Here is a 115,343-nt window from a genome sequence, read left to right on the forward strand (position 1 = left end):
TAATTTTACTATTCTTAAAAGGTTTACAGGTATTTACGATGCGGTGAATCGTATCACAAGTGGTGATAAACAAGATAATGGTACCAGTATTAATAAAGCAGGATGGATTGACAATGATAAGATAATAAGCAGTGTAAAAAATGAGATTTATTGTAGTGCCTTTATGCTGTTTCTTAAATTAAAAACAAATCCAGGAAAGAAGTACTACTTTTTAGCGACCATTTATTGTAAATGTGCTAATAGTAATTATAATCCAGATAATTTTGTAGAAAACTTAACTGTAAATAAAGGAACTGAGGGTTGCTGTATAAAATGTGGGTATTCAAAACATAAATTATTAAAGATTATACCTTTAAACGAGAAACACTATGAACAGTCTCTTATAGACTTCATTAAAAAATAAAGGATAAATTCCTCCATATTGCTAGCGGATGAACACTACTACATCAACATTATTATATTTTATCTGCACTCAGCATACGACTCATGTAGAGTGTGTAGCTTGGCTTAAGTTGGCATAATAAAAAAGCAGTTGATATAGAAGAATCTATACCATCTGCTTTTTGGTTTATAAAGATATCATTTAGCGATGATTTTAGTTAAAATAAATATTGCTGATTTTCACAAAATATAAATGTCTAAATGTACAACTTTCTATTTGGCTTTATATTTTTAAATTGCATTCATATTGAGAGGATTTGAATTTGAAATGATAGATAATTTTTGGCGTGATTTACCACGACCATTTTTCGTACTTGCACCAATGGAAGATGTGACAGACGTTGTTTTCCGTCACGTAGTAAGTGAAGCTGGTCGCCCAGACGTATTCTTCACAGAGTTCACAAACTCGGATAGCTATTGTCATCCAGAAGGTATGAAAAGTGTACGTGGCCGTTTAATTTTTACAGAAGATGAACAACCAATCGTGGCGCATATTTGGGGAGATAATCCTGAATATTTCCGTCAAATGAGTATTGGTATGGCAGAGTTAGGATTTAAAGGCATCGATATTAATATGGGCTGCCCTGTACCGAACGTAGCATCAAGAGGAAAAGGTAGTGGCCTTATTCTACGTCCAGACGTTGCGGCAGAACTTATTCAAGCAGCAAAAGCGGGCGGACTACCTGTCAGTGTAAAAACGCGACTGGGCTTTAAAGAGTTAAGCGAATGGGAAGATTGGTTAACGCATATTTTCAAACAAGATATCGCAAACCTTTCTATTCACTTACGTACAAGGGAAGAAATGAGCCAAGTGGATGCGCATTGGGAACTAATTCCGGAAATTAAAAAATTACGTGACCGCATTGCACCAAATACGTTAATAACAATCAATGGAGACATCCTTGATCGTAAAATGGGGCTGGAACTTGCTAAAAAATACGGCATTGATGGCGTAATGATCGGACGAGGCATCTTCAAAAATCCATTTGCGTTTGAAAAAGAGCCAAGGGAACATAGCAGTAAAGAACATCTAGATCTTTTAAGACTACAACTTGATCTTCAAGATCAATATGCAGAAGTACTGCCACGCTCAATCACAGGGCTTCACCGCTTCTTCAAAATTTATGTAAAAGGCTTCCCTGGGGCTGCTGAATTGAGAAATCAATTGATGAGCACGAAGTCGACTGATGAAGTGCGTGGGTTGCTTGATAAGTTTGAGGATAGTGAGAGGGTTTAATTCTCCAAAATTTTGAGAAGAATGCCTTGTGTTGGGATATATATTTTGCACATTTGGAGTGTGTTTTTGTTGAAGAGATAGTTTTAAGAAGATGGCAATGGTTTTATTACACTATTGCCATACTTTGTTGTATGTCATAATCAAAACTAATTTGATTACACATCCTAATCAAGAGCAGACACAGTTTGATCCCACTACCCTGTTAATAACTTATCCTCTAGAGCGGGATAAGTTTACTAACAACACCGTTATGATTTAAAGTTACTTATATTGCTAGTTAAAAGTACTATAGTGACATTATTATAGTTTATCTATATTTAATACATATCGTTACGATATGGTTATTTAAAATATAAGGATCATAATCTGTTAGAATAGTAAATCATAGAAAGTTCATAAGCTACCTTTAGGTATAAGGTGGCTTTAATTAGAAATATAGTTGTAAAATATTTCATGATGAGAAAAATAATGGACGTTTTTTTAAAAATGTAAAATATCATTTCTACTTTAATTCTGTGGATATCCCTTTAGATTTCATAGAAAAGTATCTGCTTGAAAGTAAGAAATGATAGAAGGGGATAATGGTAGTGGGCATTAAAAAATTGTACTTAAACTTATCTTTAGCATGTGAGCCTATAAAATATTATCAACTATTTACAAACGAAAATTGCCGAGGAATATATAGTAATAGGGAGTAAATCTATTTAAGAAACATATCCCCTATTCAGGCGGGATTTTGTTAAAAGCAATATCTTTATTTAATATATAGATTGAAGGGATATAATGAAAACTACTACAGTAAATATATTTAAATCAAGTTCTTTTCTTGAAAATAAGTATCAAATACACTTTGTTGATTTTGAGGGGTATAGTTCGGAATTATTGAAATACATTGAGGAACATTTTGTAATGATTTGTGAGGGAGATAGTGATAGTGATATAGAGGTTGTTAAGCAAAGAGCAAGGGATTTTTTTGAAAGTAAATCTGAAAATACGGTAATGGGAGCAACCGCTGAATTTTTTATACATTTGTATTTAAAAAGTTTAGGATACAAACAAGAATGCACTTTTTTTAATCTTGAAGAAGGATCGATTAAAAAAGGATTTGATGGTTATTACTCAAAAGATGAAGTTGAATGGATTATGGAGAGTAAGTCCGGTTATAGAGATAGTAAAGGTAGTTCTCATTGGAGTAAAGTTAAAACAGCATACGATGATTTGACTGATAAATTTAGCGGAAATGTTTCTAATAATCCGTGGCAAAATGCATATAATCATGCACAACTCATTGATGTAGGTACAAGTAAGAGTATAAGAAAAAATATTAAATTATTGTCTGATAATTTCACTCAAAAGAAATTTACATCAATTGAAGATTTTAATATTATACCTGCATCCACCATTTTTCTAAGTGGTAAATGGGAAGATTACAATTTGAATGAAATAAAGAAGAAAATAGCTGGTGTTGTTTCGAATTTTAAATATAAAGACATAGTCATTATTTGTGTTACTAAAAAGTCCATCTCTCAATTTATTGAGTTTTTAAATCGCTAGTTAGGGGTATCTATTATGGAAAAAGTGGAAAAATCGACTTTAACGAGTATAAGTAAAATAAAAGAGTTTAATGAAGTGTTAAGGAAAATAACTATGAATGAACAACTTACGGAGGAAGAGAAAACATATATATTAAGTTGTGCGATATTATTTATGAAACATTACGAAGCAGATCAACGCTTCTCAAGTTACTTGGAATTTGCTTATTATATTATTTTGAAATACTCTGTGCAATATGAAGATTATATGCCATTATATGATTTTGCTGTGAATTTTGGTTTTTATCCCATTGCTAAAGATATAATTAATTTTAAATTATTAGGTGATCAGTTAAGTTTAAATGATAGTCTTATGGAAGTGAAAATTGATAGCTTTAGAAACCATAATTACATTGAAACTTACCAACAAAAAAAAGTTAGAACAAATTTATTAAAAGATAATTCTAATGAAGTAAGTTATATTGCCCCAACATCGTTTGGAAAAAGTTCGCTTATAATAGAACATATTTTACATAATGAATCGTATAATAAAATTGCTATCATTGTTCCGACAAAGTCTCTTTTGGTACAAACTTATCGAGAAGTAAGAAATTCTAAAATTGATAAAAGAATTTTAATTCATGATGAAATGTATCAAGGGGACGATAGTTTTATAGCAATTTTCACACAAGAAAGAGCGCTTAGATTATTGGATAAAAATAATGTCTATTTTGACATAATGTATATTGATGAAGCGCATAACTTATTTGGTAAAGATAATAGAAATATCTTATTATCAAGATTAATAAGAAAAAATCGGAATTTAAACCCGAGCCAAAAGACGGTGTATTTATCTCCGTTAATTTTTGATAGTAATAATTTAAGGTTAGATAAACAGCAAGATATTAGTGAACAAAGAATATCATATAATTTAAAAGAAGCTGAGCTTTACGAATATAGATTATCGGGAGATGCATATCAGTATAATAGATTTGTAAATGAATTTTATCCAAAGAATTTTAAGGGGGATTTCATTTCTTATATTAAATTAAATAAAGGGAATAAGAACTTTATATATATTAAATCTCCAAAAAAAATTGAAATGTTTGTAAAAGAATTTGCTAATAGGTTAAATCCAATTGTTGAAAAAGATATTAGAATTCAAGAGCTTATTAAAGAATTGGAGGATTTTGTTCATAAAGATTTTCATATGATAACATTACTTTCAAAGGGAGTAGTATATCTTCATGGTAAAATTCCAGATATAGTAAAAGAATACATCGAATATAAATTTAAGGAAATAAGCAATCTTCAATTTCTTGTAGCTAATAGTGTAATTTTAGAAGGAATAAATCTTCCTATTGATACATTGTTTATTTTAAATACACATAATCTGAGGGGCAAGGAACTTACTAACTTAATTGGAAGAGTGAATAGATTAAACAATGTATTTAATGGTTATTCTAACCAAATACATAAATTACTGCCTCCTATACATTTTGTTAATAGTGAAGTATATAATCGATTAAATAGCAAGATGGAGAGTAAAATAAGGAGTTTAAGGAGTAATTTATTTGAAGATAGGATTGAAAATCCGGTGTTAGAATCCTTTGATATTGATAAATTAAAAATTGATAAAAATAATAGAGAAAGGATAGAGGAAAAGTTTAATACAATTAAAGAAAATGAAGAATTAATATTTACAAATGAAGATGACGAGGAAAGTGTATTAAAAAGATACCTGGTTAATGTTGGCTTACAGAGTGTGTATGATATTAATAATAATGTATTTCTCGAGCAATTATTAGGAAAAATAAATTCAGTAAACAAAGAAGATCCAGTTTGGTTAGAATTAAATATAATAGATAAAATATATATGGTTTTTATCGAGGGTTTGGAAGATTTTATTATCGATTTTGAATTTGCCAGATTGTCTAATCCTCAAGCGAGAAATTATTATAAGATGTACTATTTGGTTAATAGAAAGAACACATTAAAAGAAAACATACATGCCACATTTAACTATTTTAAGCGGAGAATTAGAGAAGGAAATAGCCTATTCTATATGGGGAATTCATATGGAGAGGTAAGTAAACAAACTGAGTCATATCAAGAAAATGGTAAAGAGGTATATGTGGATTTACTACATAAAACTGATGCTGAAATAATTAATTTAGCGATTGTGAAATTGAAAATAGAAGAGGATTTTGTTAATTATCATTTGAATAAATTAGTGGTTTCTTTATATGATTTGTCTTTAATATCCCAAGAAGAGTATCATTTAACTGTTTATGGTACTAACGATGATAAAAAAATTAACTTAATTAAAACGGGATTATCGCTCAATTTAATTTCTAGACTTCATACGGATAATCAACTTAACAACATTAATCTGGATGTTAATAATAATTTGGTAACTAACTCTCAATTTGAAGTGTATAGGAATTCAATACAAGGTTTTTATAGATTTGAGTTAGACAAATTCTTGTAACCTATAGGTGATACTAATATCATATTTAATGTTGTATAACATGTTGAAGAAGTATAATATGTATACCTTATGAAATTTTAACAAAAGAAAGGTGGGTATCGAGTGAATCATGATAGCCCATCTTTTTATTTGTCATAAAAGATAATACATTAGATCTTTCATTGTTTCGAATATTCATCAATCGCCTCTAATAAGGTTCTTCTAATGATAATTGTTACTTAAAATCTCCCACATAATCTCGCTATGCTTCTTAATCCGTATATCTTGTATGTAATATTAAACGGTATAGCGCATATAATCGTATTTGCTATCTTCTTTTTGTAGGTTATTTATAATGACTTATATATTCTGCATACTTTATTTCTATGAAAGTTCAGATAGAGAAGAGGTTTGCTTTTATAAGTATATTTTTGAATCCATAAGCATAATGAGAATGGATCTCATAAATATTAATCCGAGTAAGACTACAAAACATACCTCTAAAATGTTAAAGTATTAATTTAGCAAGAATTAACTAGAAAATTATATTAAACATGATAATTTAAAGCACGTTATAGGATAAACTTTAACTGCTGAATAAATAATCAACATTTCAGGAGGAAACCCAATGGCAATGAGCAACAATGATATATTAAAAAGAGTACGATACGCTTTAGATATAAAAGATATAGATATGGTAGAAATCTTTAAACTAGGCGGGATGGAAGTAACGAAAGAAGACGTAGTTGATATGCTTACAAAAATAAAGAGAGCTCCTCAGCATGAAGCTGAAAATGATGAGGTAGCTGAAGATGAGTACGTAAAAACATGCGATATGATGATGTTAGAGGCATTTTTAAATGGATTTATTACTTTAAAAAGAGGAAAGCAAGATCCGAAACCAGGGCAGCCTGCACCTGTACAGAGCAAGGAGAGTGCCAATAACCTTCTTCTAAAGAAAATGAAAATCGCACTATCTTTAACGAGTGAGGATGTACTTGATATATTAGATAGCGTAGGCGTTACGGTAACAAAAGGAGAGTTAGGCGCTCTATTAAGAAAGAAAGGCCATAAAAATTACAAAGAGTGTGGCGATAGATACGCAAGGAATTTCATTAAGGGATTAGGTGTAAAGTATAGAGGGTAATAAGCTTGCTAAAGCAGTAAATGATATAATAGGTAGAGTAGGACGTTCGTATCCTACTCTTTTTTATTTGTAAAAATACTATGCTAGGTGATGAAATGGTACATACATATTTAGGTGAGACAATTAATTTTCATATAACTTATAAGAAGAAAAAGTCCGTGCGTCTTTTTGTGGATTCGTATGGAAATGTGGAAGTACAGGCTCCGAAAGGAACACCTGTTGAATACTTAGTCCAGTTGCTAGAGGAGAAGTGGGATTGGATTCAGACAACACGTAAGGAAATGGCGGAGCGAGCGCATGGACCACAGGAAAAGGATTATGATCAAGGAGAGGGCTTTTTGTATTTAGGGAATACGTATCCGATACAGATTTCCCAAGATGCAAGCATTGAGCAAGACAATGCGATTTTTGAAGGGGATAAGTTACATATTTATGTGAAAGAGCTTAAGGATGAGAAAATACAACAAGCTTTAAAACGATTTTATTATAAGCAGTGTAAAACTTTAGTAGAGAAGAGCATTAAAGTGCATCAAAGTAACTTTAAGACAAAACCACGTTCTATTCGTATTACAGATAGTAGTCGTACTTGGGGTACTTGCGATTCGAATTTACAACTAACATTCAATTGGAAGCTAGCAATGGCACCACAGCGAGTAATTGACTATGTAGTCGTTCATGAAATGTGTCATATGGTTCATTTAAATCATGATCGCTCTTTTTGGCGTCTTGTCGGGAAGATAATGCCTGATTATAAAGAAATGGAGAACTGGTTAGCTTTATCTAGTTGGAAGATGACGGTTTAGGAAGGGATATCGATTTTTGTCTGTAAATCGATATTTCTTGTCGAATCGTTGATATATTGTGAGTTTTGATAGATATATTTTAAAAATCGTTGATATATTGTAAGTTATGATAGATATATTCGAAAAATCGTTGATATAATTTCATTTACTACAGGATTGTTCAACAAATCGAAAAGAGGAGATGTCACAGCAGACATCTCCTTTTTTCGAGTATATAGATTATCGTACAAACTTCACAACAAAATCTCCATCCACTTTCTCCATCTCATACCCACGATACCCCTCCGAAAGCAAAGCCTGCTGTCCACTAGCATCACTCATTAGAATACTTTGAACATCCGTCCAATCGCTTTCTTTATCTCCGCGCAATTTCTTCACAAAAACATATCGCAGACTACCACCATACTTCTCCTTTAGCGCAGCAATCTCCATCCCTTGCGCAAATTTATCCTTCAAACTCGGGATGTTAAAAGGAGCAACGGTGCAGCATACATAATCATATTTGCTATCTTCTTTTTGTAATTCGTCCATGATGACGTTTGCTAATATTTTTTGCATCCCATTTCCTCGACAGTTCGGATGAACGTTTGAGATTTCTTGATAGATGACGCGGTGTAGTTCATTTTCTGGCAAACCAATATCAAGCCCTAAATGTTCATCATCGATAGGCGGGACGAGTAGAGCGCGAAATGCGATGAGTTCGTTTTCGATAAAAGCACCGATCATCATGCCGTTTCCTTCTAGAATGTATTGAAATTCTGCTTGTGAGAGTGGTTGTAAACGACTTTTATCTTCTAGTGCTTCAACTACAATGTTTTGTAGTGATAAAATTTGTTCGATGTGCTCTAGTGATAGTAATGTAACGTGAAATGATTCGTTATTTTGTTTTAATGTTCCTTCGTATAGAACCGTCATATGATAGTCCTCCTTTAGCGTACAACGTCTTGAAAGACGGTTAGTTCTTGTAGTGTATCTTCGTTTATTTCAATGCCGAGTCCTGGCTTTTCGTTTAAGCGAATGAATGGTACATCGTAATGTAAGTTTCCAATGTCTTTCGTGAATTTTAATGGTCCTGTTAACTCTACGCTCGTAATGATTTTTTTTGAGAAAGCGACATGGAATCCTGCTGAAGAGGCAACAGATGATTCGACCATTGATCCTACTTGGCATTCAATGCCTGCCATTTCTGCTTGATGAGCGAGCTTTACAGCTGGATATATGCCGCCGCATTTCATTAGTTTTATATTCACTTTATCAGCAGCTTCTAATTTAATAATTTGGCGCATTTCACGAGAACTTTTTAATCCTTCATCAATCATAAGCGGGAGGTCTGTTTTAGAACGAATATGAGCCATGGCATCAATATCGTCCGCGATAACAGGTTGTTCAATCCAGTCAATGTTTAAATGTCCTAATGAACGTAGTGCTGTTAATGTGTTTGCGCTATTTTTCCAGCCTTGGTTTACATCAACGCGAATAGCGATGTCATTTCCTACACGTTCTCGTACGGCTTCAATACGTTTTACATCTTCTTTTACATTTGTACCAACTTTCATTTTGAAAGATTGGTAACCTTTTTGAATCATAGAAGCAGCTTCTTCAGCCATGTTTTCTGGATTGGCAATACTTAAAACGTGAGTGACAGGGAATTCTTCATGGTAGCGCCCGCCAATTAATTGATATACAGGTTGATTTAGTTTTTTGCCCATTATATCAAAACAAGCAATATCAATTGCGGCTTTCGCTGTTGGAACACCGTAAATTGTATTGTCCATCATGTCGTGTATTTTTTCGATATTCATTGGATTTTGCCCAATTAGAGCAGGGGCTAGCGTATGTTTTAAAGTATGGAAAGTACTTTCCCACGATTCACCTGTGACGTGATCATCAGCAACGCCTTCACCGTAACCGATAATACCTGCATCTGTTTCCATTTTGACGATAATAGAGGGCATATCAGAATAAGAGCCATAACTAATAACAAACGGATTGCGAAGCGGTAAACGAATTGCGTAAAGATGAATAGCTGTAATTTTCATTGAATAGAAACCCCTTCCTGTTTACAATAGTTTTATACATTTGATATAGTTGACGTTAAATAGTCGTTAATTAATGATAAGGAGTTAGAGAAAATGATGATAAAAATTGCAGTTGTCGGTTCAAAGGAGTTTATGGAGAACATTTTTCCTATTGCTCAAAAATTAGAAGGAATAGAAATTGATCCATATATTTACCTTCATCCGGCGGAATCTTCTGAACTATTAAAGTGTTTAAAGCCTTGTGATGTCATCTTTTTCTCAGGTGCTTTACCTTATTATATGGCAAAAGAAATAAGAGAACAATTACGAATTCCAAGTACATACTTACAGCAAGACGAGACAACTGTCGCATCTTCAATTCTTTCTATCATGTATCATCAAAGTATTCAACCACATAACATTTCCATCGATTTAGTAGACCGCTCGTTTATTACAAATGTGTTCCATGATATTGGTATAAAAGAAAGTCCGCAAGTGTTGGATTATAAAAATATGCTGTGGAGTAAAGATGAGATAAATAGAGTTATCGATTTTCATGTAGCTAAATATCAATCTGGAGAAGCTCATTTAGCTTTAACTAGTATTCACGCTGTTTACGACGAGCTTCAAAAAATAGGTGTTCCTTCAGAGCGCATGATTGATCCAACACAATCCATTATACATGGGCTAAAAGATGCAAAAATAAAAGCTGAGTTAGCAAAAAGCTATTCAGCTACTGTTGGTGCTTGTATAATTTCTTCCTTAGAATTACGAGCGAGTTTGCTTGAAAAACTAGATGTCATTTCAAAAGAACTACGTGGTTCATTTAAACAAGTGGATGAAATGACATGCATTTTGTATACAACTCGTGGTGATATCGAATCAATTATTAAAACAAATGCGATAGATAACTTGTTTGCGAGCGTAGAAGGAACGATAGCTATTGGATTTGGTTATGGGAAAACCGTGAAAGAAGCGGAGCAAAATGCAAAAATTGCTCAAAGTTTTGCAAAGAACAATCCAATAGATCGTTGTTTTTATATACTAACAAGTGATAAAGATTTGTTTGGTCCGTTCCCGAAAGAACAGAGAGTACAAAGTTTGAAAAATGATAATCCGGAACTAATGAAAATAGCGAAGGAAACAAAGCTTAGTCCGGCCAACTTGTCAAAAATCATTCAATTTAGTCAATCGCACCCGTCATTGAAGTTTACAGCAGCTGACCTTTCTGAGTACTTACAAGTGACTCGAAGATCGACAGAAAGGTTGTTAAAGAAATTAGTTGATTACGGGTATGCTCATATTTGCGGCGAGGAAATGCCCTATCAACAAGGGCGACCTCGCGCACTATATGAACTGAATTTACCGCTATTTTTAAGCTTCTAGTTGAGCTTTTTGTTTCTTTAGTAGTTCTGCTTTTTCAATGTCTGATAGTTTTACAATTGTGAAGCCTGTTATACCATAAATGATTGAGATAATAGGTACGATGAAATTCAAAATAGCATAAGGAGCATATTCAAATGCACCTACGCCAAGTGTTGCGAGAATAAATACACCGCACGTATTCCAAGGAACGAAGACAGAAGTTAATGTTCCACCATCTTCTAATGCTCTGGATAAGTTTTTTGAATGTAGTCCTTTTTCCGTGTATGCATTTGCGTACATTCTTGAAGGGACAACAATTGAAATATATTGTTCAGAGCAAGTAAGGTTTGTTGCAAAACAAGATGCGATAGTAGAAGCGATAAGCCCTTTTGCTGATTTCGCTAACTTTAAAATTTGATTTACAATTGAGCGAAGAATACCTGTATGTTCTAATACTCCTCCGAAAGTCATAGCGACAATTGTCATAGAGACTGTATTCATCATCGAATCTAAGCCACCGCGGTTAAATAGTTCGTCTACTAGCTTGTTTCCAGTGTCTATAACAAATCCAGCTTGGAGTGCACCAACAGATGCTGAGACAGAACCACCTTGAATAAAGACTTGTGATAAGAATCCTAAAATAATACCGACGAGAATCGCTGGTATAGCAGGGACTTTTTTAGCGACCAATACCATAACGACTACGGGTATAATGAGTAGGAAAGGCGAGATAACAAAGTTTTGTTGCAATACTTGTAACGTTTGATCGATGCTCTTCGCATCAATATTGTTAGCGCCGAAGCTTCTTCCTAAGAGAGCGTAGACGATAAGAGTAATAATTAAACCTGGAACTGTAGTAAATAACATATGACGAATGTGTGCGAATAAATCTGTATTTGTTAATCCTGCGGCTAAGTTAGTTGTATCTGAAAGCGGTGACATTTTATCGCCAAAATAAGAGCCTGAAATAATGGCACCAGCAACCATTGGAGCTGGAATTCCCATACTTAGGCCAATTCCCATTCCAGCAACACCAATTGTGCCCATTGTAGACCAAGAGCTACCAATTGCTAATGCTACGATAGAACAAATGACGGTAATGGAAACTAAAAATAGTGATGGAGTTAAAAGTTTTAAACCGTAATAAATCATCGTTGCGACGATTCCACCGCCAATCCAAGCACCAATTGTTAAGCCAACAAGAATAATAATGACGATAGCGGGTAATGCAAGACGAATCCCTTTATACATTGCTTCTTCAAGATCATTCCATTTGTAACCGTAACGCCAAGCGACAATAGAAGCAACGGTTGTACCAATAATAAGTGGAACGTGAGGGGTTTGTTTTAATACAACAATTGTAACCATCATAACTGCAACGGTAATGATAATAGGGATAATCGCTATTCCAAAAGGTATTTCTTTTTTCATAAAGTTCCTCCTTGTTACGTATGTTTGTTTGTATTTTTAGAATTGTCGTAAAATAGACGTTTATTAGGTTATGATAACTAAAAGTTTATGTAAGCGTCAACATAAAAAACAGAAAATAAGGAATGTTCTAGTTGTTTGTTTAGTTTGTAATATAAGTGCAGAGTAAGCTTTTTAAGTATTTAAAAATAAATAATTGACTTTTTTCTTAAAATTCAATATGTTCATAAAAACATCTGTTTTTCATAAGTATAATTAACCCGAATCGTTTGTAATGTGGGAAGGAGACTGGAACGTTGAAAACATTAGAACTACAAGAGCGCTTAACGGAGATTTTTCAGCATTTACACGAAAACCCTGAAGTAAGTTGGAAAGAATATGAAACGACAGCGTATATTACTGACTTTTTAAAAGAAGAAGGAATTTCATATAGAACATTTGATGATTGTCCAGGTGTAATTGCTGAGATTGGAGGCGGGAATCCAGTTATTGCGATTCGTGCTGATATGGATGCACTTTGGCAAGAAGTAAATGGAGAATTTAAAGCGAACCATTCATGTGGCCATGATGCTCATATGACCATTGTAATGGGACTTATTTTACAATTGAAAAATATGAGATGGAAAAGTGGTACGGTTAGATTTATTTTTCAGCCAGCAGAAGAGAAGGGGAATGGTGCTTTGAAGATGGTGGAGAAAGGTGCTGTAGATGATGCTGATTTCTTATTTGGCGTCCATCTAAGACCAATTGAAGAACTATCTTTGAAACAAGCAGCCCCATCTATTCGTCATGGAGCAGCAGGATTTTTAGAGGGTATGATTCATGGGGAGGATGCACACGGGGCAAGACCACATCAAGGTGTGAATGCAATTGATGTCATTTCCATGATTAATATCGGTTTGAAAAATATCTGGCTGCCACCGCAAAGTTCTTATTCAGTAAAAATGACGAGATGCCAAGCTGGTGGTGATAATTTAAATATTATTCCGGGAAATGGTCATTTCAGTTTAGATGTAAGAGCAGAGAGTAATATACTATTAGAAGAATTAAAGAAAAAGATTGAGCATGTAATAGAATCAGCTGCATCGATGGGATCAAAAACTTCATACGAATGGATGGATCTTGCACCAGGAGCAGAGGTTTCCGAAGAAGCAGAGCGCTTTATGCGTAAAGGTATTCTCGAAGTGTATGGGGAAGAGAGATGCACAGGGCCTCTCTATACGACAGGAAGCGATGATTTCCATTACTATACAGTGAAAAGACCACATTTAAAAGCTGTCATGCTTGGACTAGGAGCAGACCTACAACCTGGATTACACCATCCGTATATGAAGTTTGATCATAGTTGTATTATGGATGGGGTAGAAATATTGAAACAAACTGTATTGAAAGTGTTAGAAGACAGGGGCTAGAGAGCTCCTGTTTTTTTGTCGTGAATTGTCGGCAAATCGATATATTTGAAAAACCGTTGATATATTTTGAGTTATGATAGATATATTGAGAAAATCGTTGATATATTTGAAGTTATGATAGATATATTGAGAAAATCGTTGATATATTTGAAGTTACGATAGATATATTAAGAAAATCGTTAATATAATTTCACGTACCTATTAATTTGATGAAAAATGAGCCTCCAGTACATGGTGTATAATAATAAGTACCATTTTTTAATAGGAGAAAACGAATGAACGAACAATATTACGATGCAGTTTTACATATAAAAACAGTCGGTGAGCAAAAAGGGTTTAACAAGTCTATGCATTATCATCGCTATGAACCGACACCGTATAGCGGGTTAGATGAGTTATTGAATCAATATGAAATACGAAGTAGCGACCGAATTGTAGACTTTGGGTGCGGAAAAGGGCGATTAAACTTTTATATGCATCATAAATGTGGTGCTTCAGCAGTTGGAATTGAAATGAATGAAGAGTTTTATAAAGAAGCGATGGATAATCGAGATCGTTATGCACGAAAGGCACGAAACAGTAAGGGGAAAATTCAATTCCAATGTTGTTTAGCGCAGGAATATGAGATTGATCCACATGATAATAGATTTTATTTCTTTAATCCGTTTTCTGTACAAGTGTTTATGAATGTAGTAAATAACATTTTACTTTCGGTAGAAGAAACGGGGAGAGAAGTGGATATTATTTTATATTATCCTTCTGAGGACTATATTTTTTTCTTAGAAAATCAGACTGCGTTTGAGCTGAAGAAAGAAGTTAGATTGTCAGGTGCTTATGAGAAGAATGGGAATGAGAGGTTTTTAGTTTATACATTAGGGTAATAAAAAAAACAGGTGCCAAGGCACCTGTTTTTTTATTAGTTACGGATTAAGTAATCAAATGCACCTAAAGCTGCGTTTGCACCTGAACCCATAGAGATGATGATTTGTTTGTACGGATTATTTGTACAGTCACCTGCAGCAAACACTCCTGGCACGTTTGTAGCGCCGTGCTTGTCTGTTACGATTTCACCGCGAGCGCGTTCAACTGTTTCGCCTAACCAGTCTGTGTTTGGCACAAGACCGATTTGTACGAATACACCTTGTAATTCAACGTGATGAACTTCTTCAGTTTCACGATCGATGTAAGAAATACCGTTTACTTTATCAGTACCAGTGATTTCTTTCGTTTGAACGTTTTTCAGAACAGTTACGTTTGGTAAGCTGTTAAGACGCTCTTGTAATACAGCATCAGCTTTTAATTCTGGCATGAATTCAAGAACAGTTACGTGCTTAACGATACCTGCTAAGTCGATAGCCGCTTCAATACCAGAGTTACCTCCGCCGATAACTGCTACGTCTTTTCCAGTGAATAATGGACCATCACAGTGTGGGCAGTATGCTACACCTTTATTTTTGAACTCAGCTTCACCTGGTACGCCAACATTACGCCAGCGAGCACCTGTAGAAACGATTACGCTCTTACTTTTCAGAATAGCGCCGTTTTCAAGTTCCACTTCAATAAGTTCTTTTTTCTCTAAACGTTTCGCACGTTGTAGATTCATTACATCGATGTCGTATTCTTTTACGTGCTCTTCAAGGCTTGCTACTAGCTTAGGACCTTCAGTGCGTTTTACGCTGATGAAGTTCTCAATGCCCATAGTATCCATTACTTGACCACCGAAGCGCTCAGCAACGATACCAGTGCGGATGCCTTTACGTGCTGCGTAAATTGCTGCACTTGCACCAGCAGGGCCGCCACCAACAACAAGAACATCGTATGGATCTTTATCAGAAAGCTCTGATGCATCTGGACCGTTACCCATTTTAGCTAAAATTTCTTCAAGTGTCATACGACCGCTTCCGAAAGATTCGCCGTTTAGGTAAACAGTTGGTACTGCCATGATATCTTTGCTTTCTACTTCCTCTTTGAATGCAGCGCCATCAATCATAGTATGTGTAATACTAGAGTTAAGAACGCTCATTACGTTAAGAGCTTGTACAACATCAGGACAGTTATGACAACTTAGGCTGATATAAGATTCAAAATGATATTCGCCTTGAATGTTTTTAATTTGATCGATTAATTTTTGTTCAATTTTTGGAGCGCGTCCACTTACTTGTAGTAAAGCTAGCACTAATGATGTAAATTCGTGTCCTAATGGAATACCAGCGAATACGACACCAGTGTCTTCACCAGGGCGGTTTACGCTAAAGCTTGGTGTTCTCTCTAATTCAACTTTTTCTACTGTAATCTTAGATGACATAGTAGCTAATTCGTCTACTAGAGCTAACATATCTTTAGATACGTTATCGTCTCCTGCGCTTACTTTAAGTAAAATATCGTTCTCCATTAACTGAAGGTATTGGGATAGTTGTGTTTTTATATCTGCATCTAGTATCATTTTGATCGAACTCCTTAGATTTTGCCTACAAGGTCAAGGCTTGGTTTAAGTGTTGCAGAACCCTCTTGCCATTTAGCTGGGCAAACTTCACCTGGGTTGTTACGTACGTATTGAGCAGCTTTAATTTTGTTAACAAGAATGCTTGCGTCACGGCCGATACCGTCAGCATTGATTTCCATAGATTGGATAACGCCGTCTGGATCGATGATGAATGTACCACGAGCAGCAAGACCTTCTTCTTCCATTAAAACGTTGAAGTTTGTAGTGATTGTGCGAGTTGGGTCACCAATCATGATGTACTCGATTTTGCCGATAGTTTCTGAGCTATCATGCCATGCTTTGTGAGTGAAGTGAGTGTCTGTAGATACAGAGTATACTTCAACGCCTAAGTCTTTTAGAGTTGCGTATTGGTTTTGTAAGTCTTCAAGTTCAGTTGGGCAAACGAATGTGAAGTCAGCTGGGTAGAAACAAACTACACTCCATTTTCCTTTTAAACTTTCGTCAGTAACTTGGATAAATTCTCCATTATGGTAAGCATTAGCTTTAAACGGTTTTACTTCTGTGCCGATTAATAACATGTTAAAATTCCTCCTAAATGTTGGTTTTGAGCATCAAAAAATAGTGTGCTCATAAAATATATTTTTTAATTAACTATAATAATTCTAATTCGATATTAATTATCATATAGAAGTGGTTATTTTGTCAAGAGAATAAACCAACTTTATACCAATTTAATTAATATTTATTCTCAATTAAGACTAACAGGGAATGGAAAGGTAATTTTAAGTCTATAAATTTTAGATGAGTAGTTGAAAGTTTAGTGTGTATGTTAGAGATAGTGTGTAAGTTTAATTTCTTGGGAAGGAAATATTTCTTAGAAGTTGTAGTTTTGAAAAGGAACTGCTTACTTCTATTTTACAAAGAATTTTGTGATAAATAAAATAAAATGAATCGGAAAATTTTTGAACAATTTTTGTCATCCCAAATATATAATTAGGAAGTATATTACGATGATAGTTAGAAATATTGACTCAAAGTGCTAACAAGATATAATAAAACCTAGATATACCTTTCAAAAAGAAGAATACATATTTATAGGATGAAAAAATTCAACCTATTATTTTTTATAGCTTTTAGAAAACGCTTACAATTGGTGTGGAGGGGAAACCATGTCTAAGTTCACAAAGTATTTTTTAATGGAAGCTAAAGATGTGATTGCATATGTGAAAGAGAAATTATCTAAGTTTGAAAATGCAAAGGGGTTACAGTGTAAAGAAATAGGTGATGGCAATTTAAATTATGTGTTCCGCGTTTGGGATGAAAAAGAGAACATGTCTGTCATCGTAAAGCAAGCTGGGGATACAGCTCGCATTTCAGATGAGTTTAAGTTGTCGACGAATCGTATTCGTATAGAATCAGATGTTTTGCAGTTAGAGGATGAGTTAGCACCTGGACTTGTTCCTAAGGTGTATTTATTTGATAGTGTGATGAATTGTTGCGTAATGGAAGATTTATCGGATCACACAATATTACGTACAGCACTTATAAATCATCAAATATTTCCGAGGCTTGCGGATGATTTAACTACTTTTATGGTAAATACACTTTTGTTAACATCGGATGTTGTAATGAATCATAAAGAGAAGAAGGAACTTGTGAAGAATTATATAAATCCTGAATTATGTGAGATTACAGAGGACCTCGTATATTCAGAACCATTTACCAATCATAATAAGCGTAATGAGTTATTTCCGTTAAATGAGGGATGGATTAGGGAACATATTTATAGTGATAAAGAGCTTCGTATGGAAGTAGCGAAACGTAAATTTTCTTTTATGACGAATGCACAGGCATTACTTCATGGTGATTTACATACTGGTTCTGTTTTTGTAAGAGATGATTCTACAAAGGTTATTGATCCTGAGTTTGCTTTTTATGGACCTATGGGATATGACGTTGGGAATGTAATGGCGAATTTAATGTTTGCTTGGGTGAATGCAGATGCAACGATGTCACCTGGAGCTGAGAAAGATACGTATATGGATTGGTTACAAACTACGATGGTAGAGGTAATTGATTTATTTAAGCAGAAGTTTTTAGGTGCTTGGGATATTCATGTGACCGAGATTATGGCGAAGGAAGAAGGCTTTAGGGAAGTCTATTTGCAATCTGTATTAGAGGATACAGCTGCAGTGACAGGTCTGGAATTAATTCGCCGTATTGTTGGATTAGCGAAAGTAAAAGATATTACTTGTATTGGGAATGAGGAAGCACGTGCTAGAGCGGAGCGAATTTGTCTTCAAGTAGCGAAGCGTTTTATTTTACGAGCGAATCAATATAGAACGGGCACAAGTTTTGTAGAAACGTTAAAAGAACAGTCAATGCACTACGCGAAGTAAGGGGAGAATATGATGGAAGAGCAATTAATACCAATTCAGTGGAAAGATGATGCTTTAGTTTTGTTAGATCAAACGTTATTACCGAATGAAATTGTCTATGAATCTTTTAAAACAGCTGAAAGTGTGTGGGATGCGATTCAAGTAATGAAAGTACGAGGTGCACCCGCGATTGGTGTTTCAGCTGCTTATGGAGTGTATTTAGGGATAAAGGAATTTGCTGAAAGTACGGAAGAAGGATTTATGGATGAAGTAAGAAAGGTATGTACATACTTGGCGACATCAAGACCGACTGCCGTAAATTTATTTTGGGCACTTGAAAGAATGGAAAGTGTAGCGACAGATAATATTCATTTATCAATCTCACAGCTGAAAAATAGATTACTAGAAGAGGCAAAAGAAATTCATAGAGAAGATGAAGAAATTAACCGTCAAATTGGAGAGCATGCATTAACATTATTCCATGATGAAATGGGAGTATTAACGCACTGTAATGCAGGTGCTTTAGCGACGACTAAGTATGGTACTGCGACGGCTCCAATGTATTTAGCGAAAGAAAAAGGATGGAATTTTAAAATTTATTCGGATGAAACGCGTCCTAGATTACAAGGTTCAACGTTAACAGCATTAGAACTGCAGCGAGCGGGTATTGACGTTACTGTTATTACGGATAATATGGCAGCTATGGTCATGTCACAAGGGAAGATTGATGCAGTAATCGTTGGATGCGACCGTGTGGCAGCAAATGGTGATGTAGCAAATAAAATTGGCACATTAGGCGTATCTATTTTAGCTAAGTACTACAACATTCCGTTTTATGTAGCAGCGCCAACACCTACAATTGATTTAAAGACATCGACAGGAAAAGAAATTCCGATTGAAGAAAGAGATACTTCTGAAGTGATTAATCGCTTTGGACAATATTCAGCTCCGAAAGAAAGTAAAGTATATAATCCAGCATTTGATGTTACTCCACATGAAAATGTAACAGCGATTATTACAGAAAAAGGGATTGTAAAGGCACCGTTTACGGAGAATTTAAAAAAGCTATTTCAATAAGTAGATAAATATAAAAGTCAGTCATCATAAGCTTCATACTTAGGGGGATGTATATGTTATTACAAAAAGAAAGAGAAGAAATTGTAGCGTATGGAAAGAAAATGATTTCTAGTGGTTTAACAAAGGGGACGGGCGGTAATATTAGTATCTTTAATCGTGAACAAGGTCTTGTTGCGATTAGCCCAAGTGGTTTAGAGTATTATGAAACAAAGCCTGAAGATGTAGTTATATTAAACCTAGATGGTGAAGTAGTAGAAGGAGAGAGAAAACCATCAAGTGAATTAGATATGCACCTTATTTATTATAGGAAGCGTGAAGATATAAATGCGCTTGTGCATACACACTCTCCTTACGCGAAGACGATTGCATCATTAGGATGGGAGCTTCCTGCTGTATCGTATTTAATTGCTTTCGCAGGACCGAATGTGCGCTGTGCACCGTATGAAACATTTGGTACGAAGCAATTAGCGGAGGCTGCTTTTGAAGGCATGATTGATCGCCGTGCTGTTTTACTTGCAAATCACGGTTTAATTGCTGGTGCAAATAATATAAAAATGGCGTTTACTATTGCAGAAGAGATTGAGTTTTGTGCTCAAATTTATTATCAAACAAAAAGCGTCGGAGAACCGAAGTTACTGCCAGAAGACGAGATGGAGAATTTGGCGAAGAAGTTTGAAGGGTATGGGCAACAGTAGAAATCTAACGGAAATGTTATTCAATGTGTATTAAAATGGCCGTGAAAGAATATATATTCTTCCATGGCCATTTTAGGATTTTAATTATTTAGATATATTTTTGAGTTGCGAATCTAATTTCCAAAAACCGATTCCTGAGAATAGTGCTGCTAATGAACCAATAATTGCAGCAATACCGATATCTCCGAACATCATTCCGCCCATTAAGATACCAAAAATTCCAATTAAGATAAGAATAATAGAAATAGCTTTCATTATACGATACTCCTTAAAACGTAAAAGTTATATGTGATAATATAACATTAATAGAGTTTATAATCAAAAATATTTTGTTCAGGAATTGTATTGAGGTAGGAAATATGAATGGTGAATAAAGGGTTAGGAGAAGGAAACGAAAGGAAAAAACATCCTCAAAATTGAGGATGTTTTTACGCTTTCTTAAGCAACAAATACATAAAGTAAGGAGCCCCAATTAAAGCAACGACAATACCTGCTGGAATGCCATTAGGATCAACGATATTTCGCCCGATTGTGTCTGCTAGTAGTAATAACCATCCGCCAATTAAAACGGCGATAGGCATGAATATTTGATGCCTTGGACCTACTAAAGATTTTGCGATGTGAGGAGCCATTAGTCCAATAAAGCTAATTCCTCCTGTTACGGAAACAGCAGCGGCAGCAAGTGCAACGGCTGCGATTAATAAGTATCTTCGTTCTTTTTCAATTTCAATTCCAACACCGATTGCGACCGGTTCGTTTAATGCTAGAATGTTTAATCGATTTGCTTTATAGAAGACAAATGGAATTAATACAATTAGCCATGGAAGCATTGCTAAAACAAATGTCCAATCATCTCCCCAAATGTTTCCGGCAATCCATTTTGAGATAAAGTCCACTTTCATACGATCAGCGGATGAAATAAGGACAATCATCGTTCCAGATAGTGCAAATGCAAAACCGATACCAGTTAATGTTAATCGCACCGGCTGAAGTCCAGTTGATTTACTATATGAAAATACGTAAATTAGAACAGCTGTCAGAAATGCCCCAATAAATCCAACGACAGGTAGTAAGTAAAGAAATGAACCTACGTCTATTGGAAAGTATAAAAAGAAAATAGCAACAGCAACACCAGCCCCAGAGTTAATACCAAGAATACCAGGTTCAGCTAAATCATTTCGGGTAATTCCTTGCAGAATAGCCCCTGATAAAGCGAGAGCCATACCAGCTAATAATGTAATGACAATTCTAGGTAGTCTTAAAGAGTATAAAACGAACTCCTCTTTAAAAGTCCCTTGCCCCATTAATGTTGGGAGTAGTCGATCATAAGATAAAGATGCTGAACCAAGTCCCATTCCAATTACAATGGTTGTGATGATTACTATAAGTAAAGCGAGTATAATGAGACGCTGTTTTCTTAAAATAGATTGCATCATGAGAATGTTTTTCCTCCTTTACGTACAATGAATAGGAAGAATGGTAATCCTACAATCGCGACAATTGCCGCAACTGGTGTTTCGTACGGAGCGTTAATAGTACGTCCGATTGTATCTGCAAGTAGCATAAAGGAAGCTCCAGCAATTGCTGACATCGGTATAACAAATCGGTAATCTGGACCGACAATTGGGCGTACCATGTGAGGTACCATTAAACCGATAAATGCCATATTTCCAACAAGCGCTACAGATGCACCTGCAAGTAAGATAATAATGATAAATAAAATAGTTTTAATAACAATAATTTTTTGACCTAGTCCAATAGCCACTTCCTCACTGAAACTAAGAACTGTCAATTTTTTTGCTAGTAAGATAGCGATAAAGATACTAATTGAAATGACTGGAATAATAATTTTTAATTGGCTCCAAGTTGTTCCAATTACGCCCCCAGCAGTCCAAAGTGATACATCTTGTGAAATTTTAAAGTAAATGCCAATTCCTTCTGAAATTGCGAGTAGAAATGCTGAAACTGCAGCGCCCGCTAATACAATTCGAAGAGGAGAAAGGCCACCTTTTTTCACCATACCAATTCCAAATACCATAATTGCGCCAATTGCAGCACCGATAAAGCAAGCTAACGTTAAGTAAAGATAGCTGATGGAAGGATTGAAAGCAAGTGTTAGTGCAAGCGCAGCATTTGCTCCACCAGATAGCCCTAATAATCCAGGGTCCGCAAGTGGATTTCGTGTTAATCCTTGCATAATTGCTCCAGAAACGGCTAATCCAGCTCCTACAAAAATAGCAGCAACTTCACGTGGTAAACGTATTTCTCGAATAATAGATATTTTGTCTCCTTTAGCGGAGGAAGTGAGTGCTAACCATACATCTTTTATCGAAGTATCTGCAGCACCTAATACCATTGCAACCATAAAAATAAGAAAGAATGCAATTAAGCTTAAAATTAGTTTGTATGTAAAAGCTATAGAACGTGGACTATCATGATCTTTTGTCATTCGTTTCACATCTTTTCTGTTCATAGAATAAAGGAAGAGGAATTCTTAAATTAAGAATTCCTCATGTTTGTATTATTTACCAAGAAAGCTCTTCTTGAAGAAGTCTAGTTGGAAATCTAATGTAAGTGGATCATTGAAATAGAATTCCATCATGTTTGCTTCATATACACGATTATTTTTTACTGCTGGGATGTTTTTATATGATTCTGTCTCTTGGAAGGAGTTATCAGTATCTTTGTTTTTACTTACGATTAAGTAATCACCAGCAAATTCAGGTAATACCTCAGTAGATAATGCGTAATAACCTTCTTTTAATGCTTTTTCTTTTACTTTTTCAGGCATTTTTAATTTCATTTCTTGGTACAGAATTTCTGTTCCGCGGCCCCAGTTCTCGCCGTATACATAAAGCTGTTTGTTGAAGTTTTCTACAACAGAAACTGTTGCATCTTCACCGATTTTTGCTTTAATTTCTTTACCAGCTTCTTGTGCACGTTTCTTGAAGTCATCAACCCAAGTTTTTGCTTCTTTTTCTTTGTTTAATAACTTACCAATTTCTAAATGCTGTGTTAAGTAATCAACTTTTCCGTAAGTGTATGTTACAGTAGGAGCGATTTTCTTTAACTTATCGACATTTTTAACATTTGATAAACCAATGATTAAATCTGGATTTAGTTCAGCGATTTTTTCAACATTTTCATCTGATACTTCAGCAACATCTTTAAGTTTGCTATCAAAACGTGGGTTTTGTTTAGACCATGAATCTACCCCAACAAGATTTACACCTAATGACATTACGTTACCAGCGAATGATGATAGTACAACAACGCGTTTTGGATTTGCAGGAACTTCTACTTTACCATTTTCAGATTGGTATGTAATTGTTTCTGATTTACTACCTTTTGCATCGTTCTTTTTGTCTGTAGAGCCATTGCTACAAGCACTCATAACAAGAACGAAAAGAACTGTTAGTGAAATAAATAACTTTTTCATCGTCTTTCTCCTTTAACATAGATGATATGTGTATACAATAATTTGTTTAACTGCAATCTTTTTGAAAGAGTAGTGGTAAAGCAAAATGATTTATTAAAAATCTTGAATATGAGATTTTATAATATAGTATTAACCATATTAATAAAAGAAGATGTAATCTCAAATTTGCTAATTATTAACAAAATGATAATGATTATCACTATTGATTCTTTAAATAATATAATTTTATATAGGTGTATTGTCAATAGTAATTTTGATTGTAAATTTTGCGGAAACAGGTTATATTTTATTGAGAATGATAATCAATGATTAATAGCTGAGGAGTGAGCACGAATGAATCGAGAAGAATTGTTTGATGTAACCGTGATAGGCGGAGGACCTGCAGGGCTTTATTCAGCTTTTTATAGTGGACTCAGAGAAATGAAAACAAAAATAATAGAATTTCAACCACATTTAGGTGGAAAAATACATGTGTATCCGGAAAAAATGATTTGGGATGTAGGAGGACTATTGCCAGTTACAGGTGATAAGTTAATTGAACAACTTGTACAGCAAGGGTTAACATTTAAGCCGGAAGTTGTATTAGATACAAAAGTAGAATCGATTATTCGTAATCAAGATGGTACTTTTACATTAAAAACAAGTAATGGCGAAGAACACTTTTCAAAAACAGTTATCGTCGCAACAGGAAGTGGTATATTGAAACCGCAAAAGTTATCTATTGAAGGTGCTGAGCGATTTGAAGTATCGAATTTAAATTATACAGTTAAATCTTTAAAGCGTTTCAAAGGTAAAACAGTTATTATTTCCGGTGGAGGCAATTCTGCTGTTGATTGGGCAAATGAATTGGAACCAATTGCGAAAAAAGTGTATGTAACCTATAGAAAAGAAGAATTATCTGGTCATGAAGCACAAGTAAAACAACTTATGAACAGCTCAGCGGAGTGTTTCTTTAATACATCGATTACAAAATTAATTGCTGGTGATAATCATGAAGCGATCGAATATGTAGAATTAACAAATCATGAAACAGGTGAGGTTTCTCACTTACCTATTGATGAAGTTATTATTAATCATGGATATGAACGCGATATTACATTATTAGAAAATAGTGAGTTAGACGTTGCAATTATAGATAATTATTATATTGCAGGTAATGCAAATAGTGAGTCTTCAGTAGATGGATTATATGCTGCTGGAGATATTTTAAAGCATGAAGGGAAACTACACTTAATTGCAGGTGCATTCCAAGATGCTGGAAATGCTGTGAATAAAGCAAAGCAATTTATCCAACCAGATGCAAGTGAGTACGGAATGGTTTCTTCTCATAATGAAGTATTTAAGAAGAGAAATCGCGAACTGATTAAGCAGATGATAAAATAATAAGGAACAAGTATACCCCCACATACTGCTCTATTCAAATGGATGAGAGATGTACGTGGGGGTTTTCCTGTTTACTATATTTTCAATCATTATAATGACACCGGTTTCATCAGTTCATATGATATGAACATTTTTATTGGTAAAGCATCTTAGAAAACAATTTAGCTATGTTTTGCTTACGCAGAACATGGCTAAATTACGCTGTCCCTTTAGCGCGTTCATTAGGAAATGGCATATTTAGTATAGAAGCAATATATTGTTTTCCATGTTTTCGAGCCAATGATTCTAATATTTGACGGACGCGTTTTGTAAGATGGCCTTGTTTTTTGATGGCTTCACAATATGCGTCATAGAAAGCATATTTAGCCCAAAGGAAATCATCTTGTTGGAATAAGAAATGATTTTTGTACCATTCACCAATTGTATGATAACAATTGTTTTCATGTATTGCTGTGCTTTGAGAAAGAAAACGATCAGATAAAGATACATTCAAATGAGAAATTGTGTTTTCTGTTTCAACTTGTAGTGTTTTTTCTAACATTGTAATGATGTGACGAGTAGCCATATGTTAACTCTCCTTTGTGTAAATGGGTAATACCATTCTATATTTAAAAAATTCTTACTATATAATACTATACAATATATGGAATGCATCTACCTGCTTTTTGAACTGCATTTACAAAATCTTTTTTATTTGTTTACAAAAATAAAGTAAAGTAAGATACAGTATAGATGAAAAAATAATAAAGGAATGAACGCATTGTATATAACAGTAGAAGAGACTGCGGAGTATTTGAATTTACCAAAATCGTATATTGAAGAGTTAATTCAGCAAAAGAAAATTCGTGCGCTATTCGATGGAGAGCAATATTTAGTAAATAAAGAACAATTCAATACACATTTAGAACAAATGGAGAAATATAAGCAATTAGTGGAAGAAATATTGAACGAACCAATTCCAGAAGATATGGATGTTAAAGACGAAGATTAAACTATGGAAAATCCCTTATGAAGATATGCAGAAATGTATATTCATAAGGGATTTTTTGTTTGAAGATATCAAAAACATAAGGAGTTCTTAGCCTTTCCTCAAATTTTGATAGGTAGTAGTCTACCATGTTAAAAGCATATTTTTTTCTAGCTAGGACAAACATAGAGAACGTAACCTGTACAGATACATATACTATCAGTGCAAAAGCTTATAAATTAATGGAAGGGGTTTTCTCGTGAGTTTATTTCATTGTGATTTTTTGAAAGACTTAATTGGATCTTTTGTGAGAGTAAACAGGGGTGGTCCAGAATCTCAAAAAGGAACAATAATATCAGTATGTCAGGACTACTTCGTATTGAAGAATGAAAAAGGTGAGCTTTATTACTATCAACTTAGCCATCTGAAAAGTATTACGAAAAATGCAAAAGACTGTGGATCAAGTGATTGCGATTGGGAAGATTGCGAATGTGCAGACGACTTTGAAGCACTACTTCTAAGCTTCAAATATTGCTGGGTGAAAATTAATCGCGGTGGTCCAGAGAAAGTGGAAGGAATTTTACAAGATGTTTCTTGTGACTTCGTTACATTAATTGTAAAAGAAGAAGTTATATTAATTGCAATAAAGCATATTAAAAGTGTTAACTATAATGCATTAGCATGCGGAGAGAGCGATGAGAGCGACGATAGTAAGGAAAGTAGCGATAATTCAGGTCGCGCTCGCGCACAAAGACAATCAAGTAGAGGAAGATAATAAGAAAGGGGGATACAAAATTGGAGAACGTATTATGCTGTGACCAAATTAAATGTTTAGTTGGTGAGAATGTAAAAGTAAATCTTCGCGGACCAGAAAGTCGAGTAGGGACACTGGTATCGTTAGGAAAAGACTATCTTACATTACAACTACCTCATGGTGAATTAGTATATTATCAGTTGAAACATGTGAAGAGTCTAGTGAAGAAAGTGAAAGAAAGTAAATGTGGCGATTGCTATAGTTCATGTTTCTGCTCTGATGAGGATACTTTTTTAGATATATTAAAAGACTTGAAGTATAAGTGGATAAAAATTAATCGTGGCGGTCCAGAGTGTGTGGAAGGTTTATTAAGTGAGGTACACCATGGCTGTATTACACTAGTAAACGGCGATGAAGTTATTTATGTAATTAAGTCTCATATTAAGAGTGTGAGTCAAGTAGTTAAATGTAAAAAGAATGAAGATGAATAATGTTTAATAAATAAGAGGGGCATTATGAGGGAAAGAGAAGAACAATTTCTTATTTCGATAGTATGAAAAGGAATTACTTACTATTAAAACAGAACTTTGCCCTGATTATTTTTTTAGAAATGGAAGACAGGTAAGAAGAAATTCATAGGAAGGAGGATATAGATGAATGAGTTAAACAAAAGTATTGGAGAAAATATATATGTTAAATTAATCGGTGAAAAAAGATTTAAGGGTGTATTAATTGATGTAGGAAATGATATCGTTGTTCTTTACAATGGACAAGATTACGTATATATATCTTTATATCATGTACAATACTATAAATTTTTAAGACCATATGACGAAGAAATATTAAAACCAGATGTTGATTCTGTAATTAAGAGGGAATCCCCTTCAATTTCTTTGAGAAAAGTATTAAGTACTTCTAAAGGGATTTTTACAGAAGTTTATGTAGCAGGAAATGCTCCAATACATGGTTATGTTACAAGTGTGATGAACGATTATATTGTTTTTTATAGTCCGGTTTATAAAACGGTATATATATCTTTAAAGCATTTAAAATGGTTAATTCCGTATAAAGAAAACCAAGTACCGTATGCCCTCAATAAAAATGAACTCCCCGTAAATCCGTTAAATATTACGTTAGCTAGAACGTTTGAAGAACAGCTTATTAAAATGACAGGGAAAATTATGGTGTTCGATTTAGGTGAGGAGTCCAATAAAATTGGAAAAATGGCGAAAATTGATGAAGGTCATATTGAAATATCAAAAGCACGTGATGCAAAAATGTATGTGAATATTCAACATGTAAAATCTGTCCATTGTCCGTAAGCTAGTTGAAAGGGCTGGCTTTTTCTTTTATATGCAGAAGAAAAGGTCGAGCCTATTTGTTTAGCTCGATTTGAATATGAGGGGAAAATGAATTGAATATAAATATACTATGGTGTGATTTTTTAAAAAAATTTTGCACTTATTTATAAAGAAATGTGTACGAGCTATCTTTTTATGTATTCAATTTATTTTTTGAGGAGGAGCTGCTCAACTAATTTATTAAAGGGGTTTTGTTTGTGGAGCAGTTTCCTAATTCGTTATCAATTACATTGCTTGGTAGTGCTGGTGGAGCAGCAAAAGCGGTTTTAGCAATTTTAAATCAAGCGATAGCAAATGAAAAAGATCCAATTTATGAAGTACTAAAGAATGCCAAATTTCATTTGGTGGATATAAAACAAAAAGATAGGACTTATTATGATGAGTTGTTTTCGAATTTGAAAAGTCAATTATATTTATATGAAATAAACCTTCAAAATGTAGTGGAATTTAAACAACATTTAAAAGAAAAAAGAACGAGTGTTGTGATTGATGTTTCAGGGGCAGATACAATTAGAGTATTAAGCTGCTGTAATGAACTAGGAATTTGTTATATTAACTCAGCCTTGGAAAATGAGGCAGTAGATCAGGACGATAGCTTAATCGGCTTTCAGCTTACGGAAAGATATACAAGGTTTGAGAAGGAGAAAGAGAAATTTACAAATACAAAAGCGATTATAGGTTCAGGTATGAATCCAGGTGTTGTTCAATGGATGGTTGTTGAGCTTATGAAGGAACGACCAAATGAAAGGCCAAGAGCATGTTATATTGTAGAACATGACACATCGTTTTTGAATGATACAGCACTTATAAAGCCACATACACTTTATGCTTCATGGGCAGTAGAGCGATTTTTAGATGAAGCAATCTGGAGTTATCCGATGTATATGAGTCATCATCGTCCTCTTTACTTTTATGAAGATGTATATGCTTCAGAGTATAAAGTAAAGTTAGGAGAAAAAGAATTCTATGGTTGTTTAATGCCACATGAGGAAGTATTAATTTTAGGGAAAAACTTTAATATGGAAGTTGGTTTTCTTTACCGAATTAATGAGTATACAACAAATATAATTAGACAGAACTTAGATCAAGTAGAAGATTTATGGAACTGGAATCGTAAAGTGTTTAATCCAGCGGAAGAAGAGGTTGCTGGAGAGGACTTGGTCGGTGTGTTACTCGTTTATGAAAATAGTGAGACATATATGTATAATGTGATGAATAGTAGCCAAGTTTTTCGTAAATATAAAACGAATGCAACGTATTTTCAGGTAGGGTGCGGGATTTATGCGGGCTTGTCCAGTTTACTTTTAGATCAATTTGAACAAGGTGCTTATTACGTCGAGGAGTTGTTATTAAATACAGAAAGTAAGTACGGTGAGTATTTAAATTTATATATGAAGGATTTTGTAATAGGGCATAATAATTTTACGGATGGATTGTTACATGACAGGGTAAGATGGATGTAAGTTGTTACCAAAAGGAAGGAGAAATCTCCTTCCTTTCATTATTATAAGGTTAAATATTGCCCTGAAAGCAATTTCATACTTATACTTTAAGGAGATAACAATGAAAGTTTTTTGTATCGATCAAGGGGAGTTTTTATATGAATAAATACAAGAGCTTGATTTATGAAGAAAGAAGAGCCTTAAAGGTATTTATATTATTATTTTATATTATATTCTTTTTATATGACGCTATATATTATTTTGTATATCCTGCTATGAATATTAGTGGAACAGCGGTAGGTTGGCCAGAAGGTAGTCTTGGGATAGGTGTGCCTATATTTGTAATAGCATTATTTCCTATTTCTATATATCTTCAAAAAAGAGGGTATGTATATTCTGTAAAATATTTATTTTTATTTGGGTACATGTTTATCAATCTTGTGAATAATTTAATGATTTATTTGCGAACGGATAGACCTTTTGAACATGGTAGTATGGTAGAAATGTTATTAATTTTATTTGCCCCAGTTTTCGTGAATAGAAAATACTTTTATTTAGTTTCCTTTAGTGTAATTGGAAAGTACGTATTTTTCACATTGCTATTACAAGATTTAAAAGTGGTAATTCCACTTGTTTTATGTATATTCTATTTCATTATTTCACATTCTTTATTAAAACGATTTCAATCTTATGTAAGAACAGTGGTTGAAATGATGAACAATATGAAAGAGACGGAAAATTTAGCTGTGATTGGGACTATGTCTACAACAATTGCCCATGAAATTCGAAATCCGCTAACAGCGTTAAAAGGGTTTACGCAAATGCAAAAAGAAAGAAATCCAACTGATACGATGAGCTACGACATTATGCTACAAGAAATTGAAAGGGTTAATGGATTTGTTAGTGAATTGATGTTGTTAGGAAAACCAAAGCCAACAAATTATGAAAGGTGTAATATACGAGACATCCTTCTATATGTTGTGCATCTAATGGAAAGTTATGCAACGCAATATAGAGTTAAATGTTATTTACAAGTAGATGGGAATTTACCGGCTATAAACGGTGATGATAAGCAATTAAAACAAGTGTTATTAAATATCATTAAAAATGGAATAGAATCAATGCCAGAGGGCGGAGAAATTCATATCCGTGCATATCAAAAAACGCAAGGACATTTGTGTATTTCTGTTGAAGACCAAGGATTTGGTATAGAGAATGAGAAATTAGAAAAAATTGGCAAGGCGTTTTACACAACAAAGGAGACTGGTACAGGACTTGGATTAATGATTACATATAAAATTATTAAGGAACATCAAGGGAGTATCACGATCCAAAGTAGTCTAGGAGTAGGAACGAAAGTAGAAATTTTTCTGCCGACCGTTTAATGTATTGGGAGAAAAGATTTTTCAGAAAAGTGTTCTTGTTGTGTAAATATAAACATTTTATAAAATGTTTCAAGAAGGGTTTTTTTTATAAAATACTTCGTTTATAATGGAGGAAAATATCGACATGAGATTGATTGCTCATGTAACGGTTCAGTAGTGTTATGAAAAGATAAGAAGGGGTGCACGCGCATCCTTTTTTCTATGCAGATATTATGAAAGAGGTGGTATGATGGAATTAACATTAAATTCGACTGTATGTTTACACACGATTCAATTTCGAAAAGAGCAAAAGAATTATATTGTAAAAGATACAATTACAGGAGAAAAATATGAAATGCCGCCACTTTGGATTGATGCATTGGCAATGATGCGTGACGGTTTTTTATTGGGAGAAATTGAGGAGAAATTAAAAGAAGAGTATCCATCCGAAGAAGTGAATATGTTAGCATTCACGAGGCAACTGTTAGAACTAGAACTTGTTGAAATGGTAGATGGAGAAGAGATAGCTTGCACAAAGAAGAAAGAGATAGATTGTTTAGCTTGGGTGCGTCCTCGTGTGGAACAATTCTTTCTTAATTTAAATAGAAAATATAGAAGCAAAGACCAGTAGTGGCCTTTGCTTTTTTTGTAGCGCCATTTAAAAAATAACAGCAAATGCTCTTGCGAAAGCACCGTCACTATTTTTAATTTTTAAAGGTGCTGCTGAGAAAAAGAAACGTTTTGCTTCGATAGCATCTAGATTTGTTAAGTTTTCAATTAAGTAAATATTATTCCCTAGTAATATGTGATGAATCGGTGATGTTTCTGTTGTGACTTCATCAGGAGAAATGAAATCTAAACCGATAGATTTTACTTTTAATTGAACTAATTCTTCAGCTAATTCTTCAGAAAGATAAAATGCTTCTTTCTCATAAGCTTCTGTATTCCATTTGGTGGATAGATTAGAATGAAAAATAACAATATCACCTTCTTTTATATCAGCATTATGCAATACTGCCTTAGGTAATTTTCGTTCTTGAATATGTGTTACATCTATAAGAACAGCTTCGCCTACAAATTGATCCAGCGGTAATCGATCGATGGTCGTTGCGCCTGAAATAAAATGCGCAGGGGCATCACAATGCGTGCCAACATGAACGACAGAATGAAAATCTGTAACTTGATAGCCTGATTCTTCAACACTTGTAACAGCTTCTAGTTGTATTTTAGGTGTTCCAGGAAATTGAGACATATTATTTTCAAATGTTTGCGATAGATCAATTACTTTCATTTTACATACCTCCAATATATGTTGTTCAAATAATAAAAAGCTCATCCTTCAGTATCAAGAAAGATGAGCTTTACATGCTAGTTGAGTTTTATCTTCCAAAATGCAATGCATTTTGCAGGAATTAGCACCTATTCAGTTTGTATAAACTGAGGTTGCTGGGCTTCAAAGGGCCGGTCCCTCTGCCTCTCTTGATAAAGAAGTATTCAGTTTTTAAAATCGGAATTTTCCGATAGTTAAATTGTAATTCATTTCCTTTTTTCGTGCAATACAAAATAGGTATTCACCCAAATAAAGCTGCTCGCATATTGTAGCTTATGTAAATAGAATGCTGCGAAGGAGTGAGTGCAGTGACAGGAAATGTATTAAATTATTATGCTGGTGGTAATACAGCTAGGGGATTTCACAATTTATACGAAGAGAATTTAAAAGGATTAGACAGATTATTTATCTTAAAGGGTGGCCCAGGAACGGGAAAATCTTCTTTAATAAAGGCAATAGGTCGTGAATGGATTGAAAAAGGATATGATATTGAATTTTTACATTGTTCTTCTGATAATAAATCGGTTGATGGTGTAATTATCCCAAAATTAAAAGTAGGAATTGTTGATGGGACATCGCCGCATGTTATTGAGCCAAAAATGCCAGGAGTTGTTGAAGAGTATATAAATTTAGGAATTGCTTGGGACTCAGATAAACTAAGAAAGCAGAAGTTAGAAATTGAAAGATTTGTTTCAGAAGCAAGCAAAGCTTTTCAGTCTGCTTACGCACGTTTTAAAGAGGCATTGGTTATACATGATGAGTGGGAGAAGATATATATTGATAATATAGATTTTAATAAAGCAAATGAACTAACCAATCAGCTAATCCAGAAATTATTTGCAGATAAAAGCGGGAGACAATCGCTTGTAAAACATCGTTTTTTAGGAGCTGCTACACCGAAAGGAGCAGTTGATTTTGTTCCTAATTTAACAGAAGGGTTACCACATCGTTATTTTATAAAAGGGCGCCCAGGCTCTGGAAAATCAACGATGCTCAAAAAGTTAGCTAAGGCAGCTGAAGAAAAAGGGTTTGAAGTTGAAGTATATCATTGCGGATTTGACCCGAATAGTCTTGATATGGTTATCGTAAGAGAATTAGGATTTGCAATTTTTGATAGCACCGCACCACATGAATATTTTCCAAGTCGCGAGGGTGATGAAATTATTGATATGTATGCCCTTATTGTTACGCCAGGGACGGATGAGAAATATGCGAAGGAAATTCGTGATGTCTCCATTCAATATAAAGCAAAAATGAATGAGGCGATGTCTTTCTTAGCGAAAGCAAAATCGGTTCGTGATAAATTAGAACGAATTTATATTGCTGCTATGGATTTTTCAATAGTAGATGCATATAAAGAGGAGATTCAAAAAGAGTTTGAACGAATTGCTACTACTGTAATCGAAAAGCAACAATAGACGTTTCATTAGGCTGTCAGTAATTTCTGACAGTTTTTTTGGTATGTAGTAAAATTAGTATTGTATTTGTCGAATTTCCAAGGAAATAATCAAAAAATGGAGGTGTTATGCAATGAGAGAGAAAATCGGGTTGGAGTTAGAAAGAATTGAAAAAGAGAATGATGTGAAAATTTTATTTGCGGTAGAATCAGGGAGTCGTGCTTGGGGTTTTCCATCGAAAGATAGCGATTATGATGTTAGGTTTGTTTATATACATCCGGTAGAATGGTATTTATCAATTCATGACAAACGAGATGTAATTGAATATCCAATTAGTGATGATTTAGATATAAGTGGTTGGGATATTAAAAAGGCGTTGCAACTATTCGCGAAGTCGAATCCTGCTTTACTTGAGTGGATTCGATCACCAATTTTTTATTCGAAAAACTCTAATTTTCCAGAACTACTTCAACAGATGAGTGAGAAGAATTTTGATCCAAAAGCAACGATATATCATTATTTACATATGGCGTCGAAAAATTATCGTGAATTTTTGCAAGGTGAGAATGTAAAGCTGAAAAAGTACTTTTATGTATTACGTCCCATTTTAGCTTGTAAGTGGCTAGAAGAGAAAACGACCTTACCTCCTGTAGAATTTGACCGATTGATTAAAGAATTATCATTAGAACGTAGCGTATTAGATGAAATTGAAAAGTTGTTAATAAAGAAAAAAGCAGGTACTGAATTAGATGTTGGATTGAAAATTAAGGTGCTAAATCAATTTTTAGAAGAACAAATTCATTACTATCAGCAATATGTAAAAGGAATTGAAAAGGGATCAGGAATCGATATTGAGAGTTTAAATACATTGTTTCGAGATATGTTGTTTGAAGCATATGAAAAAGAGCACAAGTAAGTTTGTGCCCTTTTTATTTTGTAGGAATGAAGAAAACAGATATAGCTGCGATAAGACCTGCAAAGGAGAATAAGTAAAAATTCCATGCTAAGTCATATTGCATTGTCATAATAATACCGACGAGAATTGGGCCAGCAATTGCACCAACTCGGCCAAGCCCCAGTCCCCAGCCTAAGGAGGTAGCTCGGATATGTGATGGGAAGTATTGTGTTACATATGCATTTAATATTTGAGTAATACCGACTGATCCAATACCAGCAAGGCCAATTAAAAGATAAATGATTGTAACAGATGGTTTGATTGTTAATAGTCCGATACATATGGCTGCCATAAGATAAGAGATGCTAATAACAATTTTTGCTCCTATACGATCAGCAATTGCTCCAGCGAATAATGCGCCGATAGCTGCGGTAATATTTAGCATAAGTAGAAATGACAGACTAGACCCAAGAGGATATCCTGCCTGGCGCATCATCTGTGGTAACCAAGTGTTTAAACCATATATTAAAAACATTCCCATTATATAAGTGATCCAAAAAAGTAGCGTTGCTTTTATGTATTCTTTTGAGAATAAAGTAAAAAATCCATTTTTCTTTCGTATAGTAGAGGGGTCTTGATGAGTTTTATCTTTTACATGAAATTCAATTTGAAAACGATTAAGAATTTGGTTTACTTCTTCTTGGCGATTACGTGATAATAAAAATTGAATGGACTCGGGTAAATAGCGAATAATGAAAGGAATGAGGAGTAGTGGAATCATTCCGATACCAAACATAATTCTCCATCCGAAATCTTCTAACATAAGCATGGACAAAATAGCACCTAACACGATACCTAAAGGATAGCCAGTAAACATAAGAGCATAAATAAAAGATTGCCTTTTTTTTGGTGAATATTCAACAGTAAGTGCTGAAGCTGTTGGGATAACACCGCCTAATCCGATTCCTCCTATAAATCGAGATAATCCAAATAACTCAGGAGAAGGAGCGATAGCCGCTAAACCCATTGTGATAGAAAAAAGTGCTAAACAGCATATAAGCGTCCATTTACGCCCAATTAGATCTGTAATCGTTCCAACTAGAATAGCCCCAATAAACATCCCAAATAAAGCATAGCTTGCAATTGTACCAGCATGCGCTGGTGATAGCGCCCAGCTTTTGTCTTCTAGGAGCTTTGGTAGAACGGCACCGTAAATACCTAAATCATATCCATCAGCTAAAATGGCTAGCCAACAAATAAAAACAACAAGTTTTGTAATAGAGCTTGGAAAGATAGTTTCTGTAGATTCTAGATGAGGTGGAGCTGAAGGTTGCATAATATTCACCCCTTTTAATTTGTAGATGAATATATTATTTTATTTAATGTTAATATTTTCCTCCTTGTGTCGAATTTTATCTGAAAAGGGTTTATAACAAATAAAGAAGTTCAACAGTAATTTTGTTGAACTTCTTTATTTGTTTACTCATTATCAACTCGTTTTAACGGTTGATCTGCTGGGCCTTCAAGAACGTCTCCCTCAATTGAAAAACGAGAACCATGGCAAGGGCAATCCCAAGTACAATCACCATTATTCCATTCAACTTCACAGCCGAGATGTGTACAAGTTGTATCGACGATATGTAATTTTCCTTCTTTGTCCTTATAAGCACCTGCTCGTTTACCGTTAACATGTACGACAGATCCTTCACCAACTTCGAGATCTTCTGGCTTACGTAATGCGGTTTCAATCTTTCCTGCAATTAAATGTTTCGCAACATCAATGTTTTGGGAGAGGAACGTTTTTATATCTGGATTTGCATGGAAGCGTGATGGTGCATACAGTTCTTTATAGGGACTGTGAACTTTTAGGATGGAGTCCTTCAGTAGGTGAGCGGCAGCAGTTCCAGTTGTCATTCCCCATTTGCGATATCCAGTTGCAACAAATATATTTGGATTTCTTTCGTTAATATGTCCGATATAAGGAAGCTTATCTAGAGTAATTAAATCTTGTGCTGACCATCTATAAGGAACTTCATCTATTCCAAAAGTGGCTTCAGCAAAAGAATAGAGTGCTTCATAATGAAGCATCGTATTTATTCCCTGACCTGTTTTATGACTCTCTCCGCCAATCAAAATTAATTTTTCTCCATTGTTTGTTATATAGCGTAAGGAGCGCTTTGGATCATCAATACTTAAATACATGCCACCTGGATACTCCGTTTTTGCTTTTATTGCAAGAGCGTAGGAGCGTTCTGCGTACATTCGCGTAAAGAAAAAGCTATTCGCATCATAAAAAGGAAAATGTGAACAAGAGACGACATATTCACAAGTGATATGATGGCCCTCTTTTGTAATTATTTGTGGATAATCGCCCTTTTCCACATCCATAGCTGTTGTTTGTTCGTAGACCTTTCCGCCCATCTCCACAAACTTTTCTAAAAGTGTTTTTAAATAAAGAAGGGGATGGAATTGTGCTTGATTTTTCATTACAAGCGCAGATTGTACTGGAATAGGAATCGATAGAGATTGAACATAGTCACAAGGTATATTTAATTTTTGATAAGCTTCATATTCTTTCGATAAATTTCTTAATCCGTTATCAGTAGTTGTATATAAATATGAATCTTCATTTGAGAAATTACAGTCGATTTTATATGTTTGAACAGTTTTATTTATGAATTGTAGAGCCTTATTATTTGATTCATAGTAAAGCCGGGCCTTTTCTACACCGAAATGATTTATTAATTCATCATAAATAAGATCATGTTGTGCTGTTACTTTCGCTGTTGTATGCCCAGTCGTTCCGTTTAAAATACGACCAGAATCAATTAAAACAACATCGATGCCTTCTTTTGCAAGTAAATAGGCAGTAGTAATACCTGTAATACCAGCACCGATAATAGCAACTTTCGTCTTTATATTTTCGGATAAACGAGGGAAAGTAGGAAATTGAGTAGATTCAATCCAATAAGATAGCGGCAGTTGTGGGAATGTATCACCTGTCATTGCGGAAACCTCCTGATTTTAGAACAATTTTCCTTTTAATATTTCCATATTATATGAAATTCATGTGTGTTGTTTTAGAGGAAGTCTATTTTTATTAAAAGAGGGTATAAATTATTTTAATATAATTAATTAGGTGGGGCATTATGAAGAAGTAGGATTTATATAAAACTAAATTCAAATGATTCTGTTTGTTGATTACATAGAGAGTTATTGAATGAGATAGAGTCTATGCCGTTTAAGAAAATGTCTATATATAGTGGGTAAATCCTTATGAAATCTATACATTTTCTTTAGTGAAATAAAGTATGATTATAAAAATATAACCACCTTTTATTACTAGGTCATAAAAGGTGTTGACAATATAGAAATTCTATTGTTATGATTCATCATGTGGAAAGGTTGATAGAGAGTAAAAAGAGAAATGTTTTTCATTGATAATAAAAGCGAAAAATAAGTGACGATAGAGTGAGTATATTTTCCTTATAATAGATGCTTTTTGGATCATCTAGTAAAATCAATCTGGAAGCAAGAATTGATATATGTAAGTTGCGCAAGGCGCGGCATAAGAAAGGAGCAAAAGGATGAAGGAGCTTCATACGTTTGGGTGGTATGCAGCACGTGTATCACCACATTTGCCGAAAAAAGCATTTAAACCAGTGCCTACTCGTTTATTTGGTGGACTGGCTTATTTGCTTGTGGCATTGGCGGGGTTAATATCGATTGGTGTATTTGAATTGAATGTGTGGGCGAATCTAGGAATTGCGATTGTTCTTGGATTATGTTTTGCTTCACTAGGATTTTTAGGGCATGAAATTTTACATGGAACTGTTGTAAGAAAGGCATGGCTTCGTGACTTCTTAGGCGCGATTGCATTTATGCCATTATCAACAGGGCCAAAGCTTTGGAGAAAGTGGCATAATGCAACGCATCATGTTCATACACAGCATGAAGAGAATGATCCAGATGCATGGCCGACACTTGAGAAACTTAAGAAGAGTAAGTTTTTGAGTTGGGTATATCGTATGCCTTTACATGTACGTTCATTCTTTAGTTTTCTGTCACTAACAATTCAATTTACATTGCATTCGACTCGAATGTTCTTTCATTTTATAAAAGAGTTCAAGTCATCCAATCAAAAATCTGTATGGCTTCAACTTCTTTTGCCTTGGACAGTTTGGATTAGTTTATTGTTTATTATGGGACCTGGAAAATGGTTATTTGCATATGTCATTCCGTTGTTAATTGCTAACTTTATTGTAATGGCATATATCGCAACAAATCACCGCTTAAATCCAATTGTTCCAGTAAATGATCCGTTAGCAAACTGTTTATCAGTAACAGTGCCGCGCTGGGTAGACGTTTTACATTTCAATTTCTCATATCATACAGAACACCATCTGTTTCCTGCTATGAGCTCTAAATACTATCCGTTAGTAAAAGAGAAGATTAAAGAAATGTGGCCGGAACGTTATCACGAAATGCCGATGACAAAAGCATTAGCAGCCCTATGGAATACACCACGTGTGTATTATCACGGAAGTGAATTAGTGGATCCGCATAGAGAGCATTTCTATGGTTCTTTAGGAAATGGACTAGATCCTCATAATATTTCATATCGTGAGGAACATATAGAGGAAGACGAGAGTATTAAAAAAGTAAATCAGTAAAAATTAATATATTTTTGCAGTGAAAAAGCAAGCCATCTCAGGCTTGCTTTTTCTTATAAAGAAACTTCCTTTTTGTTCTTTTTATGGAATTGGACGGAGTTAGTTTCTTTTCGTTGTAATCGTTTTTCTAAAAGATTAACGAAATAAGTAAATAGAAGAACAATTACGAGGTAGTATACACCAACAATCATGTAAGTATCTAATTGTTGGAAGTTACCTGCTGCAATTGATAAACCTGATCCCCATAATTCGGACAGTCCTACGTAAGCAACAAGTGAAGAGTCTTTTAATCCGATAATAAATTGGTTTCCTAGAGGAGGAAGAGACAGACGAAATGCTTGTGGTAATATAATCCGGCGCATAGCTAAAGGGTAAGGCATACCTAAGGAGCGAGCGGCTTCCAATTGTCCACGGTCGACGGATTGAATGGATCCTCGGAAAATTTCCGTAACATATGCACCGTTATGAATTGCTAAAGCGATTGCTCCTGCCCAAAAAGGGGTAAAAACAACAACGGATGTAATCCCAAAATAGAGAATAGCGATTTGAACAATTAAAGGTGTACCACGAATAATAGCAATGTAGACATGAGCGATACTATTTAAAACTTTATTGTTAGAGATTCGAAAGAAAGCAAATAATAATCCAATTAATGAACCGAGTACTAGGGAGGTTAATGTTAATTGTAATGTGACAATAGTAGCCTTTAAGAGTGTGGGATAGGTAGAGATAAAAATTTCAAACATGCGTTTCACCTCATATTGTATAGATTTTAGTAGAGAATGAAATGCCCCACATAAAATGAAAATTTAATCAGTGGGGCACTGTTTATGAATCTTTTGAATGGCTAACTTACTTACTTCGTTTTTTCCTCTTCACCAAGAATATTACGCCCGAACCATTTTTTACTGATTTTTTCATACGTACCATCTTTAATGATTTCATCTAACGCTTTATTTACTTTCTCAACCATTTCTTTATCATCTTTGCGAATAGCAATTCCCATTTCATCAAGATTTAATGGTTTTCCGGCTTCTTTTATATTCGATTTTCCTTCTTTTATCATACGTAGACCAACCATTTGATCCGTAATTACTGCATCAACACGCCCAGGCTCTAAGTCCATAAGAGCAGTAATATCACTGTCATATTCTGTGATTTGATCTGTATATTTTGCAACAAGATTTTTAAAGGTACTAGCTTTTACAACACCAATTTTCTTACCTTTTAAATCTTCTGGAGAAGAGATAGCGGTATTCTTTTTAGCCACAAAAATTTGGGCGCCAGAGCGATAGTACGGATTTGAGAAACTAACAGCTTTTAAGCGCTCCTCTGTAATTGCCATACTACCCAGTATTACATCATATTTCTTCGCTTGAAGACCTTGAATTAGCGTTTCCCATGGGTTTGTAACTGCCGTAGCCTTCATGTTCATCTTTTTAGCAAGAGCTTCACCGATTTCTACATCAAAGCCGACAAGTTTGCCGTCATTTTCTTTATAGTTAAAAGGTTTGTATAATCCACTCATCGCATAGCGAAATTCTTTTTCACCATTTGATGAAGTAGTAGAGCTTTCTTTGCTACAAGCTCCTAGTATGAAGGATGTACATAGTGTAATGCTCGCAACAATGGTTAATAGTTTTCTTTTCATAAAACCCCTCCTATATATTGATCATACGGATGTTTTTTTAGTATGTTATTGAAATATTTTATTTGGATGATTAGTTGTGCACCGTATGAATGTATTCCTTTTCGTTTGAAACAGAAGTTACATTATAAAACGTTGCGTAAAAATTGTTTTGCTCGTTCATGTGATGGAGCTGAAAAGAATTGTGCTGGCGTAGCATCTTCTACAATCTTTCCATCATCCATAAAGATGACGCGATCAGCTACGTCTCTTGCGAAATTCATTTCATGAGTAACAATAACCATTGTCATCCCTTCTTCAGCAAGTTCTTTCATAACTTGCAATACTTCTCCAACAAGTTCAGGGTCTAAAGCTGAGGTAGGTTCATCAAATAGCATAATCTTAGGGCTCATTGCAAGAGCTCGTGCAATGGCAATGCGCTGTTTTTGACCACCTGAAAGAAGATGAGGAGTTACATCCGCTTTATCTTGAAGGCCGACTTTTTGGAGAAGTTGATTTCCAATATCCTTTGCATTTGCTTTCTCTAATTTTTTTACGTGAATAGGTGCTTCTATGATGTTTTCTAGTGAGGTCATATGAGGAAAGAGGTTAAAGTGCTGAAAAACCATACCGACATTTTCACGGACTTTATTTAAATTTGAATGCTTTGGATCAATTCGCTCACCTTGTAAGTGAATTTCGCCTTCATCGTACATTTCTAAAAAGTTAAGACAGCGAAGTAATGTACTTTTACCAGAACCACTGGCACCAATTAAAACAACAACTTCTTTTTCTTTTACTTCTAAATCAATTCCTTTTAACACATCAAGTGAACCGAATGATTTTACTAGATTTCGAACTTGAATCATACAAAACCCCCAGTTAAAAATATATTTTACAAATGTTGCCCCTTATTTCTGTTATTAGTCATAAATTGTCAGAATCCTTTATTTTTTTCGTGCAATTTGATATTCAAAGAAATAATAATTTTTAAAATCCCTATATCCTTCTATAATGAAAATATGGATAATAATATATAGGTAGTATTTATATTGCTTATAAAAAGGGGGAAAGGGAAGATGGAAAAAGAAAGGAAAACATTTTCTTTTGGATTACGTACACAACTTATGCTATTCACTACAGTTTTAGCTCTCATTACATATTCAACAAGTATATTTTTTATTTATGTGATATACGATTATTTTCAAAGTTATGTAAGTCAAACTGTATATAATATTATAGTTATGTTATTAGGGGTAGTATGGTCTGGAATTTTAGCATATGGAGCAGCCGTATTTTTAATTAAACCGCTTCGAAAGTTAGAGGAGGCGGCAAGAAAAGCAGCTGAGGGTGATATTCGTGAAGATGTTCCATTACCGAAGACAGATGATGAAATTAAATCTTTAAGTGTTGCATTTAATATGATGTTAGGAAACTTAAGGGGCATGGTAAAAAATATTGATACAACATTTTCTTATACAAACAATCAAGTACAGCAGATTAGAAAACAAACAGGCGAAGCAACGAGACAAGCGCAAGGTGTATCTGAGACTCTTGCAGAGATTTCTTCAGGCGCTGAGCAATCAGCAGCATCAATTCAAGCAATTGTTTCTGCTGTTGATACAACGACGTCTATTGCAAGTGAAGTAGAAGAAAAAGCGAAGCAGTCTGATACGTTGTCTTCAGAAATGGTTCAAGCTTTAGGGCATAGTACTCGTGTCTTTACGTCTTTAATTCAAGGTATTCAAACATTGGCAAAAGAAAATGAAGATTCCATGCAAAATGTACAGAAGTTAGAAGAACGAATGAAACAAGTAGAACATATTGTGTCTGTTGTGAGTGCGATTGCTAGCCAAACGAATTTATTAGCACTGAATGCTTCTATTGAGGCAGCTCGCGCAGGAGAGCATGGAAGAGGTTTTGCGGTTGTTGCGGAAGAAGTACGTAAACTTGCTGATGAAAGTGATCATTCTGCAAGAAACATATCTCAGTTATTACGGAATATGCAAGATGAAGTACAACAAGTTGCAATGAAAATGACAGAACAAGTGAAAATAGCTAAAGAAGAGGCGAAACGTGGGGAAGCTACGGAATTAATTTTAAAAGAAATGTCATCAAGTGTTATGGAAGTAGCCGATGCAACTCAGCAAATTAGTAGTTATATGAATGAACAAGTGAGCCACATTCATCAAACAGGAGCACAAACAAAAGCTGTAGCAGCAATTGCTGAAGAAACGTCAGCTGGTTCGCAAGAAGTGGCGCGTGTAACGCTACAACAGTCTAAAAATATGATAGTAATCGATCAATTATTAAAGGATTTAGAGAAGCAAGCAACTGATTTGAAACAAACAATTGAACGATTTTCAATGTAAAAGGAAGAACAGAATGCTGTTCTTCTCTTTTTTATTTAGTTTGATTTAATATTTACAGTTAAACTATGAACGTTTCCGCAACATTCTTTTCTCTCCCTTTCGGATGAAAATTATAGCGAGCTATAATATTAAAAGGGGTGTCTTTTATGAAAAAAGAAAAAAGACAACGGTTAATTAAACAATTTGTAAAGGAGTATGAGATAGATAAGCAAGAAAGATTAGTAGAATTGTTAGCAAAAAAAGATGTATTAGTAACACAAGCTACGGTTTCTCGCGACATTCGTGAGTTAAACTTAACGAAGGTACCTTCTCAAGAAGGATTAATGATATATAAAGTTTTCTCAGAAGAGCATTTACAAACTGATATAAAGTTAAAGAAAAAATTACGAGAAGTTGTTGTGAAAATTGATTGTGTAGATCAATTAATGGTTATTAAAACATTACCTGGTAATGCACATGTTATTGGTGTTTTATTTGATGAGTTAGATTGGAAAGAAAAAATAGGATGTATATGTGGAAATGATACATGCCTTATAATTTCACAGTCGAAATCAGATAGGGAGATTATAGAAGAAAGATTAAATTTAATTATTTAGATGCAAAAATCCTGTTTTTAATAAAATTAAAAACAGGATTTTTGTTTAAATACGGAAGTTAAATATTCAACATATATGCGTAATATATGTGTTTTTTATTGAAAAAGCGAGAGAGTTTGTTATAAAAATACAAATTCGTATGATTTTAAAAAAATAACTTGTTTAATATTTCACAATGATAATGTGGATGCTTTCACAAAGATAAAAGTGCAGAGCATTTATTATGTACTTGTAAGACATCAAACATATTTAAAAGGAGGTACAACAAATGAAACATCCGATACATGTTACTTCAGAAATTGGGGAATTACAAACGGTTTTATTAAAACGACCGGGTAAAGAAGTGGAAAACTTGACGCCAGATTATTTGCAGCAATTATTATTTGACGATATTCCATACTTACCAATTATTCAAAAAGAGCATGATTATTTTGCACAAACGTTACGCAATCGGGGTGTTGAAGTTCTTTATTTAGAAAAACTAGCCGCTGAGGCGTTAGTAGATAAAAAACTTCGAGAAGAATTTGTTGATCGTATTTTAAAAGAAGGACAGGCTGACGTAAATGTTGCACATCAAACTTTAAAAGAATATTTACTTTCCTTTTCAAATGAAGAATTAATTCAAAAAATTATGGGCGGTGTACGGAAAAACGAAATTGAAACAAGTAAGAAGACACATTTATATGAATTAATGGAAGATCATTATCCGTTTTACTTAGATCCAATGCCTAATTTATATTTTACTCGTGATCCAGCAGCTAGCGTGGGCGATGGCTTAACGATAAATAAGATGAGAGAACCAGCGCGTAGACGTGAATCATTATTCATGGAGTACATCATTAAATATCACCCAAGATTTGCAAAACATAATGTACCAATCTGGTTAGATCGTGATTATAAATTTCCAATTGAAGGTGGCGACGAGCTAATTTTAAATGAAGAAACAATTGCGATTGGAGTGTCTGCTCGTACTTCAGCTAAAGCAATTGAACGTTTAGCTAAAAATCTCTTTAGCCGACAAAATAAAATTAAGAAAGTGTTAGCGATAGAAATTCCAAAATGCCGAGCATTTATGCATTTAGATACAGTATTTACAATGGTTGATTATGACAAGTTTACAATTCATCCAGCCATTCAAGGGCCAAAAGGGAATATGAATATTTATATTTTAGAAAAAGGATCAGATGAGGAAACTCTTAAAATTACACATCGTACTTCTTTAATGGAAGCATTAAAAGAGGTATTAGGCTTAAGTGAATTAGTTCTTATTCCATGTGGAGGAGGAGATGTAATTGCTTCTGCTCGTGAACAATGGAATGATGGCTCGAACACATTAGCAATCGCACCAGGTGTAGTTGTTACATATGATCGCAACTATGTATCCAATACGTTATTACGGGAGCACGGTATAGAAGTAATTGAAGTGCTAAGTTCGGAATTATCTCGTGGTCGTGGGGGTCCACGTTGCATGAGTATGCCAATTGTTCGTAAAGATATTTAGTATAAATAACGGAGAAAGTAGGGATGAAGTATGTTAATGACTAGACCAAATTTAAAAGGAAGAAGCTTTCTAGCAGAAAAAGATTTTACACAAGAAGAATTGTTATATTTTCTAGATTTGGCAGCAGAATTAAAAGAGAAAAAGAAAAATGGTATCCCGCATCATTATTTAGAAGATAAGAATGTAGCGCTCTTATTTGAAAAAACCTCCACTCGTACGCGCTGTGCATTTACGGTAGCATGTACAGATTTAGGGGCGAATCCTGAATATTTAGGGAAAGGTGATATTCAGCTTGGGAAAAAAGAATCCGTAGAGGATACAGCAAAAGTGTTAGGGCGTATGTTTGACGGAATTGAGTTTCGTGGATTTAATCATGAGACTGTAGAATCTTTAGCACAAAATTCTGGTGTGCCAGTTTGGAATGGATTAACAGACATGTGGCATCCAACACAAACACTAGCAGATTTATTAACAATTAGAGAACATGTAGGGAAGTTGAAAAATGTGAAGCTCGTTTACGTTGGAGATGGACGAAATAATGTTGCTAATAGCTTACTAGTTGGTGGAGCAATCGTTGGAATGGATGTACGTATTTGCACACCAGAATCTTTATGGCCTGCACAAGAAGTAATTGATTTAGCAAAAAAATATAATGAACAGGTAATGATAACAAGTAATGTGGAAGAAGCTGTTGCGAATGCAGATGTAATTTATACAGATGTATGGGTGTCTATGGGGGAAGAAGAAAAATTTGCTGAACGTGTCGAGTTATTGAAACCTTATCAAGTAAATATGAAAATGATTAAAGAAACAGGGAATGAAAACGTGATTTTCTTACATTGTTTACCTGCATTTCATGATGTTGAAACGATGTATGGCGAAGAAGTTTACGAGAAATATGGGTTGAAAGAAATGGAGGTAACTGACGAAGTATTCCGCAGTAAACATTCAAAAGTATTTGATCAAGCTGAAAATAGAATGCATACAATTAAAGCGGTTATGGCAGCTACTTTAGGAAACATGGAGTAAAGAAGAAAGGGAGTCTTCCTTTCTTCTTTCTCCTCCTTTAGACACTATCATTCACTATTGCTTTTGTATTGTTATTGCAATTAAAGAGAGGTGAGTGGAATGGGTGAAGATAAGAAATTAGGGTTGTTTACACTAACGGCTCTTGTAGTTGGGTCTATGATTGGCGGTGGAGCCTTTAATTTAGCGAGTGATATGGCAAAAGGTGCTGGTGCTGGAGCCATTATTATTGGCTGGGTTATAACAGGAATTGGGATGATTGCACTTGGATTATCTTTTCAAAATCTAACTGTAAAACGGCCAGATTTAGATGGTGGTATTTTTAGCTATGCAAAAGCAGGATTTGGTAATTTTATGGGATTTAATAGTGCGTGGGGATACTGGCTATCTGCTTGGCTTGGGAATGTAGCTTACGGTACATTATTATTTTCTTCATTAGGATATTTCTTCCCGATCTTTGAAGGCGGTCAAAATGTAGAATCCATTATTGGTGCAAGCGTATTATTGTGGTGTGTTCACATGTTAATTTTACGTGGAGTTCAATCAGCAGCACTTGTGAATTTAGTAACTACAATCGCAAAATTAGTACCTGTATTTGTATTTATTGTCATAGGAATCTTCGCGTTTCATATTGATACATTCTTAGATGGATTTTGGGGGCAAACTGGTTCTTTTTCATGGGGAGCAGTTGGCAGCCAAGTTAAAAGTACAATGCTTGTAACTCTATGGGTATTTATTGGGGTAGAAGGGGCTGTTGTTTTATCCAGTCGAGCAAAAAATAGAAGTGATGTAGGGAAAGCAACGGTTATTGGTTTAATTGGTACACTCATCATTTACATTTTAATCACATTATTGTCTCTTGGACTTATGCAGCAAGCAGATATTGCTGGTTTGAAAAATCCAGCTATGGCTTATTTATTTGAAAGTGTTGTTGGAAAATGGGGTGCTATCTTTATAAATTTAGGTTTGGTCATCTCTGTATTAGGTGCTTGGTTAGGTTGGACTTTGCTCGCTTCTGAAATTCCATATTTAGCCGCTAAAGATGGAGTATTTCCAAAATGGTTCGCAAAAGAAAATAAAAATAAGGCTCCAGTAAATTCATTATGGATAACAAATGGTTTAATACAAATATTCTTGTTAACATTCGTCGTTTCTGATCAGGCGTATAACTTTGCATTCTCTTTAGCATCTTCAGCTATTTTAATCCCATATGCTTTTTCAGCATTTTATCAACTGAAGCATAGCTTAAAGTCTGAAGAAGCAGATCGAAATAAAAATATAATAATTGGCTTGATCGCAAGTATTTATGGCGTGTGGTTAGTTTATGCAGCCGGTTTAGAGTATTTATTATTAACAATGACTTTATATGCGCCAGGTATTTTTATTTTTTACAATGTTCAAAAGCAAAAGAGTTCGAAGCAAATATTTACTCGAGTGGAATTAGCATCATCCGTAGCAATTGGTGCTTTAGCATTCTTTGCGATTTATGGATTAATTACAGGCAGTATTACTTTATAAAGCGCTGTGAAAGCGAAATGAACTGGAGGGCTGAAATATGGTACGAAGAAAAATTGTAGTTGCACTAGGGGGAAATGCGATACAGTCTGGAGAGGCTACTGCGGGAGCGCAGCAAGAAGCGTTGGAAAAAACGGCGGAACAACTTGTGAAAATAATGGAAAATGATGTGGATATAGTAATTGCGCATGGAAATGGCCCGCAAGTGGGGAATATTTTATTACAGCAAAAAGCTGCAGAAACGGAAAAGACACCTGCAATGCCATTAGATACTTGTGGGGCAATGAGCCAAGGGATGATTGGATATTGGATGGAAAATGCAATTGAAAAGGCATTGAAAAAACGGAATATAAACAAAGATGTAGCAACGGTTATAACGCGCGTTGTTGTGGATAAAAAAGATGAGGCATTTAAAAATCCAACTAAACCAATTGGTCCTTTTTATACAGAAGAAGAGGCCAGAAGATTAATGGATGAAACAAAAGCAGTGTTTAAAGAAGATGCTGGTAGAGGATGGAGACGTGTTGTTCCATCACCGAAGCCTGTAAGTATTCATGAACATAAAGTGATTAATTCTTTGGTGGAAGATGGAAACATAGTGATAGCTGTTGGCGGGGGTGGAATTCCAGTAATTGATTCCGAAGAAGGATTAAAAGGAACTGAAGCGGTTATCGATAAAGATTTCGCTGCGCAGAAATTAGCAGAATTAGTAGATGCCGATACGCTCGTTATTTTAACTGCAGTTGATCATGTGTATGTAAATTATAATCAACCGAATCAAAAAAAATTAGAGCATGTCACAGTAAATCAATTAGAAGAATATATTGAAGAACAACAATTTGCTGCGGGAAGCATGCTTCCAAAAATTGAAGCTGCTATTAATTTTGTTAATACAAATCCAAAAAGAAAAACAATTATTACGTCTTTAGAAAAAGTATATGAAGCACTAGAAGAAAAAGCCGGTACTATTATTTCAAAACAGAATGTATGCATGTATGTTTAAATTATTATGTACGCTACTTAGTAGTAAAAAAAGAATGAGGTTAATAACTTCATTCTTTTTATTTATTAATATTTTTTGTACTCATTGTTCATAAAGTTTTCATGATGAAATCTGAATATATAAGTTAATTATGATAAAATTCAAATTGAATACGCTTTCTTGATTTTTCGCTCCAACATACAGCAAGAGAGAGGGAATTTTATGAATAGACGGAACGTAGTGAAAGACTTAAAGCAGTTCGAATTATTTGCTCATTTAACAGAAAAAAAATTGAAAGGCTTAACAGAGTTTGTTTATTGGCGAACTTATAAAAAAGGTCAATTTTTATTTTTAGAAGGGGATTCAAGGGAAAGAATTTACTTCATGTTAGATGGTTTTGTAAAGTTAGAGCGGGTTAATCAAAATGGGAACTTATTATACGATGACTATGTAAAGCGGTATTCTATTTTTCCTTATGGTGGTATGTTTACAGACAGAGGATATAACTATACAGCAGAAGCAATGACGGATGTGGAGGTATATTATATTCCAACGGTAATCTTTGAAGATATGGTAAAATCCAGCAGAACGCAATTGATGTACGTTGTTCAGCAATTATCATCTATATTAAAATTGAATGAAAATCGAGTGCAAAATATTACAATTCCTAATGCACAAGATCGTGTTATCCAAACGTTAAATTATTTAATGCAGGATTTAGGAGAACAGAGTGGGGAAAAGATTGTAATTTCATGTCCACTTACAACAATTGAAATATCCAAAATATCTGGAACATCTCGAGAGACAGTTAGCAGCGTATTAAAACAATTAAAAAATGATAGCATTGTTACAATTTTAGATAAAAAAATTACAATACACAATCCAACATATTTTGAAGAAATCTCAATGTGAAAATTGTATATTAATTTTTTAATTCATAATGTATATTAATAAGGTTCTTTATATATTTATAAGGAACTTTTTTACGTTATCCTCTATAAAAAGATTGTATAGTATGGTAATAATAGCTAAAATCGATAATAAAAAACAAAGTGAAGGGGAGAAAGAATGATTCGTATTGAGTATGATCGATTAGTAGCTATTTGTTACAGTATAGGGGTTTTGTTATTATTAAAAATTCCAAATGATAATGAATTAATTGGGGAAAAACTATTCAATGTCTATAAGGTTCCGATACATACGTATGTTTATATGAATTATAAAGTCTCAAATATATTGATTGTTTCTTTCATACTACATGTAATTGCATTTATATTATTTTTAAAATGGCTAGGAAAAAAGGAGTCTAGTACATTTAGAAAAATGAATAAGATAAAAGTAGTAGGCATTAGTATATTGATTGTAATGATGCCGTTTATTTTAAATAACATCATCCAGACATTGAATAAAACATGGTACTACGCAGGAAAAACAGGGGTAGAAGCAATAGAATATAAAAAAGAAGATAGCCAGTGTAGTATGGAGAAAAATGGAGATAATATCCAACCGAAGTGCATTGTTACTTTAAAAAATTATCGTAATCATTCACAAGCATTAAAAGTTGTTTTATATGATAATGCAAACGAGAATTCAAAAAGCTATCCAGTACCGAAACCAGTCTATTTACAAAAACACGAGACAAAACAATTCGAATTTCAAGTTCCTGTTTCTTATAATAATGGTATTGAAAAAGATAAAGTACCAGATATTAAATTACATTTATTGCATGAAAATGATACGAAGTACAATTAATCTGTAAGTAAAAGTTTATGAGTAGGAGCAATAATTTGAAACGATATAGAAAATCAACTTGAATCATCCAACATACTGCAAGGTAACGGTATATTGGATGATTTTTTTATGTTATCCCCTTGTTTCACGTATGAAAAGGAGGAATACTTTGTTGGAAATGAAAAACATCACAAGGATCATACATGGTTTTTACTTTACGCAATCTGTGAAAGTTAGAGCCATAATAACTAGTTTGCCAATTTTTAATGTCGATATCGGGCCAGTTCACATAGTCACCTAGTGTATAAGGATCTAAGCTTTCTCGTAAATCTTTAACCCAGCGTATATTTTGATTTTCTTCATCATCGCATTTCCAAGAGGTAATGTATTCTTGAGCAATAATTGCTTTACGATGAAAATAAGCCGTTTCATTCGGCGAAATATTTTCAACAGCACCTATGAGCGATTGATGCCAAATACTAGCATCTTTATTTGGTGCATGAGAAAGAAAGTATTGCATGATTTGAATGCCTTTAAGGGGAATAGGTTTATAGACATAGGAACCAGAGCGCTTGAAATTTTCAGGGATGTTACCGCCATTAAAAAATTCGACAGCCTTTATATAAGGAACCTCTTCTATAAAGAGAGAGGGGCTACCAGTTTCAAGAAGAGGGGATAATAGGGAATGGAGTTCAGAGGGAGAACCGACAAACTCGCCTTGTGCTTCAATTTTATTTCGTTGCTTGGCGAATAATTCGATCGATGAAGTGAGACGTTTATCTATATAAGGTGCCCAGTTTTGCCACGCTTGAAATGCAGCAATAAAGTCTTCCCATTCCCATGTAATTGAGAAAATTGATACATTTTTTATCGGGTGGACTCGAAAAGTTAAGGAAGTGACAATTCCGAAGTTTCCACCACCGCCACCACGGCATGCCCAAAAAAGGTTAGAGTTTTCTTGTTCATTTGCACGAATGAGTTTTGCACCAAATTTTCCACACGCTTGTACCATTTCCACTTCCATTAATTGATCACATGTTAATCCAAATAAGCGCGAAAGCATACCAATACCACCGCCAAGTGCTAATCCAACAACTCCAACGCTTGCACTTGTACCAGCAGGAATTGTAACACCGTAATTCCAAAGTTCTTTATAAACAGTGCCAAGATTTGCACCAGCCTCAATTGTTGCTGTTAATTTCTCTGTATTAACAGTAATGCGATGCATTTCACTCACATCAATAATAAGTCCTCTATTTAAAAGAGAAAAATTTTCATAGCTATGACGTCCACTTCTTAACCGAAATGGTATATGACGTTCACGTGCCCATTTTAAGGCGTTACAGATATCCTTGCTATTTTGACAAAAAACAATAATACAAGGGAGTTTTGGAATACTTAAATTTAAATTCATTCGGGCTACATTGTAGTCAGGATCTGTGGGAATAACGATACGACCTGTTAATTTTGTTTGCTTCAATTTCTTACTCCTTTCTAAAATAATCAGAGCTTTTTATTAATATATGAAAAATGTCTGTAATACGCGTGGACAAGGAGAGGTGGAGAATGAGATTTACCTTTGTGAGAAATAAATAAAGCATAAGAATAAAGAATCTACATAGAGTTCAATGAAAACAGTTGCAAACTGTTCATATTTTGTTATGATAGTGTTACGAAAACGTTTGCATAAAATTCCGATGGGATGCAAAAGGAGAGAAGGACTATGAATAAGACATGGTGGAAAGAAGCAGTTGCTTATCAAATTTATCCACGAAGCTTTATGGATTCAAATGGTGATGGTATTGGAGATTTACAAGGTATTATTGCAAAACTGGATTATTTAAAAGATTTAGGTATAGATGTAATTTGGATTTGTCCAATGTATAAGTCACCTAATGATGATAATGGTTATGATATTAGTGATTATCAAGATATTATGGATGAGTTTGGTACAATGGCAGACTTTGATGCTTTACTAGATGAAGTTCATAAGCGTGATATGAAGCTTATTATTGATTTAGTTATTAATCATACGAGTGATGAACATCCATGGTTTATTGAATCACGTTCATCTAAAGATAATCCGAAGCGTGATTGGTATATTTGGCATGATGGTAAAGATGGTGCGGAGCCAAACAACTGGGAAAGTATTTTTAATGGTTCGGCATGGGAATATGATGAAGAAACAGAACAATATTATTTACATCTATTCTCACGTAAACAACCAGATTTGAACTGGGAGAATAAAGAAGTTCGCGAAGTACTATATGATACGGTTAATTGGTGGCTTGATAAAGGTATTGATGGTTTCCGCGTTGATGCGATCAGTCATATTAAAAAAGAAGAAGGCCTTAAGGATATGCCAAATCCAAAAGAGTTAAAATATGTGCCATCTTTTGATAAACATATGAATGTGAAAGGTATTCAACCTTTATTAGAAGAGCTAAAAGAAAATACATTCTCTAAGTACGATATTATGACTGTTGGTGAAGCAAATGGCGTTAAGATTGAAGATGCTGAGCTTTGGGTTGGAGAAGAGCAAGGTAAGTTCAATATGGTATTCCAGTTTGAACATTTAAGTTTATGGGATGCAGAGAAGAAGAAAGACCTTGATGTTGTAGGATTGAAAAAAGTATTAACGAAATGGCAAAAAGGATTAGAGAATAAAGGATGGAACGCTTTATATATTGAAAATCACGATAAACCACGTATCGTTTCAACATGGGGAGATGATAAACAATATTGGCGTGAAAGTGCAACAGCTCTAGGAGCGATGTATTTCTTTATGCACGGTACACCGTTTATTTATCAAGGACAAGAAATTGGTATGACAAATGTTCAGTTACCAAATATTGAAGATTACGATGATGTAGCAATTAAAAATTTATATCGCGAGAAAATTGCAGAGGGTGTACCACATCAAGATATGATGGAGATTATATGGGCTTCTTGCCGCGATAATTCACGTACACCTATGCAGTGGAATGATGAGATGAATGCTGGTTTCACAACAAGTACACCTTGGTTTAGCATGAATCCAAATTACAAAGAAATTAATGTTGAAAAGCAAAAAAATGAAGAAAAGTCTATTTTCAATTTCTATAAGAAAATGATTGCCCTGAAAAAAGAGCACGATGTACTGAACTATGGTACGTACGATTTACTTTTAGAAGACGATCCACAAATTTATGCATATACACGTACGTTACAGGATGAAAAAGTCATTGTAATTAGTAATATCTCAAAAGAGGAAGCTGTGTATAATGAGGATTCATTTGCACTAGAACGCAAACGTTTGCTTTTAAATAACTATGAAGTTGCGGAACATGAAGAGGTAACAACAATTGCTTTAAAACCTTATGAAACAAGGGTTTATCGCATTTCATAATAAAAAAGGATGCTCTTTGAGCATCTTTTTTTATGAAAAAAAATAAATTTCTATTGCAAAGTGAAAACGCTTTTATTAAAATAGATTTATGAAAACGGTTGCGTAAAGATAAAAATAAAGTAACATAAGGAATCGTTTTCATAAAGGGAACAGAAATTATAATTTAAATCATTATGTTGTTATAAATAAAGGGGAGGAAGAACAGATGAAAATTACGTCTTTTGATTTTTGGCAAAAGTTCGGGAAAGCGTTATTAGTTGTTGTAGCCGTAATGCCAGCAGCTGGTTTAATGATTTCCATCGGTAAGTTAATTGGTATGTCTGCTGGGGATGTTAACGCAGTTCATACAATTGCTCGCGTAATGGAAGACATCGGTTGGGCAATCATTACAAATCTACACATCTTATTCGCAGTAGCAATTGGGGGATCTTGGGCGAAGGATCGTGCAGGTGGTGCATTTGCAGCGCTATTAGCATTCGTCTTAACAAACCGAATTACAGGAGCTATATTTGGCGTAAACGCTCAAATGTTAGCGGATTCAAAAGCGACAGTTTCTTCAGTAATAGCAGGAGATTTACTTGTAAAAGATTACTTTACTTCTGTACTTGGTGCACCAGCATTAAACATGGGAGTTTTCGTGGGGATTATCACAGGTTTCTTAGGAGCTAATCTATATAACAAATATTATAACTATAATAAACTGCCACAGGCATTAGCATTCTTTAATGGAAAACGATTTGTACCATTCGTTGTAATTCTTTGGTCTACAGTTACTGCGATTGTATTATCACTTCTATGGCCATTCATCCAAAGTGGGTTAAATGAATTTGGTCGCTGGATTGCAGCTTCAAAAGATAGTGCACCAGTTGTTGCACCGTTTGTATATGGAACGTTAGAGCGTTTATTATTACCATTTGGTTTACACCATATGTTAACGATTCCGATGAACTATACAGAGCTAGGCGGAACATATACGATGCTAACTGGTTCAAAAGTTGGACAAGTTGTAGCAGGACAAGATCCATTATGGCTTGCATGGATTACAGATTTAAATAATTTATTGGCAAATGGAGATACGAAGGCATATAACGATTTATTAAATAACGTTGTACCAGCTCGTTTCAAAGCTGGACAAGTTATCGGCTCAACAGCAGCGTTAATGGGGATTGCATTTGCGATGTTCCGTAACGTTGATAAAGAAAAGCGTGCAAAATATAAACCAATGTTTTTATCAGCAGCATTAGCAGTATTCTTAACAGGTGTAACAGAACCAATTGAATTCATGTTCATGTTTATTGCTCCAGTATTATATGTTGTATATGCTATTACAACAGGACTTGCATTCGCGTTAGCTGATTTAATTAACTTACGTGTTCATGCATTTGGATTTATTGAGTTAATTACTCGTACACCAATGATGGTTAACGCAGGTTTAACAAGAGACTTAATCAACTTTGTTATTGTTTCATTAGTGTTCTTCGGTCTTAACTTTACACTATTTAATTTCTTAATTAAAAAATTCAACTTACCAACACCAGGGCGTGCAGGTAACTATATTGATAATGAAGATGAGGCATCAGAAGGAACAGGAAATGTACAAGATGGTTCATTAGCAACAAAAGTTATCGATTTATTAGGTGGAAAAGAAAATATTGCTGACGTAGATGCTTGTATGACACGCTTACGTGTAACAGTAAAAGACTTAGATGTTGTTGCACCAGAAGCACAGTGGAAACAAAATGGTGCTTTAGGGCTTATTGTAAAAGATAAAGGTGTACAAGCGGTATATGGTCCGAAAGCTGACGTATTAAAGTCAGACATTCAAGATATGTTAGGTGCGTAATAATATGAAATTGCTAACTTTAAACTGTCATTCTTGGCAAGAAGAGAATCAAATAGAAAAGATACAATACCTTGCTAAAGTAATTCAAGAAGAAGAGTACGATGTCATCGCATTGCAAGAAGTAAGTCAGTCCATACAAGCTGAAAATGTATGCGGTAACAAGAAAGAAGATAATTTTGGACTTTTACTATTAGAAGAGTTAAAAGCACTACATGTAAAAGATTACAATATTACTTGGGATTTCTCTCATATTGGTTATGACGTGTATGAAGAAGGATTAGCGATTATAACGAAGCATAATATTATAAAAGAAGATACGTTCTTCATTTCAGAAAATGAGGATACAACGTATTGGAAAACACGTAAAATTGTAAGTACAACAATTGCTTATAATGGTAAAGATATAACGTTTTACTCTTGCCATCTCGGTTGGTGGAATGATGAAGAAGAGTCATTCAAAGGTCAAATCAATCGTTTGATGGGGCGTGTAGATAGCAATAAGCTCGCCTTCTTAATGGGGGATTTTAATAACAATGCTCGCTTGGAAGGCGAAGGTTATGAGTATATGATGCAAAAAGGGTTGTATGACACATATGAATTAGCAATAGAGAAGGATGAAGGAACGACTGTCCAAGGCGAGATTGCTGGTTGGGATGAAAATAAACATAATTTGCGAATCGATCTAATATTGTGTAACCAAAGTAAAAAAGTTCATTCTTCAAAAGTTATTTTTAATGGTACAAACAGAAATGTAATTTCAGATCATTTCGGTGTAGAGGTTCAATTGGATATATAATAGAAGAAATCCTCACAGAGAATAAAAGCTGTGAGGATTTTCTTTAGGAATACAAGTATTTCCAAGAGAAAATACTTGTATTTTTTATGACATTTCATATATATTTGTTATTATTGAATGTAAAACCGATTTGGTCATTTTGTATTCATACTTTGACTCACTTCGTTATATAATAAAGTAAGTGAAAGTTAATGGGAAAAAATAGTACGTTTTTGGTTAATACACGATGTAGAAAGTGATATAATTGCAAAATGCATGTATCATTTTCTAAAGAAGGAAAAATATATAATTAGGTGATAACTTCTATGAAACAGATTTGGCGTATTTATAAGACAGATTTACGGAATGTAGCCAAACATTGGGCTGCAATTGTTATTGTTTTAGGATTAATGATTTTACCATCGTTATATGCATGGTTTAACATTAAAGCTTCTTGGGATCCGTATGGAAATACAAAAGAGGTTCCCATTGCAGTTTCTAACCAAGATGCAGGTTCTAATTTAAGAGGGAAAGATATTAATATCGGGAAAGAGATTGTAGACTCCCTTAAGAAAAACAAAAATCTTGGCTGGAAATTTGTAGATGAAAAACAAGCAATTTACGGAGTTGAGCGTGGGGATTATTATGCAAGTATTACGATTCCAAAGGACTTCTCTGAAAAAATTGCAACTGTTCTGGATGAAAATCCTAAAAAACCAGAACTGGATTACTATGTGAATGAAAAAGTAAACGCGATTGCACCGAAGATTACAGCAAAAGGTGCATCAGGTATTACAGAAGAAATTAGTAAAAACTTTGTTAAAACAGCAAACGGTGAGATTTTTAAAATTTTCAATGATCTTGGAATCGATTTAGAAACAAATTTACCAAGTATCGAAAAAGTAAAAGATCTTGTATTTAAGTTAGAAGCGCAGTTCCCAGAAATGAATACACTCATGGATAAGGCATTAGATGATGCAACTCGAGCAGAAGATGTTGTGAAAGTAGCGCAAAAAGAGTTGCCAGTTGTAGAAAGTGTTATGAATGATGGGCAAGAAGCGTTAGGGAATTTAGATAAATTCTTTGCGAGAAATGATGAAACATTGCAACGTGCCCCAGGAACTATTAAGAATAATTTAATGGTAATGCAAAAAGGTTTAGATGGTGCGGCGGCAATTACGGATTTCTTAAAAAATCCATCATTTGATTCTAATCTGACACTTCCAGATCCAGCTAAATTCCCAGTGTTGCCTAATATAACTATTCCGCAATTACCACAAATCCCAGAAATTCCAGCGTTACCGCAAGTGAATGGTGAGGGGTATAAAAATATTGCTAAAAATATTAATCAAACTGTAAATAATGTTTTTAGTTCGATACGTGTCGGAACAACTTATGCACAAGGTGTTATAAACGGGTTGCAAAATGGTAATTTTGATCCAGAAAAAGCGAAGCAAGATCTTAATAAGGTTTCTGAGACGCTGCAAGGTCGTGCAGATAGTGTTTCATATTTAATTGATGTCTTTACTAAATTTAAAGAGTCTGCATCAACTGATTTTGGAAAAGAATTCTTCCAAAAGAGAATAGAAAAATTAACAAACCTTAAATCAGCTATTGAAAATGCAAATGGTGGCGTTAAAGATATTGCCAATATTATTGGTACAGGACAAGAAGTGAAACAAGATGTAAGAGACGCTGCTAATAAAAAGTTAGATGCAATAAATAACTTGGTAAATCAAGCAGAAGCAGATTATAATGCTACGTTTGTAGCAGATTTCGAAAAAGCAGTAAGCACAGCTGAGCAATTGAAAAACACAGCTGAAAATGTAAAAGAAGATGCTCAGCAACTAAGAGGTAATTTAAATCAAGATATCAAAAAAGCAAATGAGTTAGTAAACCAAACAAATGAAGCATTAGACAGTGGTAGAGAAAAATATGATAAAGCTGTAAATGATTACAGTAGATTAAAAACGGAGCTTGAAAAAGCAAGAGAAGACTTAAGTAACAAAGGTGTTAATGGATTAGATTCTACAAAAGTAGCCTTAAATGATGTGAATGGACAGTTCAAAGCAGGATGGAATTTAGTTAATGACATGATTCCAGTTCTGGAAAGTACAAATAAAGTGTTAGCTGATGTGAATAGTGATAAAAATCTTAATGGCACAATCGCTAAGTTAAATAAAGTAAAAGATGGTTTCCAAAAAGGAATCGATTTAACTGATAAAGGAATTGACGCTATTAATAAAGGTCAAAAACCAGCAGCAGATGTTATTGAAAGTATTAATCAAGTGTCTAAAAGTGTTTCGGGCCAAATTGGTGACATTTTAGCTAAATATGACTCAGAAATCACTCCAAATTTCAATGCAGCAATTGCTCGCACAAAAGAGATGTCTAAAAACACATCTCAAATTTTAAAAGAGGCAGACAAAAAGCTTCCAGATGTTAAAAAATTACTAGAAGATTCATCAAAAGGTTTAGTAGATGGTAAAAAGAAATTAGCAGACATTAAAGCTGAAATGCCAGCTACTGAGAAAAAGATTAAAGAATTAGCAGATAAAATTCGTGATTTTGAATCTGAAGAGGATTTAAAAGATATCATACGCTTATTGAAAAACGATGTTGAAAAGCAAAGTGATTACTTTGCGAATCCAGTAAATTTAAAAGAGAATAAATTATTTGCGATGCCGAACTACGGTTCAGCAATGTCACCATTCTATACAGTGCTTGCATTATGGGTAGGCGCATTATTAATGGTTTCATTATTAACAGTAGAAGTACACGAAGAGGGCGCGAATTATAAGAGCCATGAAATTTACTTCGGACGTTTATTAACATTCTTAACGATAGGTCTTTCACAAGCGTTTATCGTATCGATGGGAGATATATTCTTACTCGGTACGTACGTAGTCGATAAGTTCTGGTTTGTGTTATTTAGTTTATTTATTGGTGGAGTCTTCGTTTGTATCGTATACTCACTCGTTTCTATTTTCGGAAACGTTGGGAAATCGATGGCGATCATTTTACTTGTACTACAAGTAGCAGGATCGGGCGGAACATTCCCAATCCAAATGACACCAGCGTTCTTCCAAGCAATTTATCCGTTCTTACCGTTCACATATGCAATTAGTGCAATTCGTGAAACAGTAGGCGGAATGCTATGGGATATCGTAACGCGAGATTTACTTGTGTTAAGTGCTTTCGTAGTAGTTATGATTGTTGCTGCGTTATTACTGAAAACACCAATTAACAAATCAAGTGAAAAATTTGTTGAGAATGCAAAAGGAAGTAAAATCATTCATTAAAATAAAAGGTTCCTACCGATAGTGGTAGGAACCTTTTTGTTTAATCAAATTTTAATTTTTTTAATGCTTCCGCAAATGGGTTGTTTAATGGTTCTTCCTCTTTGTTCTGTTGTTTCATATATTTTTGAACGTCGCGCTTATCAGCTTTGTTTCCAGATTCTTTTTTACGTCTTTCTTGGAATGTAGAAAGTTTTTCGCGATAGCCACATTTACATGCGAAAATTTGGCCAGCGCCTTCACCACGTAATTCTAGTTTCTTCTTACATTGCGGACAGCGAGCGTTTGTTGTACGAGATACATTTTTACGATGACCACATTCACGATCTTGGCATACGAGCATTTTTCCCTTTTTGCCGTTTACTTCTAGCATTGGTTTACCGCAGTCTGGACAAGACTTCGTTGAAATATTGTCATGTTTATATTTTTTATCACTCGATTTAATTTCAGAAACAATTTCTTTCGTATAGTTCTTCATTTCAGAAATGAATACTTCTTTTTTCAGCTTACCTTTTGCGATAGCCTCAAGTTTTTGTTCCCATTCACCAGTTAGTGTAGGGGATTTTAACTCTTCTGGTACTAAATCAAGTAACTGACGGCCTTTTGAAGTAATATGAATATCTTTGCCACGTTTTTCAATTAAGAACGAATTGAATAGCTTGTCGATAATATCAGCACGTGTCGCTACAGTACCTAATCCACCAGTCGATTTTAACGTATCAGCAAGTTGTTTATTTTGCGTATCCATATATTTTGTAGGATTCTCCATTGCTGAAAGTAAAGTTGCTTCATTAAAGCGTGCAGGTGCTTTCGTTTGGCCTGATGTTTGCATAAGTAACTTTACAGTTAATGTATCGCCCTTTTCAATGTGAGGCAGAAGCTGCTCTTTTACGTCATCAGTTACATCATCGTCTTCAAATCGATTTTCGTATACTTCCTTCCAACCAGCATGTAAAATCGTTTTTCCGCGTGCAATGAACGTTTCACTACCAACTTTAGTACGTAATGTTAGTTGCTCGTATTCGAATGCTGGGAATAACACAGCTAAGAAACGTTTTACAACTAAATCATAAATTTTGCGTTCTTTATCTGTGAATGCTGAGAAGTTAACGTATCCTTCTGTTGGAATAATCGCATGATGATCGCTTACTTTACTATCATCAACAAATGATTTGTTAGGTTTGATAGGCTTTTGTAATACTTTATGTGCGAAGGGACGGTATTCTCCAACACCACATGCTTTTAGACGTTCTGGAAGTGTTCCAACGATATCAGATGAAATGTAGCGTGAATCTGTACGAGGGTACGTTAGCACTTTATGCTGTTCATACAATTTCTGCATAATATTTAATGTTTCTTTAGCAGAGTAACCGAACTTTTTATTTGCATCACGTTGCAATTCAGTTAAATCGTAAAGACCAGGAGAGAATGACTTCTTCTGTTTCTTATCAATTTCCACAACAGTAGCATGTTGTTTATCTAAACTTTTTACAATACCATCAATTTTTTCTTTATTAAAACTACGGCTATTGCCATTTGCATCTTGCCAAGTAAGTTTGAGTTTCTCCATCGTTTGAGCTTCGATGCCGTAGTAAGTTTGAGCTTTGAAGTTCTTTATTTCATCCTCACGACTAGCAATCATAGCAACAGTAGGGGTTTGTACACGGCCGCAATTTAACTGGGCATTAAAGCGAGTCGTTAAAGCACGAGTTGCATTAAGACCGATATACCAGTCAGCTTCTGAACGCGCAACTGCTGAAGCGTATAAATTGTCATAGGCTTTACCTGGTTTTAAATTTGCAAAACCATCTTTAATTGCTTTATCGGTTACAGAAGAAATCCATAAACGTTTGATTGGTTTATTTAGCTTAACTTTATCGATAATCCAGCGTGCGACTAATTCCCCTTCACGTCCAGCGTCTGTTGCTACAATAATTTCATTTACATCTTTTCTAAGTAGCTGACTTTTTACAGCATTAAATTGTTTACCAGTTTGTTTAATAACCGTTAATTTCAAACGCTCAGGTAGCATCGGTAAATCTTCTAAATTCCACTTTTTATATTTCACATCATAACTTTCTGGATCTGCTAATGTAACGAGATGACCTAAAGCCCAAGTTACAATATATTTACTACCTTCAAGATAGCCGTTTCCTTTTTTATCACACTTCAGTACACGAGCAATATCTCGTGCAACGGAAGGTTTTTCAGCGATTACAATACTTTTTGCCATTTAATTGAACTCCTTTATTAACTATATATCGTCTAATATACCACAGTTTTCAAGAAGAAATGTAAAGGAGGCTCCTATCTTATAGTCAGATGTTTCTTTCTAGAAATTCCTTTTAAAATTATTAATTGAACTAATATTTTTTGATTAGTTGATTAAGTGGGGATGGGATTTTTATGGGATTTATCCCGCATTAACGGGCAGTAAGACCCCCACCTCAAAATTCAGTGGAAGCAAAGAAGTTAGGTAGGGTCGGGCTGCCCGTAAAAGCCCGATTGGTGAAGGCTAATAATCAGTGAGGGATGAACAAAACCCCACTGATTAAAGTTTCACTTTATTATTTAGTGCTCCTTTTTTGATCTTATTAAGAGTATCAAAATATAAGAATACATTTTGATACATGAGAGAAAGTGCTCATGTATCATATTTAAAAATCTAAAAAACTATTTTTAGAAAATTCTATAAAAGGACATTGCGTATATTTAACTATAATGGTAAACTTTAGTAGAACCCGGGGGATGTTGAGAAGAAGAGTGGAATTATTATTTTCATATTAAAATTAAGTGGATGTTCAAGGAGGATATTTATAATGAAAAAAGTTATGATTATGAATCTTATTGGATGTAGCGCAGCTACTGCATCAGCAATTATGGCCGCTTTAGATTGGATTTCTTATGCTTCTTTACTATTGTCTCTAACTGGAATTGGTGCTGCAGCTTCTGCAGCTGTTTGGAGCTATCGTGCTACAATTTTAGGAATGACTAGAATGGGTAAGAGGGCTGCAGCAAGAGCTCTTTAAAAAGGACATTAGGGGGGCAAAATTGCCCCCTAATTATGATGAGGTGTATTCTAAAATTTAATTTTAGAATGATATGTTTATAGGGTATTAGAGTTATGTAATAGAAGAGGCACACAGCTATTTGTGTATTAAAAAACATAACGATTTATTAATTTACTTATATTAGGGAGATAAAAATGTTTAAGTTAATACATAAAAGGGGCATAAATTTATTATCTTTTTTGCTACTCATTCTAGTAGTGGTCGCAAATTCACTTTTTACAATTAAACAGTTTAAAGTTATTGAAGAATTTCATAAAATGGAAATGCCGTTACAATTATTTACAGATTCTTTTGTCACAGTCTTTTTAATTTTAATACAATTGGTTGTGAGTATTACAGTGGTAGTAATAGAAACATTATTTATTACTTTTAGTACAAATTTTATTACTCATAAAAAACTAAAATTCAGCAATTTTTTTCCAATAATAGTTTCTGCGAATATAGCATCTGTGTTATTAAATATGGTTATTTTTTCGATTGCTGGTTTAAACAATTTATACGATGTTCAATGGATAGGGTGGTCTCCAGGATCTCAACTATTTTTGGCAGGTTTTGTTTATCTATATTTACTTAATTTAGATGATTCTATTTCGAATAGATTGAAAATAAAGCTAAGTACAATTATATTTTTAATAACTTATGGTTTGACAGTTATCTTTCAAATGATGATTACTTTTATTTAGTCTAAATAACTTTAGGAGGGTGTAATAGATGGAAAAGAATTTTAAGTTTAAGATGAAAGTAATGTTAGTAGTATCGATTTTATTTGGTGTAGTAGCGGCATATAGTTTGATAAAAACTGTTATAAATTTATTAGGAAATTAAAGCGGATGAAATACTTTAAATTTAAAAGATTGATGAAAAAAAGAAAAGCATTTGCAAATATGGAAGTTTTATTTGGGGATTTTTTAAACAAATTTGCCGATGGCGATAAAAAATTATTGCTATCTTTTTTTTATAATATAAATATATGTATTACATTTGTTTCAATTTTGGCACCAATCTTTGTTTATGAATTAATGCATTATTTTCGTTCGTCTATAAATCCCTTTTATAGTGCGACTGTCTATCTTTTTTTAACAATTTTGATGACAGATATTAATAATGATGATTATGATTCGGAAGAAATTGAGAATATTTCTCAATGGATGCATAAGGCTCAAAACAATAATTTTAAATTACTTATCATAGAAAAATTGCTACGGACATTTGGAACAAAAATTCTTTTTTATTGTATTTTTAGTATCATTTTTATGGTTGAGCTGCAGTTTAGTAACATAACAATATTTATATATGAATGCTTGGTGATAGTAATAGTTTCAGCGATTATTCTATCAAAATTTTTATGGAGTAATCATCAGATTATCTTTTTCTTTATTCATGGACCAAACTATACGAAAAAGAAAGAGCATATAATCAAGTATCAAAACGGCAAGCAGTTGGATAAGTATCGAATGGCGTTAGCTCGATCTTGCCAAAATAGAACTTTCTTTTTACATATATTTTATACTTATCTGTTTGCAATAGCTTCACTATTGATAATCGGCATTTTAAATTTTTATTTTAGCATTAATAAAATTATTATAATTTCCGTTTATTTAGCTGTTGAAAGTGCGATTCTTAGTTTTCTATCTCAAGGAATTATAAATAGCTCAAAAATGTTACAAACTTCTAACTTGAGTGATTTTTATTATATAAGGAAGTTTGATAAGAAAACATATTTTGAGGATTTACTTTCCAAATTTCTGTCAAGAAAGCTTATAGTAATTCTAATTAGTTATTATATTGGTGCATTTATGTTTTATGGAACTTCATTGTTTACAGGTATTACTATTTTTGGTTCAACAATTATTTACTTCTACTCAATAAAAATCATAACTAAAAGAGTATACCGCTTTAAAAAATTATCAATAGAAGATATAAAAAATAATTTCTTTATGTACTTTTTTAATCCTATTGAAGATTTGTTAGTTTTAGGTTTACCATTTGTAACATGTAGTCTTGTGGCTGTTTATTCAATGAAGCTAGGGAATTTATATCCTGTAATGGGCTTTTTTATCGTTTATTCTATTTATTTGGTATTTTATAATTTCCTAAAAAAAGAGAGGTAAAATATGCTGGAATTAATAAATATAAAAAAAAAATATGGTGAATCAACTTATATTTTTGATGGAGTAAATTTAAAGGTAGATGAAATGAAGATTTTAGAGTTAGTTGGTAAAAATGGGATAGGAAAATCAACTTTATTGAATATAATTGGTGGAATGACAAAGTTTGATGGGGAAGTTATATTAAAGAAATCTTCATTAAAGAACGATTTTAAAGAGTATATTGCAAATGTCTCATTAATTGGTAATACACCGTTCTTATACGAATATTTAACGCCTTCGGAAACAATAGATATGGTACTATCTTTTATTAATAGAACTAGATTAGATTCGTCTTTAGAACATTTGATTCAAGAGATTGGGCTTGATAAATATCAAAATACATATACACGTGAATTATCTTTGGGAACTAGACAAAAGCTGTCATTAATATTGGCTCTTCTAGCTTCACCTAGCTTAATTCTTCTTGATGAACCTTTTGTTAATTTTGACATTAGGTCAAGGAAAGTTACTTTGGATTATTTAAAGGATTACATAATTCAAAATAGATCAATTTTAATTTATGCCACGCATTCAACAGATGTTGATTTAGCAAATTTTTCGGATGGAAAAATAATTTTAAAAAGGGATGAGCGATTGAATAAATTAATTTTGGAGAGTGATAACTGTGAAACCTAAATTATTTATCCTTTGTTTTATTGCTTGTTCAGTTATAGGGAGTTTATTTTTCTTTCTGGGGTTTTTATTGCTGCCTAATGAACAGTTTAGTCCTAATTTAAAGCCCTCTTTCATTACAATTTTTGGTAATAATTTAGAAATTCATTTGTTTACACTAATTTTCTCGATTATTAGTTTTGGCTTTTTTTCTTTAATTTTTTTATTTGAACAGTTTTTTTACTTAGGGTTTTCTTTCCATAGCTTGATAGAGAGAACGTCTTTGAAAACAGCAGCATCTTATTTTGCAGGTCATGGAATAATTGAGATCATAAATATGTTTTTTACTGCAACAATAGGTGTATATGTAGCGGTATCCATTATTAATATAATTAGAAAAAAAGAACTTAGTAAAAATTCTTTTATCATATTAGGGAAAAAAATTTTGATTTTACTAGTCATAGATCTAGTACTTTTATTTGTTGCTGCATTATTGGAAACATATTTATCTCCGCTATTAGTTGATAGAAGTTATATAATTTAATTTATTATGATTCAGATTCATATTTTTTACTAAATTACACCGATAGGGGAGCAAGATGAAGAGACTTACAACGAAATTACAGTAAGTCTCTTATTTTGTTATGTAAATACAAATTGTAACTTCAAAAGTTTAATATATTTAAGAGTAATTTTTTTATCTTTTTAATTGAATAGATAAATTTATATTAACGAAATGAAATTGTTAACTTCTTCGATGGTGTGTACTTCATTTATCTTCTATATAACTTGGATGGAGCAAAGAAGTTAGGCGGGGGTCGGGCTGCCGTAAACGCCCGATTGGTGAAGGCTAATAATCAGTGGGGGATGCCCCCACTGATTAAAGTTTCACTTTATATGGAAAAGTAAAGAACTTGTTATTTTACTAGAATAAGAGTAGACTTTGAAGTAGATGAATAAGAAACACATGGGAGTTTGTGGATACAAACTGAGAGTATGGCTACTAGTCCGTCATTGACCATTTGAACCTGTTGGATAATGCCAGCGTAGGGAGAGTGTAAAAGCACATGTTCAGGCACTTTGCGTACGCGCAAAGTGTCTTTTTGTGTATCTCCCATCATTATAGTTAGGAGATGAAAAGGATGAATATGAAAGAAATTAGTAAAGTAGTGGATTTGGTGAGAGAATCTAATCCGCTCGTTCATAATATTACAAATGTTGTTGTAACAAATTTTACTGCTAACGGTTTGTTGGCACTTGGGGCATCGCCTGTAATGGCGTATGCAAAAGAAGAAGTAGCAGAAATGGCTAGCATTGCTGGAGCGTTAGTATTAAATATGGGGACACTTCGTCCTGAAGAAGTAGAAGCGATGCTACTCGCGGGTAAATCAGCAAATACGAACAATGTGCCAGTACTATTTGATCCAGTTGGTGCAGGAGCAACTTCGTATCGAACAGAAGTTGCGAGACATATTCCGGCTGAAATCGATTTAGCAATTATCCGCGGAAATGCAGCTGAAATAGCAAATGTTATTAATGAGAAATGGGAAATTAAAGGGGTAGACGCTGGTACTGGAAATGGAAATGTTGTAAGTATTGCAAGGCAGGCAGCAGACGAACTAAATACAGTTGCGGTCATTACTGGAAAAGAAGATGTTGTTACAGATGGAGAGAGAACTATTGTTATTCGAAACGGTCACCCTATTTTAACGAAAGTTACGGGAACAGGTTGTTTATTAACGTCTGTAATAGGAGCATTTGTAGCAGTGGAAAAAGATTATGTAAAAGCAGCAGTAGCAGCATTAACGTTTTATGGTGTAGCTTCGGAACTGGCAGCTGCTAAGACCGTGGAAAAGGGACCTGGTAGTTTCCAAATTGAATTTTTAAATCAGTTAGCGAATACTACTGCTGGTGATATTGAGAAGTATGGAAAGATTGAGGAGTTAGAGTAAGGGGGATGAAACATACGATGCGCATTGAAACAAAGAAAATGTCTAAGTTATTACAAGTGTATTTTATTATGGGAAGCAATAACTGCACGAAGGATCCTTTAGCTGTATTGAAAGAAGCGTTAGATGGTGGAGTGACACTTTTTCAGTTTCGCGAGAAGGGGGAAGGTTCTTTAATCGGAGAAGATAGAGTGCGCTTTGCAAAAGAATTGCAGACGCTTTGTAAGGAATATAGTGTTCCTTTCATTGTAAATGATGATGTAGAATTAGCCATTGAATTAGATGCAGATGGTGTTCATGTAGGACAAGATGATGAAGGAATTACATCTGTTCGTGAAAAAATGGGAGATAAAATTATCGGCGTATCTGCTCATACAATTGAAGAAGCACGCTTTGCAATCGAAAATGGAGCAGATTATTTAGGCGTTGGACCTATTTTCCCAACGAGTACGAAAAAAGATACGAAAGCGGTTCAAGGAACGAAAGGATTAGCTTATTTTAGAGAACAAGGAATTACAGTGCCAATCGTTGGTATTGGTGGGATTACAATTGAAAATACAGCGGCAGTTATAGAAGCGGGTGCGGACGGTGTTTCAGTTATTTCAGCAATTAGTTTAGCTGAATCTGCGTATGAAAGTACGAGAAAATTAGCTGAAGAAGTAAAGAGAAGTTTGTAGAAAAGGACATGTAGTATTTTAAGTGCTACATCGAGAAGTAGACTGCCCCAAAAATTTAAACAAACGTTTGATTAAAAAAGCACAAACCTTTTTAAATAAAGGTTTGTGCTTTTTCTTTAAAACATAATTGAAATTAAGAGCATTCCAATTCCGATAGAAGTAAATGTTGCAATTAAGCCTGGAATCATAAAGCTATGATTTAATACGTATTTACCAATACCTGTTGTACCGGTACGGTCAAAGTTAATGGCAGCAACGATTGTTCCATAGTTCGGAATGAAGAAATATCCATTTACTGCAGGGAACATCGCAATCAGTAGCGCTGGTGGAATACCAAGGGATAGTCCAAGTGGCATTAAGGCACGTACTGTTGCTGCTTGGCTGTACAGTAAAATAGATAGAATGAATAGTGCGATGGCAAATAGCCAAGGCGCACTTGTTACTAAATGCTGAATAGATCCTTGAATCATATTTAAGTTTCCGTTAAAGAAAGTATCTCCCATCCAAGCGATACCGAAAATAGCAACAACTGCTGTTGCCCCTGCTTTAAAGACGTTACCAGACACAATGCTTTCTACATTTGGTTTACAGAAAATAATAATAAGAGCCGCGATAGTTAACATAACCATCTCAATTGTGTTCGGCATGGAAAGGCGAGCTAACTTCCCATCAACTATCCATCCTGGACGAAGTGCTTCAAATGAACCAAGAAGTACAACAAGGAAGGTTCCTACAAGGAAAAGGATAACTGATAATTTTGCGCCCTTTACACCTACAAATTCTTTTTTCTCTTCAAGCTTAGGAATCATTCCTTCTTTTAATCGTTTTAAGTATTCAGGGTCCTCACTTAATTCTTTTCCCATCTTACTAGCAACGAATGCTGCTAACATACAAGCAATGAAAGTGGAGGGAATACTCACTTTTAAAATATCTAATAAAGTGATTTTATAGTCAGCTAACATTGCTAAAAGAGCAACTGTGGCAGCTGAAATTGGACTAGCTGTAATTGCTTGTTGAGAAGCGATTACGGCAATCGACATTGGGCGTTCCGGTCTAATCCCTGATTCACGAGAGACTTCTGCAATAACAGGAAGTACAGAATAGGCAACGTGACCAGTGCCTGCACATAGTGTGAATAAATAAGTAACAATTGGAGCAAAAAAAGTAATACGCTTTGGATTTTTTCGTAATGCCTTTTCAGCTAGATGAACAAGATAGTCCATTCCTCCAGCAGCTTGCAAAGCACCAGCGGCTGTAATTACTGCCAAAATCATAAGCATTACATCGATAGGAGGCGCGGTTGGTTGTAAGTGGAAGACAAAAACGAGTATTGCCATACCAACTCCACCCATTACTCCTAAACCAACTCCGCCTAGGCGTGCACCAATAAAAATACAGAGTAACAAGGTAAGAAATTGTAGCCAAAACATGATAAACTACCTCCGAAATTCATTAGTTAAGATATATTCGAATAGTTTAATTTGAATGAAAATTAAATAAATACCCGAAGAAATCCTTGTTGTTTATACATTTTTTATTATATAACACAAAAAAAGTAACATTCACGTACTTTTTGAAATTATTTTGAAAAAGCAATGCGTTAAAAATTGTATTTATATCTCTAAATAAGTAGACATTTTGATTTATATGTTGTAATCTTTGAAAGAGAATAAATTAATTCTCATAGAACTCCCATATCGTTCAACTCGTTCAGCGAGAAAGGCAAACTGATGGAAACATGAGGACGCAAAACTACAGGAGCTAAGGTCGAAAGGCTACGCTAGCCAGTTACCGGACGGATAGGGTTGGTCTTGGCCAATGCTTTTACATTGGCTTTTTTTTATTCTCGAACATATTGAGAAACATTTTCAAACAAAATATTCATATATTTTGTTTTTTTGTTTATGTTAATTAAGGAAGGTGGATATTAATGAAAAAATATTGGCATAAGTTATCGTTCCTTCAAAAGAACGTCTTATTAACCGTATTAGTTATTTTGACACTTGTTGGAAGTATGGGTGCACTAAGTTTCAACATGTTTCAAAATAGTATGATGTCTTTATTTGAAAGGCAGTCTATTGAAACAGGAGAAATAGTATTGAAAAAATTGGATGTAGAATTAGTTAGAGACATGGCGAAAGATCCTACAGCCGAAAAAGTGAAAAAAGAAAAGTTAACAGAGAAATTAGATGAAGTGTCAAAAGAATTGAAAAGTGTTGGACAAACATATGTTACAGGAGCAAAGCCGAATGAAAAGCGAGAATTACAACTCGTTGGTTTGACTACAGAGTTAACAAAAGCGTTCCCTATAAAGCCGGGAGATTATTATGAACAACCCGCTCATTGGATGAAGGCATACGATAAAGTCATTGATACGAAAAAGGCCCAAATGACAGAAGTATATGAAGATGAAATAGGTTCGTGGGTGACAATATTAGAACCAATTACAGATGGAGAAAACAATATTGTTGCAATTATTGCGGCTGACTTAGATGCTTCCATTGTTCCTATTACAAAAGAGAAGTTTATGATACAGGGCTTACTCTTTATCATTATTTCATTAGCGATTGCGACTATTACTCAATTCTTTATCGTGCGTCACTCATTAGCGCCATTAAAAGATTTACGAGAAGGGTTACGTAAAATTGGTGAAGGTGACTTGAGTATTAAATTAAAAGAAAGACCAGATGATATTGGAATTATTAATGTTTATTTCAATAACACGATTGAAAAGTTTAAAGGGATTATAGATAAAGTAAGGCAAACTGCTGAGCAAGTTTCTTCTTCTTCACAAGAATTGTCGGCGAGTACAGAGGAAAACAGCATGGCAGTTCAAGAGATTGCAAGTTCTATTGAAGGTTTAAGAGTAGGGGCACAGTCTCAAAAAACTTCAGTACAACAATGTTTAGGGATTGTACATGGAATGGAAGATAAGGTAGAAGAGATAACTGGGGCTGCGAAACAAGTTGCGGTTGCTTCTGAAGGTATGGAGCAACATTCAATTGAAGGTAATGAAGTGATTGGACAAATTATTAATCAAATGAGTTTAATTCAAAATGCAGTACAAGATTTATCTTCCATCATTTATTCGTTAGAAACAAGGTCAAAAGAAATTAGTGATATCGTAACTGTAATTACAGGTATTTCAAATCAAACAAATTTATTAGCTTTAAATGCTTCTATTGAGGCTTCACGTGCTGGAGCAGCGGGGAGAGGGTTTGCAGTTGTTGCTGATGAAGTACGAAAATTAGCAGAACAAACGGAAGCGTCTGCTAAAGATATAGCGAAATTAATTGGTGAAACACAAGCTGAGACAGAAGATGCTGTAGTTTCAATGCAAAAAGGTTCAAAAGAAGTAGAAACTGGAATTTCACTTGTTCAAAGTAGTGGGAATTTCTTTGAAAAAATCTCCAAATCAGCGCAATCTGTTACAGATCAAGTAAAAGCTGTTTCGGGTAATTCGAGTGACATTTTACAAAATAGCCAGAATATCGTTCAAGTCGTAAATGAATTATCACATATTGCAAACACTTATGCCAACAGCAGTAGTAATGTTGAAGAAAGCATGAAAGAGCAAGAAATATCAGTACAAGATATTGCAGAATTAGCGACTTCTTTAAGTTGGCTTTCTCAGGAATTACAAGAGCTTATTGGTGAGTTTAAAAGCGAATAAGGAGAAAGTTCAATTCTAATCAAAGGGGATATCTCCGCTACTGATTATGAATTGAACGAATCTGCCCGTTAATAAGGGATGAAAAAGGTGTGAATTTTCACACCTTTATTATATTTAAGAGAGGAATTTACATAAATATGAAATTAGCAATTTCTTATAATGAGATGGTAAAAGAATTTTTAGGGAAAGTAGAAGGAAGTATTAAAATACCTAAAGATGTGCAAGGAACGGAACTTAGGATAAAAAGGAAAACTGAACTATTTCCAAATTTGACTCATATTGTAGATTTAATAGGAGCGACTGCAACGTGGTTATATCATATTTCTAAAGAAAAACATATTGTCGTGCTTTATCATGTAAGAGGAAGTTTATTTCCGATTACTATTGAAGTTTCTAATTTTCTCTCCTATGAAAGTTTGAATTTACAGATTGAAGAGCAACTGGAACAAATTAAAGAAATGAATGAGGAAGAAATAGAAGAGTTTCAAAACGGTAATACATTATATGAAATGTCACCTATTATTATTGGTGAAACATATTATGAGCTACAAGACACGAATACATTACAATTTGTATTTAGTAAAAATATGCAAAGTGTAGAAATAATATTTAATAGTGTTAATTGGAAGGAAACAACGATTACTCGTTATGCACAACAAATACAAGGTGTTTTAATTGGTACATCACAAAATAAGAATAATTATATAAATAATTTTAATATTATTACAGAGGCCGAGATGGCACTTTATAGTCAAGTGAATGATACGACAGCAGTATATCCTGAGAAAAGTATCGTCGATATGTTCTATAATACTGTTACTCAATTTCCAAATCGTATAGCTTTATCTTCAAGGGAAGGTACTTTAACTTATGAGGAGCTAAATAAAAAAAGTAATCAAATAGCTCATATGTTAATTAAAAACGGCGTCCAATTAGGAGACTATGTTGGAATATTTATGAAACGTAGCATAGACACAGTAGTAAGTATGGTAGCTATATTAAAAGCTGGTGCAGCGTATGTTCCGATTGATCCAGATTATCCGGAAAGTAGAATACAGTACATTATTCAAGATAGCCAAGCGAAAGTTATATTGATGAAAGAGACGCCTATAACATGTGATGGAGTTCAAACAGTTTCAATGTATGATAGTGAAACTTGTGAAGATATAGATGTAAAGTTGTCTATTCATTGTGATGATGTAGCTTATATGATTTATACGTCTGGTTCAACAGGGAATCCAAAGGGAACGATGTTAGCACATAGAGGGGTTGTTAATCTGTACACTTGGATGCAAAAGCAATATGAATTGACAGAAGAGGATGTATTTGCCCAATTTCCTTCTTTTAGTTTCGATGCTTCTGTATGGGAGTCATTTGCTTCTTTATTCTGCGGAGGAAACTTGTATGTATTATTAGAGGAAGAGCGATTGTCTGTAGAAGCATTTGCAAATGCAATCTATAAAGTGAAAGCAACTTCGATCTTGGCATTAGCAACAATTTTTGTTCGACAAGTAGCAACTTATTTAGCAGAAGAAGATATATATAAGCTAGCTTCCCTAAAAAGAATTGCGATTGGCGGTGAAATGTTGCCTGTAGAGGTTATTAAATTGTGGAGAGAAAGAATAGGTACAAATGTTGAAATTCATAATGTATACGGACCGACAGAATGTACTGTAGTGACGACAACCTATAAAATACCTAGTCAGTTAAATGAGGATGTTGCGAGTATTCCCATTGGTAAACCATGTGCTAATTATCAAGTTATGATTTTGGATGAGAATATGAATCTTTGTCCAATTGGTGTACCTGGTGAATTATATATAGATTCAGTAGGATTAGCAAAAGGGTATTTTAATAAGCCTAATAAAACAATTGAAGCTTTTATTCAGAACCCTTTTAATCCTATAGTTAATATATATAAAACAGGTGATATTGTTAAGTTGTTAGAGGATGGAAATATAGAATTTTTACATCGGAAAGATGATCAAGTAAAGATTAGAGGACATCGTATTGAACTAGGAGAAATCCAAAGTAAAATTTCTCAAAATCATAATATAAAAGAAAATGCTGTGTTTGCTAAGAAGAGTAAGGAAGGTAGCCAATATTTAATCGCGTTCTATACAACTTTAAATAAAAAAGAAATACCAGAATTAGTTTATCAGTTACAAGAGCAATTACCAGATTATATGGTGCCATCTAAACTAATTTATATTAATGAATTACCACTTACACCTAATAAAAAGATTGATGTTAAGAAGTTAGCTCAGTTAGAAGAAAAGTATGAACCGGTTCGTCTACAAGAATATGTTGCGCCTTCTAATAAAGCAGAGAAACAAATAGAGCGCGCTTGGGCGGAAGTATTAGGAATTTCAAAAGTTGGAGTGCATGATGATTTCTTTACAATTGGTGGACATTCATTAAAAGTATTACGAGTCTTAACATTGTTAAAAGAAGATTTTTCACATTTAACAATTCAAGATTTCTTTAAAGAAAGAACGATATATGGATTAGCTCGAATTGAGCGAGAAGTAAAAGTAGAGAAAGAAGGAGTATTTCGTGAATATAAAGTGATTCACGAACCAGATACTATTACGTATGCAAACGTTTTGGAAGAAACCCAGATTTCAAATGTCTTTTTAACAGGAGCTACTGGTTATTTAGGATCACACATATTATATGAATTGTTGAGAGATACATCTGCTACTATTTATTGTTTAGTAAGACCAACCAAAGATGTGCAACAAAGAATTATAGATACATTAACAGGCTACTTTAGTGATATATGTGAAGAATGGTTACAGCGTATACAGGCCGTAGCTGGTGATCTGGGGGAAGAGTATCTTGGGATGAGCGAAGAAGAATTTATGTTCATCAGTTCTAAGATGGATACGATAATTCATTGCGGTGCAGATGTAAGACATTTTGGAGATGTAAAACAATTTGAAAATATAAATGTCCAAGGAACTAGCCGTATGCTAGCATTAGCGGAGAAAGGTGCTACATTCCATTTTATTTCTACAATTGGTATCCCGTTAGAATTAGCGGTAGATCAATGGGATACATACATGAAAACTGGTGATTTTAATTACAGTGTAGACTTAGAGAATGTATATTCAAATAGTAAACTACAAGCGGAAAACATTGTTCGTGAAGCAATGAAAAATGGTTTGCGCGGAAATATTTATCGTGCAGGTAATTTAGCATGTCATTCAGAAACAGGTTCGTTCCAACAAAATATTGAAGGAAACGCATTTTATCGTCTTATTAAAACAATGCTATTAATTGGGAAAGCACCAAATGTGAAGTGGAAAGTTGATTTCACACCAATTGATTTTGCTAGTAAATCAATTGTATCGTATTTAAAAGATTCGCAAATTGTAGGAGAGACGTTACATATTTGTCATCCACATCAAATTGAGTTTGAACAATTTATACAGTTAATTGGAGAGTGTGGATACAATCTTGAAATGGTTCCACTTTCAGAATATGTAAATACCGGACTTGAATTAGCGAAGGAAAATGAAGTAATAGCAGAGTTAATTGCTTCTCAAGTTGCAGGAGATGGAGCGCAGCAATCTGAAATTGTAATGGGTACGCGTAGAACGAATGAATGGATTAAGAAAAAAGAATTGATAGTACCAGCAATCAATAAAGAATTTATACAGCAGTTATTAGCTCATGGTGAAAAAGTTGGATATTTTCCAAAAATAATGAAATGATTATGCATGCTTTTGTTTGTTCAATAAAATAAATCATGCTACAATGAAAACGAATTAAGGACCGGGGAGCCAATTGGCTGAGAGGATGTAAGTAAACATCGACCCTCAACCTGATCTGGATAATGCCAGCGTAGGGAGTTACTTAAAGTGATGTAGCATATGTTATTCTATAATAACTTGCATACAAGGCTTTCCTACGCAGTAGGAAAGCCTTTTCTTATTTTTGAAATCTAATTTTATAAGGGGGATTTTATTATGTCACAACAAGTTACAATGTCATTTTCAGTAGTACCACAAGCGAAAACGAAAGATGTATATTCTGTTGTCGATAAAGCAATTGAAGTTGTGCAACAATCGGGAGTTCGTTATGAAGTAGGGGCAATGGAAACAACTTTGGAAGGAGAATTAGATGTACTTCTTGATGTCGTTAAACGTGCGCAACAAGCTTGCGTCGATGCTGGAGCAGAAGAAGTGATTACTTCTATTAAAATCCATTATCGTCCAAGCACTGGTGTAACGATAGATGAAAAGGTTTGGAAGTACCGTGATGAATATGCAAAACCAGAAGCAATCTAAACTTATTACAACTATTTGGCTTATCCTTCTCATTGCGATATGGGAAGGATCTGTTTCATTATTTAAAATCGAACCGTGGATTTTACCAAAGCCTTCTGCCATTGTTCAAGAATTAATTGGGATGAAAGATTTACTATTACCAAATACGATGCAAACACTGCAGGAAGTTATAATTGGACTATTCTTTGCAATTTTATTGGGGACGAGCATCGCAATTATTATGGACGTTATACCGTTATTTCGTATTTTAATAAATCCATTGCTCGTTATTTCGCAAACAATTCCAATTGTTGTACTTGCACCGCTATTTATTATTTGGTTTGGATATGGGATGTTGCCGAAAGTAATGGTCGTAATACTCGTTTGTTTCTTCCCAATTGCGCTTAGTATTTTAGAAGGTTTTCAAACAGTAGATAAAAACATGTTGAAGCTTTTACAAACAATGAAGGCGACAAAATGGCAAGTTTACCAGAAAGTAAAATTTCCAGCAGTGCTTCCATACTTTTTCTCCGGTTTAAAAATTGCAGTTACATATAGCGTAATGGGGGCAATTATCGGAGAATGGCTCGGTGCAAGTGAAGGATTAGGCGTTATGCTTACGAGGGCTACAAAATCCTTTTTGACTGCCCGAGTATTTGGTGTTGCAGCAATCATCGTTATAGTGACATTATGCCTGTATTTTATCGTAGAGTTTATGGCAAGAATAACAGCACCATGGATATATAGAAAGGACGGCAGAAAATGAAAAAAGGTTTGAAAGTTATGTTAGCTGCCTTAGTAGCGGTAGGTGTGGCTGGATGTAATCCGGCGAAGAAAGAAGAAAGTGCAAGTAAAGATCAAAAAGTAAAAGTAGTATTAGATTGGTTTCCAAATACGAATCATACTGGCTTGTATGTAGCGCAAACGAAAGATTATTACAAAAAGCAAGGATTAGATGTAGAAATTATTCAACCAGGTGACAATGTAACAGCAGAGCAAATGATAGCATCAGGAAAAGCAGACTTCGCAATAAGCGCACAAGAAAATGTAACATTAGCTCGTGTGGAAGGAATTCCTGTTGTATCTGTAGGAGCGATTATTCAGCATAACACTTCAGCGTTTGCATCGCTTAAGAAAGATAATATGACGTCACCGAAAGATTTTGAAGGTAAACGTTATGGCGGCTGGGGAGGACCAGCGGAAGAAGCGACATTAAAGACGATTATGGATAAGCATCAAGCTGATTTTAATAAAGTTGAAAAAATCATCTTAGGACAAACAGATTTCTTTAAATCAATCGGCCGTGATGCAGATTTCGAATGGATTTATTACGGTTGGGATGGTATTGAAGCGAAGCGCCAAGGAAAAGAGTTAAATACGATTATGGTGAAAGACTTAGATCCAGCGCTTGATTTCTATAGTCCTGTTATTATTACGAGTGAAAAACATACGAAGCAAGATAAAGACTTTGTGAAAAAGTTTATGAGTGCAACAACAGAAGGTTATAATTTTGCAATTAAGGAACCGAAAGAAGCTGCTGATATTTTAATTAAAGCTGTTCCAGATGTAAATAAAGATTTAGTTCAAGAAAGCCAGAAATGGTTAAGTACGAAGTATCAAGATGATGCGAAAGCATGGGGAGTACAGAAGGAAGAAATTTGGACGAATTACATGAATTTCTTATATGACAACAAAGTTATTAAAAAGAAAATCGATGTAAAAGATGCTTTTACAAATGAATTCCTTCCAAGTGAAAAATGAGCGGATTACAAATAAAAAATATAGTGAAATCTTTCGACGGAAAGAATGTATTAGAGAATATTAGTGCCTCTATACAAGAGGGAGAGTTTGTTTCTTTTGTAGGACCGAGTGGTTGCGGGAAAAGCACATTATTAAACATGATTGCAAATGTTGAAAAACCAACAAGCGGGAACGTAATGTATAAAGATAAGCAAGTACAAGAGCAAGATGTTGTTAGTTATATGCCACAACAAGATTTATTACTACCGTGGCGATCAGCTTTGCAAAATATCGTTCTTCCGTTAGAAATTGAAGGAAAGCCGAAAAAACAAAGGCTGACAGAAGGAATGGAAGCATTAAAGCAGTTCGAACTAGATGAATATGCAGACCATTATCCAGATGAATTGTCTGGTGGTATGCGTCAAAGAATTAGTTTTCTGCGCACATATTTATGTGAAAAGCCAATTATGCTGCTTGATGAGCCTTTTGGAAAGTTAGATGCATTTACAAAAATGGAAGTACATAGCTGGCTTTTAAACTCTTGGCATCAAGAGAAGCAAACAATCGTTATGGTGACACATGACTTAGATGAGGCAATCTTGCTTTCAGATCGCGTATTTATTTTATCTCAAAGACCAGCGTCAATTGTTGGCGAGGTACAAGTGAAATTACCTAGACCGAGAACGATGGATATGTTAACATCACTCGAATTAAAAAAGGATAAAGAAGAGATTTTAAGTGTGTTAGCTCCTTATATGAAAAAATAGAAAAAGCCTTTTAACAGTTTTTAGTATAATTACTGTTAAGAGGCTTTTTTTAGAATATGAAAAGATGGAGAAGGAACAAAAGGGAAAATAGAGAATATAATATAACAGAGTAGTTTATACTCTTAATATAACAAATGTTAAAGGAGTGAAAGGATAAAATGACTTTATCAACTGTTCTTCAAATAGTTTTAGCTTGATATGGGAGAAGTTTGCCCATTTTTTAAGATTAAGCTAAATTGAAGACAGCAGGTAAAGAACCTTAATCCTTTTTTACGATAATATGTAATGGGTAAGGTGTATTCACCTTACCCATTTTTATATGCATAATTAAATAAGGCTTCATACTGTTGGTCTCTCTATTTAGCTTATGGACGATAAGTAAAGGAGAGAAAAAAATGAGTATATTAACAGTAGAAAATTTAAGTCATTCGTATGGTGAGAAAACCATCTTATATAATGCGTGCTTTCGATTATTAAAGGGGGAGCATGTTGGGTTAGTAGGGAAAAATGGGATTGGAAAATCAACACTGCTAAGAATTTTAACAGGAGAACTTATACATGATGATGGGAACATTGAATGGTTTCCACATGTGAAGGTTGGATTTTTGCAGCAGCATATAGATTTACAAGAAGGGATAACAATTGAAGGATACTTGCAAAGTGCATTTTCTAACTTGTATGCAATTGAATACGAAATGTTAAAAATTGCAAAAGAGATGACTGAGGCAGTAGAAGTAGAAAAATTGTTAGTAAGGTATGGAGAGTTACAAACTATATTGGAAAACTCTAATTTCTATCAAATTCATACAGAAATTGAAGAAGTAGCAATTGGTTTAGGGCTGTTTGAAATAGGATTGGAAAAGGGTGTTTCAAAGTTAAGTGGAGGACAGCGGACAAAGTTATTACTAGGAAAGCTTCTTCTAGAAAAAGCTGATGTTTTATTGCTAGATGAACCAACGAACTATTTAGATACAGCACATATAGAATGGTTGCAATCGTACTTGAAGTTGTATGAAAAAGCTTATATTATCATTTCGCATGACGAAGTGTTTTTGAACAATATTACGAATGTCATTTACCATCTAGAAGAACGAAAAGTTAAGCGATATGTAGGGGATTATGAAAAGTTTTTACAAAGTTATCAAGTGCAAAGGAAACAATTACAATCGGCGTATGTGAAACAACAAAAAGAAATTGCTCAGTTAGAAACATTTATTCAAAAAAATAAAATTCGAAAAGCAAAACAGGCAAAAAGTCGAGAGAAAGTATTGGAGAAAATGCGAAGGGTTGAAAAGGTAAATAATGTACCTCAGTCCTGTTTTGCTTTTACTGTTTATAATGAACCAGTAAGTCGTATATTACAGGCTGAGAAACTAAGAGTGGGTTATAGTGAGCCGTTATTTCCAGAATTGAATTTACAAGTGAAAAAAGGAGAAAAGATAGCTATTGTTGGTCAGAATGGTATTGGAAAAACGACAATATTAAAAACGTTATTAGGTCAAATAAAGCCGCTAAGCGGTTCGATTTTTGTTGGGGACCGAGTAAATCCTGCTTATTTTGCACAGGAAGAGTTTGCTTCAGAAATAACACCATTAGAGAAAGTTTGGGCACAACGACCAGATATGACAAAGAAAGAAGCGCGCCAAGCATTAGCGAAGTGTGGATTGAAAGAAGAACACGTATTAAAACCTATTCGTTTATTAAGCGGTGGAGAGCAAACGAAAGTGCGTTTATGTGAACTTATCGTAACGAAAAGCAATGTTTTAATTTTAGACGAACCGACTAATCATTTGGATGTAGAAACTAAGATGGCTTTACAGGAAGCGTTACAACAATACAAAGGAACGATTTTAATTGTCTCACATGAACCTTCTTTCTATGAATCGTGGATAACAAAAGTATGGAATATAGAAGATTGGAATGCTGAACAATATGAATAAAGAAAAGGCATTAGCTTTTATGAGCTAATGCCTTTTCTTTGTGATTAACATGATTTTCGAGAACTCTTACATGAGAATTGTATGAAGAAGCACTCTTATGGTGCGCTTATAAGCGTGCTTTTTCTTTTGTTATATTTATAATAATACGAAAGCCTTTCCCTAACAGGTGACTATCTTTCTTTATATATATAGATAGTTCAAAACGGAATGAAAATAATTCCTATATGTAAAGGATAATGTGGATATTATAGGAAGACAATAGAAATTAAAGGAAATTCATGTAAAATTCAAATGAACTTCATATAAACTTCATATTAGAAACTAAATATAATTATAATAGGTTATTGTGATATTTTTGATTTTTCATAAAATTAAAAGTTTGAATTTAGGAAGTCTTGCTCGAACCTAAATTCAAACTTTAGTGAAATAATTAATGGATATTACGTCTAGTTTTCGCTAATGACGGCATTTAAAATTTCGGCAGGATTACCTGTTCCTGCACCACCAATTGTAATAGATCCACCAGGAGGAATTTCGCCATTCCATCCTGCGTTTGTAATTACATAATGATTATTTGTTTTACTACTAATTTTAGAATCCCAAACTTGTGTTAAATTGCCGCTATAATCAAATTCTAATTTCCAATTTTTAATAGGAGTCGTTCCATTATTTTTGATTATAATCGAGAAGTTATAACCGCTGCCCCAATTCGAAGTGACTGAAAATGTAGCAGTGCCATTTCCATCAGGAGGTGTCGTATTAGTTTCATCCGTTTTGACAGTAAGAGCGGTAGGTTGTGATTTATTTCCAGCAGCATCTTTGGCAATTACTGAAAATGTGTATTCTGTATTAGGTTTTAAGTTTTTAATTGTAATGCTATTTGTTGTTGTACTCCATTTCTCTTCTCCAGCAGTAATTTCATATTCCGTAACTCCTACGTTATCAGTAGATGCAGTCCAGTTTAATTGAACTGAGTTTGAATTTTTATTCGTAACTACAATATTTTTAACATTCGTTGGTGGCTCAGTATCTTTTTGACTAATAGGTCCACCAAGTAATTCTTTTACTAGCGTATCAAGTAATTTTGGACCACTACAACTATATTTTGGACTTGTACGGCAATCCCCGCTTAGTTCCCAAAACATTGCTCCACTTAAACCCTTCGTCTTTATATAGTCTGTTTTATATTTCATAGATTCATTGTCATCGTAGCTAATAAATGTGCCTGTAGTCGCATTATATAAGTAAGGTACTTTAGCTGTGTCATTCCAGTAGCGTACAAAACCATTTTTATTAACGTAATTGGCTGCTAAATCACCGTAATCATACACACCTGTGTCACCGGTAGAATAATCATCCCAAGTACCTTTAGAAGCAAGTTTCCCATCGCTACCTGGTTTGCAAGGTTGATATTGTCCGTTATTTTCTTTGCCACAACTTTTCCAGCCACGTCCGTAAAAGGGTACGCCTAATACTAGTTTATCGACTGGAACACCTTCATTTGTATAAACATTTATAGCACCATCTACGTAAAAATTCGTATTTGCTGCTGGGTCATTTGGATCCTTATATAGAGCTGCATTATGATTAGAAGTAGCTTCCCATCCGCCGTGGAAATCATATGTCATAATATTAATCCAATCGAGTATTTGAGAAATTTTCTTTAGCTCTGTATGATCAGCGTAGCGTTGGCTTGCACCTGAAGCGATTGTTAGTAAATATTGTTTGCCATCTTCAGTACCTGCTTTATTCAAAGCATTTCGGACGTCTTGAAGAAGGAGAGTGAAATTTTGTTTATCTTCAGGACGATAACTACCACCAGGAATCGTTTCAACGCCCGGATATTCCCAGTCTAAATCTACGCCATCAAACCCATATGCGCGAAGAAAAGCTACTGTAGATTCAGCAAATACTTTTCTTGTTTTTTCATCAGCGGCCATATCAGAAAAGCGGTTAGACCAAGTCCAGCCACCAACGGAAATAATTGTTTTTAAGTGAGGATATTTAGCTTTTAATCGTTTTAGTTCTCCGAAATTTCCGCAACGGGCATATTTATCGCAATCTTCCCAAGTTGTACCTGAGCCAGGATACGATTTGGTAACATCAGCCCATGGTTCCCCGAGTACGAGAGTACCATTAGGAACCTCTTTATTTTGCAATGGTACACCAGATTCTTTACAGTTCCACGTTTGTTTATTTGGATTATCAGGATGAGTAGAAGGGTTTCCATGTTTTCCATTCCAACAAATATCCGCGAAAGCATAGTTAAGGTGAGTAAGTTTTGATGCATCAATGTCAGCAACTTGATAATTACGTCCGTAAACGCCCCACGAAGGAAAGTACCCAACAATTTTTTGATTTTGCTTTGGTGAATCTGCTAATGCGAGATTTGGAGTAATAAAATTTGTGAGAAAAAGAGGTAAGAAAAGTAGTAGAGATAGTAATAGCAGTGTGAATTTTTGAGACCTCATAGCCATTTCTCCTTTCAAAATAAAAGATATATTTAAAGGCATACGCCAATAAATCAAAATGAATCTAGACGTATGAAACGTCTAGATAAAATGATCAGACATCACGAAGTCTATACAAGGGAGCTGGGGGTGATTAAATCGTAACAAATGTAAGATTTAGTGTAAACGCTTTATTCAGTTGTAAAAGACTTTCTCAATACAAAAAGGCTTGAATACAAACTATATATGAAAACGAAAGATCAGTATGGGAGGAAATAGCTCATTATAAATAAATTTGAGAAAAAATTGTATGGAGCCAATTATTAAAGACGTAGAAAGATAAGGAAATATCATGTAAAATAATAGTAAAAATATGTAAAGGAGGGAATAGTGTGGATGTGTTTTTGAACATTGCTGAAGAAAAAATTCGAAAAGCAATACGGAACGGTGATCTTGATTATCTTCCGGGAAAAGGAAAACCACTACAATTAGAAGATTTTTCAATGGTACCTCCAGAACTTAGAATGAGTTATAAAATTTTAAAAAATGCGGGAATGATTCCACCAGAAATGGAACTACAAAAAGATATATTAAAAATAGAGGATCTAATTGCTTGCTGTTATGATGAAGAAGAGAGAAAAAAATTAAGAGAAGAGTTAACAGTAAAAACGCTTCGTTTTCAGCAGGTAATGGAAAAGAGAAAGATTAAAGATAGTTCAGCTCTTCGTATGTATCAAGAAAAAGTATTTCGTAAATTACGCTAAGAGGGATAAGATGACTACATTTAAAACGATAGAAGAATTAGCGACCTATATCGAAGAACAACAATTGGTACTTCTGTTTATTAAAACGGAAAATTGTGGTGTTTGTGATGTTATGCTAAGAAAAGTAAATTGCGTATTAGAGAATTATGATTACGTAGAGAAAATAGAGATATTACTACAAGACATGCAAGAGATTGCGGGGCGATATGCCGTATTTACAGGACCGACAATTTTATTATTTTATAATGGAAAAGAGATCCTTCGAGAATCGCGCTTCATTTCACTTGAAAATCTAGAGAGAACCATTCAATTATTCGAGGAATAAGGGAGGCTTTTATATGGAATTTATTATTGTCATACTATTATTTGTTGTAGTTGGAATAATCGTAACAGCAGTTCGATCGAACAAAAAGAAGGTAAATCTTACAAAACAAAATAAAATTCATAATTCATCTAACAACTCATCACCATTATTTTTCTTTGCTGGATCTGATAATGATAGCTCGCATGATGGCGGCTCACATGATTGTGGAGGGTCTTTTGGGGGAGATAGCGGTGGAAGCTGCGGTGGTGGCGGTGATTGATGAAAATGCGCCTTATATAGGCGTATTTCTTTTTAAACAAACGTTTGATTAGTTGGCTTACATATTGCATAAACACAGTTAAACAAACGTTTGATTAATATTTTTAATATACTAAGGGGAATGGAAATGAAAAGGGAACCGAAAGTGAAAAATAAGGAGAAAGTAGTGTTATTTTTATTAGCTGCGGGAGGCGTATTTCTTGTTAAATTAGCATTTAAATTTGGAACGATACATATGATTCGAACTTGGTTTGAAAGTACGTTTTCTTAAATAAGGAATATATCCTCTTGCGATAGAGGTTTTTGATTTGTTATCATTAGACTGAACGGTCGGTTTAAAGAGGTGTGAATATGAGAAGAAGCGCAGAAGAGATAAAGAAAGAAATTGCATATAAAGCAGAAAGTCTATTTTCACAGAAGGGCTATGCAGCTACATCTATGGAAGAGATTTGTGAAATTACAGAGCGAAGTAAAGGAAGCATTTATTATCACTTTAAAAGTAAAGAAGAATTATTTTTATTTGTAGTGAAACAGCATACGTATGATTGGGTTGAAAAATGGAATGAAAAAGAGAAGTTGTATAGTACTAGTACTGAAAAACTATATGGTCTCGCGGAATATCATGTAGAGGACATACAGCAACCAATTTCAAATGCAATAGAGGAATTCTCTATGAGCCAAGTTGTAAGTAAAGAGATTCTGGATGAATTGTTAGCTTTAACTAGAGAATCATATGTTATGTTTGAGAAATTAATTGAAGCAGGTATACAGTCTGGAGAGTTCCGTGAAGATAATGCTCGTGATCTTATGTATATTGTGAACGGATTATTATCAGGGCTTGGAGTACTTTACTACGAGTTAGATTATAAAGAGTTGAAGCGTATTTATAAAAAGGCAATAGATGTATTGTTAAAAGGAATGGCAGCTGAATAATAAGTCAGTTGCTTTTCTTACAAAACAAATTAGACCGAACGGTCGGTTTATGAAAGGGGAATGAAAGTGAACGCTTTATTTAAAAACCGAGCATTTATGCTCGTTATGGCATCTGATATTTTACAACAATTTGCAATTTGGATCAGAAATATGGCTCTTTTATATTTCATAATGGAGCGGACAAATAATGATCCAGTTTCAGTGTCTCTATTATCTGTCATGGAGTATGCACCTATCTTTATTTTCTCGTTCATTGGTGGTGCATTAGCAGATCGCTGGAATCCGAAAAGAACAATGGTCGCTGGAGATGTGTTGAGTGTACTGTCTATTATAGGAATTGTCCTGTTGTTAAAGCTGGATTATTGGCAGGCTATATTTTTTGCAACACTCATTTCCGCGATTGTAGGTCAGTTTTCTCAGCCCTCATCTTCGCGTATATTTAAGCGCTATGTAAAAGAAGAACAGGTAGCAAATGCGATTGCATTTAACCAAACATTACAGTCATTATTTATGATTTTTGGACCAGTTGTAGGATCAATTGTGTATACACAACTTGGCTTATTTACATCACTATATAGTTTAATCATTCTATTTTTGTTATCGGCTATCGCCCTTTCATTTTTACCAAAATGGGTTGAAAAAGAGCAAGTGGCAAGAGATTCATTAAAAAATGATATAAAAGAAGGATGGAAATACGTTCTTCACACGAAAAATTTACGTATGATTACGATCACTTTTACAATTATGGGTTTAGCTGTTGGATTAACAACTCCATTAGAGGTGTTTCTTGTAATTGAACGTTTAGGCATGGAAAAAGAAGCTGTTCAATATTTAGCAGCAGCTGATGGAATAGGTATGCTAATCGGTGGTATTGTTGCTGCAATTTTCGCTTCAAAAGTGAATCCGAAAAAGATGTTTGTATTCGGTATGGGCATATTAGCGATATCATTTTTAGTAGAAGGGCTATCTACATCATTTTGGATTACTAGTTTCATGAGATTTGGAACAGGTATTTGTTTAGCTTGTGTTAATATTGTTGTCGGTACGCTTATGATTCAACTTGTACCAGAAAATATGGTTGGAAGAGTAAATGGGACGATTTTACCACTGTTTATGGGGGCAATGCTAATTGGAACTTCACTAGCTGGAGGATTAAAGGAACTAACTTCACTAGTTACTGTATTTTGTATAGCGATGGCACTTATTTTATTAGCGATAGGGCCAGTTCTACGTATGCAAATAAAGAAAGAAGCTGTCGCTAATAAAGAGGAACTAACAAATTCGTTAGCTTCGAAATAACTATTGTAAGGGAGCAAAATTGCTCCCTTTTTCTTTGAGGAACTTTTGACAACTATATGAGCCAATTATATACTGATGTTGTAAAAACGATTTTACAGGTTAGGAGCAATGGTGTGAAAAATCAAATCTATGAATTACGCACTGAAAATAATATTTCACAAGGCGCATTAGCTGATAAATGCAAGGTTTCTAGACAAACGATAAATGCAATTGAGAATAATAAATATGATCCAAGCTTAGCGTTAGCATTCCGTTTAGCTGAAGTATTAGGAACAACTGTTGATAAATTATTTTTGTACAAGCAGTAGGGTCGTTCATTATAAGGCGCACCGTTAAAAATAAAAAAGATCCTCTTCTTATGAGAAGAGGATCTTTTCTTATAGCGTTTTAGTCTTTGGACTAGGTGGTGTAACGGATGTATTATTTTCTGGAACTCTAGTGAGTAAGAATCCACCGATAATAAACAATACAATAATACTAAGAACACCAGCGTTTGTTTTTCCTGTTAATTGCGTTGTAACACCGACTAATACCGGGCCCATAATTGCGGCGAACTTACCAAAGATATTATAAAATCCGAAGAATTCATTAGCAGATTCTTTTGGTACTAGTTTTGCAAAGTATGAACGACTTAGTGCTTGAATACCACCTTGAGATGTAGCAACTAACATTGCTAAAATCCAAAAATCAAGTGTCGTTTTTAAGAAATAAGCATATGTGCAAATAATGATATAAATAATGATACCGACATATAACATTTTTTTACCAGTAAATGTTTCAGATAGTTTTCCGTATAGTAACGCAAATGGACAAGCGACAATTTGTGTTACAAATAATATGATTAATAGATTCGTTGCACTGATACCGAGGTCGGTTCCGTAAGCTGTAGACATAGTAATAATTGTATCGACTCCGTCAATATAGAAAAAGTAAGCAATTAGAAACATAAATACAGTTTTATATTCTTTAATATTTTTAAAAGTATCAGCAAGACGTTTGAAGCTCATTTTAATAGGTCTTGGATGACGCTCAATATAGTGTGTTTGCTCTACGTTTTTAAGCATTGGAATTGTAAATAACCCCCACCAAAGAGCAGTTATCGCAAATGAAATTTGACTAGCAATGCCAACTGATAAAGGGATAGTTCCTTTTTGAGCAAGAATAATAAGAGCGATACAACCGATAAAAGGAATAGTACTCCCAATATAGCCTAAAGCGAAACCTCTTGTAGAAATTCGATCCATTCTATCTTCAGAAGTGACATCTACTAAAAATGCATCATAGAAAATGTTGGCTCCAGCAAAACCAACTAAGGCGAGCATATAGCATCCTAATAATAAGTACCACTGAGATGTTGGAACGACTGCTAACATACTTGTAAATACGATACCAAGTCCAAAGAAGAATGTGAAAAATCGTTTTTTAAATCCTTTATAATCAGCAACTGTGCCGAGAATAGGAGCAAGTATAGAAATTAAAAGTGTAGCGAACGAGTTTGCATATCCCCAATATGCTGTTGAAGTTGCACCAGATAGCCCGGCTTCTTTTGCAGCTGCTTTAAAGTAAATTGGAAATAATGCAGTTGTAATGACGAGCGAATATACCGAGTTCGCCCAATCGTATAATATCCAGCTTTTTTCTTGTCTGGACATTTTTTTCATATAGTGTTCCCCCTTAAATTTGTTCTACTAACAGTGTACAAAAATAAAAATTATAAAAAGAGAAACAGTGATGATTTTTACAGAACTTTTACATATATACACAGTTCTTTACAATTGGAGTAAATCCTCTACAATTGATCCGTCTGTTTCGCCTAAGTGTAAACCGAGTAGTCTAGCGATAGTTGGACCTTCATCAATAAGTCTCATATACGGGACGGTAACGCCGGTTTTTATTCCTTTTCCAGCAGCGATAAAAATTGTTTCATAGTTAGGTTTTGTTGGAGAGTATCCATGCGTACCAAATGTATATTTTTTACTAGGCGTAACATCTTTTTCAGTAATGTCTTTTATAAAATCTCCTGTATAGTTTTCAGTGAAATAATACCCCTCTTGCGCTTCTAACATAAATAAACAATTACCATCTGCACCGCAGTCTTTCGCAGCTTCATCATGAAGTATAAATTCAATTCCATTCTGTTTATTTTGCAGCAGTTCTTCAAGGAGTAGTTGTACTTCTCGAATTGTATCCGTATCATTTTTGTCTTTCACATATACATAGGCAGACCCGTCGCAACTTTGACAATAGGCCTTCCAATCTACTAATAGCCCTTTTTTATTTATAGATACGAGGCCTTTTTGTTGGAATAGCACATTTAATTGAATCGCTTTGTTTTCACTTAAAGCGCTATGGTCACCAAGAGCGATAATTGTACTCTCTTCGTATAGGTCACTGTCTTTTAAAGTTTGAATAATTTTCCCGAGCCGCTCATCATGTCTATGAATTGCAGCTATTGTTTCGTTAGATTCAAAGCCATGATAATGTCTTTGCGTGTCTAAATCAGTGAAATGTACGAACATAACATTAGGCTTTTTCGTCTGAATGGTGTGTACAGCAGAGGCGAGGACGAAATCATCCAGCTCTGGTTGTGATAAACCATTTCTTATATGGCCGAAACGAAGATTTAAATCTAATTGGTATAGTGGGCTACCGCTAAATAAGGAAACTAACACTTGATTTTGCCAAGGTCTATTGGGGAAAATTTCTGGTAAATTGTAATCAATGTTTGCTCTCCCAGTAACAGGCCATAGAAGGGCAGCTGTCGTTAAATTTGCTTTACGCGCTTCATCATACAATGTTGTTCCTTTTATCGATTTTCGGTACCAATGCCAATCAGGTGATTCACGTCCTGGTTGAAGTAACGTATTACTAACAACACCGTGCTTGTTAGGGTAATTACCGGTTACGATTGTTGAGTGGCTTGGATATGTTACAGAAGGATAAATTGGTTCTACTTTTTCGACAACCGTGCCCTTTTTTATTAGAGATTGGAAATGAGGTAGTTTTTGTAGTATAGGAAAATCTAAAGCTGATAAACAGTCGAATGATAAAATAATGACACGATTCGTTAATGCTTTATCCATAAAGTAATCCTCCTAATTATATAAAACCTATTCTTATATATTACTATTAATACCTAGTAATAAAAATATGTTTCTGAATAAAATTTATTGTTTATTTTCAGAAAAATTAAACATATAATAAGTATAAGGGAATCTATGGACGGAGGGAATAGTATGGACTGGTTAGATGGATTCGGTATATTTTACATCATTGGTGGCATCACAATTCTCCTTGTATTTGCTATTTCATATTTACTAAAGAAACGTTTTCCAGACAAACAGTTTGATATTATATTTGCACTGATTGTAATACTTCTTTGCTTAGCATCATTTCCTGTTACCATGATGGTTATTGGTGGGTGGGAAGGAATGGGATATGGATTTATTGGTTTCTTCGTTCTACTAGGTACACTTATTGGTATGATTGCACATCAACTTGTAAAAATCTCTCGAAAAAGCTACGTATAAAACTGTAAAAAATGAAAAGAATATATAATAATAAGAAAATTAGCTATTGTTTTAAAAAAGAATTTGTATTATGATAATCAACAAATTTATTTCGTTATAACGATGAAAAAGGACTAGTACATATTCAACCTTTTTAGCAGAGAGAGAATCCGCCAGGCTGAAAGATTCTTAAAAAGGCAATATGGAACCTGCCTTTGAGTTCTGCATATGCAGCGGGAATTTCCCGTTATCAAAAAGAGAGCATGCGCAATTTTTGTGCATGAATCAGGGTGGTAACGCCGGCAAAGCTCGGTCCCTATTTAGGGACGCGGGCTTTTTTGTATTTTCTAGAAGGAGGAAGACTGACTATGGCAAAAGAACAAGTGCAAGCCATTACGAAGATGGAAGAGGACTTTGCGCAGTGGTATACCGATATTGTAAAAAAAGCCGAACTTGTTGATTATTCAAGTGTAAAAGGGTGCATGATTTTACGTCCGTATGGTTATGCCTTATGGGAGAATATGCAGAAGGTGATGGATGAGAAGTTAAAAGAAACTGGCCATGAAAATGTATATATGCCAATGTTTATCCCAGAGAGTTTATTGCAAAAAGAGAAGGATCATGTTGAAGGATTTGCTCCTGAAGTAGCATGGGTTACACATGGCGGGGATGAAAAGTTAGCGGAAAGACTTTGTGTACGTCCTACATCTGAAACTTTATTCTGTGAGCACTTTTCAAAAATTGTGCAATCCTATAATGATTTGCCAAAGTTATATAATCAGTGGTGTTCAGTAGTTCGTTGGGAGAAGACAACTAGACCATTCCTTCGTACGACTGAATTTTTATGGCAAGAGGGTCATACAATCCATGAAACGGCAGAAGAATCGCAGGCTGAAACATTAAATATTTTAAACTTATATGCTTCTTTCTGTGAGGATTATTTAGCGATACCAGTTATTAAAGGACAAAAAACAGAAAAAGAGAAGTTTGCTGGAGCAAAGGCAACTTATACAATTGAAAGTTTAATGCATGATGGAAAAGCGCTTCAAACAGGAACCTCTCATAACTTTGGGACGAATTTCTCAGAAGCATTTGATATTAAGTTTTTAGATCGTAACGGTAAATGGCAATATGTGCACCAAACATCTTGGGGTGTATCAACAAGAATGATAGGCGGGCTAATAATGGTTCATAGCGATAATAATGGACTTGTAATGCCACCAAAAGTCGCTCCAGTGCAAGTTGTTATTGTACCAATTGCTCAGCATAAAGAAGGAGTTTTAGCAAAAGCAACAGAGTTACAAGGACATATTCAAAAGGTTGCACGAGTAAAAATAGATGCTAGTAATAAAACGCCTGGTTGGAAATTTAATGAGTATGAAATGAAGGGTATTCCAATTCGATTAGAAGTTGGTCCTAAAGATATTGAAAAGAATCAAGTTGTACTTGTAAGAAGAGATGCGAAGGAAAAAGAATTTGTACCAATGGATCAATTAGAAGAACGTATTCCAGCATTACTTGAAGAAATTCATATTGCTTTATTTAATAAAGCAAAAGCATTTCGCGATGAGAATACGTATGCTGTGACAAATTTCGAAGAGATGAAAAAAGTAGCTGAAGAAAAGCAAGGCTTTATTAAAGCAATGTGGTGCGGGGAATTGGCTTGTGAAGAGAAACTAAAAGAAGAGGTGGGAGTATCTTCACGTTGTATGCCTTTTGAGCAAGAGCATTTAGCTGAAGAATGTATTTGTTGTGGTAAAGAAGCTAAACAAATGGTGTATTGGGGAAAAGCGTATTAATACTCTTTTGATAGGTGATAAAAAGGACTTTGGGCTGCATAATAAAATGCAATCCAAAGCCCTTTTTAGTTTTATACATTATTTCATGTACTTTTTAGATGGAAGGATGTTGTTCTTATTTTACGTTTTTACGACGAATAAACAGTAACATACCAATGAGGAATGTTGAAAGACCCATTAAAATAGATATAGGGTAATGCGTTGCAGTATTAGGTAATTTATCACCTTGTTTTTTGGTATTATCTTTTACATTACCACCTTGAGAACCATTACCCCCTTGAGAACTGCTATCGCCTTTAACACGATTGCCACCTTGAGAGCCATTACCCCCTTGAGAACTGCTATTACCTTTAACACGATTGCCACCTTGAGAGCCATTACCGCCGTGAGAGCCACTGCCACCAGAACCGTTACCACCGGAACCGTTACCACCAGAGCCATTGCCACCAGAGCCATTGCCACCAGAGCCACTGCCGCCAGAACCATTGTCACCAGAGCCATTGCCACCAGAGCCATTGCCACCAGAACCGTTACCACCGGAACCATTGCCACCAGAGCCATTGCCACCAGAGCCATTGCCACCAGAACCGTTACCGCCGGAACCATTACCACCGGAACCATTGCCGCCAGAGCCGCTACCACCAGAACCATTACCGCCGGAACCGTTGTCACCAGAGCCACTGCCGCCAGAACCATTGTCACCAGAGCCATTGTCACCAGAGCCATTGCCACCAGAACCATTGCCGCCAGAGCCACTGCCACCAGAACCGTTACCACCGGAACCATTGCCGCCAGAGCCACTGCCACCAGAACCGTTACCGCCGGAACCGTTGTCACCAGAGCCACTGCCACCAGAACCATTGCCGCCAGAGCCACTACCACCAGAACCGTTACCGCCGGAACCATTGCCACCAGAGCCACTGCCACCAGAACCGTTACCGCCGGAACCATTACCGCCGGAACCATTGCCGCCAGAGCCGCTGCCGCCAGAACCACTATCGTCCTGAGAACCGTTATTTCCTGGAGGTTTATTATTATCCTTTAAATTTCCTTCTGCAAAATGATCGCTATTTTGTACAACAGCGTTTGTTAATGGATGGAAGTTTTCAGTTGCAGCATTACCGATATTTAAACCGCTAAAAAAAGATAAAGAGAGTGTTGATGCTAAAATGAAGATTTTCGTCATGGTTTTCCTCCTAAGAAATTAATATTCCATCTAAAATACATCCCTTTGTAATATTTCTTAGGAAAAAGAGTTTTATGCAAAAAAAACTATATATAGAAAAAGGTGGTGTATTTGTCAAAGCAGAAAAGAGTTAATGTAGATTTCCTACAAATAGTAGAGGCGGAGAATTTACATTCATAACGGTAGAGGAAGTGGCAGTAGATGAAAGAGTACATAGCGTTTGATATTGGCGGTACGCAAATTAAGTGTGGCATTGTTTCAGAAATAGGGAGAGTATTAAAGCGTAAAACAGTTGCAACAGAAATTCATTTAGGCGGAGAACAAATTATTCAAAAACTTATATATGTATCCAAAAAAATAATGAATGAACATACTATTGCAGGAATTGGTATTAGCACTACGGGAATTGTTGATATTAATAAAGGAATTGTGACGGGAGGTGCGGATCATATTCCGGGATATAGTACTATTCCTATTATTGATAGATTGCAAGAGATATTAAAAGTACCAGTATCGATTGACAATGATGTGAATTGTGCAGCGTTTGGAGAAAAGTGGAATGGTAGTGGAAGAGAGAAAGAGAACTTTATTATGCTCACCCTTGGAACAGGAATTGGGGGAGCAATTTTTATAGATGGAGAATTGTACCGAGGACATTCATTTAGTGCTGGTGAATGGGGGAATATGTTAATAGAAGGAAAAACGTTTGAAGAGGTTGCTTCGATTTCAGGATTAATTCGGCTTGTAAGAAAATATAAAGGCAAAGGCGAGTGGAATGGGAAAAGAATTTTCGAGTTGTATGATAAAGGAGATCGGGAAGTTGCTCAAGCAGTTGGGATCTTCTTTAAACATTTGGCGATTGGAATTAGTAATCTTGCTTATATTTTTAATCCAGAAACGATTATTATTGGTGGAGGAATTACCGATAGAGGAAATGAGTTTTTAAAAGAAGTAAAAGAGGAGGTCAGTAAATACTTAAATCAAGAGATTTATAATAATTGTGAGATTGAACTTGCACAAAACGGTAATTGTGCAGGAATGATTGGTGCTATTTACCACTTCTTACATCATCATAAGTAAATTATATGAATGTTTTCATATAACTGAGAATTTATCCTTTTTATCGCTAGGTAAATAATGCTACAATATAAGAGAAGAATACAATATTTTCCGATTTGGAAAATGCTTTGTAGAAAGGGAGAAACTTCATGCCTATTATTTTAGAAAAAGGTCAAAAGATCGATTTAACGAAAGGACAACCAAAAGTAGCAAAACTACAGGTTGGCTTAGGCTGGGATCCAATTGGGCAATCAGGTGGATTTCTGTCTTCATTATTTGGAAGTAAACCAAATGTAGATTGTGATGCATCTGTTGTTATGTTAGAAGGAGATCGTTTTTTAAACAAAAATGATTTAGTTTACTTCGGAAATAAACTTTCTACTTGTGGTAGTATTATTCATTCAGGAGATAATTTAACAGGCGAAGGCGCTGGTGATGACGAAACAATTTTCGTAGAATTACATAAAGTTCCGAGCCGTATTAATCGTTTAGTATTCGTTGTAAATATTTATGACTGTGTAAATCGTCGTCAAGATTTCGGGATGATTCGTAATGCATATATTCGTATTCAAAACCCGCAAACTGGTGAAGAATTAGCACGCTATAATTTATCGGATAATTATGCTGGCAAAACGACTCTAATTGCAGGTGAAATGTATCGTCACGGAAGTGAATGGAAGTTTTCAGCAGTTGGAGAAGGAACACAAGATAAAAACTTAAGTGAGATTGTATCACGTTATCAATAAAATAACCGAGGAGGAATTGTATATGGCATCAATTTCATTGAAAAAAGGACAAAAGGTAGACTTAACAAAAACGAATCCAGGTCTTTCAAAAGTTCTTGTAGGACTTGGTTGGGATACGAATCGTTATGATGGACAAAACGATTTCGATTTAGATGTTAGTATTTTTTTAGTAGGTGCTAACGGTAAAGTTTCAGGTGCAGAGGATTTCGTCTTCTATAATAACCCAAAAGGTGCGAATGGTGCTGTAGAGCATTTAGGAGATAACCGAACTGGCGAAGGTGAAGGCGATGACGAATCGATTAAAGTAGATTTGAAAAATGTACCTGCACATATCGAACGTATTTGCTTCACAATCACGATTTACGATGGAGAAGGACGCAGCCAAAACTTTGGACAAGTTTCTAACTCTTTCGTACGTATTTTAGATGAAGAAAAGAATGCAGAATTAATTCGTTACGATTTAGGAGAAGATTTCTCTATTGAAACAGCCGTAGTAGTAGGTGAATTATATCGTCATGCAGGTGACTGGAAATTCAATGCAATCGGAAGTGGATTCCAAGGTGGATTAGCGTCTCTATGTAATAATTTTGGTTTAGATGTAGAGTAATAGATTTGATTTATATATCCATCGGTGAAAGGCGTGTATACCGATGGATATATTTTTAAAGATAAAAATATAGAGGTGAATATAGATGGTTATTCAATTACAAAAAGGACAGAAAATCGATTTAGGTAAGACAAGCCCTGGTTTAACAAAAGCAGTAATTGGTCTTGGATGGGATATTAAATCTTATGACGGTGGATCAGATTTCGATTTAGATGCATCTGCCTTTTTATTAGATGCAAACGGAAAATGTACAAAGGAAACTGATTTTATTTTCTATAATAATTTACAGTCTCCTTGTGGATCTGTTTTACATACAGGAGATAACCGTACAGGCGAAGGCGAAGGCGACGATGAGCAACTTGTTGTAGATTTGAAGAAGGTTCCAGCAGATGTTCATAAAATTGCTATTACAGTTACGATTTATGATGCAGAAGGCCGTAGTCAAAACTTTGGGCAAGTTGGAAATGCGTTTGTTCGTTTAGCGAATGAAGAGACGAATGAAGAAGTTCTTCGTTTTGATTTAGGGGAAGATTTCTCCATCGAAACAGCAGTTGTCTTTTGTGAATTATACCGTCATAATGGACAGTGGAAGTTTAATGCAGTAGGAAGTGGATTCCAAGGTGGTTTAGGTGCGCTTGTAAGAGCGTATGGCTTGGATGCATAGAAAGGAAACGATATTCGTTTCCTTTTTTTGACCTTTCTATAAATCTAGCAAAGAATAGGGGATAAAGGTAAGATGAGTATTTTGCAAGGAATCCTTGATACGTATGCTCAGTTTTTCGACTTGGACATGTGGATTAAAGTGTTGCAAGATCCAGTATCTTGGGGATTAATAGGTACACTTGTTGTACTTGAAGGGTTGTTATCTGCTGATAACGCACTTGTGTTAGCGGTAATGGTAAAACACCTTCCGGAAGAAAAACGTAAAAAAGCATTATTCTATGGACTTATTGGAGCTTATGTGTTCCGCTTTATTGCGATTGGAATCGGGATGTTCTTAATTAAATTATGGTGGGTAAAACTTCTTGGTGCACTTTACCTTGCTTGGTTATCAGTAAAATACTTTATTGATAAGCGTAAAGGTGCAAGTGAAGAAGACGAAGCTCACGGTATGAATCAAAATAGTATTCTCTTTAGAATGTTTGGTGTCTTCTGGGGAACAGTTGCGATGGTTGAATTAATGGATATCGCATTCTCTGTAGATAGCGTACTTGCTGCATTTGGTGTATCTAATGAAGTTTGGATTTTACTATTAGGCGGAATGCTAGGTATTTTAATGATGCGTGGTATTGCTGGTGTATTCTTAAAATTGTTAGAGCGTATTCCAGAGCTTGAAACGACAGCATACATTTTAATCTTAATTATTGCAGCAAAAATGTTACTGTCTTTAATCGAGATTGAGATTAGTCATACACTATTCTTTATTATTTTAGTTGTAGCATTTGGAGCAACATTTATACTTCACTACATGAAGAATTCTGGACAAGCTAAAGAAGAAGTTGCAGCTACTAAAGAAGACAATAAATAATTGAAATGGGTTTGCTCGTTTTGCGAGCGCCCATTTTTTATAACCAAAAATAGTTTATAATAGAAGAAGGACTTAGAAAAAACGTAAATGTTTTTGGAGGTGAACTGTTGTGTTTTCACGTTTTACACTTCAACCATATGCATTAAAAGATGAATCAGATTTAAAGCAATTTGAAGCGCTTTTAGAAAAACGCCCACAATATGAGCTGACAGAGAATGAGATGAAATTTAGTTATATAGCATGTCGAATCCTAGGCGTTCCTAATGATGTAGATGAATATTTTAATGAACTGTTTGATTATAGTGAAGCGAAAGGAATCGAAGTTTTACACGAACAAAATTTAAACAAAGTGATTGATTCAGAAAAGCTTCGTCATATTCAAGAAGTGTTCGGATTACATCAAGAAGCACCAAATGGTCTGACAGTAAATAGGTTAGTTGCACACTTATCTGGGAAACAACTTTTACCGAAAGTAGACAACCCTGATTTACAGCATTACATACATACGACGTTTATTGCAGTATTGAAATTATATGAGAAACAACATAATCAGTCGTTAAAGACAGAAGGCTTCCGTCGTTTCTTAATCGACATAATTAAACTAAGCGAAAATTACGTAGCGAAGTGGTTCTCTACGATTAATTATAAGAAACAGATGCCACGTATCGTTTGGTATGGTGATGCACAGGAAAGCCGTATATATTTCTTATATTTTCTTATTATGCTCGGTTGTGATGTGCTTTATTATCACCCCGAAGGAAAAGATGGATTTGAAAATATTGATGAAGAGGGGAGAACTTTTATTGTGTCCCATCCGGGTTGCATTTCTCTTGAACCATTCCCTGATCGCCGCCGCGAGCGTGTTGCAACAGTAGCGTATCAAGCTTCGAAAGAAATTGAACAAGTACTTCACCACGATAATTCACTATTATATAAACCGTGGCAATTCCGTTCGTATACACCTGTAGCACGTACGTTAAAAACGACATATGATGAACTCTTTTTAATTACGAAAGAAAAGGCATTTGTACGTCCAACATTCTTTGTTGAAAATAAACATATTTATATTCCTTCTTTATTTGCGAAAATATCAGGCGTTTCAAAGAATGATAAAGAATATTTTCAACGATTAAAGGCTGTTACATCATTTGATAACAGTTTATTAATTAATACATTCCCGTTTACGAAAGAGCAAAAAGCAAACTTCCAATATCATTATCGAGATGCATTGGACCGAGCTGGAAAATTACATCCTGATCTAATTATGAATAGCCATTGGTGGCCGCATAAGCGTTTACCGGAAGGTTTACAACATGGGATTGCAGAGGCGATTATCCATACGTGCGAAAGTGAAATGTGCAAACCAATTGCGAAAGAGAAGAAACAAGATGTAGCGCTATATGTTTTCGCACAACTTTCTCAAATACCACCCAATATTTTAGAACAGCTTGAGAAATTTGATTATTCACAAGATGTACCGAAAATTGTTATATTTAATAATGAGAAGAGCGGAGAATTAACTCGTTCTGACGCTGTTTTATTACTATTTTTAAATCAAATTGGAGTAGATGTATTCCATTTCAATCCCACGGGCAGAAACGATATTGAACCATATGTTGAAGCGGGAGCATTTGATTCCCATTGGCTTGAAGAAGTTAATTTCGATCTTGAGTTTCATGGTTCATCAGCCTATAAAAATTTATCACAAACAATAAAAGGACTATTTCGTCCATTTTTATAAGGAAAGGGAGAATACCATATGAATAACCCAGTCGTACTAGATTCGAAAACTGAATTGAATGAGCAAACCGCACAAGATGTTCGCTTGCAACTTAGACAAGATGCAGATGTGCAACGTATTTATAACGCAGTAGATATTAAAGATCAATTGGAATTAATTGAACTTGGAAAAGAACCTTCTATGGAAATTTCACGTTTTGCTGATCAAATTTTACATACAATGTCATTATCAAAGATAGAAGATTCTGGTGAATTGTTAAAGCAACTTGGTAAAATTATGGACAGATTTGATAGTAAAGACTTTGCAGAAGAAAAAAGTGGTTTCTTCTCGCGCATGTTCAAAAAAGCGGATAAAATGATAGAACAAATCTTTAGTAAATATCAAACGATGGGCCGCGAAATTGATAAGGTTTATGTGGAAATTACGAAGTACCAAGATGAGATGAAAAAATCAATTGGAACGTTAGATGGCTTGTATGAGCAAAACTTAAAATATTATTTAGACTTAGAGAAGTACGTAGTAGCAGGAGAAATGTTATTAGAGCGTTTAAATACAGAATTAGTTCCGATGTATGAAGAGCGCGTGCGTAATAATGATCAATTAGCAGGTATTGAATTAGAGTCGCTTAAAAACTCGGTTGAAATTTTAGAGCAACGTATTGATGATTTAGAAAAAGCGCGTATGGTTGCGCTACTTACAGCGCCGCAAATTCGCATGATTCAACGTGGTAATAATAAATTAATTGGTAAAATCAATACAGCATTTATTACAACGATTCCTATCTTTAAAAATGGTATCATTCAAGCAGTAAATGCGAAACGTCAAAAGCTTGTTGCAGATTCTATGGCTGAACTTGATCGCCGTACAAATGAATTACTTAAGAAAAATGCACAAAATATCGCAACGCAAAGTGTAGAAGTAGCGAGATTATCAGGTTCTTCTAGTATTAAGATGGAAACGCTTGAGGAAACTTGGAACATTATTTCAAGAGGTATGCAAGAAACACAACAAATTGAAGAACAAAATAAACGTGAGCGTGAAGAAAGCCGCAAGCGTATGGCTACATTAACGGAGAATATCAAAAAAGAATTACAAGGATAAATGAAAAGGCAATGAGGAATATTCCTCATTGCCTTTTAGTTTCTCTTCACTAATTTAATAATCTCATTCACAATAAGTGGAATGATACTCAATAAGAGAACAAATCCCCAATCTCGCATCGTTAATGCATGTACACCGAATATATTTGCAAGGGGCGGGATGGAGATGATACAAACTTGCATAAGAACACCGATAAGAAGGGAGAAAACTAAATATTTATTTGTAAAGATCCCAATTGAAAAAATTGATTTCGTTCTTGAACGCAAGTTAAATGAATGAACGAGCTGAGAAAAACTAAGAACGACAAATGCCATCGTTTGAGCGTGTAATAGAGCATCGTCATCAATTCGCTCTGGGAAAAGAGGGAATAAATTTGTATCTCCAGTATAGAATTTTGCTCCGGCGATAAAAGCTATTAGCGTTAAAAGTCCAATGATAACTCCATTGAAAATTAGGAAAGGAACGCTGCCACTAAATAAGCTTTCTTTTGCATGTCGTGGTTTTTCCTTCATCACATCTGGATCTTCAGGATCAACCCCAAGTGATAATGCAGGCAGTGTATCTGTAATTAAATTCACCCATAAAATATGAATAGGTCGTAGTGGTGTTGCCCAGCCGAGTAAAATTGCTAAAAATAAAGCGATAATTTCTCCGAAGTTACAAGAGAGTAGGAAGAGAATTGATTTTTTTATGTTGCGATAAATATTTCTACCTTCTTCAACAGCTTTCACGATAGATGAAAAATTATCATCTGTTAACACAACATCCGCTGCCCCTTTTGCAACGTCTGTTCCTGTAATGCCCATCGCTACGCCGACATCGGCTTGCTTTAAAGATGGTGCATCATTGACGCCATCACCAGTCATAGAAACGATATTTCCTTTCGCGCGTAATGCCTTTACAATTTTCACTTTATGCTCTGGAGAGACTCTAGCGAATACATTTAAATGATTAATTTTGCTAGCTAGTTCTGTATCAGAAATGTTATCTAATTCAGTTCCAATCATAATTTCCGATATTTCTTCAGCAATGCCAAGTTCTTTGGCAATTGCAAAGGCGGTATCTTTATGGTCACCAGTAATCATAACTGTGCGAATACCGGCTTTTTTACATTCTGTAATTGAATCTTTCACTTCAGTTCGTGGTGGATCAATCATACCGACAAGACCAATAAAGATAAGATTTTCTTCAAGATGGTTTATATCCACATTGTTTGAATTGTATTGTTTAAATGCGAATGAAAGTACTCTTAAAGCTTCTTGAGACATTGCTCCGGCAGCTTCTAATATTTGATTTTTATCAGAATCAGTTAAAATCTCGATTTTGCCGTTTTTAAAAATATGGGTACATCGAGGTAAGAGCTTATCAATAGCGCCTTTCGTCATGCTATAGTAGCCTTCATCGTATGTATGTACGGTTGACATCATTTTACGATCTGAATCGAAAGGTACTTCGTTAACACGTTCATGTATTTTTTCTAAATGATCTTTTTGCATGTTAAAAGTGGTTCCAGCAACGAGAAGTGCAATTTCAGTCGGGTCTCCCGTTTGTGATTCGTTAGTGTAAGAAGCATCATTACATAGCACCATATTTTCTAACAATAGACGTTGCGCATCATTATTTACATTTAAACTTTCTAAGCGATCGTATGTGTTATCACTATAAAAGTGAGTAACGGTCATTTTATTTTGCGTTAACGTACCTGTTTTATCTGAACAAATAATTGTGACAGAACCGAGGGCTTCAACAGCTGGTAGTTTCCGAATGATAACGTTTTGTTTAATCATACGTTGCACACCAATTGCAAGAACGATGGAAACGATAGCTGGCAAGCCTTCTGGAATAGCTGCAACGGCTAAACTAATAGCAGTCATAAACATTTCTAACGTATCCCGGCCTTGTAAAAAACCGATGAGGAACATAACTATACAAATAGCTACAGCGACAAAGCCTAAATATTTTCCGACTTGTGCTAAGCTTTTTTGAAGTGGTGTCATATCATCGTCTGCTTCATGTAAAAGGGTAGCAATCTTACCAATTTGTGAGTTCATTCCAGTTTCAACAGCAACACCGACGCCTCTTCCGTATGTTACAAGAGTGGACATAAATGCCATGTTTTTTTGATCGCCGAGTGGTACTTGCTCATCACTTTGCATGGAAGGGTGGTAGATTGCATCTTTATCAACAGGGACAGATTCGCCAGTTAGAGCAGATTCTTCAACTTTTAAATTTGCGGTTTCAATAAGGCGTAAATCGCATGGGATATATCGTCCGGCGTCGAGCATAACGATATCCCCTGGAACGACGTGCTCAGATGGAATTTCTTTTAGTTCACCATTTCTCTTGACGATAGCTTTAGGTGTTGCCATCTTTTTCAATGCCTCTAAAGCTTGTTCTGCTTTCGATTCTTGGACAACACCGATAACAGCATTTAAAACTACAACAAGCGCGATAATACTGGCATCCGCCCATTCACCTACAAAGGCAGAAATAAGGGCAGCAATAATAAGGACATATACGAGGACGTCATTAATTTGGGCGAAAATACGCTGCCATAAAGTGCGTTTTTGTTTTGTAGCTAATTCATTAGAACCGTATTGCTTTAAACGTTCACTTACAATCTCATCTGTTAAACCGTTTTGTTCGTTTGTTTCTAGGTCAATCAATGTTTGATCTTTCGTCTTACTGTACCAATTGCTCATAAGTAAGCACCTCCAGTAAAAACAGTTAGCAATGGTAGTGTTGCTATTATTTGTGAGTAGTATGTATGGAGAAAAAATCTAAGGTGAGGTTCTACTTCTATTGTACAATATTTTACAGTTGGTTGAGGGACAGAGAAGAGTTGTCATGAATTTGTTGGAAATAAAAAAGAGCCTCATAATAAGAGAGGCTTTTTTACTTTTTAATTAATGTACCTAATTCTTCTGTAATAGCTTGCATTTCACTAATGCTGAATGTTTCACGTTTCATAACATGATCATAAATGTCACGTAAATCTTCGTACATTTCTTCGTTAAAACTAGCAGCTCTCATCGCTCCAGCATTAACCATACGTAATTTTTCTTTAATAGCTTCGACCATGTATTCAACGTTTTCTTCTGACTTTACGGATAAATCCACCGAAGTGTCCCCCTTTAAAATAACATAAGGCTATCTTAACATTTTTTATCATTTTCGTTAATGGATCTTTTCAATCCTATTAAATTAGTAGGGATTTCCTTTATATTTCATAATTGGTTGTTTATACTATAAGTATATATGAAGAAATGCACCAAGAAGGGAAGAAACAAAAACATGGTTCAAGTATTGTTTGTTTGTCTTGGGAACATTTGCCGTTCTCCGATGGCAGAAGCGATTTTTCGAAATCTTGTCGTAAAAGAGGGACTTGAAGAGAAAATTGTCATTGATTCTGCAGGAACTGGAGATTGGCATGTTGGCCATCCGCCACATAAAGGAACACAAAAAATTTTAAAAGAAAATGCAGTCACTTTTGAAGGAATTAAAGCAAGGCAAGTAGAAAAAGAAGACTTAACAAAGTTTGATTATATTATTGCCATGGACAACAAGAATATAGCAGATTTAAAAAGTTTAGGTAAAACTGGAGGCTATATTGGTAGGCTGTCCGACTTTGTTCCAGACGGTGGCTGGACAGACGTTCCTGACCCTTACTATACAGGGAATTTCCAAGAAGTATATGACCTTGTAACAGAAGGGTGTGCAAAGCTATTAGCTTTCATTCGAAATGAACAAGGAATATGAGGAAGCTTAGAAAGAAATACTTTCTAACATAAGAAATGAAAGGGTGAAGGAATATGGCAAAGAAAAATAATATTGCTCGAAACATTGCGATTGGTGTAGCGGCAGGTGTAGCTGTATCCATGTTAAAGAAAGAAAACCGTGAAAAAGTAAAAAATACAGCAGAAAAAGCAAAAACAAAGATGATTGAAATTGGTGAAAATGCAAAGATCAAAGAAAAAGTGCAAACTGTTACAGATAAAGGACGCGAACTTGCTGATTTCAATGTGGTAAAAGCGAAAGTAGCAGAAATTAAAAAATTAACGCCATCTGTTGTAGAGACGTTAAAAGAAACGAAAGAAATTTTTAGTAAGAAAAAAGTTGAGCCAGAAGAAAAGCCAGAAACGATTGAAATTCAAGCTGTATCTCCAAAGGTAGATGAGCTGAAAGCAGAAGAAGAGCCAGTAGTTGCTGAAGATGGTGGTATGAAAGAAGCGCGTGAATTATTTATAAAAGACTCAAATGCAGTGGAAAAAAAAACTGAAGCGTACATTGAGTTAAAGCAAGATAAAGAAGAGAAGAAAAGCGTTTAAACATATATGAGAAAAATTTTAGAAAAGGTGAGAAGAAATCGTACTTATTCGTTTGGTAAAGATTTATATGACCGGACGATGCGCGATGATGTAGCGGGCTTGGCAGCACAGCTCGCTTATTTCTTCTTGCTTGCAATTTTTCCTGGGCTCGTTTTCTTAATTACGCTTCTTGGATTTATTCCCATTCAAACAGAGGATGTGCTTAGTTTATTAGAGGTTTATGTACCAGATGATGCAATGAACTTAATTGAGGTAAATGTAGATAAAGTTGTAAACCAGCAAAATGGTGGTTTATTATCATTTGGTTTATTATCCATGTTATGGTTTGCCTCAAATGGTGTTAATGCGGTTATGAATGCTTTTAACCGCGCTTATGACGTAAAGGAAACACGTTCTTTTATTACAACAAGAGCGTTATCAATTGTGTTTACATTAGCTATTATTTTTATGATTGTCTTTGCGTTAATTGTTCCGGTATTCGGACAAGTTATTGGAGCAGCAGTGTTTAAAGCACTCGGTTTATCAGATAGTTTTTCTTTCGTATGGAGCATTACACGATTAGTAGCGAGTTTCTTCGTACTATTTGCTTTGTTTAGTTTCTTATATACATTTGCACCAGATCGAAAGTTAAAAAGAAGAGAAGTTATTTCAGGGGCGTTATTTGCTACTGTAGGATGGATTGTGGTGTCTTACTCATTTGCTTATTATGTAGATAAGTTTGCGAATTACGCCAATACATATGGTGGTCTCGGTGGTATCATTATTTTAATGTTATGGTTTTATTTAACTGGATGGGTAATTTTACTTGGCGGTGAAATTAATGGTTTACTCCACCATTATAGAACCGGTGACAATAATTCCCGTAATGAATAATGAGTTCTTGTTCCATAATAAAAAGGAACAGGGGGGATATTTCATGAGTAATAATAAAAAGAACCATAATAATAAAAGTAATAATAAACAAAAGAGCAGTTCGCATCCAAAGCATAAAACGAGTAGCAGTGCGAACGGTCATAATAGCTATCACTAAAAAAACGGGTCCTCTATGAGGGACCCGTTTTATTTGCTTCCTTTTAGTAATCGTAAGCCATTCAAAATGACAAGAATCGTACTTCCTTCATGGCCAATAACACCGAATGGAAGAGCTAAAAATTGCAAGAAGTTTGAACAAATTAGCATGGCAATAACGACTAGCGAAAAGATTACGTTTTGCTTCACAATACGGTTCATTCGTTTTGATAAACGAATTGCTTGGGAAAGGCGAGATAGTTCGTTCTTCATCAGTACAACATCTGCAGTTTCTAAAGCTACATCTGTTCCTTCTCCCATTGCGACACCAATGCTAGCAGTAGCTAGGGCAGGTGCATCATTTATACCGTCTCCAACCATTGCTACTGTACCGTATTTTTCTTTTAACTTTTTAATCGTTTCAACTTTTGTTTCTGGTAAGCATGATGCGTAATATTCCTTTATATTACTTTCAGAGGCAATTGCTTTTGCCGTTTCTTCATTATCTCCAGTAATCATAATTGCTTCGACACCAATGCTTTGTAAATCACGAATAGCAGCTATTGTTTCTTGGCGAAGCGTATCTTTTAAAGCGATAAGTCCAAGAATGCCTCCCTCATCACTAATATAAACGACAGTTTTACCTTCTTTTTCAAGTGAGGCAGAAATACCATTATGAAATGTCTTTGTTTCTTCACCGATAAAATCAGCTTTACCTATTTTATAAGCGTTGTTTTCCAATATTCCTTTTAGACCAAAACCAGTTACATCTTCAACCTTTTCTGGTTTTTTTAAAGTAATGTCGTACGCATGTTGTGCATATTTAACAATGGATTCAGCTAAAGGATGTGTAGAGTGACTTTCAATTGATGCTGTAATATAAAGTACTTCTTTTTCTGTTATATTTTCTCGAACATATACATCTGTTACGGTAGGTTTACCTTCTGTTAATGTTCCTGTTTTATCAAACGCGATTGCTTTCACAGAAGCAAGGCGTTCTAAATGTATACCGCCTTTAAAGAGAATACCGTTTCTCGCTCCGTTAGAAATGGCTGATAACGTAGCTGGTGTAATGGCAGCTACGAGCGCACAAGGAGATGCGACTACAAGTAAGATCATAGCGCGATAAAACGTTTCATTCCAGCTCCAGTCAAGTAAGAAATGAGGAACGAACATCATAAGCGCAACAACGAGTAGTACACCTTTTACGTATGTTCCTTCAAACTTTTCAATGAATAGTTGTGATGGTGATTTTTCACTTTGTGCACTTTGGACGAGACGGATAATCTTTTGGAATAATGTTTGATCGCTCGGCTTCGTAATTTTAACTTCGATAGCACCACGTAAATTTACAGTACCGGCAAATACTTCATCGCCATGTCTTTTCTCATTTGGAATAGGTTCTCCTGTGATTGCTGCCTCATCGATATTTGTTTCACCGTTATGAATCGTACCGTCAGCAGGAACACGTTCACCGGGTTTAATTAAAATAATGTCGTTAATTTGTAACTCTCCAACAGGAACACGTTCCTCAGTTCCGGTGGAAATACGTAATGCTTCTTCAGGCTGTAAGTCAAGAAGAGCGGAAATTTCTTTTTGGCTCTTACTTAACGTATAAGATTCCATAGCACCGCTGAGTGCAAAGATGAAGATTAAAATAGCCCCTTCTGCCCAGTAGCCAATAATTGCAGCACCAATAGCTGCAAAGAGCATTAGCATTTCAACATTTAGCTCTTTTTCTTCAATCGTATCTTCAATTCCTTCTTTTGCTTTTGCATATCCACCAACTATATAAGCAAGGATATAGCAAGTAATACCTACATTCATTGCATCGTTCTTTGTAAATAACCAACCAACTAAAATAAAAATACCAGATGCTACTGCAAATACAAGTTCATAATGTTTTTTTAATGTGTCCCATAAAGAGGGATGAGAAATTGTTTCTTTTGCGTGTAACGTTTTTACTTCTGAGTTCATTACTACTCGCTCCTTCCGAATTCTTATTGAGAAAAATAATCAAAATCGAAACCCCTATAAAACGACGAAAGCTGCCATCCATAATGGATAGCAGCATTTCTGTTGAATCTGTTTTTAATCGTTCTTATGTTGTAATTATTCTATAGTATATCATATGTTTTTATGAGATGGTACGGTTTTGTTTCAAGTATAAACGGAAAACTTGTGTTTTCGCAATTCCTTTGGTATATATGAATATTGTTCATAAAAAGGTCGGAAAGGAAGACAACAAGTGAAGACAGAGAAATTTTTTACCCATCCGATTGGCGTATTTATTGCTGCAATAGTAGCAACTTTTTTATGGGGAAGCGCATTTCCTTTTATTAAATTAAGTTATGTTGAACTTGGAATTCAACCACAAGAAGTTGGAGAGCAAATATTATTTGCCGGTTATCGTTTCTTTTTATCTGGATTCATGCTCTTATTATTCTTTAAAGTGTTAGGAAAAGATATGAGCTTCAAAAAAGGAACGGGGAAACAGTTAATACAAATTGGTTTATTCCAAACGTTTCTTCAATATATCTGTTTTTATATTGGAATGAGTTATAGTTCGGGAATTGAAGGAGCTATCATTTCAGGGACATCATCATTCTTTCAAATTTTACTCGCCCATTTTTTATATAAAGATGATGCCCTCAATATGAGAAAAATAATTGGCGTATCGATTGGCTTTTGTGGCGTCGTTTTAGTAAATATGCCGAGTGATGGTAGCTTATCATTTCATTTTGGAATCGGAAGCTTATTACTTCTTAGTGCAGCAATGCTGTATTCATATGGAAACATATTAGCGAAAGAAGGTAGTAAAACGTTAGATGTTGGCTATATGACAGCATACCAAATGATGTTTGGTTCTATAGGATTATTATGTATAGGGGCTTTACAAGTTGGAGTAATGCCATTTACATTTAGTCTACATGCACTACTTATGCTGATTTATTTATCTTTCTTATCTGCAGCTGGTTTTTGCATTTGGAATACAATTATGAAGTACAATAAGGTTGGAAAAGTATCTATGTATATGTTCTTTATACCCGTATTTGGTGTGTTATTATCGAGCATGATTTTAGGTGAAGCAATTCATTCATTTGTGTTACTCGGTTTAGCATGTGTAGCCGCGGGAATTATTGTGGTAAATCGGACGCCAGCTAAGCAAAAAATAGAGAAAGAAAAACAAGTAGCATAGAAAGCAGAAAAGCGATTACAATGGAAGAACAGTACTGTTCTTCTTTTTTTATAGAAAAAGGATAATAGACTAAGTGTAACGAAAAAAGATACAAAAAGCATTTATTGAGGAGAACATATTATGAATCTACTTTACGTGGTGTTAATTGGGCAAATACTTCTTTTTTTAATTGGTGCAATTTATGCAATGCGGCAGACAAAAAGAACGAAAGATAATATGCCGTTACCTTTAGCAATCCGTCTTATTCTTAGTTTTTCTTTAACAGGTAGTGCAATTTGGATATGGTTACAAGATCCATCTGTAGAGTATAGTACGTGGGTTGCACTTGGTATGACTTTATCGACTGTGGGAGATTTGTTTATGGCTGGGCTGATTCCAATTGGTCACAGGTTAATTGGTGGGATGGTTACTTTCGCTCTTGCTCATTGTTTTTATGTAAAAGCATTTTTGCAAACAGGAATTTCGTGGAATGGTTTTTGGATTGGCTTACTCGTATATGGGCTCTTTCTAATTGTAGGATGGTTCTTCTTTATCCGAAATGATAAACAGAATAAATTGTTTACGATAGGAGCTCTAATTTACGGATTGTGGGTTGGAGGAATGGCTTGCTTTGCATTCGCCTTATATTATGAAAATACAGGAATATGGTGGATACCAGCGTTTGGTGGTTTACTGTTTGTGATTTCTGATTTTATTATTGGCGTGACAGATATCGGAGGGCGTAAATTGAAGTATGAGCCACTTTGGATTTGGTTTACATATGTAGCTGCTCAAATGTGTATTGTATATGTGGGATTATAAAAAGATACTCTCAAAATAGTGAATAGACTATTTTGAGAGTATCTTTTTTGCTTGTTTAATTTGATCAGTATTAACATTTTGAAATTTCTAATATTATAATTTTATAATTCAGAATTTTGTAGAAAAATATCAGTTGTATTATTTATAATAAAAGTAAAAAGATGATGAGATGGTGAAATGATGCAAAAGAAAAAACGTTGGCGTGAATTCTTTGGAACTATTGCAATTGCATGTTTATTGGTGTTTTTGGCGAAAATTTTTGTGTTTTTCCCTACGACTGTAAAAGGAGCATCTATGAGGCCAACGTTGCAAGATGGAGATAAGGTAATTGTTAATAAGTTAGCAAAACAATTTGAAAGCTATGGGAGAGAAGATATTATTGTTGTGAAAACAGATAATTTTTATGTCAAAAGAGTGATTGGATTATCTGGAGATATAATTGAGATGAGAAATGATCAATTATATGTAAATTCTGAAGTGAAAGATGAAGAGTATTTGGATAGTAATAAAAAACAAGCAGAAAAAAAACTTATGAATTTAACAGAGGACTTTGGACCGATTACAGTTCCTAAAAATAAGATTTTTGTTATGGGAGATAATCGCTTAATAAGTAAAGATAGTAGAAATGGTTTAGGTTTTATTGATAGAGAAGATGTGTTAGGAAAGTTAGCAGGCATTTATTATCCGTTTGAACATATGAAAATAATAAAGTAAAAAACCAAGCAAATTTTAGTTTGCTTGGTTTTTTTGTTAAACAGTAGGAGATTCGTTAGATACAAACATATCTTCATGTTTCTTTGTAGTACTTAAAACGAATTTATGTTGTAGCAATTGTAGTTTAAATAACGCCAAAGGATCATGATATGTTTCTGGATTGCTTCTTAGCGTTGCTAATGTTTGCTCGTCTTCCTTTATCTCAAGTTGAGCTGCATCCACATTTTGTTTCAATATGCTAAGTGGATCTTTAAAGAACATCATGATATCACGTTCTAATGCACCTTCAAATACTTCAAATTGTAGGAAGAATTGTTTTGAAATTGTGTGAGCAATTTCTGTATAGTCTTCTGTTTCAATATATTGTTTATATTTGTTGGCGAGCATAGATTGGTTTTTTTGCATATTACCAAATAATTTTCCGGCACTTTTTAAGAAAAACTGTGTTGGTGTAAAGCGTAATAAAATATTGATGTTCGTTACTGTAATTCGATTTGTCATTCGTACAACATCTCGATTCCAATCATCTAATAATTTGAAATCGCAAGGAAGTTTCATACGTTCTTCTTTATATAATTTATTAAACGTTTCACTCATTTCATCTAAATAAGCTTGAGCTTGAATAAATTCATTATGTGCTGTTTCAATCCATTCTTGAATAGACCCAGTAAATTTAGGAAGAAGTACCTGTTGTACATGCTTTTGAACTCGTTCATTCATTGCAGCATTTAATTCTTCATGAACTAGTTTGAAATCACTATCTTCTTGAACAAGATCAGAGCAGCTCTGTAATAATTCAGGAATTTGAGAATGTATATCTCGTGTAATTTCTTCTTTCGTTAAAAGATAGGATTCGGTAATAGAGCGAATTTTATCTTTTTCAAGAGCAGTAAGGTTATTAATAAATCCAGTAAGTTTCACTGAGATGTGTTTATTCCAGCGTACGGATTTTACTAATGTATTTTCTAATTCCACACGTTCATTTATGAGATAAGCAATTGTCTTTTGCGTAAACCATATTAGCTTTTCTATACGTTCTTTTTCTATATTGCGTTTTGCAAGATTAGAGAGAATAGATTCTGTTACATCTCCAAGTTGCTGACTACTCTCTTGCGAAGGAGAGTATGGGAAGAATTGTGCATCTGGAAAATGTACTTTAAGTTTACTAATTAGTTTTTCATTAGTAGTCGTATTATTTGTGTGTAATACGAAGTGAATTTGTAAGTTTGGTACTTGTTCACGTAAATAAATTAACGTATCAATTTCTTCACTATGCAATGGTGAAGAAGAATTTAATACGTAAACAAGGCTATCTGCTGCTTGTAAGTATTCAAAGTATGCATTGTTTTTATCCAATTGTCCTTGAATGGATGGTGTAATAAGAAATGTAAACTTATTTTTTCTTAAAAATCTACTTGGTAGCTTAATTTCTATACATTTTTTCTCAAGTGCTGACTGAGCAGATGTAGCCGCTATTTGATGGAATTCATCAAGGTTAGAGATATTTCTGATATCTAACTCGGTAAATTCTGTTATTTCAGTTTGACTAGCGTCTTTAAATAGAATAGGAGTTGTTAAAGTTTCAGTTAAGATGTTCTCTCCTAATATTGAATTAACAAATGATGTTTTATCATGGTCACTAGTTCCAGCTATTAGTAGTGGTGTGACATTTAAATCACATAGTTCATGGACGAGTAGCGTAAATTGATGACTTAAATCTACATCATTTTTCTCAGCCCATACAGCGATTGTTTCGAATAAATGAGAAACTATTTCCATATTTACATCTGCTTCAGCTGATGTATTAGAAAGTAAGGATCCAGCACTTTTTACGAGTAATGATTCTAAGGTTGTAGGTGAGACTTCATTCCATGCTAATACTGCTGCAGAGACAACTAGAGAATCTTTTGCTTTCGTTAAACTGAACCAATTTGTTAATAGATTTGGTACAAGTCCGTTTAATTCATGCATAAAATGATTTCCGGTAATTAATGCAAAGTATGTTTCTTGATAGCGAGTAGAAATTTCATTCCAATCGTCATTATTGTCTGTTTCAATATGCAAGAATAAATGATTAATACTTTGAATCCAAGGAAGGTATAAGGATTCATGTTGGTAGCTATTCCAAAGAGCAATAACAAGTTCTTTAAATTGAGCTTGATCAACAGCATATAGAGCTTTTAAAGACTCATAGAAATATTCAGGCTTAATATTTTTAGTAAATCCTTTGTTTATGTAATTTATTAATGTATCAAACCAGTGTAAAGATTGTGTTCGAATACCTTCTTGAACAGCTAGTTCGATAGCGTTGTTCCAATCTTCTTGTTTTTCATAGAAAGAACGTGCAATTGCAGTAATGTTTGGATAATCCGGTTGGAATGCAACAGCTTCACTAATCGTCTTAAAAGCAAGTCCTAAACGATCTTGTTCGATATAAAGAGAAAGAAGTTGTAATGAAACTTCCATCGTAAGAGTTGTATCTTCTGTTTGAATAGATTGATAAATTTCTTCTGCCTTTGGTAGGAATCCTAGTTCAAAATAAGCATCTGCAATATTTTTTGTTGCCCAAAGTGCAAGAGTATTATTAACTTTTTCCCATTTAAATATAGCTGCTTCAAAATCTTTATTTTGATAATAAAATTCACCTTGAGCAAATCGAATATTAGAAATGTTGGAGAATTCATTTTTAGATTCATTTATATATGCTTCACCGAGTACTTCCGATGCAGGAGTAGAAGTTTCTTCTGTTAAAAATGTTTTATAGTAAACTTTTTGAATAAATTGATTTTCAATGGTCATGTTCGTTCCCCCCTGTATAATTTAGAAAAATGATGTTGTATGTAAAAGGGTTCATGTTCTTTTAATAGGTAGAAGTTGGATTATATAGACCAAACTATGTTTTTGCTAGATATATCATTTTTCTTGAGAGTTAAACCGTTGCGAAAAGTAACTTTCCTTTATTGTAACAAAAAAACACGCATATGAATTTTTATTTTTTATCAGGACATTTGCAGGCAGTAAGAATCTAATCTCAAAATTAGTGAATGTAAGTGAGTTATGTGGGAGTCGGGATGTCTGTAGAAGCAAGATTGGTATAGGTTAATAATTACAAAACTCCCACTGATTAAAGTTTCACTTTATCTCTGTTAAAGGAAAGAATAGAAGTAGAGTTCATTATAAAAACAATGTATAGTGAATATGTATACCATGTTTGCCTTAAAGATAGAAAGGGTACAATGTGGAATAACGATCGTGCATAGGATGTGTCTTCCGAATGGAACAACATATTGGCGAGTTAATCGCGCATTATGGCTATTTTGGAATTGTTATAGCTTTGGCTGGTGGGATTGTCGGATTACCGATACCAGACGAGTTTTTATTGACCTTTGTTGGTTATAATGTTTCAAAAGGAGTTATGTCAGGAACTGCTGCTTTTTTAAGTGGGATGGCTGGTGCGATGTTAGGGATCACGTTAAGCTACATATTAGGTTTAAAACTTGGGCTCCCTGTTTTAAAGAAATATGGGCCGAAAATTAGAATTAAAGAACATCACATTGAAAAAACACATATTTTATTTGAAAAATATGGGCCATTTCTTTTAATGATTGGTTATTTTATACCGGGAGTACGTCATTTAACAGCATATTTTGCTGGGGTATCAAATTTGACACTTTGGCGTTTTTGTTTGTACGCTTACGGTGGTGCGCTCATTTGGATAAGTGTTTTTATTGGGCTTGGCTGGAAGTTAGGCGAGAAGTGGCGCTTCGTTGAGTATAGTTTACATCATTATGGAATATGGATTTTATTAATTTCAGCAGTTGTTACATGTGTTGTATGGTTTTATATAAAGAAAAAGAAAAACCGCTAATAGCGGTTTTTTTAGCTGAAAGCAATAAATAATACACCAGCTGTAATAAAGACTACACCAACGCCGGTCATAAAGTTTAACTTTTCACCGAGTATAATCATAGCGAGAATGATAGAAAATACGACGCTTAATTTATCGACAGGAGCTACTTGTGAAACCTTTCCTGTTTTGAGGGCAAGAAAATAAAATAGCCATGACGAAGCACCTGCAATCCCACTTAATGTGATAAATAGCAGTGCTTTTTTATTTAGCAGTACGTCGCCGATATTTTGAAATTTACCTTGTATGATAATAACGCCTATCATAAATAATGCCATAATAATAGATCGAATTGTTGTTGCAACGTTTGCATCGATTCCGTCTAAACCAAACTTTCCAAAAATCGATACAAGGGCAGCAGCAATTGCTGATAATAGTGCAAACAAGAGCCACGAACTCATAGTAAAATCCCTCCAATCTTACAGTATTATACATGAAAATGATTCTCATGTATAAAGTTGAAGCAATTGAGGTTTATAGGAAGCACGACTTCAACTTAACTTCTTGTTCCACCTGAATTTTAAGGTGGGAGTTTGACTGCCCGCAAATAGTGGGCTAAATAACGAAATAATCCCCACCTTATATTTTTAATAAGGTGGGGATTATTATACTACTCTGCAATTTCCTCATATAAAAAGTACGTTACATTATAAATATGTTCTACTTCATCGTCTGTCATAAACAGTAATTCGTCACGCTCAATCCCTTTTTTCTTTTCAATAAACTCAATCATGTTTTTGCGTTCTTCTCTCTTCATCAATTTTATTTCTCCTCTCAATCTGTTTTAATACAGTTTATTTAAGTTAATGCTATTATATAACAGAATCTTTAGAAAGTTCCACCTATTTTATTGTTTTTTTCAAAAGAACTTTTCGACAAAACAAGCCCACCTAAGGGGGGCTTGTTTTATTTTATAGTCGTAAAAACTCAGGCTCCGTCGTACCGGCACCATCGATGTAATAAATTGTGTCGGGATTAATTTTTATCAATACGTAATTAGGGTCTTCAGGACCGAGTAACCAACGTTTTAAGCTATTATTCCAAAACTTGTTTTTTAATGTCGAGTCTTCCTCGATTGAAGCTAACCCTTCAACTTCAATATAATCTTCATCTAATTTTTTT

At 34.5% G+C, this 115,343-nt stretch carries 101 protein-coding genes, 2 pseudogenes, 4 riboswitches and 1 other annotated feature (1 of these 108 only partly in view); of the genes and pseudogenes, 73 read left to right on the forward strand and 30 right to left on the reverse strand.

The window, feature by feature from the left end; all coding sequences use genetic code 11:
- Nucleotides 1–43: 43 nt before the first annotated feature.
- The 6 genes from IBT51_RS18085 (at nt 44) to IBT51_RS18110 (ending at nt 7,630) form a co-directional block, all read left to right on the forward strand.
- Nucleotides 44–403 carry a hypothetical protein gene (locus IBT51_RS18085; RefSeq protein ID WP_200458694.1) on the forward strand — a complete coding sequence of 120 codons (360 nt, stop codon included), beginning with the start codon at nt 44–46 and terminating at the stop codon, nt 401–403.
- A gap of 306 nt (nt 404–709) precedes the next feature.
- The gene (locus IBT51_RS18090) at nt 710–1,678 is read left to right on the forward strand and encodes a tRNA dihydrouridine synthase (RefSeq protein WP_200458695.1); all 969 of its coding nucleotides are present in this window, start codon (nt 710–712) and stop codon (nt 1,676–1,678) included.
- Between the two features lie 783 nt (nt 1,679–2,461).
- Complete coding sequence (locus tag IBT51_RS18095; RefSeq protein ID WP_097820930.1) at nt 2,462–3,232, forward strand: hypothetical protein; 771 nt, start codon at nt 2,462–2,464, stop codon at nt 3,230–3,232.
- A gap of 15 nt (nt 3,233–3,247) precedes the next feature.
- The gene (locus IBT51_RS18100) at nt 3,248–5,701 is read left to right on the forward strand and encodes a DEAD/DEAH box helicase (protein ID WP_200458696.1); all 2,454 of its coding nucleotides are present in this window, start codon (nt 3,248–3,250) and stop codon (nt 5,699–5,701) included.
- 607 nt (nt 5,702–6,308) lie between these two features.
- Entirely contained in the window at nt 6,309–6,827 is a 519-nt protein-coding gene (locus IBT51_RS18105) for a YehS family protein (protein ID WP_001251702.1), read from the forward strand.
- A gap of 95 nt (nt 6,828–6,922) precedes the next feature.
- Nucleotides 6,923–7,630 (forward strand): M48 family metallopeptidase, encoded by a 708-nt coding sequence (locus tag IBT51_RS18110; RefSeq protein WP_098519475.1) that lies wholly within the window; start codon nt 6,923–6,925, stop codon nt 7,628–7,630.
- A 219-nt stretch (nt 7,631–7,849) separates the two neighbouring features.
- Here IBT51_RS18110 and IBT51_RS18115 read toward each other — a convergent pair whose 3' ends face one another.
- On the reverse strand, nt 7,850–8,545 hold the full coding sequence (locus tag IBT51_RS18115; protein ID WP_098678441.1) for an N-acetyltransferase: 696 nt from the start codon (nt 8,543–8,545) through the stop codon (nt 7,850–7,852).
- A gap of 14 nt (nt 8,546–8,559) precedes the next feature.
- Nucleotides 8,560–9,669, reverse strand: a complete 1,110-nt coding sequence (locus IBT51_RS18120; protein WP_200458697.1) for a mandelate racemase/muconate lactonizing enzyme family protein — start codon at nt 9,667–9,669, stop codon at nt 8,560–8,562.
- Between the two features lie 93 nt (nt 9,670–9,762).
- Between IBT51_RS18120 and IBT51_RS18125 the strand changes: the two genes are divergently transcribed.
- On the forward strand, nt 9,763–11,034 hold the full coding sequence (locus IBT51_RS18125) for a transcriptional regulator (protein ID WP_200458698.1): 1,272 nt from the start codon (nt 9,763–9,765) through the stop codon (nt 11,032–11,034).
- On the opposite strand, the gene nhaC is transcribed toward IBT51_RS18125, so the two are convergent.
- Nucleotides 11,023–12,444: a Na+/H+ antiporter NhaC gene (gene nhaC, locus IBT51_RS18130; RefSeq protein WP_000711520.1), complete on the reverse strand. Its 1,422-nt coding sequence runs from the start codon at nt 12,442–12,444 to the stop codon at nt 11,023–11,025. The two genes, IBT51_RS18125 and nhaC, sit on opposite strands and share 12 nt — an antisense overlap.
- A gap of 293 nt (nt 12,445–12,737) precedes the next feature.
- Between nhaC and IBT51_RS18135 the strand changes: the two genes are divergently transcribed.
- Complete coding sequence (locus tag IBT51_RS18135) at nt 12,738–13,853, forward strand: M20 peptidase aminoacylase family protein (RefSeq protein ID WP_000853515.1); 1,116 nt, start codon at nt 12,738–12,740, stop codon at nt 13,851–13,853.
- Nucleotides 13,854–14,128: 275 nt separating this feature from the next.
- Nucleotides 14,129–14,734, forward strand: coding sequence for an SAM-dependent methyltransferase (locus IBT51_RS18140; RefSeq protein WP_001005627.1), 606 nt, complete (start codon nt 14,129–14,131; stop codon nt 14,732–14,734).
- 35 nt (nt 14,735–14,769) lie between these two features.
- Here the strand turns inward: IBT51_RS18140 and ahpF are convergent, their stop codons facing one another.
- Together ahpF and ahpC are read right to left on the reverse strand one after the other, a co-directional pair.
- Entirely contained in the window at nt 14,770–16,296 is a 1,527-nt protein-coding gene (ahpF, locus tag IBT51_RS18145; protein WP_053565379.1) for an alkyl hydroperoxide reductase subunit F, read from the reverse strand.
- Between the two features lie 14 nt (nt 16,297–16,310).
- A complete protein-coding gene (gene ahpC, locus IBT51_RS18150) occupies nt 16,311–16,874 on the reverse strand; it encodes an alkyl hydroperoxide reductase subunit C (RefSeq protein WP_000924420.1) in 564 nt (187 codons plus the stop codon).
- Between the two features lie 591 nt (nt 16,875–17,465).
- Between ahpC and mtnK the strand changes: the two genes are divergently transcribed.
- From mtnK to IBT51_RS18165, 3 genes are read left to right on the forward strand one after another with little or no spacing between them, the layout of a single operon-like run.
- Complete coding sequence (gene mtnK, locus IBT51_RS18155) at nt 17,466–18,695, forward strand: S-methyl-5-thioribose kinase (RefSeq protein WP_200458699.1); 1,230 nt, start codon at nt 17,466–17,468, stop codon at nt 18,693–18,695.
- 9 nt (nt 18,696–18,704) lie between these two features.
- Nucleotides 18,705–19,751 carry an S-methyl-5-thioribose-1-phosphate isomerase gene (gene mtnA, locus IBT51_RS18160; RefSeq protein ID WP_200458700.1) on the forward strand — a complete coding sequence of 349 codons (1,047 nt, stop codon included), beginning with the start codon at nt 18,705–18,707 and terminating at the stop codon, nt 19,749–19,751.
- Nucleotides 19,752–19,804: 53 nt separating this feature from the next.
- The gene (locus IBT51_RS18165) at nt 19,805–20,446 is read left to right on the forward strand and encodes an L-fuculose-phosphate aldolase (protein WP_053565376.1); all 642 of its coding nucleotides are present in this window, start codon (nt 19,805–19,807) and stop codon (nt 20,444–20,446) included.
- Between the two features lie 84 nt (nt 20,447–20,530).
- On the opposite strand, the gene IBT51_RS18170 is transcribed toward IBT51_RS18165, so the two are convergent.
- The 4 genes from IBT51_RS18170 to IBT51_RS18185 all read right to left on the reverse strand — a co-directional run bounded on the left by IBT51_RS18170 (nt 20,531) and on the right by IBT51_RS18185 (nt 23,885).
- The gene (locus tag IBT51_RS18170) at nt 20,531–20,701 is read right to left on the reverse strand and encodes a hypothetical protein (RefSeq protein ID WP_000644466.1); all 171 of its coding nucleotides are present in this window, start codon (nt 20,699–20,701) and stop codon (nt 20,531–20,533) included.
- A 173-nt stretch (nt 20,702–20,874) separates the two neighbouring features.
- Entirely contained in the window at nt 20,875–21,882 is a 1,008-nt protein-coding gene (locus tag IBT51_RS18175; protein WP_200458701.1) for a FecCD family ABC transporter permease, read from the reverse strand.
- Nucleotides 21,879–22,919 (reverse strand): FecCD family ABC transporter permease, encoded by a 1,041-nt coding sequence (locus tag IBT51_RS18180; protein ID WP_200458702.1) that lies wholly within the window; start codon nt 22,917–22,919, stop codon nt 21,879–21,881. The genes IBT51_RS18175 and IBT51_RS18180 overlap by 4 nt, the downstream gene beginning before the upstream one ends.
- Nucleotides 22,920–22,967: 48 nt before the next feature.
- The gene (locus IBT51_RS18185; protein WP_000732579.1) at nt 22,968–23,885 is read right to left on the reverse strand and encodes an iron-hydroxamate ABC transporter substrate-binding protein; all 918 of its coding nucleotides are present in this window, start codon (nt 23,883–23,885) and stop codon (nt 22,968–22,970) included.
- Between the two features lie 333 nt (nt 23,886–24,218).
- On the opposite strand from IBT51_RS18185, the gene IBT51_RS18190 reads away from it, so the two are divergent.
- Entirely contained in the window at nt 24,219–25,268 is a 1,050-nt protein-coding gene (locus tag IBT51_RS18190; protein ID WP_088023190.1) for an NAD(P)/FAD-dependent oxidoreductase, read from the forward strand.
- Between the two features lie 196 nt (nt 25,269–25,464).
- Here the strand turns inward: IBT51_RS18190 and IBT51_RS18195 are convergent, their stop codons facing one another.
- Nucleotides 25,465–25,833, reverse strand: coding sequence for a hypothetical protein (locus tag IBT51_RS18195; RefSeq protein WP_000235474.1), 369 nt, complete (start codon nt 25,831–25,833; stop codon nt 25,465–25,467).
- 186 nt (nt 25,834–26,019) lie between these two features.
- Here IBT51_RS18195 and IBT51_RS18200 point away from each other — a divergent pair, with 186 nt between their 5' ends.
- The 7 genes from IBT51_RS18200 to IBT51_RS18230 all read left to right on the forward strand — a co-directional run bounded on the left by IBT51_RS18200 (nt 26,020) and on the right by IBT51_RS18230 (nt 31,787).
- Nucleotides 26,020–26,259 carry a helix-turn-helix domain-containing protein gene (locus IBT51_RS18200; RefSeq protein ID WP_001998970.1) on the forward strand — a complete coding sequence of 80 codons (240 nt, stop codon included), beginning with the start codon at nt 26,020–26,022 and terminating at the stop codon, nt 26,257–26,259.
- A 235-nt stretch (nt 26,260–26,494) separates the two neighbouring features.
- A complete protein-coding gene (locus tag IBT51_RS18205) occupies nt 26,495–27,010 on the forward strand; it encodes a spore coat protein (RefSeq protein WP_200458703.1) in 516 nt (171 codons plus the stop codon).
- Nucleotides 27,011–27,030: 20 nt separating this feature from the next.
- Complete coding sequence (locus tag IBT51_RS18210) at nt 27,031–27,480, forward strand: PI-PLC domain-containing protein (RefSeq protein WP_065229680.1); 450 nt, start codon at nt 27,031–27,033, stop codon at nt 27,478–27,480.
- 162 nt (nt 27,481–27,642) lie between these two features.
- Entirely contained in the window at nt 27,643–28,311 is a 669-nt protein-coding gene (locus IBT51_RS18215) for an LSm family protein (RefSeq protein WP_053565369.1), read from the forward strand.
- Between the two features lie 236 nt (nt 28,312–28,547).
- Entirely contained in the window at nt 28,548–29,813 is a 1,266-nt protein-coding gene (locus tag IBT51_RS18220; protein ID WP_000434728.1) for a hypothetical protein, read from the forward strand.
- A gap of 137 nt (nt 29,814–29,950) precedes the next feature.
- On the forward strand, nt 29,951–31,177 hold the full coding sequence (locus tag IBT51_RS18225) for an ATP-binding protein (RefSeq protein ID WP_197233109.1): 1,227 nt from the start codon (nt 29,951–29,953) through the stop codon (nt 31,175–31,177).
- A gap of 229 nt (nt 31,178–31,406) precedes the next feature.
- Nucleotides 31,407–31,787, forward strand: a complete 381-nt coding sequence (locus IBT51_RS18230; protein WP_000424116.1) for a hypothetical protein — start codon at nt 31,407–31,409, stop codon at nt 31,785–31,787.
- Between the two features lie 27 nt (nt 31,788–31,814).
- On the opposite strand, the gene IBT51_RS18235 is transcribed toward IBT51_RS18230, so the two are convergent.
- Complete coding sequence (locus IBT51_RS18235; RefSeq protein ID WP_088022848.1) at nt 31,815–32,447, reverse strand: cyclase family protein; 633 nt, start codon at nt 32,445–32,447, stop codon at nt 31,815–31,817.
- An 85-nt stretch (nt 32,448–32,532) separates the two neighbouring features.
- Nucleotides 32,533–32,645, reverse strand: a riboswitch (SAM riboswitch).
- Between the two features lie 149 nt (nt 32,646–32,794).
- Here IBT51_RS18235 and IBT51_RS18240 point away from each other — a divergent pair.
- Both IBT51_RS18240 and IBT51_RS18245 read left to right on the forward strand, forming a co-directional pair.
- On the forward strand, nt 32,795–33,904 hold the full coding sequence (locus IBT51_RS18240; RefSeq protein WP_063546319.1) for a PRK06851 family protein: 1,110 nt from the start codon (nt 32,795–32,797) through the stop codon (nt 33,902–33,904).
- 112 nt (nt 33,905–34,016) lie between these two features.
- A complete protein-coding gene (locus tag IBT51_RS18245; RefSeq protein WP_200458704.1) occupies nt 34,017–34,799 on the forward strand; it encodes a nucleotidyltransferase domain-containing protein in 783 nt (260 codons plus the stop codon).
- 13 nt (nt 34,800–34,812) lie between these two features.
- Here IBT51_RS18245 and IBT51_RS18250 read toward each other — a convergent pair whose 3' ends face one another.
- Both IBT51_RS18250 and IBT51_RS18255 read right to left on the reverse strand, forming a co-directional pair.
- On the reverse strand, nt 34,813–36,114 hold the full coding sequence (locus tag IBT51_RS18250; protein WP_001183082.1) for an MFS transporter: 1,302 nt from the start codon (nt 36,112–36,114) through the stop codon (nt 34,813–34,815).
- A gap of 143 nt (nt 36,115–36,257) precedes the next feature.
- Nucleotides 36,258–37,784, reverse strand: a complete 1,527-nt coding sequence (locus tag IBT51_RS18255; RefSeq protein WP_053565363.1) for an FAD-dependent oxidoreductase — start codon at nt 37,782–37,784, stop codon at nt 36,258–36,260.
- Nucleotides 37,785–38,365: 581 nt separating this feature from the next.
- Here IBT51_RS18255 and desB point away from each other — a divergent pair.
- Nucleotides 38,366–39,451 carry a Delta(10) desaturase DesB gene (gene desB / locus IBT51_RS18260; protein WP_000661219.1) on the forward strand — a complete coding sequence of 362 codons (1,086 nt, stop codon included), beginning with the start codon at nt 38,366–38,368 and terminating at the stop codon, nt 39,449–39,451.
- Between the two features lie 53 nt (nt 39,452–39,504).
- Here desB and IBT51_RS18265 read toward each other — a convergent pair whose 3' ends face one another.
- From IBT51_RS18265 to IBT51_RS18275, 3 genes are all read right to left on the reverse strand, one after another.
- Nucleotides 39,505–40,260 carry an amino acid ABC transporter permease gene (locus IBT51_RS18265; RefSeq protein WP_140155550.1) on the reverse strand — a complete coding sequence of 252 codons (756 nt, stop codon included), beginning with the start codon at nt 40,258–40,260 and terminating at the stop codon, nt 39,505–39,507.
- 47 nt (nt 40,261–40,307) lie between these two features.
- A complete protein-coding gene (locus tag IBT51_RS18270) occupies nt 40,308–41,102 on the reverse strand; it encodes an ABC transporter substrate-binding protein (protein WP_200458705.1) in 795 nt (264 codons plus the stop codon).
- Between the two features lie 122 nt (nt 41,103–41,224).
- Nucleotides 41,225–41,947 carry an amino acid ABC transporter ATP-binding protein gene (locus tag IBT51_RS18275; RefSeq protein WP_053565361.1) on the reverse strand — a complete coding sequence of 241 codons (723 nt, stop codon included), beginning with the start codon at nt 41,945–41,947 and terminating at the stop codon, nt 41,225–41,227.
- Between the two features lie 375 nt (nt 41,948–42,322).
- On the opposite strand from IBT51_RS18275, the pseudogene IBT51_RS27430 reads away from it, so the two are divergent.
- The 9 genes and pseudogenes from IBT51_RS27430 to IBT51_RS18315 form a co-directional block, all read left to right on the forward strand.
- Nucleotides 42,323–42,508: pseudogene (locus IBT51_RS27430) on the forward strand (HAMP domain-containing protein); the annotation flags it as partial.
- 369 nt (nt 42,509–42,877) lie between these two features.
- Nucleotides 42,878–43,450 (forward strand): annotated as a pseudogene (locus IBT51_RS27435) (methyl-accepting chemotaxis protein); the annotation flags it as partial.
- A 146-nt stretch (nt 43,451–43,596) separates the two neighbouring features.
- A complete protein-coding gene (gene argR / locus IBT51_RS18285) occupies nt 43,597–44,046 on the forward strand; it encodes an arginine repressor (RefSeq protein ID WP_000711826.1) in 450 nt (149 codons plus the stop codon).
- 268 nt (nt 44,047–44,314) lie between these two features.
- Nucleotides 44,315–45,547, forward strand: a complete 1,233-nt coding sequence (gene arcA, locus IBT51_RS18290) for an arginine deiminase (RefSeq protein ID WP_000682331.1) — start codon at nt 44,315–44,317, stop codon at nt 45,545–45,547.
- A gap of 30 nt (nt 45,548–45,577) precedes the next feature.
- Nucleotides 45,578–46,576, forward strand: coding sequence for an ornithine carbamoyltransferase (gene argF, locus IBT51_RS18295; RefSeq protein ID WP_016083685.1), 999 nt, complete (start codon nt 45,578–45,580; stop codon nt 46,574–46,576).
- A gap of 99 nt (nt 46,577–46,675) precedes the next feature.
- A complete protein-coding gene (arcD, locus tag IBT51_RS18300; protein WP_000503412.1) occupies nt 46,676–48,091 on the forward strand; it encodes an arginine-ornithine antiporter in 1,416 nt (471 codons plus the stop codon).
- A 37-nt stretch (nt 48,092–48,128) separates the two neighbouring features.
- A complete protein-coding gene (gene arcC / locus IBT51_RS18305; RefSeq protein ID WP_000252339.1) occupies nt 48,129–49,091 on the forward strand; it encodes a carbamate kinase in 963 nt (320 codons plus the stop codon).
- Nucleotides 49,092–49,292: 201 nt separating this feature from the next.
- Nucleotides 49,293–49,982, forward strand: a complete 690-nt coding sequence (locus IBT51_RS18310; RefSeq protein WP_001081906.1) for a Crp/Fnr family transcriptional regulator — start codon at nt 49,293–49,295, stop codon at nt 49,980–49,982.
- Nucleotides 49,983–50,138: 156 nt separating this feature from the next.
- Nucleotides 50,139–50,822 (forward strand): hypothetical protein, encoded by a 684-nt coding sequence (locus IBT51_RS18315; protein ID WP_069354891.1) that lies wholly within the window; start codon nt 50,139–50,141, stop codon nt 50,820–50,822.
- Between the two features lie 124 nt (nt 50,823–50,946).
- On the opposite strand, the gene IBT51_RS18320 is transcribed toward IBT51_RS18315, so the two are convergent.
- Entirely contained in the window at nt 50,947–52,281 is a 1,335-nt protein-coding gene (locus IBT51_RS18320) for an FAD-binding oxidoreductase (protein ID WP_069354892.1), read from the reverse strand.
- Between the two features lie 243 nt (nt 52,282–52,524).
- On the opposite strand from IBT51_RS18320, the gene IBT51_RS18325 reads away from it, so the two are divergent.
- The 4 genes from IBT51_RS18325 (at nt 52,525) to IBT51_RS18340 (ending at nt 60,109) form a co-directional block, all read left to right on the forward strand.
- Nucleotides 52,525–54,189, forward strand: a complete 1,665-nt coding sequence (locus tag IBT51_RS18325; protein ID WP_088022840.1) for a glycoside hydrolase family 13 protein — start codon at nt 52,525–52,527, stop codon at nt 54,187–54,189.
- Nucleotides 54,190–54,394: 205 nt separating this feature from the next.
- The gene (locus tag IBT51_RS18330) at nt 54,395–56,032 is read left to right on the forward strand and encodes a PTS transporter subunit IIBC (RefSeq protein ID WP_000705569.1); all 1,638 of its coding nucleotides are present in this window, start codon (nt 54,395–54,397) and stop codon (nt 56,030–56,032) included.
- Nucleotides 56,033–56,036: 4 nt separating this feature from the next.
- Nucleotides 56,037–56,828 carry an endonuclease/exonuclease/phosphatase family protein gene (locus IBT51_RS18335; RefSeq protein ID WP_097888750.1) on the forward strand — a complete coding sequence of 264 codons (792 nt, stop codon included), beginning with the start codon at nt 56,037–56,039 and terminating at the stop codon, nt 56,826–56,828.
- A gap of 305 nt (nt 56,829–57,133) precedes the next feature.
- Nucleotides 57,134–60,109, forward strand: coding sequence for a YhgE/Pip domain-containing protein (locus IBT51_RS18340; protein WP_200458706.1), 2,976 nt, complete (start codon nt 57,134–57,136; stop codon nt 60,107–60,109).
- Between the two features lie 40 nt (nt 60,110–60,149).
- Here the strand turns inward: IBT51_RS18340 and topB are convergent, their stop codons facing one another.
- A complete protein-coding gene (topB, locus tag IBT51_RS18345; RefSeq protein WP_200458707.1) occupies nt 60,150–62,339 on the reverse strand; it encodes a DNA topoisomerase III in 2,190 nt (729 codons plus the stop codon).
- Between the two features lie 586 nt (nt 62,340–62,925).
- Here topB and IBT51_RS18350 point away from each other — a divergent pair.
- The 7 genes from IBT51_RS18350 to thiE all read left to right on the forward strand — a co-directional run bounded on the left by IBT51_RS18350 (nt 62,926) and on the right by thiE (nt 68,565).
- The gene (locus IBT51_RS18350) at nt 62,926–63,135 is read left to right on the forward strand and encodes a hypothetical protein (protein WP_090978215.1); all 210 of its coding nucleotides are present in this window, start codon (nt 62,926–62,928) and stop codon (nt 63,133–63,135) included.
- Nucleotides 63,136–63,311: 176 nt separating this feature from the next.
- Complete coding sequence (locus IBT51_RS18355) at nt 63,312–63,860, forward strand: hypothetical protein (RefSeq protein ID WP_097913222.1); 549 nt, start codon at nt 63,312–63,314, stop codon at nt 63,858–63,860.
- Between the two features lie 174 nt (nt 63,861–64,034).
- Nucleotides 64,035–65,288 (forward strand): sugar transporter, encoded by a 1,254-nt coding sequence (locus tag IBT51_RS18360; protein WP_234472624.1) that lies wholly within the window; start codon nt 64,035–64,037, stop codon nt 65,286–65,288.
- 3 nt (nt 65,289–65,291) lie between these two features.
- Nucleotides 65,292–65,963, forward strand: coding sequence for an ABC transporter ATP-binding protein (locus tag IBT51_RS18365; protein WP_090978220.1), 672 nt, complete (start codon nt 65,292–65,294; stop codon nt 65,961–65,963).
- Nucleotides 65,953–66,483: a stage II sporulation protein M gene (locus IBT51_RS18370; protein WP_200458709.1), complete on the forward strand. Its 531-nt coding sequence runs from the start codon at nt 65,953–65,955 to the stop codon at nt 66,481–66,483. The genes IBT51_RS18365 and IBT51_RS18370 overlap by 11 nt, the downstream gene beginning before the upstream one ends.
- A 413-nt stretch (nt 66,484–66,896) precedes the next feature.
- Nucleotides 66,897–67,009: riboswitch (TPP riboswitch) on the forward strand.
- 72 nt (nt 67,010–67,081) lie between these two features.
- Nucleotides 67,082–67,891: a hydroxyethylthiazole kinase gene (thiM, locus tag IBT51_RS18375; RefSeq protein WP_089170342.1), complete on the forward strand. Its 810-nt coding sequence runs from the start codon at nt 67,082–67,084 to the stop codon at nt 67,889–67,891.
- A 5-nt stretch (nt 67,892–67,896) separates the two neighbouring features.
- A complete protein-coding gene (gene thiE / locus IBT51_RS18380; protein WP_069354898.1) occupies nt 67,897–68,565 on the forward strand; it encodes a thiamine phosphate synthase in 669 nt (222 codons plus the stop codon).
- Between the two features lie 116 nt (nt 68,566–68,681).
- Here thiE and IBT51_RS18385 read toward each other — a convergent pair whose 3' ends face one another.
- Nucleotides 68,682–69,995: an anaerobic C4-dicarboxylate transporter family protein gene (locus IBT51_RS18385; RefSeq protein WP_064532153.1), complete on the reverse strand. Its 1,314-nt coding sequence runs from the start codon at nt 69,993–69,995 to the stop codon at nt 68,682–68,684.
- Nucleotides 69,996–70,276: 281 nt separating this feature from the next.
- A riboswitch (cyclic di-GMP riboswitch) is annotated at nt 70,277–70,361 on the forward strand.
- A 134-nt stretch (nt 70,362–70,495) separates the two neighbouring features.
- Here IBT51_RS18385 and IBT51_RS18390 point away from each other — a divergent pair.
- The 7 genes from IBT51_RS18390 (at nt 70,496) to IBT51_RS18420 (ending at nt 80,959) form a co-directional block, all read left to right on the forward strand.
- Complete coding sequence (locus tag IBT51_RS18390) at nt 70,496–72,238, forward strand: methyl-accepting chemotaxis protein (protein ID WP_000761077.1); 1,743 nt, start codon at nt 70,496–70,498, stop codon at nt 72,236–72,238.
- A gap of 137 nt (nt 72,239–72,375) precedes the next feature.
- Complete coding sequence (locus tag IBT51_RS18395) at nt 72,376–75,957, forward strand: non-ribosomal peptide synthetase family protein (protein WP_197241147.1); 3,582 nt, start codon at nt 72,376–72,378, stop codon at nt 75,955–75,957.
- Nucleotides 75,958–76,009: 52 nt separating this feature from the next.
- Nucleotides 76,010–76,111, forward strand: a riboswitch (TPP riboswitch).
- A gap of 101 nt (nt 76,112–76,212) precedes the next feature.
- Entirely contained in the window at nt 76,213–76,533 is a 321-nt protein-coding gene (locus IBT51_RS18400) for an MTH1187 family thiamine-binding protein (RefSeq protein WP_000082906.1), read from the forward strand.
- On the forward strand, nt 76,505–77,278 hold the full coding sequence (locus IBT51_RS18405; protein ID WP_001057164.1) for an ABC transporter permease: 774 nt from the start codon (nt 76,505–76,507) through the stop codon (nt 77,276–77,278). Before IBT51_RS18400 ends, IBT51_RS18405 begins: the two co-directional genes overlap by 29 nt.
- Complete coding sequence (locus IBT51_RS18410) at nt 77,275–78,273, forward strand: ABC transporter substrate-binding protein (protein WP_000715573.1); 999 nt, start codon at nt 77,275–77,277, stop codon at nt 78,271–78,273. The genes IBT51_RS18405 and IBT51_RS18410 overlap by 4 nt, the downstream gene beginning before the upstream one ends.
- Nucleotides 78,270–79,019: an ABC transporter ATP-binding protein gene (locus IBT51_RS18415; RefSeq protein WP_000016079.1), complete on the forward strand. Its 750-nt coding sequence runs from the start codon at nt 78,270–78,272 to the stop codon at nt 79,017–79,019. The genes IBT51_RS18410 and IBT51_RS18415 overlap by 4 nt, the downstream gene beginning before the upstream one ends.
- A 395-nt stretch (nt 79,020–79,414) precedes the next feature.
- A complete protein-coding gene (locus IBT51_RS18420; protein WP_200458710.1) occupies nt 79,415–80,959 on the forward strand; it encodes an ABC-F family ATP-binding cassette domain-containing protein in 1,545 nt (514 codons plus the stop codon).
- A gap of 446 nt (nt 80,960–81,405) precedes the next feature.
- Here IBT51_RS18420 and IBT51_RS18425 read toward each other — a convergent pair whose 3' ends face one another.
- Nucleotides 81,406–83,430, reverse strand: a complete 2,025-nt coding sequence (locus tag IBT51_RS18425; RefSeq protein ID WP_064532162.1) for a glycosyl hydrolase family 18 protein — start codon at nt 83,428–83,430, stop codon at nt 81,406–81,408.
- Between the two features lie 371 nt (nt 83,431–83,801).
- On the opposite strand from IBT51_RS18425, the gene IBT51_RS18430 reads away from it, so the two are divergent.
- The 7 genes from IBT51_RS18430 to IBT51_RS18460 all read left to right on the forward strand — a co-directional run bounded on the left by IBT51_RS18430 (nt 83,802) and on the right by IBT51_RS18460 (nt 87,296).
- Nucleotides 83,802–84,173, forward strand: a complete 372-nt coding sequence (locus tag IBT51_RS18430) for a DnaJ family domain-containing protein (RefSeq protein WP_088021826.1) — start codon at nt 83,802–83,804, stop codon at nt 84,171–84,173.
- A gap of 10 nt (nt 84,174–84,183) precedes the next feature.
- Nucleotides 84,184–84,498 (forward strand): thioredoxin family protein, encoded by a 315-nt coding sequence (locus tag IBT51_RS18435; RefSeq protein WP_064532164.1) that lies wholly within the window; start codon nt 84,184–84,186, stop codon nt 84,496–84,498.
- Between the two features lie 13 nt (nt 84,499–84,511).
- Nucleotides 84,512–84,757 carry a hypothetical protein gene (locus IBT51_RS18440; protein WP_088021827.1) on the forward strand — a complete coding sequence of 82 codons (246 nt, stop codon included), beginning with the start codon at nt 84,512–84,514 and terminating at the stop codon, nt 84,755–84,757.
- A 126-nt stretch (nt 84,758–84,883) separates the two neighbouring features.
- Complete coding sequence (locus tag IBT51_RS18445) at nt 84,884–85,027, forward strand: histidine kinase (protein WP_069354903.1); 144 nt, start codon at nt 84,884–84,886, stop codon at nt 85,025–85,027.
- Between the two features lie 80 nt (nt 85,028–85,107).
- Nucleotides 85,108–85,689, forward strand: coding sequence for a TetR/AcrR family transcriptional regulator (locus IBT51_RS18450; protein WP_001254447.1), 582 nt, complete (start codon nt 85,108–85,110; stop codon nt 85,687–85,689).
- A gap of 66 nt (nt 85,690–85,755) precedes the next feature.
- A complete protein-coding gene (locus IBT51_RS18455; RefSeq protein ID WP_064532166.1) occupies nt 85,756–86,988 on the forward strand; it encodes an MFS transporter in 1,233 nt (410 codons plus the stop codon).
- A gap of 56 nt (nt 86,989–87,044) precedes the next feature.
- Nucleotides 87,045–87,296 (forward strand): helix-turn-helix transcriptional regulator, encoded by a 252-nt coding sequence (locus tag IBT51_RS18460; RefSeq protein ID WP_002023181.1) that lies wholly within the window; start codon nt 87,045–87,047, stop codon nt 87,294–87,296.
- 69 nt (nt 87,297–87,365) lie between these two features.
- On the opposite strand, the gene IBT51_RS18465 is transcribed toward IBT51_RS18460, so the two are convergent.
- A complete protein-coding gene (locus IBT51_RS18465) occupies nt 87,366–88,649 on the reverse strand; it encodes an MFS transporter (protein ID WP_000738820.1) in 1,284 nt (427 codons plus the stop codon).
- A 108-nt stretch (nt 88,650–88,757) separates the two neighbouring features.
- The gene (locus tag IBT51_RS18470; protein WP_053565342.1) at nt 88,758–90,071 is read right to left on the reverse strand and encodes an alkaline phosphatase family protein; all 1,314 of its coding nucleotides are present in this window, start codon (nt 90,069–90,071) and stop codon (nt 88,758–88,760) included.
- 153 nt (nt 90,072–90,224) lie between these two features.
- Between IBT51_RS18470 and IBT51_RS18475 the strand changes: the two genes are divergently transcribed.
- Together IBT51_RS18475 and proS are read left to right on the forward strand one after the other, a co-directional pair.
- A complete protein-coding gene (locus tag IBT51_RS18475; protein WP_000383860.1) occupies nt 90,225–90,518 on the forward strand; it encodes a YesK-like family protein in 294 nt (97 codons plus the stop codon).
- A gap of 93 nt (nt 90,519–90,611) precedes the next feature.
- Nucleotides 90,612–90,818, forward strand: a binding site (T-box leader).
- 47 nt (nt 90,819–90,865) lie between these two features.
- Complete coding sequence (gene proS / locus IBT51_RS18480) at nt 90,866–92,296, forward strand: proline--tRNA ligase (protein WP_053565341.1); 1,431 nt, start codon at nt 90,866–90,868, stop codon at nt 92,294–92,296.
- A 115-nt stretch (nt 92,297–92,411) separates the two neighbouring features.
- On the opposite strand, the gene IBT51_RS27095 is transcribed toward proS, so the two are convergent.
- Nucleotides 92,412–93,482, reverse strand: coding sequence for a cell wall anchor protein (locus IBT51_RS27095; RefSeq protein WP_234465783.1), 1,071 nt, complete (start codon nt 93,480–93,482; stop codon nt 92,412–92,414).
- A gap of 201 nt (nt 93,483–93,683) precedes the next feature.
- On the opposite strand from IBT51_RS27095, the gene IBT51_RS18495 reads away from it, so the two are divergent.
- From IBT51_RS18495 to IBT51_RS18525, 7 genes are all read left to right on the forward strand, one after another.
- On the forward strand, nt 93,684–94,562 hold the full coding sequence (locus tag IBT51_RS18495) for an ROK family protein (RefSeq protein ID WP_089170354.1): 879 nt from the start codon (nt 93,684–93,686) through the stop codon (nt 94,560–94,562).
- 128 nt (nt 94,563–94,690) lie between these two features.
- Nucleotides 94,691–95,287 (forward strand): TerD family protein, encoded by a 597-nt coding sequence (locus IBT51_RS18500; protein WP_001121586.1) that lies wholly within the window; start codon nt 94,691–94,693, stop codon nt 95,285–95,287.
- Nucleotides 95,288–95,309: 22 nt separating this feature from the next.
- Nucleotides 95,310–95,894, forward strand: a complete 585-nt coding sequence (locus IBT51_RS18505; protein WP_000146729.1) for a TerD family protein — start codon at nt 95,310–95,312, stop codon at nt 95,892–95,894.
- Nucleotides 95,895–95,979: 85 nt separating this feature from the next.
- Nucleotides 95,980–96,558 carry a TerD family protein gene (locus IBT51_RS18510; RefSeq protein WP_000236649.1) on the forward strand — a complete coding sequence of 193 codons (579 nt, stop codon included), beginning with the start codon at nt 95,980–95,982 and terminating at the stop codon, nt 96,556–96,558.
- A 72-nt stretch (nt 96,559–96,630) separates the two neighbouring features.
- On the forward strand, nt 96,631–97,422 hold the full coding sequence (locus tag IBT51_RS18515) for a TerC family protein (protein ID WP_200458722.1): 792 nt from the start codon (nt 96,631–96,633) through the stop codon (nt 97,420–97,422).
- A 109-nt stretch (nt 97,423–97,531) separates the two neighbouring features.
- Nucleotides 97,532–99,163 carry a YceG family protein gene (locus tag IBT51_RS18520; protein WP_200458721.1) on the forward strand — a complete coding sequence of 544 codons (1,632 nt, stop codon included), beginning with the start codon at nt 97,532–97,534 and terminating at the stop codon, nt 99,161–99,163.
- Between the two features lie 18 nt (nt 99,164–99,181).
- Nucleotides 99,182–100,264, forward strand: a complete 1,083-nt coding sequence (locus IBT51_RS18525; RefSeq protein WP_001064413.1) for a toxic anion resistance protein — start codon at nt 99,182–99,184, stop codon at nt 100,262–100,264.
- A gap of 35 nt (nt 100,265–100,299) precedes the next feature.
- Here IBT51_RS18525 and IBT51_RS18530 read toward each other — a convergent pair whose 3' ends face one another.
- On the reverse strand, nt 100,300–102,966 hold the full coding sequence (locus tag IBT51_RS18530; protein ID WP_064532173.1) for a cation-translocating P-type ATPase: 2,667 nt from the start codon (nt 102,964–102,966) through the stop codon (nt 100,300–100,302).
- A gap of 193 nt (nt 102,967–103,159) precedes the next feature.
- Nucleotides 103,160–103,384 carry a DUF1128 domain-containing protein gene (locus IBT51_RS18535; RefSeq protein WP_000366196.1) on the reverse strand — a complete coding sequence of 75 codons (225 nt, stop codon included), beginning with the start codon at nt 103,382–103,384 and terminating at the stop codon, nt 103,160–103,162.
- Between the two features lie 174 nt (nt 103,385–103,558).
- Between IBT51_RS18535 and IBT51_RS18540 the strand changes: the two genes are divergently transcribed.
- From IBT51_RS18540 to IBT51_RS18550, 3 genes are read left to right on the forward strand one after another with little or no spacing between them, the layout of a single operon-like run.
- Nucleotides 103,559–104,023 (forward strand): low molecular weight protein-tyrosine-phosphatase, encoded by a 465-nt coding sequence (locus IBT51_RS18540; protein ID WP_000250916.1) that lies wholly within the window; start codon nt 103,559–103,561, stop codon nt 104,021–104,023.
- 53 nt (nt 104,024–104,076) lie between these two features.
- Entirely contained in the window at nt 104,077–104,592 is a 516-nt protein-coding gene (locus IBT51_RS18545) for a DUF4075 domain-containing protein (RefSeq protein WP_001085387.1), read from the forward strand.
- A gap of 6 nt (nt 104,593–104,598) precedes the next feature.
- Nucleotides 104,599–105,465: a YihY/virulence factor BrkB family protein gene (locus IBT51_RS18550; protein WP_001226536.1), complete on the forward strand. Its 867-nt coding sequence runs from the start codon at nt 104,599–104,601 to the stop codon at nt 105,463–105,465.
- Nucleotides 105,466–105,651: 186 nt separating this feature from the next.
- Here IBT51_RS18550 and IBT51_RS18555 read toward each other — a convergent pair whose 3' ends face one another.
- Nucleotides 105,652–107,577, reverse strand: a complete 1,926-nt coding sequence (locus IBT51_RS18555) for a heavy metal translocating P-type ATPase (protein ID WP_163061477.1) — start codon at nt 107,575–107,577, stop codon at nt 105,652–105,654.
- Between the two features lie 271 nt (nt 107,578–107,848).
- Between IBT51_RS18555 and IBT51_RS18560 the strand changes: the two genes are divergently transcribed.
- The 3 genes from IBT51_RS18560 to lepB all read left to right on the forward strand — a co-directional run bounded on the left by IBT51_RS18560 (nt 107,849) and on the right by lepB (nt 110,314).
- Nucleotides 107,849–108,799, forward strand: coding sequence for a DMT family transporter (locus IBT51_RS18560; RefSeq protein WP_000845702.1), 951 nt, complete (start codon nt 107,849–107,851; stop codon nt 108,797–108,799).
- 120 nt (nt 108,800–108,919) lie between these two features.
- Nucleotides 108,920–109,600 (forward strand): lysoplasmalogenase, encoded by a 681-nt coding sequence (locus IBT51_RS18565; RefSeq protein WP_200458720.1) that lies wholly within the window; start codon nt 108,920–108,922, stop codon nt 109,598–109,600.
- Nucleotides 109,601–109,777: 177 nt separating this feature from the next.
- Nucleotides 109,778–110,314 (forward strand): signal peptidase I, encoded by a 537-nt coding sequence (gene lepB / locus IBT51_RS18570; protein ID WP_000983310.1) that lies wholly within the window; start codon nt 109,778–109,780, stop codon nt 110,312–110,314.
- Nucleotides 110,315–110,350: 36 nt separating this feature from the next.
- Here the strand turns inward: lepB and IBT51_RS18575 are convergent, their stop codons facing one another.
- Nucleotides 110,351–113,113, reverse strand: a complete 2,763-nt coding sequence (locus IBT51_RS18575) for a tetratricopeptide repeat protein (protein WP_197241082.1) — start codon at nt 113,111–113,113, stop codon at nt 110,351–110,353.
- Nucleotides 113,114–113,588: 475 nt separating this feature from the next.
- On the opposite strand from IBT51_RS18575, the gene IBT51_RS18580 reads away from it, so the two are divergent.
- Entirely contained in the window at nt 113,589–114,182 is a 594-nt protein-coding gene (locus IBT51_RS18580; protein ID WP_000434876.1) for a DedA family protein, read from the forward strand.
- A gap of 11 nt (nt 114,183–114,193) precedes the next feature.
- Here the strand turns inward: IBT51_RS18580 and IBT51_RS18585 are convergent, their stop codons facing one another.
- The 3 genes from IBT51_RS18585 to IBT51_RS18595 all read right to left on the reverse strand — a co-directional run.
- Nucleotides 114,194–114,622, reverse strand: coding sequence for an EamA family transporter (locus IBT51_RS18585; protein WP_000100295.1), 429 nt, complete (start codon nt 114,620–114,622; stop codon nt 114,194–114,196).
- Between the two features lie 209 nt (nt 114,623–114,831).
- Entirely contained in the window at nt 114,832–114,978 is a 147-nt protein-coding gene (locus tag IBT51_RS18590; RefSeq protein ID WP_000817786.1) for a BH0509 family protein, read from the reverse strand.
- 154 nt (nt 114,979–115,132) lie between these two features.
- Nucleotides 115,133–115,343, reverse strand: partial view of a pyridoxamine 5'-phosphate oxidase family protein gene (locus IBT51_RS18595; protein WP_016083647.1) — the 3' portion only. The gene runs 206 nt beyond the window's last position; the window shows 211 of its 417 coding nt (coding positions 207–417); its start codon lies off the right edge, out of view; it ends in the stop codon at nt 115,133–115,135.

The organism is Bacillus sp. S71 (assembly GCF_016625265.1).
Lineage (GTDB): Bacteria > Bacillota > Bacilli > Bacillales > Bacillaceae_G > Bacillus_A > Bacillus_A cereus.

Excerpts from the sequence above, each read along its gene's own strand:
- IBT51_RS18090 (WP_200458695.1), top strand. The coding sequence starts at position 710 with ATGATAGATAATTTTTGGCGTGATTTACCACGACCATTTTTCGTACTT.
- IBT51_RS18095 (WP_097820930.1), top strand. The coding sequence starts at position 2,462 with ATGAAAACTACTACAGTAAATATATTTAAATCAAGTTCTTTTCTTGAA.
- IBT51_RS18100 (WP_200458696.1), top strand. The coding sequence starts at position 3,248 with ATGGAAAAAGTGGAAAAATCGACTTTAACGAGTATAAGTAAAATAAAA.
- IBT51_RS18105 (WP_001251702.1), top strand. The coding sequence starts at position 6,309 with ATGGCAATGAGCAACAATGATATATTAAAAAGAGTACGATACGCTTTA.
- IBT51_RS18110 (WP_098519475.1), top strand. The coding sequence starts at position 6,923 with ATGGTACATACATATTTAGGTGAGACAATTAATTTTCATATAACTTAT.
- IBT51_RS18115 (WP_098678441.1), bottom strand. The coding sequence starts at position 8,545 with ATGACGGTTCTATACGAAGGAACATTAAAACAAAATAACGAATCATTT.
- IBT51_RS18120 (WP_200458697.1), bottom strand. The coding sequence starts at position 9,669 with ATGAAAATTACAGCTATTCATCTTTACGCAATTCGTTTACCGCTTCGC.
- IBT51_RS18125 (WP_200458698.1), top strand. The coding sequence starts at position 9,763 with ATGATGATAAAAATTGCAGTTGTCGGTTCAAAGGAGTTTATGGAGAAC.
- nhaC (WP_000711520.1), bottom strand. The coding sequence starts at position 12,444 with ATGAAAAAAGAAATACCTTTTGGAATAGCGATTATCCCTATTATCATT.
- IBT51_RS18140 (WP_001005627.1), top strand. The coding sequence starts at position 14,129 with ATGAACGAACAATATTACGATGCAGTTTTACATATAAAAACAGTCGGT.
- ahpF (WP_053565379.1), bottom strand. The coding sequence starts at position 16,296 with ATGATACTAGATGCAGATATAAAAACACAACTATCCCAATACCTTCAG.
- ahpC (WP_000924420.1), bottom strand. The coding sequence starts at position 16,874 with ATGTTATTAATCGGCACAGAAGTAAAACCGTTTAAAGCTAATGCTTAC.
- mtnK (WP_200458699.1), top strand. The coding sequence starts at position 17,466 with ATGTCTAAGTTCACAAAGTATTTTTTAATGGAAGCTAAAGATGTGATT.
- mtnA (WP_200458700.1), top strand. The coding sequence starts at position 18,705 with ATGATGGAAGAGCAATTAATACCAATTCAGTGGAAAGATGATGCTTTA.
- IBT51_RS18165 (WP_053565376.1), top strand. The coding sequence starts at position 19,805 with ATGTTATTACAAAAAGAAAGAGAAGAAATTGTAGCGTATGGAAAGAAA.
- IBT51_RS18170 (WP_000644466.1), bottom strand. The coding sequence starts at position 20,701 with ATGAAAGCTATTTCTATTATTCTTATCTTAATTGGAATTTTTGGTATC.
- IBT51_RS18175 (WP_200458701.1), bottom strand. The coding sequence starts at position 21,882 with ATGATGCAATCTATTTTAAGAAAACAGCGTCTCATTATACTCGCTTTA.
- IBT51_RS18180 (WP_200458702.1), bottom strand. The coding sequence starts at position 22,919 with ATGAACAGAAAAGATGTGAAACGAATGACAAAAGATCATGATAGTCCA.
- IBT51_RS18185 (WP_000732579.1), bottom strand. The coding sequence starts at position 23,885 with ATGAAAAAGTTATTTATTTCACTAACAGTTCTTTTCGTTCTTGTTATG.
- IBT51_RS18190 (WP_088023190.1), top strand. The coding sequence starts at position 24,219 with ATGAATCGAGAAGAATTGTTTGATGTAACCGTGATAGGCGGAGGACCT.
- IBT51_RS18195 (WP_000235474.1), bottom strand. The coding sequence starts at position 25,833 with ATGGCTACTCGTCACATCATTACAATGTTAGAAAAAACACTACAAGTT.
- IBT51_RS18200 (WP_001998970.1), top strand. The coding sequence starts at position 26,020 with ATGAACGCATTGTATATAACAGTAGAAGAGACTGCGGAGTATTTGAAT.
- IBT51_RS18215 (WP_053565369.1), top strand. The coding sequence starts at position 27,643 with ATGAATGAGTTAAACAAAAGTATTGGAGAAAATATATATGTTAAATTA.
- IBT51_RS18225 (WP_197233109.1), top strand. The coding sequence starts at position 29,951 with ATGAATAAATACAAGAGCTTGATTTATGAAGAAAGAAGAGCCTTAAAG.
- IBT51_RS18230 (WP_000424116.1), top strand. The coding sequence starts at position 31,407 with ATGGAATTAACATTAAATTCGACTGTATGTTTACACACGATTCAATTT.
- IBT51_RS18235 (WP_088022848.1), bottom strand. The coding sequence starts at position 32,447 with ATGAAAGTAATTGATCTATCGCAAACATTTGAAAATAATATGTCTCAA.
- IBT51_RS18245 (WP_200458704.1), top strand. The coding sequence starts at position 34,017 with ATGAGAGAGAAAATCGGGTTGGAGTTAGAAAGAATTGAAAAAGAGAAT.
- IBT51_RS18250 (WP_001183082.1), bottom strand. The coding sequence starts at position 36,114 with ATGCAACCTTCAGCTCCACCTCATCTAGAATCTACAGAAACTATCTTT.
- IBT51_RS18255 (WP_053565363.1), bottom strand. The coding sequence starts at position 37,784 with ATGACAGGTGATACATTCCCACAACTGCCGCTATCTTATTGGATTGAA.
- desB (WP_000661219.1), top strand. The coding sequence starts at position 38,366 with ATGAAGGAGCTTCATACGTTTGGGTGGTATGCAGCACGTGTATCACCA.
- IBT51_RS18270 (WP_200458705.1), bottom strand. The coding sequence starts at position 41,102 with ATGAAAAGAAAACTATTAACCATTGTTGCGAGCATTACACTATGTACA.
- IBT51_RS18275 (WP_053565361.1), bottom strand. The coding sequence starts at position 41,947 with ATGATTCAAGTTCGAAATCTAGTAAAATCATTCGGTTCACTTGATGTG.
- argR (WP_000711826.1), top strand. The coding sequence starts at position 43,597 with ATGAAAAAAGAAAAAAGACAACGGTTAATTAAACAATTTGTAAAGGAG.
- arcA (WP_000682331.1), top strand. The coding sequence starts at position 44,315 with ATGAAACATCCGATACATGTTACTTCAGAAATTGGGGAATTACAAACG.
- argF (WP_016083685.1), top strand. The coding sequence starts at position 45,578 with ATGTTAATGACTAGACCAAATTTAAAAGGAAGAAGCTTTCTAGCAGAA.
- arcD (WP_000503412.1), top strand. The coding sequence starts at position 46,676 with ATGGGTGAAGATAAGAAATTAGGGTTGTTTACACTAACGGCTCTTGTA.
- arcC (WP_000252339.1), top strand. The coding sequence starts at position 48,129 with ATGGTACGAAGAAAAATTGTAGTTGCACTAGGGGGAAATGCGATACAG.
- IBT51_RS18310 (WP_001081906.1), top strand. The coding sequence starts at position 49,293 with ATGAATAGACGGAACGTAGTGAAAGACTTAAAGCAGTTCGAATTATTT.
- IBT51_RS18315 (WP_069354891.1), top strand. The coding sequence starts at position 50,139 with ATGATTCGTATTGAGTATGATCGATTAGTAGCTATTTGTTACAGTATA.
- IBT51_RS18325 (WP_088022840.1), top strand. The coding sequence starts at position 52,525 with ATGAATAAGACATGGTGGAAAGAAGCAGTTGCTTATCAAATTTATCCA.
- IBT51_RS18330 (WP_000705569.1), top strand. The coding sequence starts at position 54,395 with ATGAAAATTACGTCTTTTGATTTTTGGCAAAAGTTCGGGAAAGCGTTA.
- IBT51_RS18335 (WP_097888750.1), top strand. The coding sequence starts at position 56,037 with ATGAAATTGCTAACTTTAAACTGTCATTCTTGGCAAGAAGAGAATCAA.
- IBT51_RS18340 (WP_200458706.1), top strand. The coding sequence starts at position 57,134 with ATGAAACAGATTTGGCGTATTTATAAGACAGATTTACGGAATGTAGCC.
- topB (WP_200458707.1), bottom strand. The coding sequence starts at position 62,339 with ATGGCAAAAAGTATTGTAATCGCTGAAAAACCTTCCGTTGCACGAGAT.
- IBT51_RS18350 (WP_090978215.1), top strand. The coding sequence starts at position 62,926 with ATGAAAAAAGTTATGATTATGAATCTTATTGGATGTAGCGCAGCTACT.
- IBT51_RS18355 (WP_097913222.1), top strand. The coding sequence starts at position 63,312 with ATGTTTAAGTTAATACATAAAAGGGGCATAAATTTATTATCTTTTTTG.
- IBT51_RS18360 (WP_234472624.1), top strand. The coding sequence starts at position 64,035 with ATGAAAAAAAGAAAAGCATTTGCAAATATGGAAGTTTTATTTGGGGAT.
- IBT51_RS18365 (WP_090978220.1), top strand. The coding sequence starts at position 65,292 with ATGCTGGAATTAATAAATATAAAAAAAAAATATGGTGAATCAACTTAT.
- thiM (WP_089170342.1), top strand. The coding sequence starts at position 67,082 with ATGAATATGAAAGAAATTAGTAAAGTAGTGGATTTGGTGAGAGAATCT.
- thiE (WP_069354898.1), top strand. The coding sequence starts at position 67,897 with ATGAAACATACGATGCGCATTGAAACAAAGAAAATGTCTAAGTTATTA.
- IBT51_RS18385 (WP_064532153.1), bottom strand. The coding sequence starts at position 69,995 with ATGTTTTGGCTACAATTTCTTACCTTGTTACTCTGTATTTTTATTGGT.
- IBT51_RS18390 (WP_000761077.1), top strand. The coding sequence starts at position 70,496 with ATGAAAAAATATTGGCATAAGTTATCGTTCCTTCAAAAGAACGTCTTA.
- IBT51_RS18395 (WP_197241147.1), top strand. The coding sequence starts at position 72,376 with ATGAAATTAGCAATTTCTTATAATGAGATGGTAAAAGAATTTTTAGGG.
- IBT51_RS18400 (WP_000082906.1), top strand. The coding sequence starts at position 76,213 with ATGTCACAACAAGTTACAATGTCATTTTCAGTAGTACCACAAGCGAAA.
- IBT51_RS18405 (WP_001057164.1), top strand. The coding sequence starts at position 76,505 with ATGAATATGCAAAACCAGAAGCAATCTAAACTTATTACAACTATTTGG.
- IBT51_RS18410 (WP_000715573.1), top strand. The coding sequence starts at position 77,275 with ATGAAAAAAGGTTTGAAAGTTATGTTAGCTGCCTTAGTAGCGGTAGGT.
- IBT51_RS18415 (WP_000016079.1), top strand. The coding sequence starts at position 78,270 with ATGAGCGGATTACAAATAAAAAATATAGTGAAATCTTTCGACGGAAAG.
- IBT51_RS18420 (WP_200458710.1), top strand. The coding sequence starts at position 79,415 with ATGAGTATATTAACAGTAGAAAATTTAAGTCATTCGTATGGTGAGAAA.
- IBT51_RS18425 (WP_064532162.1), bottom strand. The coding sequence starts at position 83,430 with ATGAGGTCTCAAAAATTCACACTGCTATTACTATCTCTACTACTTTTC.
- IBT51_RS18435 (WP_064532164.1), top strand. The coding sequence starts at position 84,184 with ATGACTACATTTAAAACGATAGAAGAATTAGCGACCTATATCGAAGAA.
- IBT51_RS18440 (WP_088021827.1), top strand. The coding sequence starts at position 84,512 with ATGGAATTTATTATTGTCATACTATTATTTGTTGTAGTTGGAATAATC.
- IBT51_RS18445 (WP_069354903.1), top strand. The coding sequence starts at position 84,884 with ATGAAAAGGGAACCGAAAGTGAAAAATAAGGAGAAAGTAGTGTTATTT.
- IBT51_RS18450 (WP_001254447.1), top strand. The coding sequence starts at position 85,108 with ATGAGAAGAAGCGCAGAAGAGATAAAGAAAGAAATTGCATATAAAGCA.
- IBT51_RS18460 (WP_002023181.1), top strand. The coding sequence starts at position 87,045 with ATGAGCCAATTATATACTGATGTTGTAAAAACGATTTTACAGGTTAGG.
- IBT51_RS18465 (WP_000738820.1), bottom strand. The coding sequence starts at position 88,649 with ATGAAAAAAATGTCCAGACAAGAAAAAAGCTGGATATTATACGATTGG.
- IBT51_RS18470 (WP_053565342.1), bottom strand. The coding sequence starts at position 90,071 with ATGGATAAAGCATTAACGAATCGTGTCATTATTTTATCATTCGACTGT.
- IBT51_RS18475 (WP_000383860.1), top strand. The coding sequence starts at position 90,225 with ATGGACTGGTTAGATGGATTCGGTATATTTTACATCATTGGTGGCATC.
- proS (WP_053565341.1), top strand. The coding sequence starts at position 90,866 with ATGGCAAAAGAACAAGTGCAAGCCATTACGAAGATGGAAGAGGACTTT.
- IBT51_RS27095 (WP_234465783.1), bottom strand. The coding sequence starts at position 93,482 with ATGACGAAAATCTTCATTTTAGCATCAACACTCTCTTTATCTTTTTTT.
- IBT51_RS18495 (WP_089170354.1), top strand. The coding sequence starts at position 93,684 with ATGAAAGAGTACATAGCGTTTGATATTGGCGGTACGCAAATTAAGTGT.
- IBT51_RS18500 (WP_001121586.1), top strand. The coding sequence starts at position 94,691 with ATGCCTATTATTTTAGAAAAAGGTCAAAAGATCGATTTAACGAAAGGA.
- IBT51_RS18505 (WP_000146729.1), top strand. The coding sequence starts at position 95,310 with ATGGCATCAATTTCATTGAAAAAAGGACAAAAGGTAGACTTAACAAAA.
- IBT51_RS18510 (WP_000236649.1), top strand. The coding sequence starts at position 95,980 with ATGGTTATTCAATTACAAAAAGGACAGAAAATCGATTTAGGTAAGACA.
- IBT51_RS18515 (WP_200458722.1), top strand. The coding sequence starts at position 96,631 with ATGAGTATTTTGCAAGGAATCCTTGATACGTATGCTCAGTTTTTCGAC.
- IBT51_RS18525 (WP_001064413.1), top strand. The coding sequence starts at position 99,182 with ATGAATAACCCAGTCGTACTAGATTCGAAAACTGAATTGAATGAGCAA.
- IBT51_RS18530 (WP_064532173.1), bottom strand. The coding sequence starts at position 102,966 with ATGAGCAATTGGTACAGTAAGACGAAAGATCAAACATTGATTGACCTA.
- IBT51_RS18540 (WP_000250916.1), top strand. The coding sequence starts at position 103,559 with ATGGTTCAAGTATTGTTTGTTTGTCTTGGGAACATTTGCCGTTCTCCG.
- IBT51_RS18545 (WP_001085387.1), top strand. The coding sequence starts at position 104,077 with ATGGCAAAGAAAAATAATATTGCTCGAAACATTGCGATTGGTGTAGCG.
- IBT51_RS18550 (WP_001226536.1), top strand. The coding sequence starts at position 104,599 with ATGAGAAAAATTTTAGAAAAGGTGAGAAGAAATCGTACTTATTCGTTT.
- IBT51_RS18555 (WP_163061477.1), bottom strand. The coding sequence starts at position 107,577 with ATGAACTCAGAAGTAAAAACGTTACACGCAAAAGAAACAATTTCTCAT.
- IBT51_RS18565 (WP_200458720.1), top strand. The coding sequence starts at position 108,920 with ATGAATCTACTTTACGTGGTGTTAATTGGGCAAATACTTCTTTTTTTA.
- lepB (WP_000983310.1), top strand. The coding sequence starts at position 109,778 with ATGATGCAAAAGAAAAAACGTTGGCGTGAATTCTTTGGAACTATTGCA.
- IBT51_RS18575 (WP_197241082.1), bottom strand. The coding sequence starts at position 113,113 with ATGACCATTGAAAATCAATTTATTCAAAAAGTTTACTATAAAACATTT.
- IBT51_RS18580 (WP_000434876.1), top strand. The coding sequence starts at position 113,589 with ATGGAACAACATATTGGCGAGTTAATCGCGCATTATGGCTATTTTGGA.
- IBT51_RS18585 (WP_000100295.1), bottom strand. The coding sequence starts at position 114,622 with ATGAGTTCGTGGCTCTTGTTTGCACTATTATCAGCAATTGCTGCTGCC.
- IBT51_RS18590 (WP_000817786.1), bottom strand. The coding sequence starts at position 114,978 with ATGAAGAGAGAAGAACGCAAAAACATGATTGAGTTTATTGAAAAGAAA.